The sequence below is a fragment of the Algicola sagamiensis DSM 14643 genome (genome assembly GCF_000374485.1).
Lineage (GTDB): Bacteria > Pseudomonadota > Gammaproteobacteria > Enterobacterales > Alteromonadaceae > Algicola > Algicola sagamiensis.
In genome coordinates, this window is record NZ_KB894494.1 from 1 (window position 1) to 115343 (window position 115343).

Annotated in this window: 107 protein-coding genes and 3 pseudogenes (1 of these 110 running past the window's edge); 53 read left to right on the forward strand and 57 right to left on the reverse strand. The window is 43.1% G+C overall.

Going from position 1 to position 115343, the window contains the following annotated elements; all coding sequences use genetic code 11:
- Positions 1–243: 243 nt before the first annotated feature.
- From nqrM to C505_RS0107610, 9 genes are all read right to left on the reverse strand, one after another.
- Entirely contained in the window at positions 244–456 is a 213-nt protein-coding gene (gene nqrM, locus C505_RS0107570; protein WP_018691996.1) for a (Na+)-NQR maturation NqrM, read from the reverse strand.
- A gap of 8 nt (positions 457–464) precedes the next feature.
- The gene (locus C505_RS0107575) at positions 465–1478 is read right to left on the reverse strand and encodes an FAD:protein FMN transferase (protein ID WP_018691997.1); all 1014 of its coding nucleotides are present in this window, start codon (positions 1476–1478) and stop codon (positions 465–467) included.
- Between the two features lie 8 nt (positions 1479–1486).
- A complete protein-coding gene (nqrF, locus tag C505_RS0107580) occupies positions 1487–2713 on the reverse strand; it encodes an NADH:ubiquinone reductase (Na(+)-transporting) subunit F (protein ID WP_018691998.1) in 1227 nt (408 codons plus the stop codon).
- Between the two features lie 13 nt (positions 2714–2726).
- Positions 2727–3335, reverse strand: coding sequence for an NADH:ubiquinone reductase (Na(+)-transporting) subunit E (nqrE, locus tag C505_RS0107585; RefSeq protein WP_018691999.1), 609 nt, complete (start codon positions 3333–3335; stop codon positions 2727–2729).
- Positions 3336–3346: 11 nt separating this feature from the next.
- Complete coding sequence (locus tag C505_RS0107590) at positions 3347–3979, reverse strand: NADH:ubiquinone reductase (Na(+)-transporting) subunit D (protein ID WP_018692000.1); 633 nt, start codon at positions 3977–3979, stop codon at positions 3347–3349.
- Positions 3972–4760: a Na(+)-translocating NADH-quinone reductase subunit C gene (locus tag C505_RS0107595; protein WP_018692001.1), complete on the reverse strand. Its 789-nt coding sequence runs from the start codon at positions 4758–4760 to the stop codon at positions 3972–3974. Before C505_RS0107595 ends, C505_RS0107590 begins: the two co-directional genes overlap by 8 nt.
- Positions 4753–5955 carry an NADH:ubiquinone reductase (Na(+)-transporting) subunit B gene (locus tag C505_RS0107600; RefSeq protein ID WP_018692002.1) on the reverse strand — a complete coding sequence of 401 codons (1203 nt, stop codon included), beginning with the start codon at positions 5953–5955 and terminating at the stop codon, positions 4753–4755. Before C505_RS0107600 ends, C505_RS0107595 begins: the two co-directional genes overlap by 8 nt.
- A 2-nt stretch (positions 5956–5957) precedes the next feature.
- Positions 5958–7298 carry a Na(+)-translocating NADH-quinone reductase subunit A gene (locus tag C505_RS0107605; protein WP_018692003.1) on the reverse strand — a complete coding sequence of 447 codons (1341 nt, stop codon included), beginning with the start codon at positions 7296–7298 and terminating at the stop codon, positions 5958–5960.
- Positions 7299–7742: 444 nt separating this feature from the next.
- Positions 7743–8201, reverse strand: a complete 459-nt coding sequence (locus tag C505_RS0107610; protein WP_018692004.1) for a DUF6174 domain-containing protein — start codon at positions 8199–8201, stop codon at positions 7743–7745.
- Between the two features lie 343 nt (positions 8202–8544).
- On the opposite strand from C505_RS0107610, the gene zur reads away from it, so the two are divergent.
- From zur to C505_RS0107640, 5 genes are all read left to right on the forward strand, one after another.
- Positions 8545–8985 (forward strand): zinc uptake transcriptional repressor Zur, encoded by a 441-nt coding sequence (gene zur, locus C505_RS0107615; RefSeq protein WP_018692005.1) that lies wholly within the window; start codon positions 8545–8547, stop codon positions 8983–8985.
- Positions 8986–9092: 107 nt separating this feature from the next.
- The gene (locus tag C505_RS0107620) at positions 9093–9563 is read left to right on the forward strand and encodes a chemotaxis protein CheX (protein WP_018692006.1); all 471 of its coding nucleotides are present in this window, start codon (positions 9093–9095) and stop codon (positions 9561–9563) included.
- Positions 9564–9658: 95 nt separating this feature from the next.
- Positions 9659–10567, forward strand: a complete 909-nt coding sequence (gene rdgC, locus C505_RS0107625; RefSeq protein WP_018692007.1) for a recombination-associated protein RdgC — start codon at positions 9659–9661, stop codon at positions 10565–10567.
- A 487-nt stretch (positions 10568–11054) separates the two neighbouring features.
- Entirely contained in the window at positions 11055–11246 is a 192-nt protein-coding gene (locus C505_RS0107630; protein ID WP_018692008.1) for a hypothetical protein, read from the forward strand.
- Between the two features lie 620 nt (positions 11247–11866).
- On the forward strand, positions 11867–12193 hold the full coding sequence (locus C505_RS0107640; RefSeq protein ID WP_018692010.1) for a hypothetical protein: 327 nt from the start codon (positions 11867–11869) through the stop codon (positions 12191–12193).
- A gap of 35 nt (positions 12194–12228) precedes the next feature.
- Here the strand turns inward: C505_RS0107640 and C505_RS0107645 are convergent, their stop codons facing one another.
- Positions 12229–13071, reverse strand: a complete 843-nt coding sequence (locus C505_RS0107645; protein ID WP_018692011.1) for an HDOD domain-containing protein — start codon at positions 13069–13071, stop codon at positions 12229–12231.
- A gap of 342 nt (positions 13072–13413) precedes the next feature.
- Between C505_RS0107645 and C505_RS0107650 the strand changes: the two genes are divergently transcribed.
- The 5 genes from C505_RS0107650 to C505_RS0107670 all read left to right on the forward strand — a co-directional run bounded on the left by C505_RS0107650 (position 13414) and on the right by C505_RS0107670 (position 19014).
- A complete protein-coding gene (locus C505_RS0107650; RefSeq protein WP_157368896.1) occupies positions 13414–15051 on the forward strand; it encodes a dipeptidyl-peptidase 3 family protein in 1638 nt (545 codons plus the stop codon).
- A 448-nt stretch (positions 15052–15499) separates the two neighbouring features.
- The gene (locus C505_RS0107655; protein WP_157368898.1) at positions 15500–16339 is read left to right on the forward strand and encodes a hypothetical protein; all 840 of its coding nucleotides are present in this window, start codon (positions 15500–15502) and stop codon (positions 16337–16339) included.
- Between the two features lie 18 nt (positions 16340–16357).
- A complete protein-coding gene (locus C505_RS0107660) occupies positions 16358–17239 on the forward strand; it encodes a Hint domain-containing protein (protein WP_018692014.1) in 882 nt (293 codons plus the stop codon).
- A gap of 63 nt (positions 17240–17302) precedes the next feature.
- Positions 17303–18079, forward strand: coding sequence for a hypothetical protein (locus C505_RS0107665; RefSeq protein ID WP_018692015.1), 777 nt, complete (start codon positions 17303–17305; stop codon positions 18077–18079).
- 11 nt (positions 18080–18090) lie between these two features.
- Positions 18091–19014: a hypothetical protein gene (locus C505_RS0107670; RefSeq protein WP_018692016.1), complete on the forward strand. Its 924-nt coding sequence runs from the start codon at positions 18091–18093 to the stop codon at positions 19012–19014.
- A gap of 87 nt (positions 19015–19101) precedes the next feature.
- Here the strand turns inward: C505_RS0107670 and C505_RS0107675 are convergent, their stop codons facing one another.
- From C505_RS0107675 to C505_RS0107730, 12 genes are all read right to left on the reverse strand, one after another.
- Positions 19102–19992 (reverse strand): Hint domain-containing protein, encoded by an 891-nt coding sequence (locus C505_RS0107675; RefSeq protein ID WP_018692017.1) that lies wholly within the window; start codon positions 19990–19992, stop codon positions 19102–19104.
- A gap of 14 nt (positions 19993–20006) precedes the next feature.
- On the reverse strand, positions 20007–20855 hold the full coding sequence (locus tag C505_RS21760; RefSeq protein ID WP_018692018.1) for a hypothetical protein: 849 nt from the start codon (positions 20853–20855) through the stop codon (positions 20007–20009).
- Between the two features lie 285 nt (positions 20856–21140).
- Complete coding sequence (locus C505_RS0107685; protein WP_018692019.1) at positions 21141–21548, reverse strand: HIT domain-containing protein; 408 nt, start codon at positions 21546–21548, stop codon at positions 21141–21143.
- A 57-nt stretch (positions 21549–21605) separates the two neighbouring features.
- Positions 21606–24293, reverse strand: coding sequence for an ATP-binding protein (locus C505_RS0107690; RefSeq protein ID WP_018692020.1), 2688 nt, complete (start codon positions 24291–24293; stop codon positions 21606–21608).
- A gap of 5 nt (positions 24294–24298) precedes the next feature.
- The gene (locus tag C505_RS0107695) at positions 24299–25363 is read right to left on the reverse strand and encodes an ABC transporter substrate-binding protein (RefSeq protein WP_018692021.1); all 1065 of its coding nucleotides are present in this window, start codon (positions 25361–25363) and stop codon (positions 24299–24301) included.
- Positions 25364–25524: 161 nt separating this feature from the next.
- Positions 25525–26820: an NCS2 family permease gene (locus tag C505_RS0107700; RefSeq protein WP_018692022.1), complete on the reverse strand. Its 1296-nt coding sequence runs from the start codon at positions 26818–26820 to the stop codon at positions 25525–25527.
- Positions 26821–26915: 95 nt separating this feature from the next.
- On the reverse strand, positions 26916–28460 hold the full coding sequence (locus C505_RS0107705; RefSeq protein WP_018692023.1) for a M17 family metallopeptidase: 1545 nt from the start codon (positions 28458–28460) through the stop codon (positions 26916–26918).
- 149 nt (positions 28461–28609) lie between these two features.
- A complete protein-coding gene (locus C505_RS0107710; protein ID WP_018692024.1) occupies positions 28610–29356 on the reverse strand; it encodes a CARDB domain-containing protein in 747 nt (248 codons plus the stop codon).
- 257 nt (positions 29357–29613) lie between these two features.
- Entirely contained in the window at positions 29614–30957 is a 1344-nt protein-coding gene (accC, locus tag C505_RS0107715) for an acetyl-CoA carboxylase biotin carboxylase subunit (protein WP_018692025.1), read from the reverse strand.
- A gap of 14 nt (positions 30958–30971) precedes the next feature.
- Positions 30972–31445 (reverse strand): acetyl-CoA carboxylase biotin carboxyl carrier protein, encoded by a 474-nt coding sequence (gene accB / locus C505_RS0107720; protein ID WP_018692026.1) that lies wholly within the window; start codon positions 31443–31445, stop codon positions 30972–30974.
- A 9-nt stretch (positions 31446–31454) separates the two neighbouring features.
- Positions 31455–31916 (reverse strand): type II 3-dehydroquinate dehydratase, encoded by a 462-nt coding sequence (gene aroQ / locus C505_RS0107725; protein WP_018692027.1) that lies wholly within the window; start codon positions 31914–31916, stop codon positions 31455–31457.
- 216 nt (positions 31917–32132) lie between these two features.
- On the reverse strand, positions 32133–34019 hold the full coding sequence (locus C505_RS0107730; RefSeq protein ID WP_169337021.1) for a protein-disulfide reductase DsbD: 1887 nt from the start codon (positions 34017–34019) through the stop codon (positions 32133–32135).
- A gap of 165 nt (positions 34020–34184) precedes the next feature.
- Here C505_RS0107730 and C505_RS0107735 point away from each other — a divergent pair, with 165 nt between their 5' ends.
- From C505_RS0107735 to groL, 3 genes are all read left to right on the forward strand, one after another.
- Positions 34185–34670 (forward strand): FxsA family protein, encoded by a 486-nt coding sequence (locus C505_RS0107735; RefSeq protein ID WP_018692029.1) that lies wholly within the window; start codon positions 34185–34187, stop codon positions 34668–34670.
- Positions 34671–34804: 134 nt separating this feature from the next.
- Positions 34805–35095, forward strand: a complete 291-nt coding sequence (locus C505_RS0107740; protein WP_018692030.1) for a co-chaperone GroES — start codon at positions 34805–34807, stop codon at positions 35093–35095.
- A 69-nt stretch (positions 35096–35164) separates the two neighbouring features.
- Positions 35165–36811: a chaperonin GroEL gene (gene groL / locus C505_RS0107745; protein WP_018692031.1), complete on the forward strand. Its 1647-nt coding sequence runs from the start codon at positions 35165–35167 to the stop codon at positions 36809–36811.
- 691 nt (positions 36812–37502) lie between these two features.
- On the opposite strand, the gene C505_RS21765 is transcribed toward groL, so the two are convergent.
- Positions 37503–38762, reverse strand: coding sequence for a metallophosphoesterase (locus C505_RS21765; protein ID WP_018692032.1), 1260 nt, complete (start codon positions 38760–38762; stop codon positions 37503–37505).
- Positions 38763–39323: 561 nt separating this feature from the next.
- Positions 39324–40622 (reverse strand): aminopeptidase PepB, encoded by a 1299-nt coding sequence (gene pepB / locus C505_RS0107760; protein ID WP_018692034.1) that lies wholly within the window; start codon positions 40620–40622, stop codon positions 39324–39326.
- A 74-nt stretch (positions 40623–40696) separates the two neighbouring features.
- Between pepB and sfsA the strand changes: the two genes are divergently transcribed.
- The 8 genes and pseudogenes from sfsA to C505_RS0107800 all read left to right on the forward strand — a co-directional run bounded on the left by sfsA (position 40697) and on the right by C505_RS0107800 (position 47277).
- Positions 40697–41410 (forward strand): DNA/RNA nuclease SfsA, encoded by a 714-nt coding sequence (sfsA, locus tag C505_RS0107765; RefSeq protein ID WP_018692035.1) that lies wholly within the window; start codon positions 40697–40699, stop codon positions 41408–41410.
- Between the two features lie 145 nt (positions 41411–41555).
- Complete coding sequence (gene dksA, locus C505_RS0107770) at positions 41556–42005, forward strand: RNA polymerase-binding protein DksA (protein ID WP_018692036.1); 450 nt, start codon at positions 41556–41558, stop codon at positions 42003–42005.
- Between the two features lie 38 nt (positions 42006–42043).
- Positions 42044–42961 (forward strand): tRNA glutamyl-Q(34) synthetase GluQRS, encoded by a 918-nt coding sequence (gene gluQRS, locus C505_RS0107775; RefSeq protein WP_018692037.1) that lies wholly within the window; start codon positions 42044–42046, stop codon positions 42959–42961.
- Positions 42962–43278: 317 nt separating this feature from the next.
- Positions 43279–44579, forward strand: a pseudogene (pcnB, locus tag C505_RS21770) (polynucleotide adenylyltransferase PcnB).
- Positions 44572–45066: a 2-amino-4-hydroxy-6-hydroxymethyldihydropteridine diphosphokinase gene (gene folK / locus C505_RS0107785; protein WP_018692039.1), complete on the forward strand. Its 495-nt coding sequence runs from the start codon at positions 44572–44574 to the stop codon at positions 45064–45066. Before pcnB ends, folK begins: the two are co-directional and overlap by 8 nt.
- Before the next feature lie 63 nt (positions 45067–45129).
- Positions 45130–45924: a 3-methyl-2-oxobutanoate hydroxymethyltransferase gene (gene panB, locus C505_RS0107790; protein WP_018692040.1), complete on the forward strand. Its 795-nt coding sequence runs from the start codon at positions 45130–45132 to the stop codon at positions 45922–45924.
- Positions 45921–46769: a pantoate--beta-alanine ligase gene (panC, locus tag C505_RS0107795; protein ID WP_018692041.1), complete on the forward strand. Its 849-nt coding sequence runs from the start codon at positions 45921–45923 to the stop codon at positions 46767–46769. Before panB ends, panC begins: the two co-directional genes overlap by 4 nt.
- A gap of 247 nt (positions 46770–47016) precedes the next feature.
- Positions 47017–47277: a hypothetical protein gene (locus C505_RS0107800; RefSeq protein ID WP_018692042.1), complete on the forward strand. Its 261-nt coding sequence runs from the start codon at positions 47017–47019 to the stop codon at positions 47275–47277.
- Between the two features lie 67 nt (positions 47278–47344).
- Here the strand turns inward: C505_RS0107800 and C505_RS21775 are convergent, their stop codons facing one another.
- Positions 47345–47953 carry a peptidase inhibitor family I36 protein gene (locus C505_RS21775; protein WP_018692043.1) on the reverse strand — a complete coding sequence of 203 codons (609 nt, stop codon included), beginning with the start codon at positions 47951–47953 and terminating at the stop codon, positions 47345–47347.
- Positions 47954–48268: 315 nt separating this feature from the next.
- Between C505_RS21775 and C505_RS0107815 the strand changes: the two genes are divergently transcribed.
- Together C505_RS0107815 and C505_RS0107820 are read left to right on the forward strand one after the other, a co-directional pair.
- The gene (locus tag C505_RS0107815; RefSeq protein WP_157368903.1) at positions 48269–49435 is read left to right on the forward strand and encodes a hypothetical protein; all 1167 of its coding nucleotides are present in this window, start codon (positions 48269–48271) and stop codon (positions 49433–49435) included.
- Positions 49436–49696: 261 nt separating this feature from the next.
- Positions 49697–51007, forward strand: coding sequence for a PI-PLC domain-containing protein (locus tag C505_RS0107820; RefSeq protein ID WP_018692045.1), 1311 nt, complete (start codon positions 49697–49699; stop codon positions 51005–51007).
- An 83-nt stretch (positions 51008–51090) separates the two neighbouring features.
- Here C505_RS0107820 and C505_RS0107825 read toward each other — a convergent pair whose 3' ends face one another.
- Positions 51091–54300, reverse strand: a complete 3210-nt coding sequence (locus tag C505_RS0107825; RefSeq protein WP_018692046.1) for a S41 family peptidase — start codon at positions 54298–54300, stop codon at positions 51091–51093.
- Between the two features lie 286 nt (positions 54301–54586).
- Here C505_RS0107825 and C505_RS24955 point away from each other — a divergent pair.
- Positions 54587–54706: pseudogene (locus C505_RS24955) on the forward strand (hypothetical protein); the annotation flags it as partial.
- 323 nt (positions 54707–55029) lie between these two features.
- Here C505_RS24955 and C505_RS0107840 read toward each other — a convergent pair.
- Positions 55030–56460 (reverse strand): hypothetical protein, encoded by a 1431-nt coding sequence (locus tag C505_RS0107840; RefSeq protein ID WP_018692048.1) that lies wholly within the window; start codon positions 56458–56460, stop codon positions 55030–55032.
- A gap of 10 nt (positions 56461–56470) precedes the next feature.
- Positions 56471–56917 (reverse strand): type III secretion system chaperone, encoded by a 447-nt coding sequence (locus C505_RS0107845; protein ID WP_018692049.1) that lies wholly within the window; start codon positions 56915–56917, stop codon positions 56471–56473.
- Positions 56918–57130: 213 nt separating this feature from the next.
- Between C505_RS0107845 and C505_RS0107850 the strand changes: the two genes are divergently transcribed.
- On the forward strand, positions 57131–57343 hold the full coding sequence (locus C505_RS0107850; RefSeq protein ID WP_018692050.1) for a hypothetical protein: 213 nt from the start codon (positions 57131–57133) through the stop codon (positions 57341–57343).
- A 72-nt stretch (positions 57344–57415) separates the two neighbouring features.
- Here C505_RS0107850 and C505_RS21780 read toward each other — a convergent pair whose 3' ends face one another.
- The 3 genes from C505_RS21780 to C505_RS24265 all read right to left on the reverse strand — a co-directional run bounded on the left by C505_RS21780 (position 57416) and on the right by C505_RS24265 (position 58715).
- Positions 57416–57895, reverse strand: coding sequence for a DUF2244 domain-containing protein (locus tag C505_RS21780; protein ID WP_018692051.1), 480 nt, complete (start codon positions 57893–57895; stop codon positions 57416–57418).
- A gap of 167 nt (positions 57896–58062) precedes the next feature.
- A complete protein-coding gene (gene rpmE / locus C505_RS0107860; RefSeq protein WP_018692052.1) occupies positions 58063–58281 on the reverse strand; it encodes a 50S ribosomal protein L31 in 219 nt (72 codons plus the stop codon).
- 122 nt (positions 58282–58403) lie between these two features.
- Positions 58404–58715 (reverse strand): hypothetical protein, encoded by a 312-nt coding sequence (locus C505_RS24265; protein ID WP_026317822.1) that lies wholly within the window; start codon positions 58713–58715, stop codon positions 58404–58406.
- Between the two features lie 166 nt (positions 58716–58881).
- Between C505_RS24265 and priA the strand changes: the two genes are divergently transcribed.
- The 6 genes from priA (at position 58882) to C505_RS0107895 (ending at position 64770) form a co-directional block, all read left to right on the forward strand.
- Entirely contained in the window at positions 58882–61068 is a 2187-nt protein-coding gene (priA, locus tag C505_RS0107870) for a primosomal protein N' (RefSeq protein WP_018692054.1), read from the forward strand.
- 140 nt (positions 61069–61208) lie between these two features.
- On the forward strand, positions 61209–61739 hold the full coding sequence (locus C505_RS0107875; protein WP_018692055.1) for an SPOR domain-containing protein: 531 nt from the start codon (positions 61209–61211) through the stop codon (positions 61737–61739).
- 147 nt (positions 61740–61886) lie between these two features.
- A complete protein-coding gene (gene hslV / locus C505_RS0107880; protein WP_018692056.1) occupies positions 61887–62405 on the forward strand; it encodes an ATP-dependent protease subunit HslV in 519 nt (172 codons plus the stop codon).
- A gap of 11 nt (positions 62406–62416) precedes the next feature.
- Positions 62417–63745 carry an HslU--HslV peptidase ATPase subunit gene (hslU, locus tag C505_RS0107885; protein ID WP_018692057.1) on the forward strand — a complete coding sequence of 443 codons (1329 nt, stop codon included), beginning with the start codon at positions 62417–62419 and terminating at the stop codon, positions 63743–63745.
- A 116-nt stretch (positions 63746–63861) separates the two neighbouring features.
- Positions 63862–64230, forward strand: coding sequence for a gamma-butyrobetaine hydroxylase-like domain-containing protein (locus C505_RS0107890; protein WP_040439607.1), 369 nt, complete (start codon positions 63862–63864; stop codon positions 64228–64230).
- A 66-nt stretch (positions 64231–64296) separates the two neighbouring features.
- Entirely contained in the window at positions 64297–64770 is a 474-nt protein-coding gene (locus tag C505_RS0107895; RefSeq protein WP_018692059.1) for a MerC domain-containing protein, read from the forward strand.
- A 28-nt stretch (positions 64771–64798) separates the two neighbouring features.
- Here C505_RS0107895 and C505_RS21785 read toward each other — a convergent pair whose 3' ends face one another.
- The 4 genes from C505_RS21785 to metB form a co-directional block, all read right to left on the reverse strand.
- Positions 64799–65335: a hypothetical protein gene (locus C505_RS21785; protein ID WP_018692060.1), complete on the reverse strand. Its 537-nt coding sequence runs from the start codon at positions 65333–65335 to the stop codon at positions 64799–64801.
- Positions 65336–65391: 56 nt separating this feature from the next.
- On the reverse strand, positions 65392–66291 hold the full coding sequence (gene metF, locus C505_RS0107905; RefSeq protein WP_018692061.1) for a methylenetetrahydrofolate reductase: 900 nt from the start codon (positions 66289–66291) through the stop codon (positions 65392–65394).
- A gap of 116 nt (positions 66292–66407) precedes the next feature.
- Positions 66408–68759, reverse strand: a complete 2352-nt coding sequence (gene metL / locus C505_RS0107910; RefSeq protein ID WP_018692062.1) for a bifunctional aspartate kinase/homoserine dehydrogenase II — start codon at positions 68757–68759, stop codon at positions 66408–66410.
- 3 nt (positions 68760–68762) lie between these two features.
- Complete coding sequence (gene metB, locus C505_RS21790) at positions 68763–70022, reverse strand: cystathionine gamma-synthase (RefSeq protein ID WP_018692063.1); 1260 nt, start codon at positions 70020–70022, stop codon at positions 68763–68765.
- 154 nt (positions 70023–70176) lie between these two features.
- On the opposite strand from metB, the gene metJ reads away from it, so the two are divergent.
- Complete coding sequence (gene metJ, locus C505_RS0107920; RefSeq protein WP_018692064.1) at positions 70177–70512, forward strand: met regulon transcriptional regulator MetJ; 336 nt, start codon at positions 70177–70179, stop codon at positions 70510–70512.
- A gap of 298 nt (positions 70513–70810) precedes the next feature.
- Here metJ and C505_RS0107925 read toward each other — a convergent pair whose 3' ends face one another.
- The 5 genes from C505_RS0107925 to C505_RS0107945 all read right to left on the reverse strand — a co-directional run bounded on the left by C505_RS0107925 (position 70811) and on the right by C505_RS0107945 (position 76940).
- Positions 70811–72055, reverse strand: a complete 1245-nt coding sequence (locus tag C505_RS0107925) for a malic enzyme-like NAD(P)-binding protein (RefSeq protein ID WP_018692065.1) — start codon at positions 72053–72055, stop codon at positions 70811–70813.
- A gap of 633 nt (positions 72056–72688) precedes the next feature.
- Complete coding sequence (locus C505_RS0107930) at positions 72689–73558, reverse strand: NAD(P)-dependent oxidoreductase (RefSeq protein ID WP_018692066.1); 870 nt, start codon at positions 73556–73558, stop codon at positions 72689–72691.
- Between the two features lie 142 nt (positions 73559–73700).
- Positions 73701–74513, reverse strand: coding sequence for a crotonase/enoyl-CoA hydratase family protein (locus C505_RS0107935; protein WP_018692067.1), 813 nt, complete (start codon positions 74511–74513; stop codon positions 73701–73703).
- Positions 74514–74624: 111 nt separating this feature from the next.
- Positions 74625–76190 (reverse strand): methyl-accepting chemotaxis protein, encoded by a 1566-nt coding sequence (locus C505_RS21795; RefSeq protein ID WP_018692068.1) that lies wholly within the window; start codon positions 76188–76190, stop codon positions 74625–74627.
- A 162-nt stretch (positions 76191–76352) separates the two neighbouring features.
- Positions 76353–76940 (reverse strand): hypothetical protein, encoded by a 588-nt coding sequence (locus C505_RS0107945; protein ID WP_157368905.1) that lies wholly within the window; start codon positions 76938–76940, stop codon positions 76353–76355.
- 210 nt (positions 76941–77150) lie between these two features.
- Here C505_RS0107945 and C505_RS21800 point away from each other — a divergent pair, with 210 nt between their 5' ends.
- Positions 77151–78074 (forward strand): DMT family transporter, encoded by a 924-nt coding sequence (locus C505_RS21800; protein ID WP_018692070.1) that lies wholly within the window; start codon positions 77151–77153, stop codon positions 78072–78074.
- Between the two features lie 298 nt (positions 78075–78372).
- Here C505_RS21800 and C505_RS0107955 read toward each other — a convergent pair whose 3' ends face one another.
- Positions 78373–79260 carry a cation diffusion facilitator family transporter gene (locus C505_RS0107955; protein ID WP_018692071.1) on the reverse strand — a complete coding sequence of 296 codons (888 nt, stop codon included), beginning with the start codon at positions 79258–79260 and terminating at the stop codon, positions 78373–78375.
- Positions 79261–79269: 9 nt separating this feature from the next.
- Complete coding sequence (locus C505_RS0107960; protein ID WP_018692072.1) at positions 79270–79734, reverse strand: tRNA (cytidine(34)-2'-O)-methyltransferase; 465 nt, start codon at positions 79732–79734, stop codon at positions 79270–79272.
- 273 nt (positions 79735–80007) lie between these two features.
- Here C505_RS0107960 and C505_RS0107965 point away from each other — a divergent pair, with 273 nt between their 5' ends.
- From C505_RS0107965 to C505_RS0108025, 12 genes and pseudogenes are all read left to right on the forward strand, one after another.
- The gene (locus tag C505_RS0107965; protein ID WP_018692073.1) at positions 80008–81975 is read left to right on the forward strand and encodes a methyl-accepting chemotaxis protein; all 1968 of its coding nucleotides are present in this window, start codon (positions 80008–80010) and stop codon (positions 81973–81975) included.
- Between the two features lie 206 nt (positions 81976–82181).
- On the forward strand, positions 82182–82688 hold the full coding sequence (locus C505_RS0107970; RefSeq protein WP_018692074.1) for a hypothetical protein: 507 nt from the start codon (positions 82182–82184) through the stop codon (positions 82686–82688).
- A gap of 241 nt (positions 82689–82929) precedes the next feature.
- The gene (locus tag C505_RS0107975) at positions 82930–83202 is read left to right on the forward strand and encodes a GrxA family glutaredoxin (RefSeq protein WP_018692075.1); all 273 of its coding nucleotides are present in this window, start codon (positions 82930–82932) and stop codon (positions 83200–83202) included.
- A 249-nt stretch (positions 83203–83451) separates the two neighbouring features.
- Positions 83452–84318 (forward strand): carboxylating nicotinate-nucleotide diphosphorylase, encoded by an 867-nt coding sequence (gene nadC / locus C505_RS0107980; RefSeq protein WP_018692076.1) that lies wholly within the window; start codon positions 83452–83454, stop codon positions 84316–84318.
- Positions 84319–84467: 149 nt separating this feature from the next.
- Positions 84468–84570, forward strand: a pseudogene (locus C505_RS24270) (pilin); the annotation flags it as partial.
- Between the two features lie 558 nt (positions 84571–85128).
- Entirely contained in the window at positions 85129–86805 is a 1677-nt protein-coding gene (gene pilB, locus C505_RS0107995) for a type IV-A pilus assembly ATPase PilB (RefSeq protein ID WP_018692079.1), read from the forward strand.
- A gap of 15 nt (positions 86806–86820) precedes the next feature.
- Positions 86821–88062, forward strand: a complete 1242-nt coding sequence (locus C505_RS0108000; RefSeq protein ID WP_018692080.1) for a type II secretion system F family protein — start codon at positions 86821–86823, stop codon at positions 88060–88062.
- 9 nt (positions 88063–88071) lie between these two features.
- Positions 88072–88959 (forward strand): prepilin peptidase, encoded by an 888-nt coding sequence (locus C505_RS0108005; RefSeq protein WP_018692081.1) that lies wholly within the window; start codon positions 88072–88074, stop codon positions 88957–88959.
- A gap of 14 nt (positions 88960–88973) precedes the next feature.
- Complete coding sequence (gene coaE / locus C505_RS0108010; protein WP_018692082.1) at positions 88974–89591, forward strand: dephospho-CoA kinase; 618 nt, start codon at positions 88974–88976, stop codon at positions 89589–89591.
- Between the two features lie 50 nt (positions 89592–89641).
- Entirely contained in the window at positions 89642–90388 is a 747-nt protein-coding gene (zapD, locus tag C505_RS0108015; RefSeq protein ID WP_018692083.1) for a cell division protein ZapD, read from the forward strand.
- A 33-nt stretch (positions 90389–90421) separates the two neighbouring features.
- Entirely contained in the window at positions 90422–90628 is a 207-nt protein-coding gene (gene yacG, locus C505_RS0108020; RefSeq protein WP_018692084.1) for a DNA gyrase inhibitor YacG, read from the forward strand.
- A gap of 220 nt (positions 90629–90848) precedes the next feature.
- Positions 90849–92051 (forward strand): hypothetical protein, encoded by a 1203-nt coding sequence (locus tag C505_RS0108025; protein WP_018692085.1) that lies wholly within the window; start codon positions 90849–90851, stop codon positions 92049–92051.
- Here the strand turns inward: C505_RS0108025 and C505_RS24275 are convergent.
- The 6 genes from C505_RS24275 to C505_RS24530 form a co-directional block, all read right to left on the reverse strand.
- Positions 92020–92253, reverse strand: a complete 234-nt coding sequence (locus tag C505_RS24275; protein ID WP_157368907.1) for a hypothetical protein — start codon at positions 92251–92253, stop codon at positions 92020–92022. The two genes, C505_RS0108025 and C505_RS24275, sit on opposite strands and share 32 nt — an antisense overlap.
- Positions 92254–92368: 115 nt before the next feature.
- Positions 92369–93886, reverse strand: a complete 1518-nt coding sequence (gene lysS / locus C505_RS0108030; RefSeq protein WP_018692086.1) for a lysine--tRNA ligase — start codon at positions 93884–93886, stop codon at positions 92369–92371.
- 111 nt (positions 93887–93997) lie between these two features.
- A protein-coding gene (prfB, locus tag C505_RS0108035) for a peptide chain release factor 2 (RefSeq protein ID WP_157368909.1) occupies positions 93998–95096 on the reverse strand; the annotation gives its coding sequence in 2 pieces (ribosomal slippage) (positions 93998–95020 and positions 95022–95096; 1098 coding nt in all).
- A 166-nt stretch (positions 95097–95262) separates the two neighbouring features.
- Complete coding sequence (recJ, locus tag C505_RS0108040; protein ID WP_018692088.1) at positions 95263–96978, reverse strand: single-stranded-DNA-specific exonuclease RecJ; 1716 nt, start codon at positions 96976–96978, stop codon at positions 95263–95265.
- Between the two features lie 68 nt (positions 96979–97046).
- Positions 97047–97775, reverse strand: coding sequence for a bifunctional protein-disulfide isomerase/oxidoreductase DsbC (gene dsbC / locus C505_RS0108045; RefSeq protein ID WP_169337022.1), 729 nt, complete (start codon positions 97773–97775; stop codon positions 97047–97049).
- Positions 97747–97899 carry a hypothetical protein gene (locus tag C505_RS24530; protein ID WP_169337023.1) on the reverse strand — a complete coding sequence of 51 codons (153 nt, stop codon included), beginning with the start codon at positions 97897–97899 and terminating at the stop codon, positions 97747–97749. Before C505_RS24530 ends, dsbC begins: the two co-directional genes overlap by 29 nt.
- Positions 97900–98165: 266 nt before the next feature.
- Here C505_RS24530 and fldB point away from each other — a divergent pair, with 266 nt between their 5' ends.
- Positions 98166–98690, forward strand: coding sequence for a flavodoxin FldB (fldB, locus tag C505_RS0108050; RefSeq protein WP_026317825.1), 525 nt, complete (start codon positions 98166–98168; stop codon positions 98688–98690).
- On the opposite strand, the gene C505_RS0108055 is transcribed toward fldB, so the two are convergent.
- A complete protein-coding gene (locus C505_RS0108055; protein WP_026317826.1) occupies positions 98687–99418 on the reverse strand; it encodes a tRNA1(Val) (adenine(37)-N6)-methyltransferase in 732 nt (243 codons plus the stop codon). The two genes, fldB and C505_RS0108055, sit on opposite strands and share 4 nt — an antisense overlap.
- A 70-nt stretch (positions 99419–99488) precedes the next feature.
- Here C505_RS0108055 and srmB point away from each other — a divergent pair, with 70 nt between their 5' ends.
- Positions 99489–100727 carry an ATP-dependent RNA helicase SrmB gene (gene srmB / locus C505_RS0108060; RefSeq protein ID WP_018692092.1) on the forward strand — a complete coding sequence of 413 codons (1239 nt, stop codon included), beginning with the start codon at positions 99489–99491 and terminating at the stop codon, positions 100725–100727.
- Between the two features lie 50 nt (positions 100728–100777).
- On the opposite strand, the gene yaaA is transcribed toward srmB, so the two are convergent.
- The gene (gene yaaA, locus C505_RS0108065) at positions 100778–101554 is read right to left on the reverse strand and encodes a peroxide stress protein YaaA (RefSeq protein WP_018692093.1); all 777 of its coding nucleotides are present in this window, start codon (positions 101552–101554) and stop codon (positions 100778–100780) included.
- A 164-nt stretch (positions 101555–101718) separates the two neighbouring features.
- Between yaaA and C505_RS0108070 the strand changes: the two genes are divergently transcribed.
- From C505_RS0108070 to C505_RS0108085, 4 genes are all read left to right on the forward strand, one after another.
- Positions 101719–102483, forward strand: coding sequence for a substrate-binding periplasmic protein (locus C505_RS0108070; RefSeq protein WP_018692094.1), 765 nt, complete (start codon positions 101719–101721; stop codon positions 102481–102483).
- Between the two features lie 180 nt (positions 102484–102663).
- A complete protein-coding gene (gene tal / locus C505_RS0108075; protein ID WP_018692095.1) occupies positions 102664–103617 on the forward strand; it encodes a transaldolase in 954 nt (317 codons plus the stop codon).
- A gap of 28 nt (positions 103618–103645) precedes the next feature.
- The gene (gene pgi, locus C505_RS0108080; RefSeq protein WP_018692096.1) at positions 103646–105289 is read left to right on the forward strand and encodes a glucose-6-phosphate isomerase; all 1644 of its coding nucleotides are present in this window, start codon (positions 103646–103648) and stop codon (positions 105287–105289) included.
- 200 nt (positions 105290–105489) lie between these two features.
- Positions 105490–105669 (forward strand): DUF3545 family protein, encoded by a 180-nt coding sequence (locus tag C505_RS0108085; RefSeq protein ID WP_018692097.1) that lies wholly within the window; start codon positions 105490–105492, stop codon positions 105667–105669.
- A gap of 49 nt (positions 105670–105718) precedes the next feature.
- On the opposite strand, the gene ung is transcribed toward C505_RS0108085, so the two are convergent.
- Positions 105719–106378, reverse strand: a complete 660-nt coding sequence (gene ung / locus C505_RS0108090) for a uracil-DNA glycosylase (protein ID WP_018692098.1) — start codon at positions 106376–106378, stop codon at positions 105719–105721.
- A 220-nt stretch (positions 106379–106598) separates the two neighbouring features.
- On the opposite strand from ung, the gene C505_RS0108095 reads away from it, so the two are divergent.
- Entirely contained in the window at positions 106599–107168 is a 570-nt protein-coding gene (locus C505_RS0108095; RefSeq protein WP_018692099.1) for a hypothetical protein, read from the forward strand.
- A 67-nt stretch (positions 107169–107235) separates the two neighbouring features.
- On the opposite strand, the gene thrC is transcribed toward C505_RS0108095, so the two are convergent.
- From thrC to C505_RS0108115, 4 genes are all read right to left on the reverse strand, one after another.
- Positions 107236–108504: a threonine synthase gene (gene thrC, locus C505_RS0108100; RefSeq protein WP_018692100.1), complete on the reverse strand. Its 1269-nt coding sequence runs from the start codon at positions 108502–108504 to the stop codon at positions 107236–107238.
- A complete protein-coding gene (gene thrB / locus C505_RS0108105; RefSeq protein ID WP_018692101.1) occupies positions 108505–109479 on the reverse strand; it encodes a homoserine kinase in 975 nt (324 codons plus the stop codon). It abuts the gene before it with no gap.
- A 3-nt stretch (positions 109480–109482) separates the two neighbouring features.
- The gene (thrA, locus tag C505_RS0108110) at positions 109483–111942 is read right to left on the reverse strand and encodes a bifunctional aspartate kinase/homoserine dehydrogenase I (RefSeq protein ID WP_018692102.1); all 2460 of its coding nucleotides are present in this window, start codon (positions 111940–111942) and stop codon (positions 109483–109485) included.
- Positions 111943–112189: 247 nt separating this feature from the next.
- The gene (locus C505_RS0108115; protein WP_018692103.1) at positions 112190–112876 is read right to left on the reverse strand and encodes a tRNA/rRNA methyltransferase; all 687 of its coding nucleotides are present in this window, start codon (positions 112874–112876) and stop codon (positions 112190–112192) included.
- A 145-nt stretch (positions 112877–113021) separates the two neighbouring features.
- Here C505_RS0108115 and C505_RS0108120 point away from each other — a divergent pair, with 145 nt between their 5' ends.
- On the forward strand, positions 113022–114803 hold the full coding sequence (locus C505_RS0108120) for an ATP-binding protein (RefSeq protein WP_018692104.1): 1782 nt from the start codon (positions 113022–113024) through the stop codon (positions 114801–114803).
- Here the strand turns inward: C505_RS0108120 and C505_RS0108125 are convergent.
- Together C505_RS0108125 and C505_RS0108130 are read right to left on the reverse strand one after the other, a co-directional pair.
- Positions 114800–115045, reverse strand: coding sequence for a hypothetical protein (locus tag C505_RS0108125; protein ID WP_157368912.1), 246 nt, complete (start codon positions 115043–115045; stop codon positions 114800–114802). The genes C505_RS0108120 and C505_RS0108125 overlap by 4 nt on opposite strands.
- A 60-nt stretch (positions 115046–115105) precedes the next feature.
- Positions 115106–115343, reverse strand: partial view of a hypothetical protein gene (locus C505_RS0108130; protein ID WP_211215064.1) — the 3' end only. 419 nt of this gene lie beyond the right edge of the window; only the last 238 of its 657 coding nucleotides appear in the window; the start codon falls outside the window, past its right edge; it ends in the stop codon at positions 115106–115108.

Sequence of the window (115343 nt, forward strand, 5' to 3'; positions counted from 1 at the left end):
GATGTCATTGCAGGGATCGAATTCAAGGATGGAGAAAAAGTAACGTCGGATGATCAACAGGATGCTGCATGATCATGTCATACACCAGATTTGACTATAGCTCTATCAAACAAGCATTCATGCTCAAAGCCTGAAAGAGTTGAAGTAAAAGATGGTGATACACAATCTGTATTATTCTGATTGTAAATTCGAAAATAGAAAGAGATCAAAAAAACGCCCCAGACCGGAGCGTTTAAGAAAAGATTAAATAATCCGATTGTCCTGCCAGGCTTTTTCTTTTGCCATTTTCGCTTTTCGCTTGTCGCAGGGTTCATCGCAGTCGCAGGCTTTGTCGATACCGATTGCACCTAGGCCACCGCAGCTGCCGGAAATTGCTTTTTTCTGAACGATGATACCCACTGCCATCGCGACTGCGACGACGAGAAAGATCACAAACGTCAGTATAAAAATCGTCATGCCCACTCCTACTTCACATATGGCAAAAACGCTTTGCTGTAGTGCTCTTCAAACCCATCTTTGGTTTTTGTCACCAGCATGACTGCGTATTCATGTTTATTCGCAAATGCGAGTCCTTCTTGGGGACCCAAGACCGTAATTGCCGTTGCCAATCCATCCGCTAGCATAGCAGATGGGTGAAACACAGTCACGGAAACCAGGTTGTGCGTGATTGGCTTTCCAGTTCTTGGATCAATCGTATGCGAATAACGAACGCCGTTTTCTTCAAAATAGTTTCGATAACTTCCTGAAGTTGCTACACCGTTATTGCCCGGTTCCAAGATTTTCTGGACTGCTCGATCCATCGCCACTGGCTTCTCTACCGCGATTTTCCATGATTCACCCGACGGCTTTTTGCCGGATAAACGCATTTCGCCACCAATTTCTACTAAATAGTTTTGAATGCCTTTTTCCGCAAGAAGTTCCGCAACACGATCCACACCATAACCTTTTGCAATGGCAGACAATGATACCCTTGTTTTCGGGTGTGACTTCGCCAGACCATCTTTGTAGAGGGTGATTTTCTCAAAGCCAACATAGGTGCGAAGTTGTTTAATCTCTGCATCGGTTGGTGCCTTGGTGACAACCCCTTTTGGCCCGAAGCCCCACACATTAATCAGTGGCCCAAGCGTGACATCAAAGCCGCCTTCGAATTCTTTGGAGAGCTTTTGCGATGCCTGCATCACCGTCAACATATCTGGATGAACAGAAAACTTATCTGTTGAATCGGACGTGTTGAATCGAGAGATATCCGCTTTAGGGCGGTACGTCGACATCACATCATTGATATGCTCAAGTAAGATATCAATATCTGCTTGTAGCGCTTTCTTGTCCACTTCTGTTGGGCTAAAGAAAGTAATGTGATACGTCGTCCCCATCGTCTTGCCTTGCAGGAAGATGGATTGGTTTGGATCATAAACAGGTGCACAAGATACGAAAAAGGCTAGTCCGAAGACTAGCCATAATAGTTTGATTTGCTTCATGTTACTGATTAGCCACCAAAGTCATCCAAGAGGATGTTTTCATCTTCAACACCCATATCTTTGAGCATGTTGATGACCGCAGCATTCATCACCGGTGGACCACACATGTAGTACTCACAATCTTCCGGCGCCTCATGTTCTTTCAAGTAGTTGTCTAAAAGAACGTTATGAATGAAGCCAGTGTAACCTTCCCAGTTATCTTCCGGCTGTGGATCAGAAAGTGCCACGTGCCACTGGAAGTTATCAAACTCGGATTGAAGGCCATCGAAATCTTCTACATAGAACATTTCACGCTTCGAACGCGCACCATACCAGAATGAGATCTTACGCTTCGAGTTGAGGCGCTTCAGCTGATCGAAGATATGTGAGCGCATTGGTGCCATACCTGCACCACCACCGATAAAGACCATCTCAGCTTCGGTCTCTTTCGCGTAGAATTCACCGAATGGGCCAGAAATCGTCACTTTATCACCTTCTTTGAGGTTCCAGATAAAGGATGACATCTTGCCTGGTGGCAATGTCAGATTATTTGGTGGCGGCGTTGCGATCCGAACGTTCAGCATGATGATGCCTTCTTCTTCCGGATAGTTCGCCATTGAGTATGCACGGATTGTTTCTTCATCAACCTTTGATTCAAGTTTGAAGAAGCCAAAACGCTCCCAGTCACCACGATATTCTTCAGGAACATCGAAGTCTGCATATTTCACATGATGCGCTGGCGCTTCAATCTGAATATAACCACCAGCACGGAATGGAACTGCTTCCCCATTTGGAATACCAAGCTTCAACTCTTTGATGAAGGTTGCTTTGTTATCGTTGGAAATAACCGTACATTCCCACTTCTTGATACCAAAGACTTCTTCTGGAAGCTCAATCTTCATGTCACGTTTCACGTTAACCTGACATGCTAGACGGCAGCCTTCACGTGCTTCGCCTTTTGAAATGTGATCAAGCTCAGTTGGTAGAATATCGCCACCACCGTCTTTGATATTTACACGGCACTGACCACAAGAGCCACCACCACCACAGGCTGATGAAACAAAAATCCCGCTGTCAGCCAAAGCGCCAAGTAGCTTACCACCAGCGCCAGACTTGATCGCTTTGTTTGGGTCATCGTTAATTAAAATGGTGACATCACCACTTGGAACGAGTTTTGATTTTGCGAAGAGAATGACGGCCACAAGCAATAATACGATCGCTGTGAACATCCCAACGCCAAGATAAATTTCGACCATGGCTGTTTACCCCTTACAGTGATACACCAGAGAATGACATGAAACCGAGTCCCATCAAACCAACAGTGATAAAGGTGATCCCTAAACCACGAAGACCTTCTGGAATATCAGCATACTTCAGCTTTTCGCGGATCCCCGCAAGCGCTGTGATCGCAAGAGCCCAACCAACACCGCTGCCCAGGCCAAACACGACACTCTCAGTGAAGTTATAGTCACGTTCAACCATAAAGGATACTGCACCAAAAATCGCACAGTTGACGGTAATCAGTGGCAAGAAGATCCCTAGCGCGTTGTATAGTGCAGGGAAAAACTTATCCAATGTCATTTCAAGGATTTGTACCAACGCTGCAATAACACCGATATAGGTCAAGAATCCAAGGAAGCTCAAATCCGCTTCCGCAAACCCAGCCCACTCTAGTGCACCCGGTGCAAGAATGGCTTTGTAGATAATGTTGTTGACCGGTACAGCGATCCCAAGGACCACAATCACGGCAACACCAAGACCCATTGCAGTTTTTACTTTTTTGGAAACAGCAAGGAATGTACACATTCCTAAGAAAAATGAGAGCGCGAGGTTTTCAATAAAAACAGCGCGAACAAATAAGCTAAGATAATGTTCCATTGACTTGCCTCTTAGTCTTTCGCTTCAACTTGTTCTGGTCTGTAAGCTCGAAGAACCCAGATAAACAGACCAATGATAAAGAACGCACTTGGAGGCATGAGCAATAGACCCATTGGTTGATACCAGCCACCTTCTGACGCAAGTTTGAGAACTTCGATGCCGAAAACAGTACCAGAACCGAACAATTCGCGAATAAACGCAACTGTCATCAGAACAACACTGTAACCAAGACCGTTGCCGATCCCATCTAAGAAACTCATCATCGGTGGGCTTTTCATCGCGTATGCTTCCGCACGTCCCATGACGATACAGTTTGTGATGATCAAACCAACGAAGACTGAAAGTTCTTTGGCAAGAGTGTAGGCATATGCCTTCAGGATCGAGTCAACAACGATGACGAGTGATGCAATAATCGTCATCTGGACAATAATCCGTACACTGGAAGGAATATGGTTTCGAATAATTGAGATGAATAGATTGGAGAAAGCACAAACTGCTGTCAGTGCGATACACATGACCAACGCTTTGTCCATTTTACTGGTCACTGCCAAAGCAGAACACACACCAAGTACTTGCAAAGCAATTGGGTTGTTCGCAAAGACAGGTCCAAAGAGAACCTTTTTAACTTCTTTTGTATCAGCCATGTGTTAACTCTCCATTGCGAACGCTCTGCAAGAAAGGACCAAAGCCTTGCTCACCTAACCAGAAAGTAAAGATGAACTGAACGCCATTGCTCGTTAATGTCGCACCTGATAAGCCATCAACCTTGTACATCTTTTGCGGATCATTAGCGGTTACACCACCCTTTTGGACAGTGATCGCAATTTCACCTTTGTCGTTAAATAACTTCTTACCAACCCATGAAGCGACCCATTTCGGGTTTTCAATTTCAGCACCCAATCCTGGCGTTTCTTTGTGCTCATAGAACTTGATGCCTTTAACAGTCGTCGCATCTGGATCAATCGCGATAAAGCCATACATTGGCCCCCAAAGGCCCGCACCATAAACAGGCAGGATCACACTGCTCAACTTGCCGTTGTCTTTTGCAAGATAAACAGGTGCGATATTGGAGCGACGTTTAATTTTGACGATATCGTCTTTTGCATCCAACGCAATACTAATTTCCTTATCACGTGGCGCAGCACGATAGTCAAAATCGGCAGCTTTGCGATCAGTCGCAAATTTACCTGTGTTCAGGTCAAGTAATTTAACATCAACGACTTCCTTGAACTTCGCTGCTGCATTTTCACCTTCACTTAATAGGCCCGCTGCCAACAAAATATTACGTTGCATATCCGCTGCTTTATTGATTTTCTGAGCAGGCTTTAACATCACCGCAGCAGAAGAAACAATCACAGCACAAACAAGGCATAGTGAGATAACAACCGTCAGCGTTTTTGTTATTGTTTCATTAGAACTAGACATTACGTGCCAGCCTCCGCTTAATATTCGCCTGAACTACAAAATAATCAAAGATAGGAGCAAATACGTTTGCAAATAGAATTGCAAGCATCATCCCTTCTGGATAAGCAGGGTTTACGACACGGATAAGGACGACCATAAAGCCAATCAACGCACCATATGCAAATTTTCCTTTATCTGTGAATGATGCCGAAACCGGGTCTGTCGCCATGAAGAACATACCGATTGCAAATCCACCAAGAACAAGATGCCAATGCCAAGGCATTGCAAAGAGTGGGTTGGAATCAGAACCGATGAAGTTAAATAGTGAACTCGTCGCAACCATACCTAACATGACACCAAGCACAATTCGCCATGATGCAATTCGAAGATACATGATCAAAAAGCCGCCAATCATCAAGGCAAGCGTGGATGTTTCACCCATTGAACCTTGAATATTTCCGTAAAAAGCATCCCACCATACAGTCATATTACTGAAATCAAGCGTACCCGCTGCTGCTTGGCTCAACATTGTTGCACCCGAGAATGCATCAACGGCTGTCCATACTGTATCGCCTGAAATTTCTGCTGGATATGCGAAGAATAAGAATGCACGCCCAGCAAGTGCCGGATTGAGGAAGTTACGTCCAGTACCGCCAAATATTTCTTTTGCAATCACAACACCAAAGCTGATACCGATTGCGGCTTGCCATAATGGAATAGTCGGTGGAAGAATAAGCGAGAAAAGAATCGAAGTGACAAAGAAACCTTCGTTCACCTCATGCTTACGGATTGAGGCGAATAAGACTTCCCAGAAACCGCCAACAATAAATACTGTTAGGTATACTGGTAAGAAGAAACATGCACCATACCACATCTTACTTCCCCAGCCTGATGCAGCAGAAAGCTCACCACCAAAGGCTTGGAAAAGAGAGACCTGCCAAACATCTGCAAGCTGGAAACCATTCGCAAGCTGCATCGCTGCTTGGTTACCAATATTGTACATGCCGAAAAACATCGCAGGAAAAAGCGCGAGCCAAACCATGATCATGATACGCTTCAAATCGATGTTGTCACGAACATGAGAACCATTTTTGGTGACTAGGCCTGGTGTATAAAAAATAGTCGCCACCGCTTCATAAAGCGCGTACCATTTTTCGTATTTGCCACCAGCTTCAAACTGTGGCTCAATGCGTTCAAGAAAGTTCTTCAAGCTCATTGCTAACCTTCCTTCTCAATGTTGGTCAAGCATTCGCGTAATACTGGACCATATTCATATTTGCCTGGACAGACAAACGTACACAACGCGAGATCTTCTTCATCTAATTCTAGACAACCTAGCTGCTGAGCACTATCAACATCACCAGAAAGAAGGTCACGCAAAAGGAGTGTAGGGAGAATATCTAGCGGCATAATACGTTCATAGTTACCAATTGGCACCATCGCACGCTCAGACCCACCCGTTGATGTCGTCATCTTGAAAAGTTTACTTGGACTTAAATGACCGAGAAATGCTCTTGTAATCGAGAACATGTTACTACCAGGCATAGCCCAACCAAAGAGCTCTTTTTCACGACCTTCATTCAATACAGAAATCATTAGATGATAACGGCCAAGATAACCATGAACACCTTGTGCAGTTGTTCCAGAAAGAACAGAACCTGAGATGATACGATTTTCGCCATCCTCAACTTCATTCTGAACAATCTCTTCTGTGGAAGCACCCATTTGCGTTCTGATCAAGCGTGGGTTTTTCACCACTGGACCAGACAGAGCAATCACACGGTCAGTATAAATTTCACCAGTTGTAAACAACTTACCAAAAGCAATCACATCTTGGTAATTCAAATGCCATACGACTTTTGATGCACTCACTGGTTCGACAAAATGTATATGCGTCCCAACTAATCCTGCTGGATGTGGTCCATCAAATTCATGGACATCAACCCCTTGCGCAGAGACATCAATGCTCGCACCTGCACGTTTACAAAGATGAACCTTACCTTCTGTCAATCGGGAAACAACCGTTAGCCCGTGATTGAATGCTTCTGATTCTTCTTTGATAATTAAAGCAGGATCCGCAGCTAATGGATTTGAATCCATTGCATTGACGAAAATAGCCTTTGGTGAGCTACCTAACGCGGGAACTTTGCTGAATGGACGTGTTCTAAGTGCTGTCCATTGTCCAGATTTAACCAAATTATCCTGGACTTGTTCGCTTGAAAGAGATGAAAGTTCAGACGCTTGATATTTCGCAAACGTTTCCTGATCATTGCCATCAATTTCAATCACAATGGATTGCAATACGCGCTTAGCGCCACGGTTGATGCTTTTTACTAGTCCTGAAGCACATGCCGTATACAAAACGCCTGGATTCTTTTTATCCTCAAAAAGAACCTGACCTTTCTTGACGCGGTCCCCTTCACGCACATGCATGGTAGGGCGCATCCCGACATATTCTTCACCTAGCGTAGCAACAGTTTTAATCGCAGGACCATCATGGATGACCTGCTGTGGAGCCCCTTCAATAGGGAGGTCCAACCCTTTCTTTATTTTAATCATACGCACTTGCACTACTTTAACGAGAAGAAACCTGAGTTGTTACTTTCGGCTAAAGCCAGGCAGTCGTCTAAGGCATAGCCCACCCACAACTGCTCAAAAATCGATCAATTTCAATATAGAAATCACATAGTTACAAAACCCCGGGATTCTAACTTATTTACCACCACCATGCTATGAAAATTGATATTTTATGTGCAAAAGCCGGATTTTGTGTGTGAATAGATGTAAAAGAGTATAGATAGAGAATCCAGCAATAGGTTGTTTTATGATAGATTTTTATTGAAAAATATCGCTCTTCATGAGCTTCATTCCAATGGGAGTCAAATTTAGCACTCTTCTGGAGGCCGAATAAGTTTTATACAATATGGCTGAATTGATAATAACCAGACAGCACCAACTGAGGTGATGCTGTCTCTGCAATGAAAAAACCAGATGAAGATCAAATTAAGGCATCATCGCGAAGAACTGATCGATGCGATAAGAAATCTCTTCGTCAGCCATCATTGGGTGGATATCAACATAAACAGACTCAGGATATCCCCAACGTGAGTTGAAGCTGCCTTCTACTTTATAAGCCGTGCCGTTATGCTTTACAAGCTCAACAAAAAGGCCGTCAATGGTCTTGAAATACTGGTTATCTGTGTACGCACCCGTTTCTGTATTTTTCACACGAGCAACTTTGCGATCACGAACGTCAACAATATAAGGAACACCTGAATCCTGACAGAAGCAATAACGTGTAAATTGGAAAGAATAGTCCGTGAGCCCCTTTGAGAACCACTTCACAAGTGACTGAGGAACTTCAGGGTTGAAGTCTGGCGTAAAGTCATCAGGGTTTTGTGCTTGTACTGCTGTTGAAGCAATTGTCAAAGCAACTGCTGCGGCAAGAGTTTGAACTTTCATGATACCTCCGAAAGGCTTTCAAACCGAAAGGATTAAAAGCAAGCTTCGTTTTTATTGGAATAAGAGTTCCGTTCATGCTGCTGAAATCGTGATTATTTCTCACGTTCCTTTTTCTGAACCGGGATGTTACCCATTTAGGAACCAACGTCAACTTTTGAGGTAAATAAGTACCAATCGAGCGTCAAGAAAAATTGACTCTATTGTTATGAAATGATGACAAAAGTTATTCAACATCATCAATGAATCAGCAATAAAACAAGGAAGTATCAGAGGATTCCTGGGAGATATGCACACGTGAATGAGTATGTTAAACTGACTGAACGACTCAAACTGAAAATAACTTATGTCTGTGAATCAACTTGTTAGTAAAGCAAAAGCACTTTGCGACGAAAATGGCGTTCGCTTTACTCCAATCAGAGAAAAAGTATTTCGACTGCTTGCCACTTCAAAAGGCAGCGTTGGGGCTTATGATTTGTTGGAACAACTCAAATTGTCGGAACCAGCAGCGAAACCAGCCACAGTTTATCGCGCATTGGATTTTCTATCAGAACAAGGGTTTATTCATAAGATAGAGTCAACAAATACCTTTTGGCTGTGTCACCATTTTGGCTCTGAGCATCACGCCCAACTTTTGATTTGCGATCAATGTGGCCAAATCACTGAACTTCACTCCGACTTACTCCATGATGAAATCAGCGAACGAGCAAGGTCACAAGGTTTTCAAGTCAAAAAACAAACGGTTGAAGTCCATGGCCTTTGCCAAGAATGCCTAGCATCTGCCTGATTTTTTCAGATAAAGCCGATTTTAGTCTACATTAATATTAATCGGACATTTATCTGGTACGCACAAAACAATAGATGATTGCTCAAGCGAGATTTCGGAAATAGGCGATGAATGTAGAATTTGTAAATCCATTTTTAGTCTCCCTTCAAAATGTTTTAAAGACAATGGCGCATGTCGACTTAGCGCCTGGGAAGCCTCGGCTGAAAAAAGATGAAATCGCACGGGGTGATGTGTCTGGTCTCATTGGTATGGTCGGACCACAGACGAAAGGGTCTTTTTCCATTTCATTTGATGAAGCAATTGCACTTGAGATTATGGAGCGCATGCTCGGAGAGCGTGTCACCTATATTAATGCCGATGTCACAGATATGGTGGGCGAAATCACAAATATGGTCACTGGTGGCGCAAAAAATATGCTCGGCGAAAAAGGCTACGAGTTTGATATGGCAACCCCACTGGTCGTTTCAGGAAAAGGCCATACCATTACCCATAAAGGTGATGGACAAAAAGTCATCATCCCATTTAATTCACAGATTGGTAATGTACACATTGAAGTCTCTTTTGATAATGTCGAATAGTCATCTCAAATAAACTTTACCGAAAATAGCCTATTGGTCTTCAATTCATTTCCATGTAAGATCCCACACCTGTATCAATATCCAGGTCATTTATTATGTGGTTTTCCAATTTGCGTGTGTATCGCTTTACACAGCCATTTTCTCTCGATCTCGACAATATAGAAGAACAGTTGCAAGAAAATGCTTTTCAACCTTGTGGCTCCACAGAGCTTGCAAAGATGGGCTGGTCTGCACCACTTGGTAAAGGCAGTGAAGCACTGCATCATGCTGGTCATGGCCACTCTCTGTTTTGTCTTAAAAAAGAAGAAAAGTTGTTGCCATCTGCGGTGATCAACGATTATCTCGCAGAGAAAATTGAACTTGTAGAACACGAGCAACAACGACCAGTTAGAGGCAAAGAAAAGCAAGCACTCAAAGAAGAAATCGTACATAGTTTACTCCCCCGCGCATTTAGCAAATACAGTTATTTACATGGATTTGTCAGTCCAGATAAAGGTTGGGTTGTGGTCAATGCATCCGCAGCAGGTAAAGCAGAAGAGTTTCTTGCCCTACTCCGTAAAAGTCTTGGGTCTTTCCCAGTAAAACCCGCTTTTACCGAAGTGGATTTGCGCACTCAAATGACCCATTGGTTGGAAAACGATGCGCCCGATCCATTTGAGCTGGGATCAGAGGTTGAGCTACAAGCTCCAGAGGAGGATGGCGCACAAGCCAAACTCAAACAGCAGGAACTTTCTTCAGAAGAAATCCGCACTTTGCTGGAACACCACAAACAAGTCATCAAAATTGCCCTCGAAAGAGACGAACGTTTATCTTTCCTCCTCTGTGATGACGGTGCTATTAAGCGTTTAAAATTTGCAGACCAAATCAAAGAAGCCAACGAAGATATTACGGATGAAGACCGACTCGCGCGTCTAGATGCTGACTTCGTCCTGCAAGCTGCAGAGATCTGCGAGCTATTAGACTTACTCGCTGATGCACTGGGTGAAGAAGATATCCGAGATTAGAACTTCCTTCACGCCCTAAAGTTCGCGCTTCAATCTATGCAGTGCGAACCATTTCACTTCGCTTATCACTTCACCAATAACCAGCTAAATCGAAACCCCATGAATATAACCTTTGAGCTATTTATTCTCATCAACACCCGATTAACCTCATAATAATTCACTAAATTAAAATCATGAGTACGTTCCAATATTAAAGAAAGATACCAAACAAAAAAATGAGAAAAAACAAGATATAAATCCAAAATCTCATTTTCTTCATCCACGCTATATTTTTCATTAAAGCTCGATATAATCAATCGTCGCACTTCGGATGTTGCCGAAAGAAACAAGACCAAATGACAAAGTAAGCTTTAGATTAAGCGCTATAAATTACATGATTTTTTCTGGTTTTGATGCTGTTTTTAGTACTAAGGAGCGATAATCAAAGGAATGATGACATGTTATATTTTCCCATCATCAATCCATGAATAAATAGAAAGAGAAAATAATGTTTCGTAAGAAAATCACCCAAGAAACATCGATAGATCAACTTTCTGAGCTAGAAGAGTTAAAAGATGAATTTTCAATTAAAGTTTCAGGTGGGCACCAGACTTTAACACCTTCAAAAATGACTTACTTTCGAAGCCTCACTCAAAGTAAGAGCATTGAAAGAGATGGAATTTCTGTTCCACATGATTAGAAGTTGGTTCAAGGGTAATAAATTACCTAGGTAATATTAATCAATATGGTTGCTGTAATTTATGGAAATCAATTTAGATGTTTTATTCTTAGCGATTGATAGTATTTTGAACTATACACTGTTTACATGCTCTATCGCTTTTATTATATTTTTCAAACTCGACTTTAAGGCTCTATGGAAAAGTAAAGACTTTGCCTCAAATGAGACCTTGTCTTCAATGACGATTTCGATTGTTATTAACGTAGTCAGCTTTTTTCTCATTTCTTTTACAATAAATAGTATTGTCAGCTTAGATATAGAGAAAAACTCAAGTGCCTGCCTAAGATATACATTACAGTCGTTCATGCTTTTGGGGTATGTTTATGCTCATATAAAGGCGCATAGGCTTTTAAATATAAACATGCACGCTCTTCCAAAGTTATGTTGCTTCTTCGGAAACATATTAATTTATATCCACCTTATTCGTTTTGCCGATAGATTAGTCTTTGAAACAAATTTACTTTCATTAGCTTATCGACTTAGTATCGTTAGCATTAACTCCTTAATTGTACTAACGATGATTGGCTCCCTAATTTACCTCATGATTGCCACCCAAAAACTCAACAGGAAAGAAGCTTAAAATGGAAGCAACAGCACCTTTATATCTGAATTTCTTTATCATGATCCTCATTGTTGCAGTGACCAGTACCTTTATCGCGTATAAAGGTGCAAAGCAACGTCCCAAAAAACCAGTGAGGGATCCACTGGAGCAGGCTGAAGAATTTGTAGCAAGTAATGTTGTACACCTTTCCCATCTCACGCGTGACTTAACAAAGCTCGCAATTCGACGTGCGATTTTGCAAGAGAAAGGAGAAGATACGGTTGAACAAACACTTGAGCTACTGCGTCTTGATAGAGAGTTACTCCAGCAAGGCAGAGATATTTTGGCAAATCGTGAGTTGGATTAAACAAAGGCCCTATTTGAGCCTTTGTTTGAGTTCAATTAAGCAAAGATTGAACGTGCATCGCCGAGGTCGCTCAGGAACTCATCATCATTGAGTAGGCTTTTGGATTCGATGATCTCTTTTTCAACCATTGAGGAGAGGTAGTTTTCCGGCTCTGTCATTTCTGTGAGTAAGCCATTCTTCACCGCTGCAATTCTAACAAAGTCTGTATAGCAGGGTTTATCTGCCTCGTAACTTAGATCACGCCATTTTTCTGCAACTTCCACAAACTCATCCGTAAAGTCCCAAGCCCGCATGATCTCTGCGCCAATTTTCCCGCCCATTTTCTCAATTGCACCTGCTAAAAAGCTTGGATTCGCAAATACATCTTCGTGCCGCTCAGCTTCAGTAAAAATCGGTAATGCTCCAATATTAAAGATTAAAGCCGCTAATGCGATAGTATCAATATCCAAGTTTGCGTGTTTATTCCGTTTGAGGTAGTACTGCATGAGTGTGATCGCATACGCTGCAACATCGACAGTGCGCTTCCAGGTTTCATTCATATAGCGCTTCACGATTGGATTTTTTGACACAAATAACTGCTCCATTGCGAGCGCAGTCACAATATTCTTGATTTGACGTAACCCAATTCGAGTCACTGCCTGATTGAGCGTATCGACTTTAATGGTCCTTCCCATAAATGCACTATTTGAGATTTTGATCATCCTTGCTGACAATGCCGGATCTTGTGAGATCACCTCCGCTAGTTTTGCCAAATTAATGTCAGGATCATCCGCAGCTTTGCGAACTTTAATTGCGATTTCAGGTAAGGTGGGAAGTACAAGGCTATCATTGTTGATTTTTTCTGTGAGTATCGTGAGTAGTGCATTTTCAGTAGACATATCCGCTCCTGTCTCTCAACCAAATTTGATACGCCGGCCTCTATTGGGCGCGTTTTATTTCCTTTCGACGAAAACGGGTTATGGTTTTCCTGAAAAGAAATGACGCTCGCTTGACACAGCGATGTCACGACCAAGCGGTTGATGATAAATCATTAAAATATTGAAAATCAGGAATTTGTATTCTTATCCTTTTCCTTAATTATGATCCATGATCGGAAAAATTAAAGCCAACGAATGATGAATTTCTTATTTAAAGCTTGTAAACCTGCATTCACGCGACTTTTCAATTGTTCAACATTCCGGTAGGGTGTTGAGCCATTCTAACTTTTCATGGATGTCCTCATGATCAATCATAATTATAAACTCGCAGCAGCGATGATTGGCACCTTGGCTCTGACTGGTTGCCAACTCACAAACTATAAACCGTTACCGCATGTACAATCCAGGTTAGATATCTATCAACCTGTGACGTTGAGCGCCGATCTTTCTCATCTCTCCCAGAACCAGAAAAAAATGGTAAGCTTACTTATTGATGCGGCTGACGTGATGGATGATCTCTTCTGGAAACAGTCTTATGGTGAAGATAAAACGACCTTTCTTTCCCGTATTCCAGATCCGAAAGTTCGACAATTTGCACAAATCAACTACGGACCATGGGATAGGCTCGATAATGAAAGGCCTTTTTTAAAAGGTATTCCTACCAAACGCCCTGGTGCTGAGTTTTATCCCAAAGAGATGACCAAAGATGAGTTTTCCATTGCTGGACTTTCGGATAAGAAGGGGCTCTATTCCTTGGTTCGATACGATGAAAATGGCAAGTTAAAGACGATCCCCTATGCAATGGCTTACGGACCAGAACTGAAAAAAGCAGCCAACTTACTGCGTCAGGCCGCAGATTTAGCAGAAGATCGCGATTTTAAAAAATATTTGAACATGCGCGCAAATGCACTGTTGTTGAATCAGTACCAACCTTCAGACTTTGCCTGGATGTCAATGAAAACCAACCCTGTTGACGTAGTCATTGGTCCGATCGAGACCTATGAAGACCAACTTTTCGGTTATCGGGCGGGTTTTGAAGCGTATGTTCTCATTAAGGATCAACGCTGGAGTAAAAAGCTGGCGAAATATGCGAAGCAGTTACCCTCACTCCAACGCGGTCTTCCGGTTCCATCTCAATACAAACAGGAAAAGCCAGGAACAAATGCAGACCTCGGTGCATACGATGTTGTTTACTATGCTGGCCACTCCAATGCTGGCGGGAAAACAATTGCGATTAACCTTCCAAATGATGAAGAAGTCCAGTTAAAAGAAGGGACCCGCCGCCTACAGCTCAAAAATGCAATGCGAGCGAAGTTTGATCATATTTTAAAGCCCATTGCTGATGAACTCATTGTCCCTGAGCAAAGAAATCACATCACATTCAATGCTTTCTTCGCAAATACGATGTTCCATGAAGTCGCGCATGGCTTAGGCATTAAAAATACCATCAATGGAAACGGAACTGTGCGACAAGCACTCAGAGAGCACGCATCCGCTTTGGAAGAAGGCAAAGCAGACATCCTTGGCTTATATATGGTGTCACAACTATTAAAGAAAGGTGTGATCCGCGAAGGGCAACTGGAAGATTACTACACGACCTTTCTTGCTGGGATATTCCGCTCGGTTCGGTTTGGTGCATCCAGTGCCCATGGTAAAGCAAATATGGTTCGGTTTAATTATTTCAAAGAAGCAGAAGCTTTTACACGTGCCCCAAATGGCCAATACCGTGTCAACATGAAGAAAATGAAACAAGCAATCAATGATTTGTCTCGTTTGATTTTGACACTGCAAGGCGACGGAAGTTATGCGAAAGTCGATCAACTTTTTGCTGAAGATGGCAACATCGGCCCATTACTCAAAGAAGATCTCGCTCGCTTATCCAAAGCCAACATTCCTGTTGATATCACTTTTATCCAAGGGAAAGAGCAACTGGGCCTATAAATAGACCTCACCTCTGCGCTTTACTTTTTATCAATATGATGTATCTAACAAGTGAGTATCAACTCACTCGTTAGATACGCTTTTTATATCCATCACGGAAAAAGAAATCTCAATATCATCATCGCTATTCCGTCAAAGCCAAAAAATCATCAACCATTTGAAACAAAATTGTTTTTCCAATGTTTCATTTATCTTTTGTATTAGGAATTAAGTGCAAAATTACTGATTTAAAAGTTCATCTCAACATTATTTAGAATGAAATAAGCACAAAATTCAAACATTGCAAACCATATTTTATACCTATTCTTATTCGAACGCTTTGCTCATAAAATAATCCTAGTCAAGGAAGCAGTCTGACCAATTAAAACAAATACAAAAGCATTAACCTCATGTATTACATGACTTTTCATAAGTAGTTAGCATGGATGAGGAACATGGAGAAAAACCTATGAAAAAAGCACTGATGCTTCTTGCAACAACAAGCTGCCTCTCTGCCCCAGCTATTGCCGCAGACACAGATCCATATGAATATTGTAACGATATTCTTGCACAAGGTGTCTTCGATAATTACAACCGCACGATGAACTTCAACTCAAAAGTTGCACTCAAAAAGTGGCTTTGTAGCAGTGATGAAAGCTCAAGCAATGCGGGTGGAAATTTAAAGTTTAGTGTCATGAAAATTTTTTCCTTAGGTGGCGGCGGTGGCAACGTCAAATCTTGGAAAAGACAACACTGTGAAGGCTCGGACTATGAGTATGAGGGCAGTGGATCGTCTCATGTATTGATTCAGCAGGCCAATGACACGATCGTCAATGCATGGTCAAGTTGTATGAAGGAAGTCAAACGAGACAACCTTGTATGCTATGCAAAAGAAACTGATGATTCACTACTCATGACCGTCGATCTTGAATATGGCATCGGTAATATTGAGAATGTGGAGATCAACAGTACAAACCTCACTGCACTGACAAGTGAACCAACGCGTATTCGCCCTGGTGAAAAACGTATTCGTTATCAAAAAGACAACGAGCGTCGCGAAGGGTATTTCGACTTGAATGGTGAAGCAGATTACATTGATGTTTCTTGCAGCTATACCATCCCGAAGAAGCCTGTAGCTGAAAACAATGAAGGTGCATGTGAAGTATTCCGCCTACAAGCACTCAGCGACGGTATGATTTCTCCAAGAGACTACCAGCACTATCGTGACAACGCGATGGTTCCTCTGTTTGATAACAGAACAGGTCACTTGGCGGGTTACTACAGATGTTCTCGTTTTAATGAATATTAATCATAAGGTATGGACACAATGAAAAACATTCTCTTTTTAAGTTCTGTTTGTGCTGCCTTATTGGCGGCAACCGCTCCCGCTGAAGCAGGTGGTGCGCGCTTGCTAAAACGCTGTGAAGAAGATAGTTTGAGCAACGCACAAGGCCACCAGCGAAATGACTGGGCTTATAAGTGTAAGCATTATTCAAAACGTACTTGGGAGTATAACCGCCTGGATGACAATGATAATGTCAGAACGCGCCCTTACTACCCAACCTACGTCAACCCAAAGAACTTCGATGATTGGTGGCGTGCGCCTAAAGATAAAAATGCGGCTTGTAGCTACGGACCAGGCAATAAGTATACAGAGTTTAACTTCTGTTTGGCCTCTTGCTATACGCCTGATCAGAAGATCTTATTTGCCGATGGTGAAATGGCGATTTTCGATGCAGTCACAAAACGCGTCTCTAAAATCGTTACTCTCGATGATCAATCAACGCTGCATAGCCTTGGCTATCAGGTCCGTGATGTTGATGCCTACAGTGAGTCCATTCGTGATGTTCTTCATACCATTTTGGTTTTGAAGACACAAAGCGGTGGCGAATTAAAAGTCACTGAGAATCACCCTCTTCTCGTTTCAACAGGTCATATGCGTAATGCAGAAGACATCCATGTTGGCGATAAGCTGATTGCTGAGAATGGCTCATTTGATACGATTGTTTCTATTGAGCCTATCAAGTACTACGGCAAGGTCTATAACGTGAAGCCAAACTCAAATAATGAAAATGGCGTCACGAGCTTAAATGGACAAATCGTCATTGCACAAGGTTACCTGTCTGGTTCTTTCTACTACCAAAATACAGGTGCACATCATGTGAATCGTCTCGTCCTTCGCGACCGTATTCCAGATAACCTGATTTAACCCATGTTTTTAGGGTGCTATGTGCACCCTTTTTCACATCGAATCTGTCAAAAGGAGCTGATGATGCAAAAAAAGATACTGATAGTCACAGGGATCATTGGTGTTGGTTTGATAAGCCTGCTTTCCCTTACGCAACAACAATCCCCAGAACAAGCGAACACAACACCACCCACCCCAATTGAAGCACCCGAGCAGACACAACTGACAACACTTGCCCAAACAGACATCACTGATTCACAAGCACAGCTTGATATTCCCCCCAAAGAAATTGAAAAGAAAGAGAAAAAAGCATGGCGAAAACCAACGCCAGAATTTGCTGATTTCCTTGATTTAAGTGATAAGGCACTCGTCAGTCATGCGGATCAGGATCAGTTCAAAGCGATTATTGAAGATCCAGAACGTGTGGCTACAGCACGAAAGATCTTGCTTAAAAAACCCGAAAAAGACAAATTAGACTGGGCGGAAGAAAAGCGCCGTTTGGATAGTATTCTCTATGTTTCCACATTATTAACCGGAAAATATAGTTCGATTCAAACCGATCTAGCGGTTGAACTTGTTCAGGATATTCTACTTGCCAAAAATTTCGAAGGATTGACGAATAAAGAATTGAAACGTTCCCTCGTTGGTGACAAAGTAGAGCTTGGTGTTGAGTTTGCTGTCTATCATCCAGAAGCATGGGATACCTTTAAAGACCAACATGGAAGCGACCCCTACCACCAAAAGCTAATTACTTATATTGATAATTTCGCTGGAACGCGTAAAGAACAGCTCCTCAATCATGTCGAGCGGATCACTGCCCGACTGAAAGCAAGAGCAAAAGAAAAACAATCTGGAACCTAAGAGGTGAAATAATGGGCCTGAAATATACCTTCCCACTCGTCACAATTTGTCTCGGTCTGATCGCTGCTTGCTCTGATGATGATCCAAAGGAAAACCCCAAGCCAGTGCTGCCACCAGCAACGGATACAATGGCTGCTTATGCCAAATGTAATACGATCCTTGCAGAAGTACTGTATCACGATTACCAAAGAGTCCTTAGTTATGACGCCAGGTATAAACTCAAGCGCTGGATGTGCAGTGGTGATGGGAAAGCTGACAATAGCATTGATTCATTCACTGATAAAAAGCAGACCTACCTCCCAATCTTTCATACAGAAGAAGAAACATTGACACTGGAATCCTGGAAGGAAAAATATTGTCATCAGGACGACCGTTTACGCCAACCAAATCAGCTCGCTTTTCCGCTCATCAACTATTTTACGGATGAGACACCAAAAGGTTGGGCTCAATGCATGCAACAAGCAACTCAATCCCCAGTTGCATGCTATGCTCAATCACCCGATCCATTCAAACCAGAAATGCTGAAAGCCTACTTGCAGACACAAGAAAGCCAGCAACCGCTGAGTGAACTCAAAATCACACTTGAGAACCTCACCGCACTCAGCCACCTTCCTGATTCACTCAAAGGCAACCAGTCATTCGATATGCAAAAAGACGATATGTTACAAAGTGCTCTTTTCTCATTGAATGTCCGACAGGGAAAGGAACCCATCAGTTGCTCATTCACAATCCCAACGGCCTTGGCAAAAGACAAGATGTCGAACGAAGGCATCAATGATTGTGCAATGTACCGCGATCAGCTTTATCAAGACAAAAAAATTACTCAACGAGCTTATGAGACCTATGTTGAAAATAACAACATCCCTGTGTTTCATCCAGTGACGGGTAAACTCTTCGGTAGCATTAGCTGCGCAGAATACATTGAGATGCCTTAGGGTTTAGGATCTTTATTTTCTCACACTTGGTATCCATGATATTGCCAAGTGTGAGAAAAGCGACATCGCGCTTTTCTCACGATGAAATTAAATGAGGTTATCAGGGATTTGATCTCTTAAGATCAGTCGATTTACATGCGCAAGTCCTCGATTCTGATAGTAATAAGATCCAGATAAGAAACCTTGTGCAACAATGATCTGTCCATTCAACTCTGTCATTCCATTTTCGTCGGTTGAATATGGCTTCACATTGTAAACCTTACCGAAATATTTGATTGGCTCGATTGAAACAACCGTATCAAAAGACCCATTCTCAGCAATCAGCTTTTCCCCAATATCAATGTCCTCTGCATTACGCATATGACCTGTCGAGACAAGTAATGGATGATTCTCAGTCACCTTTAACTGTCCGCCGTTTTGTGTCTTCAGCACCAGTATCGTATGCTCTACATCCTTGAGTGACTCAGAATAACCATCAACATCTCTGACCATATACCCTAAGCTGTGCAACGTGGATTGCGTATCCAATGTGACAATTTTCGAAAGCCGTTTGCTATATGCATCAAAAATTGGCAGCTCGCCTTGGGCAAATAGAATTTTCTGATCGGGTGTGTAGCATGATGAAACACAAGCTGCTTGCGGCATAAACTTCCCATTTGGTCCTTTGCTGCAAGCACTTGACTCAGCGACGGGTGCTTTCCAGAGATCTGTCAGCGATGTATTCGTCGAATAAATCGGATACATTGGCCTAGCAAGAATTTCTCCAAAGTCATCATGTTTATAAAAGTCCCACGTCCGACGTGAAATATGCTGGCATTTAAACGACCAGTCCGTTCTTCCTATTGCCTGAGCTGGCGATAAACTATCCTGCTCACAACGTTTTTGAAGAATTGGTGTTCTTTGCGCTTCGGCATAAAACGAAAAGAGCATGGGCAAAAGACAAGATGCAGCGAAAACCTTTCCATTGAGTTTTTTCATGAGTATTTTTTCCTTTATCCTTCGTAGATATCACATGAATATTGACCTTTAAAGCTTCCATCATAAACATCAAACAACGGAACCATATTGCTGTCTTTCATATAACGATACTGTCTGAAAGTGATTTTATCGGCATTGAGTGCCTGAATACGAAACTGCTCGCAATCCATATAATTAGAAGGCTTTGGCTCTCTTGGAAGCTGGTATGAGCAAGAAGCGCTATAATCTTTGCCCCACCAAGAACTTGCAAGCCTTAACCCTTGAAGATGGAAACTTGCATCACGTGCAGGGTTCCGTTTCTCATAGCTAATATAGAATTTTCCAGGGCTGATTTCTCTTGGTTTTTCCGTTAATGCCATAAGATTTGGCGTCTGAATTTTCGAGACTTCAAAATCGCGATACCCTGAAAGTCGAAGCGTCATCAAGACTGAATCATCCGTTTCTACACCATAACAAAACAGATGATCGTCAACTTTTCTTTCGACACATTGTGCCCACTCTTCAGTGATATAAGACTTTGCATGCTGGATGAGTAAATGGGATGACTTACTTCCATCAAATGTTTTATCACTTTCTTCGCAATGGCCGTCTTTCCATCGCTGTAAATCATCATACTGACCATCCGTTGAAAAGGCACTGGTCATTCGCAATGCCGAATCATAGCCCTGGCTTCCTGCAGCAAAATCCGTACTGCAAAGCCACTTTTTTAATGCAACTCTAGATTTAAAGTTCAATGTTCTTTCGTAAGTTTGAAAAACATCATCAGCCAGGATTGAATTGCACTGCTGAAAGGCTGTTTGGTCAGGGGAGGCGAACGCTGAGAAGCAAATAGTACTTCCAATCAGCATCATTGCTTTTTTCATTATAAATCTCCTATTTTAATGATATTCACATCAAATTAACCTTAATAATCAATGTGATATATGCCATCTAGGCCATACCATCTTATGGAGAAAAGAATAGGAAAAATATCCATCAAAATTGTGTTTTTGGTGAAAACAACACCAAAAATCTGATGCTTTATAATCAGTTCTTGTAGGATTTTGATGGAAGGAGCATCTCAACCTTGTGACTATAGGATGAGTTTTAATACTCAGTATGAGGAGAGCCAATGACGAAATAGATGCATTCCGTCATTTTAATTCGCGTTAGCTTGTTAAATAAGGGAGCAGTTTCTCTTTGATTTCTTGAAGTTGCTCGTTTGAATACGGTTGCATTGGGAATAGGCCCCAAACAGGCTTTGGCCAAGCCGGATCCGATTGATAACGTGCAATGTGATGGAGATGAAGTTGTGGAACAACGTTTCCTAAAGCTGCTACATTCATTTTTTCCGATTGAAATAAAGTTTGCATCGTTTCACTCAGTCGACGACTTTCTTTCATCAGTTGCAGGTAATCTTCTTGTGTGAGTTCATGCAAATCTCGAACCCCCTCTCGACGCGGGATAAGTAAAATCCATGGATATTGTTGATCATTGATCAAACGGACATCGCAAAGTGTCCAACGGTCCAAAAAGATTGAGTCTTGTTCTAATTGTGGATTGATTGAAAATGCCATAGCGGTTTCCTCATCATACAGGATGATTTTTTATGATTGCTATTTTATCGAAGAATATCAGGAAGACTTTTGTTTTTTACAATAATCATCCATTGAATGAAAAATCGCTTCGCAATCGCCAGCCTGCTTTTCTTTCGCTAACTTCTCCAATGAGGCTGCCATTTGGGTCATTTCAGGAAAGCCCATACTGCCAGCACTGCCTTTCAGGCTATGTGCTTTGCGTTTGAGATCATGCCACTCTCTTTCCGCAAACAAGTGCTTGAGCTCATCAATTAATCCTGGTAATCGCGTCCCAAAGTCCTGCTTTAATGCCTGGATCTCAGGGTCGTTTTGTAACAAGACTTCAATGTTATCCCACTGGGTTTCCACTTTCGGCTCTTTCTCATTTTTTTCAAGATAGCCCTGTAACATTTTCCCAAATTTTTCTTCGTTGATTGGCTTTGCAAACACAGATGTAAATCCACTCGCAGCATAACGCTCCATATCATCTGTCATCACATTTGCAGTGAGGGCAACTATCGGAGCTTCAACACCCGATGCGCGCATCAGTTGAATCGCTTCCAACCCATCCATAACAGGCATCTGAATATCCAATAAGATCAAATCATATTCTTGACTCAGAGCTGCCTCAACAGCAAGCTGGCCATTTTCAACCATCTCAAATTCCAGATGATATCGTTCTAACAACATACGCAGAAGCAATTGGTTATCCATATTGTCTTCCGCGATGAGAAGACGGCCAGAGATGTGTGGCGTGATCATTGTTTGCGCTGCTTTTTTAATCGCCTTCACACAAGGGATTTGTTCTACCAAGAATGAATCTGGTGTTTTAACATGGATATAAAAAGTGAAAGTACTGCCTTGATTTGGCTCACTACTGACCGAAATATCTCCACCCAGTATATTCACCAGTTTCTTAGAAATCACCAGCCCCAAGCCAGTTCCACCATAATGCTTGGCAACACGAGGACCAACTTGTTCAAACGGTTGAAATAACCTCGAAATCTGCGCCTGGTTCATCCCAATCCCCGTGTCATGGATCACGAAATTCAAGTTATTTTGCCCTGGCTGATAATTAACGCGCAGTGTTACTTTTCCTTTTTCGGTGAACTTTACCGCGTTCAAGCACAAGTTCAACAGCACTTGTTTCAGGCGAACCTCATCTGAAATCACCCGTTCTGGCAGCGGGAAATCATAAAAGAGTTCAAAAACGATCTGTTTGTTCTTTGCCTCAGCCTGGGCAATAGATTCAACCTCACCCAACAAATTCATCAAGCTGAAAACTTCCATTTCCATACTGAGTTTGCCAGATTCAATCTTCGATAAATCCAATATTTCATTAATTAATGTCAGGAGGTGATGACTATTATTCACCGAACGACGTAACAGATCTTGATCAGCTTCTAACAGCTTTTCTCGATGTAGCACTTGCTCCGTAAATCCAATAATAGCGGTCAAAGGTGTGCGAATTTCGTGGCTCATACTCGCCAAAAACTGGCTCTTATGATTACTGGCAACTTCTGCTTGTTGACGCGCTTTTTGTAATTCCTGATTCGCGAAGGCTAGCTCTTTATTTGACTCTGCCAACATGGTTGTTCTGGACTTCACCTTCTCTTCAAGTTCACTTTGATGTTTCAGTTTTTCTGCCGCACTTTTCCTCAGGTTGTCCATCATCTGATTAAACGCATCAAATAAGCTGCCAATCTCATCTTTACGAACGACTGGAAGTTGTACATACAAGTCACCAGAAGTCACTCGGGACTTCGCGGCGATCATCATATTCATGGGCCGGATCACGAAACCATAGAGGAACCAATATATAGTGGCTGGTATTAACACGAGGAGTGCAATACAAAATGCGAGTGTGGTTGAAAACAACCAATGCCGATCCTGACTGTAGTCCCGTTCAGAGATCCCTTTGAGTAAGAAATATTGTTTGTTTAAAAATGTCCGCCCTATCAGCAGGTATTTATGTTGATGAATATTCACTTCCGTATGCTGAAGTGGTGAAACAACATGCCGAAAAGATGCGAAGTGGTTTGTGATCCAGTCAGTGGATATATTCTTAGAATGGTATATCGGCTTACCTTCCCTATCCGTGATCATCGTCACGCCACGTTGATCAACTGGAGAAATGACCATTTTTTCAAGCATCGTAGACCAAAGGGAAATGACGAGATAACCCCAGTGCTCCTTCAATTGTTGATTGCCTTCCCAGCGCGCCAAGCGTACAACAGAATAGAGCGTCAAACGTTGCTGCCCTTCTTCTTTCTCATAAAAAAGATCGTGATCTCCGCGCATCGTCTGAATTCGTTTTAATACATCCGCTGTTAATACAGGTGTCATCAGTTTTTTATTTTTTTCAATTGATGTTGAGAAACGCGCATCTTCTACACCAAATTGATCGACAAGACGAATGTCATAAATTTCAGGAAACGCATATGCAAAACGAGAAAAGGTATCGAGTAATGGCGATAGCATCACATTATTTCGGTAAGGTTTAGAGGCCACTTTGACGTACTGTTCAACGATATTACTATTTGCCAGTAATGCTGACATCGACCGAATATTCCGATGATGATCTCGCAGATGTATCAACTCCCGTTCAACATCTTGATGAATTTGTGATAAATGATGTCCCTGCTGCGCTGTAAGAAAAATATAGTAAGCCATCCCTGCAAAAGCCGACAAGGGAACAACAACCAGTGCAATAATGAGAAGGATCAACTTATGGCTTATTTTCATAGCAGTCACATTTTCGATTGTTGATTGCGTTGAACACGGTACATCAAGTTACTATAGAGACGCTGTAGCTGTAATCGTGCGTTCGTTGGGAGGCTTTTATAAACTGTTGAACGATTCATGATAGCTTGGGAAGGATAAATAACCGGATTCCGTTTAAACGATGCTGAGAGAAACTGCTCCGCTGATTTGTTGGTCGTTGCAAACTTCAGCGAGTCAGCTATTTTTGCTGCAACTTTCGGCTGATGGATGTAATTAAGGAACTCCCAGACAATTGGCTTTTTTGCTGCCTCATGATTCACCGCAAAGCAATCCATCCAAATCGCAGTGCCTTCTTTTGGCAGCACAAACTTGAGCTGATCATTCAGGGATTGTAATACTTGGGCATCACCGTTATAAGCCATCGACATCGCCCAGTTTCCTTGAATAATTTGTGACTTTTCACTTAACTCAAGGATCTGAAAATCGGCCACATACTCATCAAACTCAGCTAAGCGCCTTTCCACTTGACGAAAAGCATACATTCGAGTTTCATTGAGGGTAAACCCAAGTGAGAGCAACGCCATACCAATCACATCACGGCTATCTTTAATCATACCAATGCTGGATTTTAATGTTTCATCGGGTTGAAAAAAATCGTTCCATGAAGTTGGTGGCGTCTTCACGCGATCCTTCCTGTATAAAATGCCGAGCGTTCCCCACAAGTAAGGCACACAATAGTTGGCATTCTCAGTGTCTAACCATTTCGGATCAACATGCTTGAGATTTGGTAATTTATCTTTAGGAACTTGGGCTAGCCAGTCAGAGGCAATATAGTTAGGAAGACGAAATTGACTCGTCACAAAAATATCATGGGATTTTGCTTGCGTCGCATAGAGTACAGCATCTTTCTCTTCATCACTCGCATAGTCAAAAATATCAACTTTAATACTGGTTTGCTGCTCAAATATATCGATGACAGACTGAGGAAAATAATCCGGCCAGTTATAGAGGGAAACCCTTTGCGCCTGAGCAAATGCGAGATCGCCCCATAGCAAAATGGCAAAGACACCGCCTATCACGCGAGTCAGCATTCAATATCACCTTTTCCCCTTGATTAGTTTCCAAATTTTAGCATTCCGTTTCTGTTATTGGTAAGTAAATAAGCGGTATCACATCAAGGAATTCTATTTAAGATAGGTAAGGATTGAATCAGAGAAGTGTTGCCCATCCCTGCGCCACACTTCTTCAAAGCTTATGCAAATGCATATCGAGAGATAAATAATGCGGCAAGTACCCACACACTCACACTGACTTGCTTCCATTGATTCGTCATCAGATTGATCACTGCATAAGAAATAAAGCCCAGCGCAATCCCCTCTGAAATAGAAAAACTCAACGGCGTCATAATCAAAATGATCCCAACCGGCACGGCATCGGTCAGTTTATCCCACTCGATATGCTGTAAACTGCCCAACATCAAGACGGAAACATAAAGCAACGCACCCGCAGTTGCATATACTGGCACCATGCCAGCAAGTGGTGAGAAGAATAAAGCAAGTAAGAAACAACAACCTGTGACAACAGCCGTAAGGCCTGTTCTGCCGCCAACAGCAACACCAGATGCACTTTCAATATAACTTGTGGTTGTTGACGTCCCAAGCGTAGCACCGACGACACTGGCACCACTATCTGCGAGTAGCGCTTTGGAAAGGTTAGGAATTGTGCCATCTTCTTTCATCAATTTTGCTTTATGTGTCACCGCAACCAAGGTACCGGACGTATCAAACAAATCGATAAACAAAAAGGTGAAAATGACGCTGAGCATACTGATATCAAAGGCCGCTTTGATATCCATTTTCAGCCAAGTTGGCTCTAATGAAGGCGGGAGAGAAACAATCCCTTGATACTCAACCATGCCGAATGCAAGACTAAGTAATGTTACAGAAATCACGCCCAGGATCACCGACGCTTTTACATCAAAATGCGCAAATGCAATGATGATAAAAAAGCCAAGGATTGCGAGTAAAACGGATGGTTGCGTTAAGTCTCCTAATGTGACTAACGTACTTTGACTTGCTACGACCAACCCAACGCTTTTTAATGCAATCAGTGCGAGGAACAAGCCAATACCGGCACCAATCCCGAGTTTAAGAGGAACTGGAATACTATTCATGATCCACTCCCGAACTTTAAATAAGCTCAGTAGGATGAACAATATACCGGATAGGAAAACAGCACCTAACGCAGCCTCCCAGCTATATCCCATCTCCATCACCACAACATAGGTAAAGAACGCATTCAGTCCCATTCCTGGTGCTAATGCAACAGGGTAATTGGCAAGTACACCCATGAGAAAACAGCCGAGTGCTGCGGCCAAGCAAGTTGCAACAAACACAGCGCCCGGATCCATCCCTGCATCCGCCAGCATTTGGGGATTGACAAAAATGATATAGGCCATGGTCAAAAAGGTGGTCACCCCTGCCACACATTCTCGTTTTACTGAACTGCCAAGGGCTTCTATTTTGAACAATTTCTCTAAAAGGGACATCGTCTTCCTCAGTACTACTTTACGTTTACGTTATTCACAGATTGTGCTATTCACGGATTCAAGGTATAAAAAAACCGCCCGGAGGCGGTTTTTGGTTAAGCTTTATTTTTTAAGTAAGCGGCCGCGAGGGCCGTGAGCGGCGCAGCAGTTGGTTTATCGTGCTGCCAGTCGCCTTTTTCAACACCACTACCAGCGATGTCAATATGAATATAAGGTATGGGCTGTTGGCTGCTCAGACCATGCTTATCTAACCCAGCAGCAACATCCATAAAGGCCATTGGGAACTGATGTCCACGTGGTGTTCTAGAGGATGGCGCATTATTACAAGATAAAACATCGTCTGCTTTCGTTTTTGGTGCAATCATCTCATAGTCTTCACGGCGCACACGGGACAATTCACACGGATCACCCCAAACTTCACCAGCATCCGCAATTTTTGCAGCAATGCGTTGCGCTCTGGATGGACCATTTTCAACTAATGCAGTATAAGGCCCCAATGCAATTGCAGCATGCCCCGTCAACGTTGCAACGGTAAAGAGCTGAGGATTGACTTCTTCCAGCGCATTTTCTCGAAGATGCGAAAGTAGATCTGCCATGACCAAACGCCCTTCTGCATCGGTATTACCAATACGAACACGAACACCAGCATGACTCGTACAGATTTCGTCAGTGACAAATGCATCCGAACCGATGGAGTTACGCACTGCACCAATCTCGGCAATGATTTTGACGCCTTTCACACCAAGCTCTGCTGCTGTCTTCACAAAACCTGCAACCGCAGCAGCACCACCTTTATCTCGGCTCATGCCTGCCATATGACCATCGACTTTAAGATCAGCACCACCTGTATCATAGGTCAGGCCTTTCCCAGCAAACATCAACGTTTTTTCAATGGGACCTTCTGGCGTGTATTCCAAACGGATCACACGCGGATGATGACGCTCGACATGCTTTGATGCACGCGCAACAGACATGAGCAATGGGTAATTCATCGTCAGCGAATCAAGATCGCGATTGACGGTTACTTTGACTGACGTTCCTTCAAATGCTTGCTCGCAATATTCAGCAAAATGTGGGGGTGACATACGCTCTGGCTCTGTCCCACATAAGTCACGGGCAACACGGCGACCAGACTCGATCGCTTTGAGCCATTGTGCGTGAATCGGCTGCTCGCTGTATATCCCGACGGTCTCAATCGGTTCTATTTCTGATTCGTTCAGTCTTTCTCTTGCTTCTAATGGCTGCCAAAGTGCTTGTGTTAAACCAAGATAAGTCGCTTCTGATGCATTCTGAAATACTTCTGTTGAAGGAATGTCCTTCACCCAGATCAATGGAGAACGCGAACCCAATGCCTGCGCTTCCAGAATGGCACTGCCTGCTGCATCTTCGAAACGACGTACATCATCAATATCACGATCCAACATCCCCGTAGGCGCTAAAATCAGGCGATTACCAGGCACACCTTCGCACACCATGCCAACAGTATTTTGACCAATACGCTGGTCTGTTTTGAGAAAAGAAGTAATTTGAGGGATATCTCGGTCACTAAATGATGCACCAATAACAATGAGTGCATCCCAGTTTGATGAATTCATTTCTGCTGTAAGATCCGTTACAGCAACGGGAATTGGAAATGCCATGATTCACCCTTCTTATTTGAGAAGCAAGGAAAGATGGGGAATTATGCGCTAAGAAGCCCTTGATCACAAGATCGTGTGTATGATTTTCAAATAGAGCAACACGAAAAATACTGGATGTGCTGCTCTATGGCTATTCACGATTATCGGCCTCAACCCTTGTCAAAAAAGCGTTTCCAGTTATTGCGTTCATTACACTCTTTTACCAGATTTGGCGAATCTGCAACAACAAGGATGTTTGCATCCGGGTTATAGACCCAAAACGGTAACCGAAAGACAACAACAGCAACAGCACCAGCTCCCATTGCAGGAATTGCTTGAACATCCGATGTACCAGAGTCCGTTAGCTTACCTTGGGTCGCTACAGAAGCTGCCGTACCAACATTTGAGAATGCGACCTTGATCACAGACTCTCCAGTTGAAGCGTCATATATCGGCTTTCCAATCTTACTCACGATTAAATCTGGCAGTTGATGGCATGGCCGTACACACAGACACATATAATGATCAGAGTCGATCACTTGATGCCAAGGTGTTCCAACAAAACAAGCAGTTTTATTGTCGAATTGATTCCCATACATCCAGTGGGATTTTGGATCATTGATCGGTTCTTCGATGATCGCTTCATCTTCTGTCCATTTGCAGACATAGGTCATCTTAAATTCATCCGTATATTGATGCGTCTGCTCTCCCTCAGCTCGGGTTTGTCCTTGTGTCCAATAACGACAGGTTTGGGGACATGTCAGTGGCCCTTTTTCCCGAAAAAAATTGGGAAACCACCCTGTTTGATAATGCTTGAGGGATAAATCTTCAATGACATCAGCAACGACGAACGGGCTGAATAGAAGGGAAAAAAGAAGTGAGAAATAAATACAACAGCGTTTGGATTGTGTCTTCATGACAAATCTCCCTATACATACGTTTCCTAACTGTGCTTATCTCAAGCACACCTATTCCTAAGAATGTGTTTCTGAATAGACATCTACTTCACACACCAGGCTGCCATTCATACTTTTGGGCTACCCCATTTAAAGCATAATGAGAGACCGGAAAGTTGCAAACAAGTTGCTATGTATCCTTTCGAAAAAATTGATTCACAATATGAAAAAGCCGCGTACTAAACGCGGCTTTGAAGGAGAATTGTCAAGTTGATGGTTTATGCCAAATCGAGTTTCTTCTCTAAATAGTGGATATTCGTGCCGCCATTTTGGAAGTTTTCATCTGCCATAATATCTTCTTGCAGAGGAATATTCGTTTGGATCCCTTCAACCACAACTTCAGTCAATGCATTACGCATGCGACCAATCGCAACACCACGGTTTTCACCATAAGTGATCAACTTCGCAATCATAGAATCATAGTTTGGTGGAACCGTGTAATCCGTGTAAATATGAGATTCCCAACGGATACCCAAACCGCCTGGTGCATGGAAGCGATTGATCTTGCCTGGTGATGGTGTAAAACGCTCCGGATCTTCGGCATTAATCCGACATTCGATTGCATGGCCTCGGATTTGAATATCATCCTGAGTTAATGACAATGGTTGACCCGCTGCAATACGTAGCTGCTCTTTGATCAAATCCACTCCAGTGACCATTTCTGTCACAGGGTGTTCAACCTGGATACGCGTGTTCATTTCGATAAAGTAGAATTCACCATTTTCGAATAGGAATTCGAAAGTACCCGCGCCACGATAGCCAATTTCGATACATGCACGTACACAACGTTCACCGATGTAACGACGCATATCTTCAGTGATCCCCGGTGCTGGTGCTTCTTCAACAACCTTTTGGTGGCGACGTTGCATGGAGCAATCACGCTCTCCCAAATGAATCGCACTACCCTGACCATCTGCAAGAACCTGAACTTCAATATGACGTGGGTTTTCCAAGAATTTCTCCATGTAAACCGCATCATTATTAAATGCAGATTTTGCTTCCGCTTTCGTTAACTGGATCGACTGAACGAGATCAGACTCCTGACGAACGACACGCATGCCACGGCCGCCACCACCGCCTGATGCTTTAATGATCACCGGGTAACCTATGCGCTTCGCGATAGCAACATTCTTGCTTTCATCGTTAGACAAAAAGCCATCAGATCCTGGAACACAAGGCACACCAGCCTTTTTCATTGCATCAATTGCACTGACCTTATCGCCCATCAGGCGGATCGTATCAGGTTTTGGACCAATGAAAATAAAACCGCTGTTTTCTACTTGTTCCGCAAAATCAGCGTTTTCTGCCAAGAAGCCATACCCCGGATGGATTGCAATCGCATCCGTCACTTCGGCAGCAGCAATAATAGAAGGAATATTTAAATAACTCTCGGTCGCTGGGGCTTTACCGATACATATAGATTCATCTGCAAGCAACACGTGCTTGAGGTTTTTATCGACCGTTGAATGGACCGCAACTGTTTTAATGCCCAGCTCTTTACATGCACGCAAAACGCGTAACGCGATCTCACCTCGGTTCGCAATGACGACCTTATCCAGCATTGATTTGCCTTTCCTTATTCAATCACAAATAGCGGTTGATCAAATTCAACAGTATCTTCGTTATCAACAAGAATCTGTTTGACCACACCTGTTTTATCCGCTTCGATTTGGTTCATCATCTTCATCGCTTCAACAATACACAGCGTATCGCCAGCACTAACATTTTGTCCAACCTCAACAAATGGCTTTGCTTCTGGTGCTGGTGCACGGTAGAAAGTACCTACCATTGGAGATTTGATGATATGACCTGTGATTGCTGGTTCTGCTGCCGCTTCAGGCGCAGCTGGTACAGCCGAAGATGCAGCCGCATCGAAATGATTTGGCATTGGTGCTGCTGCATGAGGCATATGCATGAATGCCGCAGGTGCCATCTGAGCGGTTCCGCCACGATTAATTCTGACGGATTCTTCACCTTCAGTAATTTCAAGCTCAGAAATGCCAGATTCTTCTACCAGTTCAATGAGTTTTTTAATTTTACGTATATCCATGATTACCGCCTATTGTTCTAAATCTTGAGTATTAAGTTGCTCCAGGGCCGATAGTAGTGCAAATCGGTATCCCGCTGCCCCCAGTCCACAAATCACCCCTTGCGCAATATCCGATAAATAGGAGTGCTTTCGGAACGCCTCCCGCGCATGAATGTTGGACAAATGAACCTCAATAAACGGAATGGCTACCGCTGATAAGGCATCCCGAATCGCCACACTGGTGTGGGTATAAGCTGCTGGATTAATCAGAATGTAATCGAACTTGCCACGAGCATTTTGAATGGTTTCTACCAAGATGTGCTCAGCATTGGATTGAACATGCGTGACTTCACACTGATAAGACTGTGCTAATGCGTCTACATCATCCACGATATCCTGAAGTGTTTTTCTGCCGTAAACATCCGGTTCACGTTGTCCGAGCAGGTTCAGATTCGGGCCATTTAAAAGCAATATTCTGTATTTAGCTGCCATCGTTCACGAAATTCTGAAAAAAGGAATAGATAAAACTATTTTATCGGAAATGACTCACGGTTCTATGCTTATTTCCGATTTGTTTGATCCATTTTATGCGTTTCAGCGGATATTATAGAGAATTCACATCAAATAGCAGCAAAATACTGGTCTAATCAGAGATTTTTTATCGGATAGTTCTGTGCAGCAGTCCGCTGCACTGAATATGAAGAAGTGTTAAATTTGTTTTAAAACACGATCCAAATGGGCTGAAAAAGGCTCAGGCTTCATAAAGCCACTCACTCTTCTTTGTTTCATTACCTCACCATCGTGAATGAAAATTAATGCAGGGAGACCAAAAATTTCAAACCGTTTCATCAGAGCCATATCTTCCATAGAGTTTTTTGTCACATCAATCTGGATCAATTTGAATTGACGAAGTCGCTCCTTCACCGATTGATCCGTAAAAGTGATATGTTCAAACTCTTTACAGGCAACGCACCAATCTGCGTAAAAGTCGATCATGATCGGCCTTCCTTCTGCTTTGGCTGCTGCAATTTGCGCATCCAGTTCTGCACCTGTTTTGACGGTCATAAATGTCGTCGATGCTTGAGCACTTTGTGTCACCACGACGGGTTCTGGTGTGAAAAACCAATGATTTAACGTCAAGAAGCTGGCAATAAGTAACGAGTTTGCCCCTAAGCCAAGTACCGTTTTTGCACGTGACGAACCAATCTTATGATGGGTATGATAAAGAAATGCACAGGCGGCAAAAGCAAGCGCAACGCTCATCAAGACCACCGTTTCTTCGCTAACTAAACGGGAAAGCAACAGTATTGGCACTACCAGCATAACTAAACCAAAGAAGTGCTTCACTGAATTCATCCAATCACCAGCTCGTGGGAGAATTTTTCCGCCAGAAGAACCTAGAATCAATAAAGGCAATCCCATCCCTAAACTCAACGCATAAAGGGAGAAGAAGCCAATCAACAAATCACCTGTTTGCGCAACATAAGCAAGCGCACCAGCAAGCGGGGCCGTCGTGCAAGGTGATGCAACCAGTCCTGAAATCACGCCCATCGCGAATACACCAAGGGCTGTGCCACCGGACTGTTTTTGACTTAAGGAGTTCAGCTTCGTCTGCCAAGAAGCAGGCATGGAAAGTTCATACATGCCAAACATAGAGAGAGCTAACAGGACGAACAGTAAACTGAGTCCAATCAATACGAATGGGTGTTGGAAATAGGCAACCAAGTGCGCCCCAAAAAAGGCAACCGCAAGCCCAAGTAACGCATAAGTTAATGCCATACCTTGCACGTATATAAAGGAAAGTGTAAAAGCACGACCTGTTGTGAGCTTTTCCCCTTGTCCAGCAATAATACTGGTCAAAATCGGATACATCGGAAAAACACAAGGTGTAAAAGCAAGGAGTAATCCGGCACCGAACGAAATCACCAAGATCATAAAGAAGTTATTATCATAAAACTGCTGTGTAAAATCAGCCTCTGAAGCCGGACCCGGTGTTTGAATTGGTATACTTTCCCCGGCAGCCGGCTTCTCAATATTCATGGGTGCCGATGCAGCCTCTGCCAAAACTTTTTGGAGTGGAATTTCTTGAGTTTTTGGTGGATAGCACAGACCAGCTTCTGCGCAGCCTTGATAACGGATCTTTAGGGTTGCATCCTCTTTTGCCCATTCGATTGGAATATTTAGTTCCAGCTTATCGTAGTAAACAATCGTTTTCCCAAAGTATTCATCAATCACCTCTTTTCCTTCTGGAAACGTTGCTTTCCCAACTTCTGCATTCTTGCCTTTGAACTTGGTTTTATCTCTATATAAATAGTACTCTGGCGCGATCGTCCAAGTGATTTTGATTTCATCTCCAGATTGCATAAAGTCCATCTGGAATGCCTGATCAACATCTAAAAACTCAGGTTGATTCCCAAATAAGGCATTCAATTGATCTTGAGACGATCCCGATGCAAACACTGCTCCGCTTAAAAAAATCAATGTGAATAAAATCACCTGAAAACAATTCTTTTTAATCAACGCTGTCACCTCTTCCGCCTCACTCAGATTTCGTACGGCTAACCGTTTTTTTGCTAGTCTACTGTGATTTTTCATGGACCACCAGTCAGTTAACGCACCATCAATGCACCTTATCAACAAAGCTCTTGAAATAAGACCCTCCAAACCCAAGATCCATTCCATAGAAAATGAAATCGCGATACAGTCTTTCAACACACTCTGAAATTGAATCGCCGTATTGAAAGCCTGATGAGGTCCTCTATGTTTCGAATACTTTTTGTCTTTTTTATCATCGTGCCGATGATTGAGATTGCAATTCTACTCCAAGTCGGTTCGATTATTGGTGGATGGATGACGCTGGGACTTGTGATCCTCACCGCTTATTTTGGAGCGAAGCTGGTCAAGCAACAAGGGCTGACCACCTATGCGAACCTCCAGCAAAAGCTCGCACAAGGACAAATGCCCAGCGATGAGCTTCGTGATGGATTGTGTGTTCTTGTGAGCGGTATTTTATTGCTCACACCCGGTATCATGACTGATGCACTTGGGTTTTTACTATTGGTCCCCGCATTCCGTGAGGGAATGTCCAAGCAGTTGAGTAAACATTTTAACGTCCAATATATGTCGAATACACAGCAACCATATTCCGCACCTGAGGTCGATCCGTTCGATACAGGTTTCGGACAAAAGAGCCAGAACTCCCATAGAAGTTCGGTAATTGAAGGGGAATATGAACGAAAAGAATAAATTTTTTTCGTTCCACCCTTGTTTTCAAAAATAAACACCCCCAGTTAGAGTGACAACACAAAATTTGATTTCAACATTTTCGATTCTTGGTGCAGATTGACACTGCACCTGTTTTACCTAGGAGATACGGAAAAATGAATATTCGTCCATTACATGACCGCGTTATCGTGAAACGTACAGAAAACGAAAGCAAATCTGCTGGTGGTATCGTTTTAACTGGTAGTGCCGCTGAGAAGTCTTCCCACGGAGAAGTCGTTGCTGTCGGTCACGGCCGTATTCTAGACAATGGCGAGCACAAAGCGCTAGACGTCAAAGTTGGCGACAAAGTTCTTTTCGGTTCTTACATTGAAAAAGCAGAAAAAATCGAAGGTCAGGAGTACCTGATCATGAAAGAAGACAACATTCTAGGCGTATTCGAAGGCTAAGTCTTCCATTCGATTTTTCAATTTTAAATTTCCAGGTATTTCAAAAAGATTATTAAAGGGGATTATCTCATGGCTGCAAAAGACGTTCGTTTCGGAGAAGACGCTCGCGTAAGAATGCTGAAAGGTGTCAATATCTTAGCTGACGCTGTTAAAGTCACTTTAGGTCCAAAAGGCCGTAATGTTGTTCTTGATAAGTCTTTCGGTGCACCAGTGATCACCAAAGACGGTGTGTCCGTGGCAAAAGAAATCGAACTTGAAGAGAAGTTCGAGAACATGGGCGCACAAATGGTGAAAGAAGTTGCGTCAAAAGCGAATGATGAAGCAGGTGACGGAACAACCACTGCAACTGTTCTTGCACAAAGTATCGTTAATGAAGGTGTTAAAGCAGTCGCAGCTGGCATGAACCCAATGGACGTCAAGCGTGGTATCGATAAGGTTGTTGCAGCAGCAGTTGCTGAACTCAAAGACCTCTCTTCTCCTTGTGCAGACAGCACTGCAATTGCACAAGTTGGTACTATCTCTGCAAACGCTGATGAAGAAATCGGTAAGATCATTGCAGACGCAATGGAAAAAGTCGGTAAAGAAGGCGTCATCACTGTTGAGGAAGGCCAAGGCCTTGAAAACGAACTTGACGTTGTTGAAGGGATGCAGTTTGACCGTGGTTACCTTTCTCCATACTTCATCAATAACGCAGAAAACGGCATGGTTGAGCTAGACAACCCGTTCATCCTACTGGTTGATAAGAAAGTTTCGAACATCCGTGAACTACTTCCTGTTCTTGAAAATGTAGCTAAAGCAAGCAAACCACTTCTGATCATCTCTGAAGATCTGGAAGGTGAAGCACTTGCAACATTGGTTGTAAACAACATGCGCGGTATCGTTAAAGTTGCAGCAGTCAAAGCACCTGGTTTCGGTGACCGCCGCAAAGCAATGCTTCAAGACATCGCAATCCTTACAGGTGGTACTGTGATTTCTGAAGAAGTCGGCCTAGACCTAGAAAAAGCTTCTGTAGAAGATCTTGGTACTGCGAAACGCGTTGTGATCAGCAAAGACAACACAACTGTGATTGACGGCGCTGGTGACCAAGCGAGCATCGACGGCCGTGTCACACAAATTCGTCAGCAAATCGAAGAAGCATCTTCTGATTACGACAAAGAAAAACTTCAAGAGCGTCTTGCAAAACTAGCAGGCGGTGTTGCAGTCATCAAAGTTGGCGCAGCAACTGAAGTTGAAATGAAAGAAAAGAAAGCACGTGTTGAAGATGCACTTCACGCAACACGCGCAGCTGTAGAAGAAGGTGTTGTTGCAGGTGGTGGTGTTGCCCTCGTTCGCGCAGCAGCGAAGCTTCAAGCAATCACAGGTGACAACGAAGACCAAAATCACGGTATTAAAGTTGCACTTCGCGCAATGGAAGCACCAATGCGCCAAATCGTTTCCAACGCAGGTGAAGAAGCATCTATCGTTGTGAACAAGGTCAAAGAAGGCGAAGCAAACTACGGTTACAACGCAAGCAATGATACATACGGCGATATGTTGGAAATGGGTATCCTTGACCCAACAAAAGTCACACGTAGCGCACTTCAGTTCGCAGCATCTGTTGCTTCACTCATGATCACAACAGAAGCAATGGTCACTGAACTACCAAAAGATGACGCTCCTGCAGCACCAGATATGGGCGGCATGGGTGGAATGGGCGGCATGGGTGGAATGATGTAAGACCAAACGGTCATTATTCTTCCCATAACCCCAAACGGTTATCAGAAAGCCAGCGCAGTAATGTGCTGGCTTTTTTGTATCAATATCTTTTCTCATTAGGCTGTGACAGCAGTCGAGCAGGACGTTCTCCGCAAATTAAAACGCCCCTCCAACTCATCATATTCCTTCCTATCATCAGCTTTGTAGCTCGTTGATGAGTGGAAAGGTGATAACTTAAAGCACTCTGATTATTGAGCTTCTAATTGATCAAGGATCAAGAATACATCTTTCTCAAACGTTGCCTGCTGTTGAGGCGTCAACTGAAGGACATATTGGAAAAAGGGAGCGGATACTTCTCTACCAAATAACTTCTTGCGCCTGGAAAAATACGGGTTAAGTATGTTTAATCCTCAACATACTGGATCTTGGATAATGGATCCGAAGCTTCTTGTTTATCCGTTGATTGAACTGGCTAGGAATGGGTTGTATTGACTATTGTACTTGAACGAGCAACGAATGCGCTCAGTGTTAAAGGGAAAAAACGTTTCTCATCGGTATATCCAATAAAACTTCATCACAGCATCGCTTGATTAAGCAACATACTGTGACGTTTAGATCAACATCAGAATATAACGTAATTCAAGAAGAAACGTCGCAATAGATGATGGGAAGATAGAGAGTGATGAAGGAAAGCTTCTTCACTCTCAAAAGATCAAATCTGAGCCTCGACGGTGGCAATGACTGGCATCACAAACGCTTCCCAATCTTTTAGATCATCCAAATGGAAGTCACGCTTTTCCTGATCTTTATCTGAAAAATCATGCTTACGTACTTTCATATCGAGGATCTTTGCTCTCCCTCGATTGAATACTAAAGTCTGAGAATTGCTGCCCAGATTATTGATACCATAGACAGAGCGATCAAATTTAGGGTAAATCTCATCCACCTTCATATGACCGACAACAATTTGCTTCACTTTATAAAAAGCTTTTGTTTCCTTCACCAGCGATTCAGGTGCCGATGAATAATCTGCAGTACCGATAAAGTAGCCTCGGTATTGTGTTGGTGAAGCTGGCCCTGCAACTAACTGATAATCATGACTTTGCTTATCTTGATGATCCATCACTTTTTGATGTATTTGATTCAGCGCTTCAATCGAAAGTTTTTGATCAAGAACCCTTTGACTGATCCCACCATGGACAAAGAGCGTTTTCCCTAGCTTCAATGTGATTGGCTTTGAACGTAGCCAAGCGCCGAGAACTGTTTGCTCGCTAAACGCATCTTTGTAAGGCATCATCTGCTCAGTTGCCCACAGATGCTCAGCCTCAACATGATTCACATTTCCTTGGAAAGCATATTGTTCATGATTTCCTAAGACAACATGAACATGTCCACCTGCACGCTTTGCTTCTTGCTCTAACTGATAGATTTTCCATAAGAGATCGTAAACATAACGGCCACGATCAACGGTATCTCCAAGGATCACCAAGTGCCCTTTATCATACGCCCAGTCTCCATTTTTTGTCAGGACACCGTTCGCTCTCCCCCACTTCAGGAAGAAATCGAGATCGCCTTCAAGATCACTGACGACAGCAATCTTATTTGGTGTACGTTTGAACACAGATGCTTCCTTTTCTAACGGATAGATTGGAAACGCCATCGTTTCATTATCACACGATATCTGCATAGGATCGTTTTTCAGGATAAACTGTTCCTCGACAGCATTATTACAATACCAATGAACAAGATATCCATCTGACTGAGGCTGGATAATTGGACCTTGAAAATGCTTCAGCTCGATATCATCATCCGCAACAAGCCCAATATGTGTATTCCAACGGATTGTCTTCTCTCCATCGGGGATAAGTATTTTCTCATAGACGCCGCCAGATGTTTTCACAACTGTACTTTGAGATAATTTAAAAGTAACAAAAACAGATGCTGCAATCAGTAACAGCAAGAAAATGCTCAAAAAGAACTTCAAAACTATGCGCATTTAATTGAACCCTAACAAGGCTAGTGAATTTATTTGATGAGAACAGTGTGTCGCTAAAACTAAAAAAGTGTCCTTTTTAGCCACAACTGACTTTAAACATTTTGATGTTGGATAAGTACCTTTGGATGAGTAAAAGTTGCAAAAATACCGCAAAAAAACATCTTGGTAACCTAAGCATCAGAAAAGAAATAAATAATTTACTGGGATACTACATAAACAGGGATGGGATCTCAAATAGAGATCGGTCGATCACGACGAAATTAAGAAAAAAGAGTTAGAAGTATATTCTCCACTTATAACACCAAGCATCTTTTGTGATTTGCTGTAAAAACACTTGCATCAAAATCATTAGGCTCTGATGTTTTTTCAGCGATAAGCGTATAGATTTTAGAAAACTCAACAGACCCAAAAATAACGATAAAGATAAAGATAAAGATAAAGATAAATACAGTGCAGAAGTCTGAAACAATGGAAAGCCCATCAGTGAGCTTTCCAGAGTAAAATAGCTTTGAAAACGATTGTTCTGAAATTGAAAAACTACGCAGTCTCTTCCAACAGAGTTCTCGCAATTGTTCGGATACCTACTGCTGTCGCACCAGCAGCCCATTGCCCATTACCTGATGTTTGGAAGCACGCAGCCAAATCAATATGCACCCATCCCTTTCCCTCATTGGGTACAAAACGGGATAAAAAGCCTGCCGCGTTACTCGCGCCGCCAAAACCACCGCCTTTTTGTGGTCGGCTATTCGCAGTATCCGCATAGGCACTTGGACAATTCTCTTGGTGCCAAGCTTCTAAAGGCAATGGCCAGCTTGGCTCATGCTCAGCAGTTGCATATTGTTGAACACGTTGAACAAGTGCCTGATCCAATCCGAACAAAGCATTATATTCAGTGCCGACAGCAACCATTGCAGCACCTGTCAGTGTCGCAGCATCAAGGATGAGTGGTGCACCTGTTTCAGCAGCAGCCATGAGTCCATCTGCCAGGACTAAACGGCCTTCTGCATCTGTATTCACAATTTCAACAGTGGTGCCGTTTTTGTATCGGATCACATCGCCAAGTTTATATGCATGGCCACTGATCAAGTTCTCTGCACAGCACAGGATCAATTTCACACGTTTTGATAAGCCGCTTTCGATTGCCAAAGCTAGACCACCTGCAACCGTCGCAGCACCGCCCATATCGCACTTCATAGCAAGCATGCCTTCGCTGCCTTTGATCGAATATCCGCCACTATCAAATGTGATCCCCTTACCAACCAATGCCGCGGACACTGGCGCATCGTCATGGCCTGTTGGGTTATAATCCAAGATCAACATGACTGGTGCACGCTCACTACCACGCCCAACAGCATGTAAACCAGCCCATTCCTGCTCAAGAAGCTGGTCTCCCTGAATCAACTCATAACTGATCGACTCTGGCGCAAGTTCTCCAAAGTACGCAGCAACCTGCTGTGCAAGTGACTCAGGATAAATCTCATCCGCAGAAGCATTTATGAGTGAACGGGTCCACGCTGCACTTTGCGCTTTCGCTTCAAGACGCTCAATATCAGTTTGATCATTGACTGCCCATAGCAGCGGCAGTGTATTTCCTGGTGTCACATACCCTTGATGAAAGGCCCATTGAAGCTCTGTATTCCAATTTTCACCAGATAAATGAATTTGATTCACACACTGAGAGGCAAGTTGTCGCCCCGCTTTTTGCATGCGGCGTACATCTTCAAGTTGAGGTAGGTGAATGGTCGCGCCATGTGCGGCATAAGAGATAAGTGTGTCTTTATTCCAAGGCTCAGCTGCAGGTTCAAAACTGAGTTCGACCAAAAAATTCGAGTCCATAGATGCTCCATTGCGGATTTCTGATATGATATGCCCGCAGTTTACACGTTACACAAGAAGTTGAATAGGCTCCCATGGCAGTCATCTTTGATCCCCCTTTAAAAAAAGCAATCTTGCTCAAACGGTATAAACGTTTTTTAGCAGATATCGAATTAGCGGATGGCTCCATCCAAACGATTCATTGCCCAAATACCGGCGCAATGACTGGCTGTGCTCAGCCGGGTTGGTCTATTTGGTACTCCACATCTGATAATCCTGAACGTAAGTACCCACATACCTGGGAGATCTCAGAAAATAGTAATGGACAACGGATGTGCATTAATACATCACGGGCAAACCAAGTTGTCATAGATGGTTTAGTTTCAAAGAAAATTCCTGAATTGGCTGACTACCAAGTTACACGCCAGGAGGTTCGGTATGGGGAAGAAAATTCTCGTATCGACTTATTGCTGACACACCCAGAACGTCCATCATGCTACGTAGAAATCAAAACGGTGACATTGCTTGAAGAAAATGGCTGCGGTTTTTTTCCTGATGCAGTAACCACCCGCGGACAAAAACACTTACGAGAGTTAATTACTCAAAAGCAAGTTGGTGATCGCGCTGTGTTATTTTTTCTTGTTCAGCATGAAGGTATTCAAAATGTGCAAGCAGCTGAACATATTGATCCAACCTATGCAAATCTCCTTCGAGAAGCCGACGATGCTGGCGTTGAGATCTTATGCTATCGTACCAAACTTCATGAAAATGAAATAATAATGGATGAAAAAATTCCCTTTATTCAATAAATGGGCTTGAATTGTGATAATTCGTCGCAATATTTAGCGAATCTGAGGGTCTAACAAACGTATGTGAGTCTGTTGCCCTGGCGGCCGGTTTCTGCTATAGATACCCGCCATTGCAACGATGAAGTGCCACGTAAAGGAGGCTACTATGCCAGATGGCAAAGCAAATAAAGCGCTGGGAATCCTAGCATTAGCTGGTGTACAACCTTACCAGGAAAAGCCTGGCGAGGAGTATATGAGCGATGAGCAAATGCAGCATTTCAAGAAAATTTTAGAAGCATGGCGAAATCAATTACGCGAAGAAGTAGATCGTACGAAGTCGCATATGCAAGATGAAGCTGCAAACTTTCCCGATCCCGTTGACCGTGCAGCTCAGGAAGAAGAGTTTAGTTTGGAATTAAGAGCACGTGATCGCGAAAGAAAACTCATCAAAAAAATCGAAAAAACACTTCAAAAAATCGAAGATGATGATTTTGGATTCTGTGATACCTGTGGTATCGAAATTGGGATCCGCCGCTTAGAGGCACGTCCAACAGCAGATCAATGTATCGACTGTAAGACACTTGCGGAAATCAAAGAAAAGCAGATGGGAGGGTAACCCCTTCCCCGCTTCTGCTAGTCATCAACTTATCGTCCATGACAAAATCAGTTCAACCGAACGAGATGCCCCCTTATCGTGGGCGGTTCGCCCCTTCTCCCTCGGGTCCACTGCACTTTGGCTCTCTGATTGCTGCTGTTGGCAGCTATTTGCAAGCCAAATCTAACCAAGGAAAATGGCTGGTTAGAATAGAAGATATCGACCCACCAAGAGAAGTTCCGGGAGCATCTGATTTAATTTTAAAAACACTGACATCCTACGGACTACATTGGGATGAACCAATCATCTATCAGAGCCAACGCTCAGATGCATACGAAGCCGCACTCAACCAACTGGATTTAGATCAACGCCTGTATCATTGCATTTGCACCCGTAAAATGATCCAAAGTGCTGGTGGTATTTATCAAGGTTCTTGTCGAGAAAAAGAACGCCGAGATAATCGTAACTCTGAAGATGAATCTGCATTGCGTTTTATCAATTCAACGCCGACGCTGTCGTTTATTGATCAACTTCACGGTCATTGCCAAATGGACAAGGCATTTGCTTCAGAGGATTTTATTTTAAAGAGAAGAGATGGTCTTTATGCATATCAACTTGCGGTCGTTGTTGATGATATTGAGCAAGGGATCACTGAGATTGTCAGAGGAAGTGATTTGCTGGAACCAACCGTAAGACAACTTGCGCTATATGCTGCGATGAAAGCTTCCACGCCGAAATATGTCCACCTCCCAGTGGCTGCCACAAAACCCAACTTCAAACTCAGCAAACAAAACGGGGCACCAGGCCTGGATTTATCAAACCCGATTCCAACCTTGTATCGTGCTTTTCAGTTTTTAAACCTTCCTGTCAACCCAGCATTGCTAGATGCTTCTACTGAAGAACTCCTCAACTGGGGAGTTGCCCATTGGCATATTCAGTACCTTCCCAAGCAAAGGGAAATATTATTCACGACCTAAATACCACTTCGCTTCTAGCCCTCGATTGGTTAAAGTATGGACGTGCCTGTATTTTTGTACTGTTCAGTGAGAGCACTAAAATACATCCATGATGCGTCTAGGCCATCAATCACAAAGCGATTTCATCGTAACGATTCTTTTTTTATCATGGTTGTTATATCATGAGCAGCTTTTCGTAGTGAATCAGAGGAGATTGGATTATTTTTTCGCGTGTTATTGGGCTTTGTCGCCGTATTTTGTCTGGGCCAGATTCAGATAGTCAAGATAAGAGCCAGTCACCAACTGCCCCTATTCAGGCTTTAGATGAGCCGATTGTGATCCCGCGTTCAAAGCATGAGATCTCCCGTAAAAATATCAGTCCGAATGCATTAAAAGTCCTCTATCGGTTAAAAGATGGCGGCTATGATGCTTATCTCGTTGGTGGATGTATTCGCGATCTTCTTCTTGGTTTAAAACCAAAAGACTTTGATGTTGTCACCAATGCAACACCCGACGAAATCAAATCTCTTTTTAGGAACTGCCGATTAATTGGTCGGCGATTCAGGCTCGCACACATCGTCTTTGGCCGTGAAATCATTGAAGTGGCAACTTTACGTGGTCACCATCAAGAAAGTGCACAACAGCAAACCGAGCATGGCCAATTACTTCGAGATAATGTTTACGGCACCATTGAGGAAGATGCCGAGCGACGAGATTTCTCAATTAATGCGCTCTACTATTCGATTGCAGATTACGCTATTTTAGATTTCGCTCATGGTGTCCAAGCAATCAACGAACGAAATATTCAATTGATTGGCGACCCAGAAACACGTTACCGGGAAGATCCCGTTCGTATGCTTCGTGCTGTCCGCTTTGCAACAAAGTTGGATATGAATATTTCCCCAGATACCGGAAATCCGATCTATGAATTAGCACCAATGATCGCAAATATCCCGGCGGCACGATTATTTGAAGAAGCGCTCAAGCTATTCATGCATGGTGAAGCGCTGAAGAATTACGAATTATTGAGGGACTTTGGCTTATTTCAGCATATGTTCCCCGTCATTTCAGAAGTTTTTGGCGACCCTGAAAGTAAAGAAGAACGTCTGCTTCGACAAGTCTTTATCAATACGGATAAACGGATCCGCAGCGGAAAAAAGTCACACCTGCCTATATTTTTGCAGCACTTCTTTGGTATCCACTGGAGTCAAAAGCCAATCAACTCATGTTTGAAGGTGGTCTTGCAACGCATGACGCCTATAACCTGTCGATGGCTGAGATCCTCACAGAACACTGTAAGACTGTTTCTCTACCAAAACGTTTTTCAATGACAACCAGAGATATCTGGCAATTGCAGCTTCGACTTCCAAAACGAGCTGGTAAACGTGCAGAACGACTTGCTGATCATCCGAAGTTCCGAGCTGGATATGACTTCCTTTTGCTTCGTAGCGACATCGAAGGTGGTGACCTCGTTGAGATTGCCCAGTGGTGGACTCGCTATCAGGAAGTAGAACCATACATGCAACGCAAAATGGCAAACAGTCTGTTCAATCAAAAGAAAAAAGGACGCCCTCACAATCGCCGTCGCCAACCGCGAAAAGGCAAAACACCGAAACAACAGCAGTCAAATCATGAATAAGCCAGCTGTCACCTGTTACATCGGTATTGGCGCGAACCTGAATGACCCGAAAAACCAGGTTCTACGCGCCATCGAGGCCATTCGTGCAATCCCGAAAGTCAATCATGTTTCTGCGTCCAGCTTATATGGCAGCCAACCGATGGGTCCTCAGGATCAACCCGACTATATCAATGCGGTCGTCGCCGTAGAAACAACCCTATCGCCCCACGACCTATTGCATGCATGCCAGCATATTGAGCAGGAACACGGTCGTGTTCGTAAAGCGGAGCGTTGGGGACCCAGGGCTTTAGACTTAGATATGATCCTGTATGGCAACCAGGTTATAGAAACCGAAGAACTCACTGTCCCTCACTATGGAATGAAGGTCCGTTCATTTGTGTTGTATCCACTTGCGGAGATTGCCCCCGATCTTACTTTACCTGATAAAACAGCATTATCTGATCTTTTGGAACAAGTTCCCACAAGTGATCTGACCACATTAGGTTAAGTTGAAGTAATTACTCTAATATGCGAAAGTCTGCCCGAAATATGCCACTCATGGAGAAATCTTATGGCTAAAACAACGACCGCTACATTGCAGAAAATGAAAAACAACGGTGAGAAGATCGCTATGATCACCGCCTATGATGCAAGCTTCGCCCAGCTCTTTGAGCAGCAGGGTGCTGATATCATCCTAGTTGGAGATTCATTGGGGATGGTCGTTCAAGGACAAACGGATACGGTCCCAGTCACCAATGCAGAAGTTGCCTACCACACCCGATGTGTGAGAGCTGGTGCAAGCAAACCACTTCTGATTGCGGATATGCCATTTATGACTTATGCCACTGCCGATGATGCGATGAAAAATGCAGCACAATTGATGCAGGCAGGCGCAGAAATGGTAAAGGTGGAAGGGGGAGATTGGCTAGTTGACACAGTCCGCACTCTCACCAAACGCGGTATCGCAGTTTGTGCTCACTTAGGGTTAACACCACAATCTGTACGCAAATTAGGTGGCTTCAAGATGCAAGGTAAGCAGGCTGAAGAAGCAAAACAAATGATTGCCGACGCAAAAGCGCTAGAGGATGCTGGTGCACAACTATTAGTGCTTGAATGTGTTCCTGCTGAGCTTGCTAAAGAGATCACACAAAGTATTCGCATTCCAACGATTGGTATCGGTGCAGGTCGAGACACTGATGGTCAGGTTTTAGTCATGCATGATATTTTTGGCATTTCAACGGGCTATATTCCACGGTTCTCTAAAAACTTCCTCAATGAAACAGGCAGAATGGATACTGCGATTGCGAAATACGTCCAAGACGTTAAAATGAACAAATTTCCAACAGATGAGCACATTCTTGCATGATCCAAATTGCTGATCTCAAAACATTACGCGAACAGATTTCCGCCTGGAAAAAAGCAGGAGAAACGATTGCATTTGTCCCAACGATGGGCAATCTGCATGCTGGCCATATATCATTGGTCGAAGAAGCCCACCAGCATGGTACAAAAGTGATCGTCAGTATTTTTGTCAACCCGCTCCAGTTTGGTGCTTCAGAAGACTTAAATAAATACCCAAGAACACTTGAGGCAGATGCACAGGCATTGGAAGCAAAGTCAGTCGATCTACTTTTTACACCAACCCCGGATATCATTTATCCAAAAGGGCTTGAAGCCCAAACGAGTGTGCATGTTCCTGCGCTTTCAAATATTCACTGTGGAAAAAGTCGACCAGGTCATTTTGAAGGTGTTGCCACAGTCGTGACGAAGTTGTTCAATCTTGTTCAACCGGATGTTGCCTGCTTTGGTGAAAAAGATTTTCAGCAACTGCAAGTGATCCGCACATTAACCGAAGACTTATGCCTACCGATTCGTATCGTTGGTGTCCCGACAATGCGCGAGGATTCCGGCTTGGCAATGAGCTCTAGAAATGGCTATTTGAGCCAACAGGAAAAAAAACAGGCAACAAGCTTATATCGCGCTCTGATATCGATGAAAGCGGCGATTATGGAAGGTGAAAAAAATTTTGAAGTGCTTTGTGAGCAAGCATGGAAAACGCTGATAGATGCCGGATTTGAACGAGATTACCTAACGATTTGTGATGCCACATCACTTGCTGATGCAAATCATGAGACAACAGAGTTTGTGATCTTGGCCGCAGCAAAACTTGGCACAACACGTCTTATCGATAATATTGCTTTCTCTCGTTAAAACACTTTCATAGGAGCAGCGACACCGTTGCTCCACTCTGATCCTACGCATTAATTTTTATAAAAAGTGTTATTGTAAGAACCTTTTCCGATTTCCGGTTACTAATACTATAGTCTCATTTTTAAATGAGCCAGTTCCCATGAGCTTGGCACGCAACCAATATGCCGAAGTCATTCATTACTTTCGCGTTCCACGTAATGAATATGAAAGAGAAGCAATAAATCGACAGTATTGAGAAGGAAATAGCATGATTGTATCGAATGTAAATTATCAACCGAACTATTCCCCGCTTTCTGGGTCAGATCCACGGACAACAAATGATGCGAATCGAGCAACATCGGTATCAGCACCATCAACAGCCCCCTCAAAAACGCAACAAGCTTTTGACCCAATTCATCATGAAAACACCAGTCCAGTGATTGACATGCTGTTCAAACATGTTGCAGCAACTCAACCAGGTGAAATTGTTGAGGTTGGCAATACACTCTGGGATTCAAACCCTCGATAATACGACAAAACAAAAGTGCAGTCTTTATCACTGCACCTTGATGATCATCGAGGCTTGTTGTTTTGAACTAGTCACAATAACAAGCCGCGGAAGAGACACGATCATTCCAGTTTCTCCCGACAAACTCATGTTTTCCAGCATAGAATGTCGTTGATGCACCACGATAATCTTTATGCTCATAGACAGTCAATCGACAGCCTCTTGGCACTTTGACTGAAGATACTTCATCATTCCAGTCTGAGCGTGAATTTAAAACACTCATTTGGGAGTTCGCAAATAATGGGTACTTCTTGCCTTGAAAGTCAGCGTGCTGGAATAATTTACACACTTTATTGGATTTTCTCACATCATAACGTGGCGGTGGTGATACAGGATCGCATTCACAGCGTGTGGAAGAAATCTGATCATTCCAAAAATTCCCTACATAGCTGTTATTTCCTGTAAAAACCTGCTCAGCACCCCGAAAAGATTCATGCTGATAGGCAATTAAACGGCAACGCGGTGCCACTTCAATCGAAGAGATCCGATCATTCCAATGACCACCGACATATTCAGTCTGACTATTGGGACTCATTCTGTACACCTGACCACTATATCCAGTGTGCTCATACATGTTACAGGTTGCACTCGCTTGAAAACCAGCAAGCAATAAAACAGGAGCGAATAAATAACGCATACATTCCCCTTACAACTTTACATTTCCATTTGCTCAACATGAGCTTTTTTTGATTTCTGCTTCCGAGAATACAATCTGTATGCTGAATAGAAACTGAATTAATCTAATCATTTTTTATGATTTTAAAGTTTTCATCCACCTGGCATTAACCTAATGAATTTTAACTATTTTATAACATCCTATCTCTATTTATTGATTTTTCATCGCAAAAATAGCCGAGACTGTTTGACATAATTCACCTTTTAGGAAGAATGAATTTTGATCGCATTGATTGTGATTCAACCAATAACATTCACAAATATCAAAGGAGTGAATATGAAAGCTTTACCGAAGTACATAAAAACTCGTCTTTCTCCATTAGCCCTGTTATTTGCTGTAACGTGCCAAACTCAAGCAGCACCTGTTCCTCTCAGCGAAGGGCAATCAATCCCTTTCCCAAATGAAATTGCATCCAAGGTCTCTCTTTTTGCAGATGACCAAGATGCAAATTTGTTTTGGTATGCGCCGAAAAATGGCCAGGTGAAAACGACGAGCGATAGAATTGACTTTCGCCTACGTCTGACAGCACCAGCGTTTGGACTATACGCTGGACAGGCAGCTGTCAGTTACTCAGGAGCATTCACAACAAAAATCTCTCATTCATTGCAAACTGAGATGGACACTTTTGCTCAGCAACACAACCTGCAAATCAAACCATTGACTGCAACCCTCGCTTATACAACTGCAGCACCCACTGGATTAAGAGTGGATAGTAATGGCCGGGTTAACGTCACTTGTAGTTTGGATCGTGTGACTCCGCCGCGGGGTGAAATGTTTAAAGTACCAAACTGTCAGGTTGAAGCTTCTGCTGGTGATTGGGTCAATGTCGAAGCGAGCACACAGGCAGTCCGAGGCTCAGTTTACGGTTATTCTACCAACGCTGATCGTATTTATATTTCCGGTGTAACTACAGCAGGTTGGGTTGATCAGATTGAACACAGATTAAATGAAGGAAACGACTGGCATGATTTGATGACCTTTGTCACAGAGTGGGATGTACAGGCAGGCAATATCGAGAAAATCGGTTCTATTGAAGTGGACTGGCGTACATTAGTTCAGTATCAGTTTGACTATAAAGGGCCTGCTGACTTCTTGTTTAGCAAAAAAGACATCGATCGGTTTTTACAATCTTTGATCACAATAGATTCAGCACAATCAGGGGTTGTGATCCACAATACGACTAATGCCTCATCAGAAAAACTCAAAGAAGCATTAGGTGAGCAACTTAGAAGAACGCTATTCACACCACTACAGCCAAGCCACCAGCACGGCACGCTGTATACTTTACGGGCGAACTTCAACAAGCTTCGTTCTAGCCAGAAAGAGTTTCTTTATTTGTTCTGGCAACCTGGTGAGAAAATTTCCCCAACAACGTTTACGACCATTGACTGTATGATCGGTGATCTGAGCTGGCCTGCAACGCAAGGAAAATGTACGCATTAATCCATTGATGAAGCTATAAAAACAAAGCTTACCCTAAAGGTAAGCTTTGCCACTAAAGCATTCTTTATCCAATTATTTTTCACAAAAAACAACCCAACAAAAATAATTTAAAACTTTTTTCGTATTTTTGTGACTACCTTTATAGTTACTTTTCCATATGAGTAGTCTCCCAACAATCTCGGAAAGGTAACTTTTTGCTTGGGCAGCGCAGTTTTGCGCTGCCTTTCGCAGAGGAAAGTAAGTAATTAGAGGTAACTCGAAGTGGCAATTTCACCAGTACAATCCCAATCCAACCTTTCCCAATTACAGGGAACAGGTTCAGTATCCCAAAATGAAAAACCTGCGCAGCTGGATAATGGTAAATCAGTATCAACACTGAATAAGAATTCTTCAGAAACAAAAGTTGCTGAAAGTATCTTGAGCCGAATCAAAACTTCATTAAGCAATGCGAATTCATCTACTTTTGATGGCACAACAAACATTCTTAGAAAGGTCATCACGTTATTAAACCCGATGACAACTGCGAAAAATCATGGTGTTGAAAAAGCAAATATTGGGCAAACATCAAAGCAATCTGATATTCCTATGACCAACTGGATGGAACATCTCGCGAAAGATAAGTCCATTGACTTTGGCTCAAGAAAGATAACAGAAATTTCTATGCCAGGAAGCCATGATGCAGCAACTTACACAATGAAGAATAGCCTTTTGCAAAAGCATTCTGTAACGCATACTTTGGATTTAAAGCAACAGTTTGATTTAGGTACTCGCTATTTCGATATTCGTGTCAAAACAAACCCTGCAAGTGAAAATTTACGATTCTTCCATGGCCCTGCACAAAGTGACAAAGGCGTTGTAAACCAGGAAATGGATAAATTCTTCAGTGCGGTTCTTGAGCGAGATGAAATCACCGTCATCAAGTTCCAATTTAATGGTAAAAATGCTCACGATGCATTTAGAGCTCAAATCCTAAATGACAGCATCCGTGATGCAATTGCATCACCTGAAGACATTGAAACAAAATCTGTCAGCGAACTCATGGCAGAAGGTAAGAAAATTGTTATTTATACCAAAGATGGTGATAAGCCAAACGAGTTAGAGCAAGACTATAAAAGTAATAGCTTCGGTAAGTGGGCTAAAACAAGAAGTGAAGAAAAACTGAAAGCAGAGATGGATCGTGTCCGTTCTAATATCGATGAAACAAATTCTAGCAAATTAAAGATTATACAAACGAACCAACCAGCTATCGTTGGTAGTGGTAGCTCTCGCTTCGATAGTGTTTTATCTGTCGATAATAAGCTATCCAGTAGAGCTGTCGTCAATAACTTTGTTGATCGCTCCCATAATGCGATTGATGCAGCAACAACAGCAGACCCAGTGGAACAAATTCTGAAGAGCGCGCAGAGCCTGTCGAATCTAGACAAGCTCGATCAAGAAATTGACTTTTCTGACAAGACAATTCTTGAAACAACACGCGAAATGACGCGTGGTGTCATTAGCTTGGATAACATTGGTGCTGATGAAGAAAAAAATGACTTAATGTTGGATATCGTAGCTTTAAACCGCTATTAAACCAATTTAGTTACCTCGATATAAAAAGCCTGCTTACAAGAGCAGGCTTTTTTCATGTTCACGTGAAGAAATGCATAACCGTTTTACTGAAACTCTGTTGGAGGTAGCGGTGCTTTTATCGTTTTCTTCGGGTTTTTCTCCAATGCTTTGAGCAGTTCTTTCACCGCTCTTTCCAGAACCGGATCATGTCCTTTCGCGATTAAATCAGCCCTTTCCTGAACTTCAATATCTGGATTGACCCCTTCATTTTCAATGAGCCAACGCCCTTTCTTATCGATAAATCGAAATACTGGCGGGATCATTTGTCCACCATCGACAAAAAATGGTGAACTGGAAATACCAATCAATCCACCCCAAGTCGTTGTACCAATGAGCTTGCCCAGGCCATTTTCTCTGAAGTAATAAGGAAGCGCATCTCCGCCAGAGCCTGCTTCACCATTGATCAACATCGCCTTTGGTCCATCATGCGCAAACCCAGGGTTTCTTCTCGCATTCAACCCTTTTGACTTCCAATAGTTCATTGTTTTACGGCTGAGAATTTCCATCATTCTGTCAGGAATAAATCCACCACCATTATATCGATCATCAATGATCAACGCGGGCTTATGTAATTGTGGCAAGTAAGTCTTAGCAAGTTCCTTATTTCCTGCAAAAAGGGTATTGGGGAGGTGAACATAACCAATCTTTCCTCCAGAGAGCTTGTCTACCATCGCTTTTCGTGAGGCAACCCAATCAAGATAACGTAATGATTGTTCGCTTTTAATGGGACGAACCATCACCGTACGACTGCCTTTTATCTCCGGTTTGTCATTCACCTTGAGTTCTATTGTTTTTCCTGCTGTATTTTCCATCAATTGATAGAAATTCTTTACACTTGTCGCAGGCTGTCGATTAACCGCAAGAATAAACTCACCTTCACGGATATTGATGCCTGGCTCTGTCAATGGGGAACGACGTTTTGGATCCCAGTTCTCACCTGGGTAGATTTTGCCTATCTGAAAATATCCCGATGCGTGTGTATTGATTTCGGCCCCAAGTAACCCGGTTTCTCGTCGTTTCACCTTCGGATATTCACCTGCGTTCACATAGGTATGACCTGCGTGTATTTCGCCGGCGACTTCACTTAAGACATAATCTAGATCGGCTCTGGAGTTTGCCGCACGAGCCATTGGCTCATATCGTTTGTAAATTCCATCCCAGTCCACACCATGCATATTTGGATCATAAAACCAGTCACGTAATACACGCCATCCATCTTGAAAGATCTGATGCCATTCCGCTTTTGGATCGACTTTAGTCACCATATCTTTCAGATTGAGCTTATGTTTGGAAAACTTTTGCTTTGGTTTTGCATCAATCACAGCATATTTCTTGTCTTTACGAACAAGCAGCTTTTTTCCATTTGCAGACAACTGAAAGTCATCCACCTGCTTTTGGATCACTTCCGCTTTTTTCTGTGCACGAATATCAATAAAGCTTAACGTTTCTTCGTTCAGCACAAACAGGCCCTGATCATTCGCTGCCAGTTTCTGATAATCTGCAGGTGGCAAGTCGACTTTAAAGATACGCTGCTCCATATTTGCGATATCGATTTTGAGTGGCTTTTTCTCTTCCTTTTCTTTTTCCTTTTTCCCTTTATTGGAAATAATTTCAACTTCGTCACTTTTTGGGGCGCCAGGATGAGGGATGTCTTTGCGCAAAGTGATCCCATAAACCCCCAGACCCTCCCGATAAAGGTAATTAAATTCGAACTGGCTGAAACTCAGATTAAAATCGCGTAGAGAAATAAAGTACAAGTAGTCTCCTTTCGGGTCAAAGACTGGATTTGAATCCTGAGTCATGCCGGAAGTCACCTGTGAAAACGTTTGGTCTTTCAGATGATAAAGCCAAAGTGCATGATATCCATTCTCCCCTTCCTTCGGGTAGACCAAGTGTTGGCTATCAGGTGACCATTGCACCTCATGGATTTTCTCGTATGGAGACTGGTCGATCAATTTTGGTTTCTTTGAATCAATATCAACCACCCAGAGCTTATTCTCAGCATCCGTGAAGGCAAGCTTTTGACTATTCGGTGACCAAAAGGGTTGAAAACGCCATGTTCGGCCATCAAACGTGATCCGCTGCGCAGGCTTTTCGCCTGCCTGATCTTGTATATACAGTTCGTATTCACCTGACTTATCACTCAAATAAGCAATATACTTCCCGTCTGGAGACCAGGTGACGTTCATTTCACGCACACCAGAGGAATTGGATAAATTGCGGACTTCACCTTCATTTGCTGGGACTGTAAAAACATCACCGCGAGCCGAAAATGTGACTCGCTTCCCATCATGGGATATAGAAGCACTATCAATATAAGAAAAGGCTTTTTTAAACCCAGGTAAAGTCTGTTCCGGTAAACCTGAAATTTGAATACTCAGCTTCTGCGATTGCTGCTTTTTGGGGTCAAACCGATATAGGTAACCACCATTTTCATAGACAATCGCATCCGGACCTGCTGATGGCCAAAGCACGTCATAAGTCTCATGGTGCGTCACCTGCTTCGGCTCACCTGATGCATTATATTGAAAAAGATTGAAATGGAAATTTCGGTCCGAAACGAAAAAAATGGAATCATGAACCCAAAGCGGTTGCTGGTCTGTCGCTTTATGCTTTGTAATTTGCTGACTGGTATGATTCTCTAAATCATAAATCCATACATCTTGTGCATGTCCACCTCGATAACGTTTCCAGGTTCTAAAGTCCCTGTCCTCAGGTGTATAAATATATTTATTCCCATCAGGAGATAACATGCCACCCCCAGTTTTAAAAACGGGCAGTGGCTTTTCCATCCCGCCATCGACTGGCACAAGATATGGCTGTCCCATTCGCTTACTATATGGCACACGATTCGCCTTCACGAGAATGTTTTTTCCATCTGGAGCCCAATCTAGAACACGATAATCAAAACCACCTCTTGGCGGCATAACACCAACATCATTGTAATAAGTGAGTTGCTTTAAATCACTCCCATCGCGGTTCATGACATAGACTTGGCGATTGCCGCTGTATTCAGCTGAAAATGCGATTTTCTTCCCATCAGGTGAAAATTTTGGGAATAATTCTTGCCCTTTGTGAGCGGTTAGTCGCGTTGCCATTCCTGAGGCAACATCTGCGAGATAAATATCCCCTGCATGGACGAATGTCACCCGATTTTGATGAATATCAGGGAATCTCAAGATTCTCGCTTCTTCTGCTATTACACCCTGACTTGTCAGGAAAAAGGCGGGAATTGCGAACAATGCATGTTTCATAAGCTTCCTTATTGGTTTTGGTTGTCGTTGAAAATTGGATATCGATAAATCATCACATGTTCCCAGAAAAAGTGTTAATATGCCGCGCTTTTTTGTTGCAAGTTATTTCAGTGACGAACATTTTCCAATGAGATAAACCTTCCAAAGCGAGTCACGATGAATCAAGTCATAAGAACCACAGCAGCAGCCACTGCGCTTTTACTTTTTTCCTTTCATGTTGTTGCTTCAGATACACTTGCGCCTTTCATTGACTCCATGACCTCGACAAAGTGGGGGGCAAGGAGCAACTTATAATCAAAGCCTCCCAACTTTAAATGAACAACACACTTACCCAGGCTTTGCAGTTGCACAAATCCTAAAGTTTCATGAATACCCAACACAAGGGCGTGGCGAAGCCACCTATTGATGGAAATTAGGCGGAAAAATCTCAGTGTTGACTTCTCAAGCTACACCATTGATTTCAATGAAATGCCAGCTCCGCTTCGAGGAGCGAGTCGCGCAGGAAAATATAACGACTATTACAATTTCTTGCCAACTGCGAGGCAAAGGGAAATATTACCTTGGTGAGAATGGTTACGCTGAGTCGTCAAATTTTGAGCTGACGGCTCAATACCAATAATTGGGCTTGAGTCGATACCGCCATGAACGCGGCCTTCCGCTCATGGCCTATTCGGGCCAATTGATCTATCATCAATGTCGTTATTTTTCCGAAAGATCAACAGTCCCTCATTAGACAGCTTCTAATTCCTCAACATAGCGCGCTATTTTCTTATCAAGAATCGGGGATTCCTGCATCATTTCTTTATATGCTGCGCTGAGTTCATCCAGAACGATAGGTGCCTCACCACTTTCTTCTAGATTTTCTAAATATCCCATTGCATCCATGGTTGGTAAAGATGCGTATAAAGTACTGATACGGTCAAAAAAGTTTAGTCGATTTTGATTCGAATCTGAAAACTTGAAGTTATCCTCAACGGTGACTTCACCTTGACGACTTTCTAGCATCTGGCTAAATACTTCCAAAGCTTCTGGGTGACGTGCCAATTCCGTTCTTGTTGATGGATCCAAAATAGGCTCCATGAGCAAGAAATCATTCGTAATTTGAATTTGATGCAATTGTGTTTTGACCGCTTCTGTTTGCACCTGACTATCTTTAATAAATTTAGAAAGCTGGGTAAATTTCACCTTTGCGTAATCAGGCCAGTTCTTTGAATCTAATCCATATTGATTCTTCAGATCTTTCTTTTGTTGCAGCAAATCTGACTCACGTTCTAATCGACGATCGAGTAAATCTTGAAGCTTTTGTTCTTCTTGCACCAAAGTTGCTGATTTATCGAACATATCTCTTAACGACTTCAACATATTGCGCTCAGATTTATACGCTTTTGACTCTCCCAGACGATCTTTCCAGCCGAGTGACTGATGGTCTTCTTTTTGCGTTTTCAGTAGTTCCTCAACGGCTGATTTTGCATCCTTTGCAGAATGAATCGGCGGTAATTCTTTGACATCAACAGACGCTGATCGTTGTATTTGCTGAGAAGATGACTCATCAGAGCGATTTGTTTGAGGCATTTTCTCTTGTTGCTCCAGCACTTTATCTATTTCTTTCCATACGGCATATCGCTCATTCATTAATTGCCCTAACTCTTGGATGTCACTGGCTTCCGGTTGATGCAATGATTTCAGCAACTTTATCTTTTCATTAATTTGATCATTGATCTTAAATAGATCTGCTGTATCTTGAATACCCTTATTCTCTAGGGCTTGTCCAGAAAGTTTCGGTGTTGCAGCCACGGTCTCAAGTGACTCAAATCGGTTTAAATATCCTTGATTAAACTGAAATGTTTTCATGGTATCCAAGTGTCGATGAGCTTGGTTCGCTAACTTGTTGCCTGATGAATCTTGTAAACGAGAAACGTGTCCGCCTTGAATGCTCACGCTCCGTTCATCCAACGGCTTGCCATCGCCTTTAAACAAGGTAACGTCGTATTTGCCATCTGGCCGATTACTTAATTTTGCGAATGTATTATTACCGAGATCCACCCCGACAATGTCTTGCCCATTCACATTCATCAGACCAAATGATTTTGTCTCCTGACCGACTTTTATATCTGGTCGACTATCAAATGAGATGGTGACCTGACTGATACCATTTGCCATATACAATTTCCTAAACTTTCATCATCGGTGATGCAATTTGTTGCGGTACTGCTTCAGGATCTTGCGGGAGATCCTTTAACCGCTGCTGCCAAATATCTAACACATTTAAAAAGTTTTCGATCTGAATTGTCATCTCTTCTGTCGAAGGGAAAGGTGCATAAAACTGCTTTTCAAGTAGAAGCTCGTTTGTATGTTCATCAACAGTGAAATACGCACCTTGGGTTCCATTCCCATATGCATTCGCCTTCAAAAGTACTTCTGCGTACTGTTCTAGCCCCTGCCACGTACTCAATGTCGCATAAAGCACAACACCATTTGACTTTGGATTAAACTCAAAACACAACGTAAACTTTTCATCAAACGAAATAGCAATCACACCATTCTCATGGGCAGGTTTAGAACCCATTTGCAATATACGTTGAATTAAACCACCAAATTCTGCTAACACATCTGTCATGGGATTTCCCGCTTTTCATTTCTAGAATTTAAGTAACGTATTTTATAGATTGGTTTCGATATCGGGGCAAATGTTCATTAAAAAACAGAGAGATAGACTACTAATTCATCAACATTGAAAATCAAGATGCCTCTTAGTGCTTTAGAATTAGCATAAATTCAGGTTTAGATTCATACTTTTTTGGTACCCTCAAGCGGAACTACGGAGAAAGTTATGAGCATTTTAACTGAAAACATGTACCAAGAAGCGAAAGAAAAGATGGATGCGCTCGTTGATATTGCACGGAATAAAACGATTAGTAAAGCCGATGCGCTTCATAGTGCAGCAAATATTTGTCATATTTACGGCGAAAGCCTCAATGAGCAGCGTCGATGCGATCTTGAGCATGACTTTGATGAAATTGCAGCGCAAATAGAAAACCTGTAACCATAGGGCCTGTTTATCTTTTCTCAATGGATCAACAGCCCCGAATCAAAGCTTAAAGCTGAAATTACTATCTTACTGTTGGAAGCTCACTGTTATTTCTTTGAGCGTGCTGACGAGCTTTGCCTTATCAACTTTATTAAGAAAAACACCAAGCGCTACTTTTTCTTGATGGCAACATAGAAATACATCAGACGCTTGCCTTGGTGCTTTTTCAACTTGGAAATACGACCATGCCCGTGAAAAACTCAGCTGAGTCTGTCGGTGATGCCGCCCAGATGAAAGCAAGACCTCTGATGGTGTAAACTCTAATATTTCCACATATTGTTGCCGCCTTGAGACAACATAAAAAGCAACCGCTAATGCACCAATCTCAAATCCCGCAAAAGGTAGAATCGGCCAAAAACCAAACCATGAAAATGAGATAGCGATTGTAAAGCACAATAACCCAAGGAAGAGAAGCAGTCGTTGTATGGAGAGCCAGGAAGCTGAACAATTTGCCGAGAGAACGACATGCCCTTCATCCCGTCCAAAATCATAATTTACTTCAACCAATATTCACCCACATGCCCATGGATTTCTTCCCAAAGCATAGTTGAATTTTGTGTTTCTGATGTGCCAAACGCTTAACGAAACGAAAGATTGAAAAGAAATTTAAAAAAGGAGAATGGAGAGAGGGGGAAATCAAAAGGAGCATCGAGAAACGATGCCCCCAGAAGCGATTAACCGCGCTTTGCTGTAAGCGAGCCAAAACGCTTGTTGAAGCGATCAACACGACCACCCGTGTCTAGGATCTTCTGCTTACCTGTGTAGAACGGGTGACATGCAGAACAAACGTCAAGGTGGATGTCTTTACAAAGTGTAGAACGCGTCTCAAACTTGTTTCCGCAAGAACACGTTGCGTTGATTGTTTCGTATTTAGGATGGATATCTTTTTTCATGGAAAACCTCTTTTTCAGGCCGTATCGCTATTCGATCCTAAGCCGAACACCATACGATTAATAACTTAAAATAAAGGCGCGAATTCTAAATGAAGCCGACCAAATAATCAATATTTAATCGATCATTTTGCGCGTGCTTGATTGATCATTTCGATCTGCTCCTTTGAAAGCACGATCGCGCTACCGGGATAAGGTCGGCCAAATTTGTAATCCCAGCCTTTTGGCTGAAAGTCGTTCAGTAACCGGATAAACCGTTTACACACGCTGACTTTTGGGGTAAACCCAAGTCGTGTTGCGTATGTTTTCATGAAATCTTCGTCCACCCCCTCTTTTTTTAAGATACAATAGCCTTCAAGCGAATAGGGGTAAGCTTCCGACGCTGCCGATGAAAAAGACAGTACCAGTATCCCAAGGGCTATTAGACTGTATTTCACTGTTACTCCTCCGGTTTTTTACAAAGTGTAGTCAGTCACTTGCTCGAGAACAAATCTGAGCGATCCATCCTGTTTGGGTCGGTGATACAAAGCTCCTCTATTCTGCCCTGAGAAACAACAACTTTCGAGTATAATTTGAATTTTTTATAGGGATCTCGTAACACCAATGTCGACAGCCTTCTTGCAAGTGGCACTACCTGTTCCTATGCGGACAGTCTTTGACTATAAGACCGATGCATCCGGTAAAATCTTACCTGGTTGCCGCGTACGAGTCCCATTTGGAAAGCGTCAGATGATTGGTGTCGTCGTGGGCACTTCAGACCAACCAAACTTCGATCCGGATAAGATCAAATCGATCGATACTTGTTTAGATAGTTCACCAATATACGAACCCACCTTGTTCGAAGCACTACGCTGGGCAGCAAGTTATTTTCAGGCCCCCATTGGTGAAGTGCTCTTTCATGCCCTCCCCCCACAACTTCGAGAAGGAAAAAACATCTCCGCATGCCGCCCAGAACAAATACAATTGACGACATTAGGAAAAAAACATCTCCTTCATGCTACAGTTCGTGGTGAAAAGCAAAAACTAGCGCTGCAAGCACTTGAAAAATGGCCTCAATCCCGCGCAAAGTTAAAAACACTCGGTGTTTCTCCTGCAACAATAAAAAGCCTGCTGGACAAACAATGGGTCGAAAAGAAAATTGAAACCCCACTATCTTGTGATTTCACACAACTCACAATCCAAGATGAAAAACACCTGAACCCTGAGCAGGCCCTTGCAGTCACAACGATCACCAAACAGCTGGATCGGTTTCAAACCTACCTGCTTGATGGTGTCACGGGTAGCGGCAAAACCGAAGTCTATCTTCAAACCATCCGTCAAGTGCTCGCAACAGGGAAGCAGGTCCTGATCCTCGTCCCAGAAATTGGTCTGACACCCCAAACCTTGCAACGATTTGAACAACGATTTAATCTTCCTCTTTATCCTTGGCATTCCGCCCTCAATGATACAGAGAAATTCACCGCTTGGGATGCAGCCAGAACGGGCAGCGCAGCGATGATCATTGGCACACGTTCAGCCAGTTTGCTTCCTTTTCAAAATCTCGGCTTAATTGTCGTTGATGAAGAACATGATCTCTCATTCAAACAGCAGGAAGGGTTTCGTTATCATGCAAGGGACTTTGTCATTTATCGTGCATGGAAAACTCAGGTGCCAGTGATCTTAGGAAGTGCAACACCAAGCTTAGAATCCCTGTACAATGTCCACCAGCAAAAGTATCAGCATCTCTTGCTCACAAAAAGTGCCATGCAATCTCACCAAACACAATTCGAACTTGTGGATATGAAGCAGCAAAAATTGCATCTGGGTTTATCGTCTCAAGTCCTTGTCGAAATCAAAGCAACACTGTCTCGTGGTGAACAGGTCCTGCTTTTTCTCAATCGACGCGGTTATGCCAACGCGCTCCTCTGTCATGAATGTGGTTGGTTGACCGAATGCAGTCGCTGTAGTGCCTTTACGACCTATCACAAGATCTGGCAACAAATGGTCTGTCATCACTGTAGCAGTACCGCACCAGTACCCCACCAATGTTTAGAGTGCGGAAGTACACAGTTAGTATCTGTCGGTCACGGTACAGAGCAAATTGAAGAAGGCTTGTCAGAACAATTCCCGGACACGACCATCTACCGGATTGATCGTGATAGCACACGTCGTAAGGGAAGCTTAGAAAAACAGTTCTCAGACATTCTCAAAGGAAAGCCCTGCCTCATCATTGGCACGCAAATGCTTGCAAAGGGACACCACTTTCCCCGTGTTTCACTGGCAGTCATCATTGATGTAGATGGTGGTCTCTATAGTGCCGATTTTCGTGCACAAGAGCGTTTGGCTCAGCTCATTGTTCAAGTCGCGGGACGTGCTGGGCGCGCAGCAATTGCAGGAAAAGTCCTCATGCAAACCCATCATCCCGAACATCCGTTGCTTCAAGACCTGATCAACAACGGGTATGCACATTTTTCCAGACTTGCCTTGGAAGAAAGACAAGCTGCGCAATTTCCCCCCATTCGACAGATGGCGCTGGTTCGTGTTTCATCTTTGGATGCCCAAGCATGCCAATCCTTTATCGAAGGATTAAAAGTAGCACTTTCCCCCATCGAAGAGTTGCAAGCATTTGGTCCCATGCCAGCGCTTCTTGAAAAAAAAGCTGGCAAATTCCGCTTTCAACTCCAGATGATCGCGAAAAAGCGTTCAACCATTCAAAAAGCCGCAGCGACATTACTCACTGCCATCCCAAAGCTACCCACACATCGACAAGTCAAATGGTCACTGGATATTGATCCACAGGATCTATATTGAGCGAAAAACAAACTAAAGCAGTTGATTTTCAACTGTTCTTCACATCAGGGCACTTTCATATTCGAAAAAGTAGGTTAGAATGCTCGGATTGGATAGCGCCGTATTTTTCCAAAAATACCTGAAAAAAATCAGTAATTATCATGGCACAACAAGACTATATCAAACGAGCAAAACCAAAGAATAATAAAGCAAAAGCAAAGTCAAACGATCCGCTTTTTCTCATGAAGATTGGCCTGACATCCCTGGCCGTTCTTGGCTTTGCCTATTTCCTTTGGTCAATTAAAGGTGCCGCAAAACAAGCGCCGCAACCACAAACCCCACAACCGACTGTGGTTCAACCCAAAAACGAATTACCTGTTCCACCAAAAACAGAAAAGTGGCAATATGTCGACGAGCTAAAGAACAAAGAAGTCGAAGTTGAGGTAAAGAAAATTGAGTCAAAGGGACCTTACCTTTTGCAATGTGCCTCCCTTAGAAGCGAAGATGCAGCAAATAGGCTCAAAGCAAGAATTGCCTTTGCTGGATTAGAGTCCGAAGTGAGAAAAACCAACGGTGGTCGCTGGCATAAGGTTGTACTCGGCCCATTCGATACCAAACGACACGCACTCAAAGCCAAGAATAAGCTCAAACGAAGCAAAATCTATGGCTGTCTCATCATGCCTTGGACTTGAAAAACGAAACCAAGACACCCACATCAGATTTAACACGAATTTTGAAGAGCATGCACTTGGCGTGCTCTGCCATTTCTTAACAAATAGAAGTGCGCTTATCTATTGAAGTGGCGTGTACATTGACACGTCCAATATCGAGGAATTCACGTGACAACGATTGTATCAGTTAGAAGAGACGGCAAGGTCGTCATTGGTGGTGATGGGCAAGTGAGCCTTGGTAACACCATAATGAAAGGAAACGCAAAGAAAGTTCGCCGTCTTTACCATGGCAAAGTGATTGCTGGATTTGCAGGTGGTACCGCAGATGCCTTCACACTTTTTGAACGCTTCGAAAGTAAACTAGAGATGCATCAGGGTCATTTAACAAAAGCCGCTGTTGAGTTAGCCAAAGACTGGCGGACTGATCGCATGCTACGTCGATTAGAAGCACTCCTTGCAGTCGCTGACGAAACTGCATCTCTCATTATTTCTGGTAACGGAGATGTCATCCAGCCAGAGCATGACCTCATTGCGATTGGCAGTGGTGGTTCATTTGCACAAGCTGCTGCAACGGCCATGCTGGAAAACACAGAATTGCCAGCGAAAGATATTGTAGAGAAAAGCTTAAAAATCGCAGGCGATATCTGCGTTTATACCAACAGCAATCAGACGATCGAAGAGTTATAAAGGAAAGCATTATGTCATCCATGACCCCACGCGAAATTGTTCATGAACTTGACCGTCATATTATCGGTCAAAACAATGCAAAAAAAGCGGTGGCAATTGCCCTGCGTAACCGTTGGCGTCGCATGCAGCTAAATGACACGCTGCGCGCTGAAGTCACACCGAAAAACATCCTCATGATTGGTCCAACGGGAGTTGGTAAAACCGAAATCGCACGTCGTTTAGCAAAGCTGGCACAAGCGCCTTTCATTAAAGTTGAAGCAACGAAGTTCACTGAAGTTGGTTATGTTGGTAAAGAAGTTGAGACGATCATCCGTGATCTTGTCGATATCTCTGTCAAAATGACTAAAGAAACTGAAATGGAAAAAGTTCGTTTCCGCGCAGAGGAGCAAGCAGAAGACAGAATCCTTGATTCGCTCCTTCCCCGCCCAAAAAACACTTGGGGTGATGAAGAAGAAACAGATGATTCCAATACGCGTCAGATCTTCCGTAAGAAACTACGCGAAGGCAAACTCGACGATAAAGAAATCGAGATTGATGTCGCTGCATCACAAGTTGGCGTTGAGATCATGGCACCTCCAGGGATGGAAGAGATGACTTCACAGCTACAAAACATGTTCCAAAACCTATCCAACGATAAAACGAAGCGTCGTAAATTGACTGTCAAAGAAGCCATGAAAGCACTGACAGAAGAGGAAGCTGCGAAGCTGGTTAATCAGGAAGACTTAAAAGAAAAAGCTATCCATAACGTTGAACAGAACGGAATTGTGTTCGTCGATGAGATTGACAAAATCTGTAAACGTGGCGAATCCAGTGGCCCAGATGTTTCTCGCGAAGGGGTTCAGCGTGACTTACTTCCACTTGTTGAAGGCAGTACCGTGAGCACCAAGCATGGCATGGTAAAAACGGATCATATTTTGTTTATCGCATCTGGTGCATTCCAAATGGCGAAGCCTTCTGACTTGATCCCAGAGCTCCAAGGCCGTCTTCCGATCCGTGTTGAACTCGAAGCTTTAAGCGCAGAGGACTTCGAACGTATCCTTACTGAGCCAAATGCCTCATTAACAGAGCAATATAAGGCTCTGATGGCAACTGAAAGTGTAACCGTAGATTTCTCTGAAGATGGCATCAAGCGTATTGCTGCGGCAGCTTGGCAAGTCAACGAAAAAACTGAAAACATCGGCGCTCGTCGTCTGCACACTGTATTAGAAAAGCTGATGGAAGAGATTTCTTTCGATGCTTCTGATAAAGCGGGTAGCGCAATCACCATTGATGAAGCATACGTCAGCAAGTGTCTAGGTGAGCTGATAGAAGATGAAGATCTCAGTCGCTTCATCCTATAATCGCAATCCACTTTAAAGATATATTTTTTAAAAACATAGACTTGAAAGACATATTCTTGAAAACGGTGTACTGAATATCGGCTCCGAAAGGGGCCGATTTTTTTTAGGAGAAACTTTTGAAAGCACAAGTGATAAAGCTGCATTATCATCAAAAAAGTAAAATAATGGATGTCTATTTTGAAGACGATTCCATGTATGGACTTTCCGCAGAATTTCTTCGTGTATTCAGCCCATCTGCTCAAGCGAAGTCACAATCGACGCCTGTCGCCCATAAAAAAGATATCGCTATTGATGGCGTTGTCCCAATCGGTAATTACGCTGTACGACTTATTTTTAGCGATAACCACCAGTCCGGCCTTTACAGTTGGGATTACCTCCAAGAGATTGCGCAAAACCAGCAAACACTCTGGCAGCAATATTTAGAAAAGCTAGAGCATGCAAATGCGAATCGTGACACACAAATTCCAATCCAGTTCAAGCCATAATACTGACCCGATGTTCAAGTAGTCGAGGTTACTCAAAGCTGTCCCATGATTTAGGAAAAAAAGAATATGTTATACTATAACAACTGTGGTAGTATTACGTCTTTTGAAAATGATGAAGTAGGCAAGGCAGAAATGGTACGTCAGGGAAAAAACTTTCTTGATAAAATTGGGATCGCAATTACATCCTTGTGTGCGGTGCATTGTATTTTATTACCCGCCCTCCTGCCGATACTCCCTTTGATTGGTGTCAACTTTCTTGCAACACACGAATTTGAGCATTCTATTCTACTCATCACGATCGTTTTAGGTTCAATCGCGCTCTTTTCTGGCTTCCATCGCTACCACCGCAAGCTGTATCCATTCTACGCGTTTACCATTGGTATCTTTATCTATTGGAATAAAGACGCACTCGGTGAAACTTACGAACCGTTCGTCCTGATTTTTGGGGCTGTATTTATTGTATTATCTCATATTTTAAATATTCGGCTCTGCAACGCATGCCGTGGATGTGACACTCAAGAAAAACATGAAGGGTCATAACGACCCATCTTAGACGGGAGATGGTGTACTAGAAAAGCTCGACATCATCCTCTTTAGCATTTTCCATACGCTCCAATTCTTCCTTATAGATATTCAAAGCTTCATCCATCGTCGCACCCTGCATAATTGCTCTGAACATCAAGCGCTCAGCTTCCATCGTATAGGAGTCTTGAATGCGTTCACGAAGAGAAGCCCACCCTCTTGGGTCATTTAAACTTTCCTCATCTTTCACCAGGTCACTGAGACATAGTAAGCTACCAGAGACATGGTCAAGTCGCTGGCAAAGACGATCATAAAACTGGAAAGCCATAATGGCAGCATTAATTTGATCGTGCATACTTGTCGCAAGTTTACCGATTTCCAATCTCTGCTCTGGGTCATCCATAGGCTTTTGAGTCAATTCTTGAACTCTGAGGCAAAAATCGACAAGCTCACGAAATGAAGTGGTTAATGTCTCAACCGATTTATCTCCGTCGGTCAGTCCAGTATGAATTTGAGCAACAGACAACCCTAATAATCTTGCACTCTCGCTACGAAAACACCACTCTTCAGGAGGATTGCTCATCGAAACGGAACCTTATAATTGACTTCCTTTAGGTTTAGCTCAGCCAGCTTCTTTTCTCAACCTTTACTTGACTTTACCGGGCGGATCCCAAGTAAGTGACAAATCGCATAACTAAGTTCACAACGATTCAGTGTATAGAAATGAAATTGCTCAACCCCTTCCCGCCGTAATACTTTCACCATCTCCATCGCAATATTTGCAGCGACTAATTTCCGGGTTTCCATATCATCTTCTAACCCGTCATACAGGCTGTGCATCCATTGTGGTACATGAACATTCGTAAAACTGGCAAACCGAAGGAGTTGCTTAAAGTTGGTTACCGGTAAAATTCCAGGAACAATCTCTGCATCAATTCCAACAGCTACACAACGATCTCGAAACCTTAAAAATGCTTCAACATCAAAGAAAAACTGTGTGATCGCACGGTTTGCCCCTGCATCAATTTTTCGTTTTAGACTGAGCAGATCTGCTTGTGCGTTTTCTGCTTCAGGGTGAACTTCTGGATAAGCTGCCACTGAAATATCAAAATCTGCGACAGAACGTAGTAAAGAAACCAAGTCAGAGGCATACATTTCTGGCTTTTGGGTACTTCCTTCTGGCAGATCGCCTCTTAAAGCAACAATATGTTTGATCCCAGAATTCCAATAAGCCTTTGCAAGTGTGATCAGTTCTTCTCTTGATGCATCAATACATGTTAAATGAGGTGCCGCAACCAAGTTAGTTTCTGCTTGGATACGGTGGATCACATCATGGGTTTTATGACGTACACCAGAGCAAGCACCATAAGTCACTGACACAAACTCAGGCTGAAGCGGTGCCAGCCGTTCAACTGACTTCCAAAGCATCTCTGACATCTTTTCATCATTGGGAGGAAAGAATTCAAAGGAAACACGAACGTCCCCTTGTACATCCTGAATTCGTCGATTCAATGACTCTAATGCAATTGCTTTTAACATACTGGCTTCACCTTTCCGTTGTCTGCTAAGACAAATTCCCCATCAAAATATAGGGTGTAATTACTTTTCATGATGACTAGGTTCTATTTATCTTTCATTCATGTCGCTGCTGTCAGCTATATCTGATGGCACAGACGTTTCAGATCTGCGATCACACCTGCTGCTGTCACATCGTTTCCTGCTCCTGGTCCCCGGATCACAATTGGGTTTTCAGCATACCTTTCTGACTGGATTTGAAATACATTGTCACATGGCCGGATTGCTGCAAGATCGCTGTCACGAGAAACCATTTCCAAACGAACATTCGCTTGATAACCATCCTTTAAAACTCGTAGACTTCCAACGTAGCGAAGACAACACTTTTGTCTATTCGCTCGTTGATAAAGAGACAAGATCCAGGCATCAATATCATCCCATTGTGAAGCAAGTGTCACCTCAGGGTTTAAGAACTGGGAAGGGAGTAAAGGATCTATCTCGATGTCAGATATGTTCAATGGCACACCCGCTTCTCTAGCTAGGATCAGTAATTTTCGTTGTACATCTCCACCAGAAATATCTTCCCTTGGATCTGGCTCCGTATATCCTAACGATTGGGCCTCTTGAACTAATTCACTAAATCGACGTTGCCCGTCAAACTGACACAACAGCCATGAAAGTGTGCCCGAGAATATCCCCTGAATTTGTGTGATCCTGTCACCTGTCTCAGTTAACTCCTGAATTGTATGCTGAACAGGTAATCCAGCGCCTACCGTCGTATTGGATAAGTAAACTCGTCCTTCATTGCTTAAGCACTCTTGAAGCGTTTGTTCTAAATCGATGGGTTGTGTTTTCCCGTGTTTGTTCGCACCAATCAAGTGACAGCCGGCCTCAACAAGCTGTGGGTATAATGTCGGTAGATCCTGACTGGCTGTCAGATCAAAAAACACGAGATGTTTGCTCTGCACGGCATGGCAAAATTCAACAAGATCACTTGGCTGATAAGACTGAGCATATTGTTGAAAATCAGACAGTGCAGAAGGTATCAATAATCCACTCTTATCGAATATCGCTTGTTTTGAATTACAAATTCCAACCAATTGCAGCGAATGATTTGGCCAATTTGCCTGTAACGCTGACAGTTGTTGTAAGAAAGTTTGACCGACCTGCCCTATTCCAGCGACAACCAGTGCGATCGACTCTTTCTGACTTGGGAGACATCCAAATAACGCGATGAGTGTTTCTGGCTCACACGGCGCATCGAGCAACCATATATATTGATCGTCTGTCGCAATTTCTTTGAGAACCTTCGTTTCACTCTGTATCGCTTGAGCATGCAAAACTGTACTGAGTGCATCAAACACCTGGTTCTCACTATCCTTTCCTCTAACGACTCCGATTAGCGCAGCTTGACCTTCGTCTTTGACTCTTTGAGTAAACACTGTATCAAGGAATGGTTTGAGGCGAGCATAGTCATCTTCTTCAACAAGAAGTTCAATCCGTTCGTGGTCATCAACAAGAACCGCTGGACTTGATGTAAACGCATTGAGGATCGTTTCTTTCTCACGTTGGTTCACATCCTGCAAAACAAGATGACGCCGAAGGTTGGTATTCGTCAGTAACCATTGCTGTTGCGCGTGTCGATTCACGCGAGTGCCCTGGCTTTGAAAACCGAGATCAGTTTGGCGAACATGGAGAGTCAAATCCGACTGGAGCATTGGCTGCAAGGTTTTTAAGTGAATAATTGGGTTGCCTAATCTCGCCAATAAACTCAATTGATGAGTTGACACTTCCGTCAGCCTATCATTGTGCACTTTTCTTGGATCAGCAGCATAAATACCGTCAACATCCGTCCAAAGAACGACATCTTTTGCATCAATAATATCAGCCAGAAGTGTTGCAGTATAATCACTGCCATTTCTGCCAAATGTGACTGTCTGTCCCGCATGATCTCTTGCAATATAACCCGTTACAACAGAGTAGCCGGCAAAGCCCAGGTAAGGCTTTATCAGCGTACGAGATGTGCCAGCGTCAAATTGTCCATTCTCTTGTCTGAAAAAGTCTCTTGCATCCAGCGCACGCGCCGTATTCCCTCGCGCTTGTAAATAGGCAGAAAGGATACGTGATGACCAGTGTTCGCCAAGCGCAACTACCTCATCTAACGTTACACCTTCTTTTAAGATCACATCGCAAACATCCAATTGGATCTGTTCAATTAGATTGTATTGAACGTGTTCTGGTAAAAATAACAATAAGCCGCGTTGATAACTGATTAACTGCGAAATTAAAAAGTCCTGAGATTGCGTTTGCTGGGGTGAATTTGCTTGTATAGATAATTCAGCCAATGCAAGCAGCAGGTCCGTCGTATCACCCGCAGCAGACACGACCACCCATTTGACTTCAGACTGGCACACAAGTGCTGCTACGTCTCGATAATTCGCTGCTGAGGCAAGACTGCTGCCTCCGAATTTAAACACGCGATCGTGACTCATACCTTACCACCAGTTTGCTTGTGCTGCGGAGACAGTCAGCTGTTGTTTGGGGTCACCGCCGATTGCCGGGTTAGCCTGCTCTTGGGTCTGCCGAGTTTGCAGATTCAACGCCTGTGCCAAATCCTGGATAAGATCGTCAGCATTCTCAATCCCAACAGAGACTCGTAAAAGCTGCTCTGAAATGCCAGCGGTCTTCTGTGCTTCTTTATCCATCGCAGCATGAGTCATTGTTGCAGGATGGCAAATTAAGCTTTCAACCCCACCGAGAGACTCCGCAAGTGAAAAGTACTCAAGCGCTGCCACAAAATCGGCTACCGATTGGCCTTCAACCAACTCAAAGCTCACCATCGCACCAAACCCATGTTGCTGAGCCTTGGCAACTGCATGACCTGGATGATCCGCAAGTCCGGGATAGTAAACTTTTTCCACCGCTGGATGCTCAGCAAGAAATTCAACAATCGCTTGTGTGTTCTCTAAATGCTGCTTTAAACGTGGATACAAGGTTCTTAAGCCACGCAACGTCAGATAGCTATCAAATGGTGCACCAGTGATACCAATACAATTTGCCCACCACGCCAGCTCTTCTCCAAGTTCTTTTTCTTTGGCTATCACTGCACCACCGACGACATCGCTGTGACCATTGATATATTTGGTCGTGGAATGAATCACGATGTCCGCACCTAAAGTAAGTGGTTGTTGTAGAACTGGCGATAAGAATGTGTTGTCCACACATACAAGTGCATTGAGCGTCTTCGCATGTCCGCAAATCTGTTCAATATCCGTAATGCGAAGCAGTGGATTTGATGGTGTTTCTAACCAGATCAATTTCGGCTGGAAAATAGATAGCTTTGCAAATATCTCCGGATCATTGAAGTCAACGATCTTCAACTGAAACAACCCGCGTTGACTTGCTGAGGTAAATAAACGATAACTGCCCCCATAGCAATCATGAGGGATCACAAGCACATCTTCTGGAGATAAAAGCTGCGTGACAAGATGAACGGCTGACATGCCTGTTGAAGTGATAATCCCTTTTTCGCCCTGTTCCAACTCAGCTAGCGCTTCGCCAAGTAAATCGCGGGTCGGATTACCTGAGCGAGAATAATCGTATTTTCTTGGTTGATTAAAACCAGCAAAGCTGAAGTTTGAAGAAAGATGAATGGGAGGTACCACCGAACCATGCTGAGTATCGGATTCTATACCTGCACGAACAGCAATGGTTGCTGCTCTTGCGAATGTGGATGCATGTTTCACTTCTGACATATCAATTACCCATGAAGACGTTTAGACGTCTAAAACTTTAGTCAACCTCATGAGAGATGTCAATACGTTTAGACGTCTAAATTTCTAATTATTTGACTGAGCATCTGAAATAGTTACAATTCACATAATCAATCAAGCAAATGAAACAGGTGTTATGGCTAAGTGGAATGGTGAATATATTCACCCTTATGCAGAACATGGTAAAAAATCTCAGCAGGTCAAGAAGATCACGGTTTCGATTCCCCTACGTGTTTTAAAAGTCCTGACAGATGAAAGAACACGGCGTCAGGTCAATAACCTTCGTCATGCAACAAACAGCGAACTTTTATGTGAAGCATTTCTGCATGCATTTACAGGTCAGCCGCTTCCCGATGATGAGGACCTGCAAAAAAATAATCCTGAACTCGTACCAACGAAGGTTCGAAAAATTTTAGAAGAGCGCGGGCTACCGATCCCTGATCTGGATGATTTAGACGCAGTCGAAGATTAACCCTTTCTCATCAATTCTACTCACAAACCATGTCATGCCACCGCCACAAGGATGGCATGTACTGTTCAAGGATGTAGCGAGCAATGTGATTTAAAAGGGAAAGAATGGTGTAGTCGAGTCAGGTCGTTTCAAAGTTTCTCACTTGCTCATCCACCAAGGTGGTCATGCCCATCATAAAAACGGTTTAACCATACACAAAGAGATAATGAAAGTAGATGGATCGAAGAGGTAGATGCATGGAAGAGAATAAGCAAAAGCCGTATCAAGCGACCTTGATACGGCTTTAAAAATCAGAAAATTAAGACTGCATGTAGTTTTTAGGCAACTCAATCTGAGCAACACCTGATTCAATCGCAGCATTGGCAACTGCCAAAGCAACGCGTGAACAAAGTCTTGGATCCATTGGTTTAGGAATAATGTACTCCGGGCCAAACTCAAGTTTATCAACCTTCGAGGCTTTTAAGACTTCAGCCGGAACTGATTCTTTCGTGATTTCACGGATCGCATGTACTGCAGCGACTTTCATTTCGTCATTAATGGCTGTTGCACGTACATCCAATGCACCACGGAAAATGAATGGGAAGCAAAGTACATTGTTGACCTGGTTCGGATAATCAGAACGACCTGTCGCCATAATTAAGTCATCGCGTGTTGCTTTTGCCAATTCAGGTTTGATTTCTGGATCTGGGTTTGAACATGCGAAGACAACAGGGTTTTTATTCATCAGCTTCAATGCTTCTGGAGGTAACACATCTGGACCTGAAACACCAACAAAGACATCAGCGCCTTCAATTGCATCTTCAAGCGTTCTTCTATCTGTATTATTTGCAAAGAGCTGCTTGTATTCATTTAAGTCATCACGGCGCGTATGGATCACCCCTTTACGGTCAAGCATGTAGATTTTTTCACGCTGCGCGCCACATTTTATCAAAAGCTCCATACATGCAATCGCGGCTGCACCTGCACCCATACAGACGATTGTTGCCTCGTGGATCTCTTTACCTTGGATCTCTAGTGCATTCAACAAGCCTGCTGCGGTGACGATTGCCGTACCATGCTGGTCATCATGGAAAATTGGCACACTACAACGTTGAATCAACTCTTTCTCAATTTCAAAACACTCAGGCGCCTTAATATCTTCTAAGTTAATGCCACCAAAGGTGTCTGCAATGTTTGCAACCGTATTAATAAATTCTTCTGTAGTACGGTGACGGACTTCGATATCAATCGCATCCAAGTTCGCAAAACGTTTGAAAAGAAGCGCTTTCCCTTCCATCACAGGTTTCGATGCCAACGGGCCTAAATTACCAAGACCTAGAATGGCTGTTCCATTGGAGATCACCGCAACAAGGTTACCTTTTGCAGTATATTGATATGCATTGTTTGGATCTGCTGCAATCTCGCGAACTGGCTCAGCAACACCCGGACTATATGCGAGTGCAAGATGCTCGACTGTCTCAGCGGGTTTTGTCAGCTCGACACTAATCTTGCCTGGAACTGGATGAGAATGATATTTGAGGGCTTTTTCTTTGAAGTCTGCCATGATGCGCTTATTTTCCTGCGAATTGCTGTTATACGACTTAATTGCTGTTTATAAGACAATAGAGTGAAATTGAGCGATACATTACTCTTATTTCTAGTATTTTCAAGCGAAATTGACAAATTTTCACTCAAAATTGAACTGTTCATACCAGTTAGGTACTCTTTTATCTCTTTTTTATTACTTTCTATCGATTTTAACCGATATTCACATCAGTTCTTTGCACATTAGCAGCAAAAACCGAATTACCTTATCCATACAGATAAGCTGAATTTTCTACAAAAATCAATTTTATTAACGAGATAGTAAAGTAAATTCACAAGAATTTCGGAGTCTCAGAAAAAATAACGAAAAAAAGCAAATTCATGCAGGTTTATGCAATTTTATCGACTACTTTTCAGATTTTTACAGCAAAATACTATTCATTTTATTAAATATGAAGATCTGCTGATCTTTCACGAACCCAGCTGTTACTGGAGAAAAGCATCAATCACGGCTCAAGGAGAGAAGTTTGCTCATTCCAAATAAACAACGAGCAACCAAAGCGTGGCTTTTCAGCCTGTTTTTGGATCACTCAGGAAAGCAATGTGATGAACCAAGAAATCCGTCATAGCATAGTAACCTGAGTGATTTTATTTAATCTTTTATCTTGATTAAAACAGAAGTATCCATTCTCCCCAAACCTCTTTCTTGAAGAGCCTGATACTCACGATCAACTTCTTTGGTAAGCGGCATGTCGAGGTTGTGTTTTTTGGCTTCATCCAGACAAATGCCTAAGTCTTTTCTCATCCAGTCGATAGCAAAGCCAAAGTCAAACTTGTCTTGAGACATGGTTACAGCTCGATTCTCCATTTGCCATGAGCCTGCCGCACCATGTTTCAGTACACCCACAACTTGCTCAATATCCAGTTTGGACTTCTGTGCCAAAACAATCGCTTCACTCAGTCCCTTTAACACACCAGCAATACAGATTTGATTGACCATTTTGCAACGCTGGCCTTGACCATGACCACCTAGTAACGTTGCTTGCTTTGCATAGCTATCCAGCAGTGGAGAAACAGCCTCAAAAATATCATGTTCACCACCACACATCACCGTGAGTGCACCATTCTGAGCACCGGCTTGCCCACCGGATACTGGCGCATCAATAAAATGAATTCCTTTTTCAGCACATGCAGCTGCCAGCTCTTCGGCCAATTCAGCAGAGGTCGTTGTATGGTCGATCATCACGCTACCTGCTTGCATACCTGCCAGTACACCATTTTCACCATATACAACACTTCTCACGTCATCATCATTGCCGACACAAATGGCGACAACATCAGCTTCTTCCGATGCCAGCTTTGGTGTATGGCAATATTCACCTTTATATTGGGATTCCCATTCCCTACCTTTCGACTCAGTTCTGTTATAAACCTTGGTGCTGTAGCCAGCATTCGAGACATGCCCAGCCATTGGGTAACCCATGACACCTAAGCCAATAAATGCTACTTTTTCTAAATTCATCTTCTTACTTCCTATCTTTCCCAGAATTCATTTTTATCTAAATTCTTTCATTCTTGTTGTATTTTCTTTTTTGTATCAATAATTAAGACAGAGTGAGCACGAACACCCTATCCATACATTTAAAAAAATGAATGCTTAATGCTCAGTCAATCGTGAGATCTGGACGACGCCGATAAGAGACCTGTTTTTTGAAAAGCCGGTTAAATACCGTAATTAAGTGATTTGGCCTTCCCAATACTTTTTTCTGGAGTTTGGTTTCTAAATGCAGTGCTGACTTTTCACTTTCATGCCAGGATTCCTGAAACAGCTTTTTTGCGTAACTCATCGCATCAGGAGAACGCTCTTTGATGGTTCGACAAAAGTCCAGCGCATCTTCCATCGGATCATGGCTGACATGTGTCACTAAATGAATGGATTTTGCTTCCGCGGCATCGATCACTTTTCCTGTCATCGTCAGCTCTTTGGCAATATCAATCGGCATGAGTTCTCGTAAGCAAATACTGCCCCCCATATCCGGAATCAACCCCCACTGACTTTCCATCACTGAAAAACGACACTCCGTATGGCTGTAGCGAAAGTCAGCACCCAAAGCAATCTGTAAACCACCGCCATAACAAACACCATGAGTGACAGCAATCACAGGAACGGGCAGCGTTCGCCATAAATAACAGACTTCCTGCGCAAGATTCGCAACCTGCTCTGTTTCATCCCGTTTAAGCAATGCATAGACATTTGCCGGATTTTTGATGACGGAAGGGACATCCAGCCCTGAACAAAAGCCTTTTCCTTCACCACATAAAATCACAGCTCTGATATCACGATCTTCTCGAAGAGATAAAGCCGCATCACGGATCGCTTCAAACATTGGGATAGTCAGGGAATTGTATTGTTCTGGTCGGTTTAAAGTCACCGTTGCAATTTGGTCTTCGGAGATGACTCGCACTAATTCTGACATAAGCATTTTCGTTCAAAAGGAAATTGATGCCTTTGTTTATAAAGGTGAACATGTTTCTAATCAAGGAAATAATCCAAGCGAATTCGTTTTTTCCTTAAATCAAAATTCGCTTTATTGGATCTTGAAGCGGCCAACCTGCTCATCGAGGCCTCTAGAAATACAGCTTAAATTCTCGGACTCATCCGACATTTCCGTCACGAGCTGACTCGTTGCATCTGCCGCATCAACAATCGCGCTAATATTTCGATTCAACTCCTCAGAGACAGCCGTTTGTTCCTCAACGGCAGCAGCAATCTGAGCTGTCATATCCGTAATGTTATTTGTGGCAGAAACGATACTGTCCAATGATTCGCCCGACTTCATTGCACTTGTCACCGAAATCTCACTTTTTTGCTGGCTTTCGCGCATTGCATTCACCGCAGATGCCGTGCCTTGTTGAAGCCGCTGGATCATGTTCTGAATTTCAGCTGTACTCTCAGCCGTTCGGCTTGCCAGTGCCCTGACTTCATCTGCGACCACTGCAAATCCACGTCCCTGCTCACCTGCACGTGCAGCCTCGATTGCAGCATTCAAAGCAAGCAAGTTTGTTTGCTCTGCAATACCTCGGATGACATCAAGTACTGTCACAATACCCGCCACATCATTCTCAAGAGCGTCCATAACACCCGCTGCATCATTCAGTTGTGTCGATAATTCACGAATGTTTTCGATTGAATCCATGAATATTGTTTGTACAGAGTTTGTTTCTACTTTGGCATTCTCTGCGGCTTCTGCGGTCATATGTGCATTCGAGGCAATTTCCTTCGCTGTGGCTGCCATTTCTGTCACAGCTGTTGCCACTTGATCAGTCTCGTGTCTTTGTGCATCAATCTGTCCCTGCGTGCTGCCTGCGACACCGTTCACCATTTCCGCTACACCCGTCAAACGCACAATATTATTTTGAATCGAACAGACCAAGGTCTGAATCTTTTCTACAAATACATTAAATGCACAGGCCAATGCTCCGATTTCATCATTTTTTAAAACTTCAATTCGGGCAGTGAGGTCGCCTTCTCCTTCAGAGATGTCTTCAAGTGCTTTCACAACGCTGAGCATCGGATTCATGACCAGTGAACGAGTCAAAATAAACAAGAATGTCAGTACGATAATGTCCAAGATAACAACCTGAATAAACTTTGAGACCGCTGCTTGCTTTAAGGCATTCGAAATCACAGCATGATCGATATAAATTTCTGCTTTACCAACAATTTCTACTTTATCTGAGCCTTCTTCACTGTATGTCAGCTCAACGATTTTCATCTTTGTTGGATCGTACTCAACAGCCTCTTCAGGTGCAGCTTCCTGCTCTTGAGCGCCTTCTTCTCCCTCTTCACCTTCAGCTTTCGAGTAGACAGTCTCCATCACCTTGCCGTCTTTATCCAGCAACCTGATTTTACTGACAAATTTCGATTTAACCTCGGAACCCATGACAACTTTCAATAGTGCATTCTCATAGTTCCAAATGGCTGGTGGCAGATTTAACTGGAGTCGATAGGCTATCAGATCAAGCGTGTTGTCTTGTATTTCTTCAAGCTCATTACTTTTTGAAAAGTAATCATAAACACCAAATCCGGAAATTAAGGCTGTGATAATGACAAAAGCAACTGCGATAAGCTTGACGAGAATACTCTTCTTCATTCTTACCCCCACATCCTGACGTTAAAAACGTCCACGCAGGACTGTGATCGTTACAACGTATTCATGACATAACAAAAACAATAGTTCATGATTGCCTATATTGAAAATCTTCAAAAAATCTGAGAACAGTACACATTAAAAAATTTGCTGGTTGAGTAAGGTCTATTCGACATGCTTAAACTTAAGCATCAGATACAAAACAAAGATCAGCCCTAAGTCTAAAAACACCAAGTAAAGCAAACGATCAATAAACATGTCGTTCAGTATATGATTCACTGACAAGGGATTTGTGACCACTTTTAATGTGCCGACATGCCGCCCCATTGAGGCATTCTCCGAAGGAGTATAAATTAAGTCCATATGATATATCTGCTGACGTACAGGTGCTATCCAATAATGCAAAGGATGATGTGGGTCGGAGCCATGGGAGCAGCCATGAAGCGGACTACCTTCTCTTTCCTCGGGCTGAAACGAGGTCACTGGCTGCCCATCCCGATCATTAACCTCCAGTGACAAGATCCCAACATTGATCCCTTCAAGAGAAAGAAAAGCCTGAATCTGTTCAATCTCCTGGGTCCATATCTTTGGAGGGATCACGTAACCCAGCCGCTTTTGTAGATGCAGCACGCTGCCTTGTTGTTGTTTCAGTAGATACTTTTTAAGACTGCTGATATCCAGCCAGATGAATAGTCCATTGATCATCGTGATCGCAATCACGGCCATCAAAATGATGAAATTTTTAGCGCCCAAGCCCTCAACCTTCGCACAAAATCCTGATCCATGAACTCAGTGTATACCAAGATTGAAACCCGCTCGTGGTTTCGAGTTGTTCAAAAAGTCACTCGCTGGTAGAATGCGCGCCGACCATTCATCTCGTCTTACAACTACATACTGATGTACACCTGAATGCGTAACCTCACTCAATCACGACGTACATCAACAACAAAGGCAGTAAAAAGTATGAATAATGCACTTCTGTTTATTATCGCCGCGTTTATTTGGGGCTCGACCTGGATCGTGATCACATTTCAATTGGGAGAAGTTGACCCTGTTGTTTCGATAATTTATCGCTACGTACTTGCTGCATTCATCTTATTTGCTTTTTGTTTCCTCAAAAAAATCCCGATGAGATTTTCTCCCTTACAACACTTTCTGATGGCAATTCAGGGGATCTTTATGTTCGGGATCAACTATTGGGCTGTGTATAAAAGTGAGGAGTATATAGTCAGTGCTTTGGCCGCTGTCGTCAGTACAGTGATGGTTTATACAAATGTATTCTTTTCATTTATGTTTTTAAGGCATCCAATCACATCCAATGTTATGGTTGGTGGCAGCATTGGTATTTTGGGGATCCTGTGTATCTTTTTACCTGAAATACAGGTAGACACAAACTCTGATGAATTCTGGTATGGCGTCTTCTTCTCCGTCCTTGGTTGCTCTATTGCGTCACTCGGGAATGTGATTTCCAGCTATAACCAGAAACATGAATTGCCTGTCATCCAGTCCAACGCATATGGCATGCTGTATTCTTCCATTTTCCTCACTTGTATTGCGCTTGCACTTGGCATTGATTTCAACTGGGATAACCGCCCGGAATACCTCTATTCGATGCTGTATCTTGCTGTTTTCGGTTCAATTTTTGCTTTTGGCGCTTACATCACCCTGCTTCGAAATATCGGTCCAGGCAAAGCAGGCTATGTCGTTCTAGTTTATCCAATTGTCGCGATGATCTTCTCAAGCATTTTTGAGAATTACCAGTGGCGAGCTGAGACTTTCATGGGTATTGGGCTGATTGTATTTGGTAATTTGATTGCTATGGGCAAACTCAATGTTGTTAAGCAGTCCATATTGAAAGTGGCAAAGGTGAAAGTAAACAGAGCTTAAACAAGCAGCCGCCAGATATACTGGCGGCTGTTTTTGGGTGAATTGTTTTATGAAAACAACAGTGTCATCGCTTTCACCATAAACACCATAAAATGTTTTTCCATAAAACATATAATTGATTGAATACCATCTCCAGATCCTCCTTATTCGTTGTGGCTCGGAGAATACACACGTTTCATCTTCACCTCCTTATCCGTGATGCATTTTCATACTTAAGAATTAAGTACCTCATTCAATACTTAACACAATTTGGGAACAAATGCCAAATTAAATAGTACTTTTGGTTGATATGCATCAACTATGTTCTATCAAGCCCCTGTTTCACGATAGAAACCGGATCCTGATGGAGAAGCACATCACTGTGTGGAAAAGCTGTCTCAAGGCGCACTTCAATTTCTTCTGTGATCCGATGAGCTTCCACAAGCGGCAGATGATCATCTAATTCAATATGCAACTGAATAAATAGCGTTTTTCCAGACTGTCTTGTTCGAAGTGCATGTACACCATGTACATCCGGATGAGAGGAAGCCAGCGACTCGATTTGCACTTGTGTTACTTCATCCACTTCTCTATCCATCAGTGTGTCTGCACTTTCCTTCGCAACCTGAAACGCAGAAACAAGGAGGTAAACACCAATAAATATCGCAATCAAGCTATCTGCACTTAGAAATCCATAGCCAGGTAAGAGAAGACCAATGATGACGGCGAGATTCATCAACAGATCACCTTTATAATGAACATGATCTGCTTTGATGGCGACAGAGTTTGTATGCTTGATCACCCAGTGCTGTATCAACAATAAGCCAAATGTTACGAGAATAGCGAATACACTCACTGCGATGCCAAAAGGCACATGCTGTATTGTCTCTGGCGTATTCAGGCGTTGCAAACTGTGTACGATAAGTAATACAGACGAACCAGCGATAAACGCGGCTTGTGCTAAACCAGCGATCCCTTCGGCCTTTCCATGACCAAAGCGATGCTCATTATCTGCAGGGCGAACTGCATACGTGATCACCAGAAAATTTAATGTCGACGTCATGACATCCAGCATCGAATCTGTTAAAGACGCTAAAATACTCGAGCTTCCTGTCAACATCCAAGCAATCATCTTACTTGCGATGAGTATGATTGCCGCAGTTATGGATGCGACTCCAGCAACTTTTACCGCTTTTTCGTAGGTCATGACCTGTTGTTAACTCCCGCCAGCAAACCCATGCTGACGCCAGGCTTCATAGCTAATGATTGCAACGGCATTTGATAGATTCAAACTACGACTATTTGGTTGCATCGGAATACGAAGCCGACAATCTTGTGGCACACTTTCGATAATTTCCATAGGCAAACCTTTTGTCTCTGCTCCGAATAATAAGACATCGCCTTGCTCATAAGTGAGCTGATCATGAGGGCGACTCCCTTTTGTCGTGCAAGCCAAAATCCGCTTGCCTGCCATTGCAGTTAAGAATGCTTCGTAATTTGCATGAATGGTCATATTCGCCAGATCTTGATAATCCAATCCTGCACGTCTCAATTTCTTTTCTTCCAAATCAAAACCCAAAGGCTCGATTAAGTGAAGTCGACAACCGTTATTCGCCGCTAATCGAATAATATTCCCTGTATTCGGGGCGATTTGGGGTTCATGCAGTGCAATATGAAACATCAGAAGATCCTAAACAACCAAAAGCAAGGAGTATATCGAGCAGCCTATCTATCGGCAACACTTCAAACCTCAGCCTTCAATTCTCACCGATAACAGGAACAAAGCGCTTAAAAATCAAGCGCCCGTTTTATTTTCCATTTCATATGCTTAGATAGCATACAGCTATCCCCTTTCCTATCACATTGATAAAACATAAAATTGCACCTAACTTTTAGTAAGAAAAACCAATTGTAACGATCCGTATCGTATACAGCGTTTGGAGAGCTTGTCTCAATGAATCTGTCACAGAAGCTTTTAAGTGCTTTTTTCGCAACAATTGTTATCCCAATTGTCATCATACTTGTGATTGTGATTGTCCAGAATCGCAACCAGGCATTGGATAATTTCATGTCTGCAAATGTCCGCGAGGCAAGACAGATTGATTTTGCGCTCAATACTTTCTTCGATGAAATTGGTAAAGACGCCTGTTATTTAGCGAGCCACCCATTTATTCAACAAATGGATGAGACAGTTCAAGACTACAAAAACATTACTGGCTCTGTTCCCTTGAAATCAGCAACCGCTGGCGGTATCGAACAAAAAATCTATGAAGTTTACCGAGACTTTGGGATCACACATAAAAATATTAAATACGTTTATTCTGGAATTAAAACGAATCAATATATTCAATACCCAGCCGATGCCATTGCGCCGCCTAACCCAGGTGAAACTGGCTACTTCCCAACAAAACGTGCGTGGTTCCCGCTTGGAATGAAGGTTGGGCATAACCCAGGACGAACTGAAGCTTATTATTATGCCCCTGAAAAAGCTTTTTTGATTAGCTTTGTCTGTGGTTTTAAAAATGGAAATGGTGTTCAAGCACTCGACATTTCCTTAAGCAATCTGGAAAAAACAGTTGCAGAAGTCAAAATTGGTGAAGGCGGTTATCTCATGCTGGTTGAAAAATCCGGCAAAGTACTCGTTGACCCCAGATTTTCTGAACATGCGAATAACATGATTGAAGAGATCTCTGGTGGTAAATATAAAGAAATCGCCAACATGTCAGAAGGCATCATTCACATCGATATCGATGGAGAAGACTTTCTTGCAAACATCTATACATCAGAAAAACTCGGTTGGAAAATTATTGGCTTGGTCAGTATGGATGAGGTCATGGCTCCTGCGAATAACTTGACCTACACCATCATTGTCATTGGTTTGATCTTACTCGGTGTCTTCATGGCTATTGCTGTGTTCTTATCCAGACGTTTAACCAAACCGATTGCGATGGTTTCAACGGGTCTCGAAGATATTTCGAAAGGCGGTGGTGACTTGAGCAGACGCTTGACTGTCTCTGGTAATGACGAAACAGCCCTGCTGGCAGATTCTTTCAATCACTTCCTAGGTTCTATCTCAAATCTAGTGACTGATATTAAGCAAACAGCCAATCAGGTTAGTCGTTCAGCAGAAAACGCACATGATTTGACTTCTTCTGCAAACGAGTCCATTCAGCAGCAACAAATGGCGATGGATATGGTTGCAACAGCAATAACCGAAATGTCTGCGACAGCCAATGAAGTGGCACAAACCTGTGCTGGTGCAGCGAACTCTGCACAACACACGCAACAATCCACGGAAAAAGGACAGCATCAGGTCGACCAAATGCTCTCTGGGATGCAAACACTTGGTGAAATGATCCAAAGCGCAGCCGATAATATCGTGACTCTCGATAGTGAGAGTGAAAACATCACTTCGATCCTCGACGTCATTCGAGGTATTGCAGAACAAACGAATTTACTAGCACTCAATGCAGCGATTGAAGCAGCACGAGCGGGTGAGCAAGGTCGAGGGTTTGCGGTAGTCGCAGATGAAGTTCGCGCGCTGGCACAACGTGCTCAGGAGGCCACGCAAGAGATCACACAACAACTTGAGCAGCTCCGTTCCATGACTCGCTCTATCTCGGGTGAAATGGAGAAGAGCCTCGACCAATCAGAACGCGCTCTCAATCTATCGAATGAGGCAAAAGCAACCTTTGACTCCATTAATTCATCCATCATTGATATCAGTGATATGAATACCCAGATTGCCGCAGCTGCCGAAGAACAGCACCAGGTTTCTGAAGATATCAATAAAAATATGGAGCAAATCAGGGATGCATCGAATGATGTTGCAGGGATTGCAGGCCAAGTCGATGAAACAGCCTCTGAGCTTCATGACTTTTCAGATACCCTCAATGATTTAGTCGGTAAGTTTAAAACATAAACAAACCGAATAACGTTTCAAAAAAGCGGCTGTTGAACAGGCCGCTTTTTTATTTCACGACTCGCTCACTCCCTTTTATCGACCATTTCACTAAGCGCCCAACCCATTGATTTACTTTTTATTAATGAAATTAATATAGTTAGTTTGCAATTCCTGGTCTGAGCTGTTAGTATTTCGAACGTTTTTCGGACGAGTGAATTCAAGGTATGAAAAAATTAACACAACTACTCGTCGTTACAGCGCTAACATTCATTTCCCATACTGCAGTAGCGGCACCTGATTATTTCGAATGTAAATTCATTCAGCAAAGCTTAGAAGATCTCTATAACGTTCAAAGGAGAGCGTACTTTGAAGAGATCAGTCATTACTTAAAAGGGCGCGAGCAATCCCTCCGAGAGCGCTTCTACCGCCTTTGCTCAGAATACAGCACAGAAAGCTTATCTTTGGCAGAAGCGAACTACACAACGCGTCAGGAGCTAAAAGAAGTCCCTTCTACGACAGAAGCAGGTAAACTTCGACTCGAAGCCATTTCACCAGCGATGGGAAGAAAGGTCGAAGCTTGGTACCAATACTACAAGCAACCACGTGTATGTTCACATGCTGGCAATATGTCAATGTTTGTCGATTGTGTTGAGTTTCGTAAGCAAGCCAAGGAGATTTTCGAGCTTGCCTGGACCATTTACCATCGTGACACAATGCATGCCAGCAACTAATTCAAAAGGCTGATGCGCTAAAGCACCAGCCTAACCAATTGATTTTAAATTATTTTATTCCATTTCGCTTTCTTCAAAAATCTTTCATCAAATTTAACGAACAACCAAATCAATTTTCTTCATTTTCTTCTTTTCTCGATCTTCAGCAGAATAGCTTCCACAGAAAAAAGATGAATCGGGTTGTTATCAATTCTCACCCTATAGACTTGTGAGAAAACCCAAAGCAAAGTGAGAATAAATCATGTATACAGTCATTTTTGGAAGACCAGGATGCCCTTATTGCGTCCGAGCAAAAGACGTTGCAGAAAACCTGAAGAATCAACGTGATGACTTTAACTTCCGATATGTTGATATGCATGCAGAAGGGATCACAAAAGCGGATTTAGAAAAAACAGTCGGTCAGCCTGTTTTGACTGTCCCACAAATTTTTGTCGATAAAGACCATGTCGGCGGCTTCACTGAATTTGAAGCATATGCAAAAGCGAATTTAGGACTGTACGCGGCTGAAGCGTAACTTGTCTAGACAACGGAATCCCTTAAGTGCATTTCCCGGATCGGCAGGCTGAACTCCCCTTTTTCAGCCTGCCTTGAAAGGAAATCAGAGAACAACCGTTCTCATACTTCAACATCAGAATCCACATTCCTTGATGTTACCCAGTCAACCGCACGGGGGTTGGCTGGGGATTTTTCTTTATCTGATATTTGCATTTCATATTTAAATCATGAAAAATTCAGCCCATTCCAAAATGTTCAATGCAACGTTATGTCATATACAGCACAACTTCCTCAAGATATAAAGCAGATGGTTTCCATCGCGCTCGCAGAAGATCTCGGCAATTTACCAGCAAAAGAAGGGGATATCACAGCAGCTTTGCTACCCGATGCAACCATAGCAACCGCAACACTCATCACACGGGAGCACGGTATCTTCTGTGGCCGAGCCTGGATGAACGAAGTTTTTCATCAATTGGGTAACCAAGTCCAAATCAACTGGTCTGTCCAGGATGGCGACCCAATTCAACCCAACCAGGTTCTTTGCGCACTCAAAGGTCCAGCACGACTCCTGCTGACAGGAGAAAGAACCGCGATGAACTTCGTACAGACACTCTCAGGGACTGCAACGATGACGCACACCTATTGTGAACAAATCAAAGAGACAGATGTACGACTGCTGGATACACGCAAAACGATTCCAGGGATGCGAACTGCACAAAAGTACGCAGTCAAATGTGGTGGTGGTTATAACCATAGGATCGGTTTATATGACGCGTTTTTGATTAAAGAAAACCATATTGCTGCATATGGCTCTATCGAGAAAGCCGTCCAAGCTGCTCATCAGCTCTCACACAATAAACTCGTCGAAGTCGAAGTCGAAACACTAGATGAACTTCAAGAAGCAATCACTGCAAAAGCAGATATTGTCATGCTGGATAACTTTTCTGTCCAAATGATGCAGAATGCGGTCCAAATCAATCAAAATCATGTGAAATTAGAAGTATCTGGCAACGTAACACTGGACACTATCGCTACATATGCTAAAACTGGTATAGATTACATTTCCGTCGGAGCATTGACCAAACATGTAACTGCGATTGATTTATCTATGAGGTTAACATTTTTGAAAGAATGATGATTTCTCATGGTTTTTTCGTTTAAAAATTAACCTTTTTGATAGAAAGTTAAACTTTTTGCATATTTTTGGTTGCTTTTTTATTAAAAATGGCGAAAATATGCAAGCCCCCATTAATCAACTTGAATTAGGTTACGGAGAAGTTGAAGATGAAACGAACTAACCAAGGTTTTACCCTTATCGAATTGATGATCGTACTAGCAATCATCGGTATTTTGGCAGCAGTGGCAATCCCACAGTACAGACAATATCTAATTACAACAGACATCCAAACTGATGTGAATAGCGCAATTCGTACATTCCAAACAGATGTTACGACATGGGCGTCTACAAACGGTAGCATGCCTGACGCAACTCAAGTTGCACAACAACTTGGCTATGACACAACTAAGTTTGGCGTTTTAGCTACTTCAGGGGAAAAAATCTCTAGTATGGCACTTGTTGATGCACCTGATACGACTGATGGTTGGGACGGTATTGCAGTAAGAATTACTTTTGAGAATACTGGTAATGATACTGTTGATACAAAAACTGTTGATTATATTGGAGTACTGAATACGCAAACCGGTGCTATTGCTTGGGGTATAACTCCTACAACTGCAGACCAAGTTCCTGTAAACTTCTTAAATAAGTTTAAGAATGTTGCTAATCTGCCTGCAAACCTTGCTACAGCACTAGAAGGCAAAACTCCTAATCCATAATACGGCTTAGTTATTTAAAATTTATTTAAGGCGGTTGAACCGCCTTTTTTTTTATCTAACAAACTGACTATACTAAGTAAACTCATAAAGAAGTCGGAAGAATCCATCCATGATTGGTTTAATAGGATTTCTCGATGCGCAATCGCTCGTTGATCAAAAAAAGTTAGAGCCGCTCAAAGAGCTCTATCGACAAAGTCCAGCCAAAGCGTTGGAAAACATGATAGACAATAAACTGGTCGATTTTGCGAAGCTTGCCTCTCTCCTTGGTGACTATTATGGTTACCCGCAAATTCAGCTCAAGCACTGCTGTTTTGAAGAACTCTCGGAGGAAGTGAGAAACGAAAAGCTCTGCAAAAAGCATATGGTTTTTCCAATTCATCAACGCGGAAAAACACTCTTTTTAGCCACCGCTGATCCAACAAATTTTTCTCCACTTGAAGATTTCCAGTTTAACACTGGCTTAACGGCTGAGTTTGTCGTGACTTCCGCCGATGAGCTGGCTAATCACCTGGAACAAACCTTCGATAATTTAGATGACACCTTAGCTGGAAGTGATTTGGAAGGCATGGGCGATATTGAAACTGTCGATGAAGGAGAGAAGGAGGGGGAAGGGGATGGCTCTGACGATGCGCCTATTGTTGTCTATATTAATAAAGTACTCATCGACGCGATCCGTAAAGGCGCATCCGATTTACACTTTGAGCCTTATGAGAAGTCATACCGGATCCGTTTTCGAATTGATGGTGTCTTGCACGAAATTGCAAGCCCTCCAGTACAATTGTCACAGCGGATATCTGCCCGCTTAAAGGTCATGTCTCGCCTGGATATCGCAGAACGGCGAATACCACAGGATGGCCGTATAAAGCTTAAGCTTTCGGCAAAAAAAGCCATTGACTTCCGGGTGAGTACCTGTCCGACCCTCTGGGGCGAAAAAATCGTCATGCGGATCTTGGACTCTTCCAGTGCGATGTTGGGGATTGACATTCTTGGATACGAAGCTGTACAAAAAGATTTATATATGGATGCCCTACACCAACCACAAGGGATGATTTTGGTGACAGGACCAACAGGGAGTGGTAAAACAGTTTCCCTTTATACAGGGCTGAATATTCTCAATACCCCTGAGAGAAATATTTCTACCGCAGAGGATCCGGTAGAGATCCAGCTCCCTGGGATTAACCAAGTCCAGATGAACCCAAGAGCTGGCCTTGACTTTTCAGCAGCACTTAAATCTTTCCTTCGTCAGGATCCTGATATCATCATGGTTGGTGAGATCCGGGATTTAGAGACTGCCGAAATCGCGATTAAGGCAGCACAGACAGGCCACTTGGTCCTATCCACATTGCATACCAACTCGGCTCCAGAGACTTTAACACGGCTTATGAATATGGGAGTACCTTCCTATAATATCTCTAGTTCAGTGAGTCTCATTATTGCGCAGAGATTGGCAAGGCGATTATGTGGCAAGTGCAAAGCACCTGAAGAAATTTCAAGAGAAACACTGATTGATACCGGATACAAGGAAGAAGAAGTTGATTCACTGACCTTGTATAAGCCTGTCGGTTGTGAGCATTGTACGGATGGATACAAGGGGCGCCTTGGTATTTATGAAGTAATGAAAATATCACCAACGATAGCTAAAATTATTATGGATAATGGAACTTCTCTGGATATTGCTGAACAAGCCCAAAAAGAAGGGGTGAATAATATTCGACAGTCCGGCCTGAAGAAAGCCGCAGATGGACTAACCAGTCTTGCAGAAGTTAACCGTGTCACCGCGGGTTAAAGAGGATAAGCACTTATGGCAGTGGCAGCAAAAGCAAAAAAAGCGAAAGTAAAAATCCCTGATACTTATACCTGGGTTGGCGTCAACCGTAAGGGAAAGAAAATTGAGGGGGAAATGCAGGGTGGCTCTATTCTAGAAATCAAAGGCCTCCTTAGAAAACAAGGGATCACCCCCTCCAAGGTCAAGAAGAAACCAAAGCCACTTTTTGGGGAAAGTAAAGGAAAAATCACCGGTAAGGATATGGCGACCCTTTCCCGTCAAATTGCGACCATGCTGCTTGCGGGTGTATCTTTAATCCAAGCGATCGAAATGCTTGCGAAAAGCGCACCCACCCCTGCGATGAAATCACTGCTTCAGGATATTTATGCACAAGTCGCTTCTGGCCGGAATATGAGCGAGGCGATTCGGGAGCATCCAGACCACTTCGACGAACTATATTGTGACCTTGTAGCCAGTGGGGAGCAATCTGGTGCATTAGATATCGTATTTGATCGAATTGCAACCTATAAGGAAAAATCCGAAGCTCTCAAGTCAAAAATTAAGAAAGCGCTCTTTTATCCGATTGCAGTCTTATTTATTGCAATGGCTGTCACCGTGATCATGCTTGTCTTTGTTATTCCACAGTTTGAAGAAATTTATCAAAGCTTTGATGCTGAGTTACCTGGATTTACCCAAATGGTCATTAATATCTCGCATGGACTACGTGACAATGCTGCAATTTGGGTTGTGAGTATTGCAGCAATCGTGATTGGATTTAAAATGGCGCATAAAAATAGTGAAAAATTCCGCTATAAAGTCGATGAAATGTCACTTAAAATCCCTGCGATTGGTGCAATATTAGATAAAGCCGCTGTCGCTCGCTTTTCTCGAACACTATCCACCACCTTTGCTGCAGGTGTCCCACTCGTTGAAGCATTAGAATCTGCTGCTGGGGCATCAGGTAATCTCACCTATAAAGAGGCAATCTTGTCCGTATCTGCTGACGTACAAACCGGTAGTCCACTTGCAATATCCATGGCCAGTACCGCCAAATTTCCCGATATGGTTCTACAGATGGTCGGGGTAGGTGAAGAGTCCGGTGCGCTGGATGATATGCTTGCCAAAGTTGCGAGTATCTATGAACAGGAAGTCGATGATGCCGTTGATGGTTTGGCAAGTATTATCGAGCCGATGATGATGACCTTCATCGCTGTTTTGATGGGTGGTTTGATCATTGCGATGTATCTTCCTGTCTTCAAACTGGGCGAAATTGTATAAAGAAAAAATATGCTAGATAACGTTGTATTATTACTTCAAGAGCCACAGTTTCTCTGTGGCTTTATTTTTGTTGTGGGTGCTGTTGTTGGCAGCTTTTTAAATGTTGTGATTTATCGTCTTCCGGTGATGCTCAATCGAGAATGGAAGCAGGAGTGCCATGCCTATTTACAAGAAGATTATCAATTACCTGAACTAGAAAAGCCTTCCCAGCCTTTTAATTTGATTGTCCCAGTCTCTACCTGTCCAAAATGCCAAAGTGAAATCAAGCCTTGGCATAACTTACCCATCGTCGGCTGGTTAATGCTGAAGGGAAAGTGTGCAAACTGTAAAAGTTCAATAAGTCCACGTTACCCAATTATTGAAGCGATAACGGCTATCATGTCGCTGTTTGTCGCCGCTCGTCTTGGATTTGGATTAGAGCTTGTTGTGATGTTGCTGCTCACTTGGGGACTCATTGCCCTGACCTGGATTGATATTGATACCATGTTGCTGCCAGATCAGCTCACTCTACCACTGCTTTGGCTTGGTTTACTCGCTTCAACTGCTGGACTAACGATCTCACCCACAGAAGCAATCATTGGCGCCGCAATTGGCTATTTAAGCCTCTGGAGTGTCTATTGGTTATTCAAATTGCTCACAGGCAAGGAAGGCATGGGCTATGGTGATTTTAAGTTGTTGGCGGTTTTTGGCGCCTTCCTCGGCTGGAAATATATCCTGCTCATTATCTTGCTCTCTTCTTTTGTCGGTGCGATCATTGGCTCAATTTTGATTTACGCGAAACACGACGGTGAAAGTAAGCCTTTCCCATTTGGCCCTTATATTGCCATCGCTGGCTGGATTGCCATTTTTTGGGGAGAACAGATACTCACTTGGTATATGGGCTTTTTCGCTAACTGAATGAAAAGGAAGTAATGTCTCATTTCATTGTTGGATTAACCGGCGGCATTGGTAGTGGTAAAACGACCGTCGGTTTACAATTTGAAGCACTCGGTATCGATAGTGTCGATGCAGATATTGTCGCCAGAGAAATCATGGCGCCTGGTGACATTGCACTGACTGAAATCACCAAGCGATTTGGCAAGCAAATTCTCGACGCCCAAGGGCAACTGGATCGGCGCAAACTACGGGAGATCGTATTTGCAGATCCGAACGAAAAAGTCTGGCTAAACCAACTCACCCACCCACTTATCCGAGCACGCATGTTTGAAGCGCTTCAACAAGCGCAAAGTCCCTATGTATTATTAATTGCCCCACTGCTGCTTGAAAATGGCTTAGAGCAACATTGCAATCGCGTCCTGATTGTTGATGTTCCAGAGTCTGTACAAATCGAACGTACAAGCCAAAGAGATAAAGTTGCAGCGACGCAGGTTGAACAAATCTTAGCAAGCCAGATCAATCGCTCTGAACGATTAAAACGCGCAGATGATATTATTCACAATACAGGGTCAATTGAGCAGCTTCAGGCTCAAGTGGATACCCTGCATCATTCGTATTTATTAAGTGCAAGTGAGAAATCACTTACAAAATAGTGCTTTCAACGTTATGATTAATAAAGCGCGCGAACAATGACCATAACACAATGAACAATTGGGCAATTTACGAACATCCATTGAATGAAAAGTTAAAGCTGTACTTACGATTCGAGCAACTGCTCCTATGGTTGTATGAGTATCAGCCGAATTCTCATGGCGAATGTATTGGCTACTTCAATCGCCTGTTTGATGTCATGACCCTGTTAGAAAAGGGCGACATCCGCACCGATCTGGTCAAAGAGTTTGAAAAAGCAGAGCGTCAGCTTGTTCAATGGTCAGAACATCCCCAAATTGATTCTGAAGCTTTAGAAGAAACACTTCAACAGGTCATCCGCATTCAACGAGACGCGAATGTATATGTTTCGATTATGACTGATCTCAAACAGGATCAGTTTCTTTCCTCTATCCGTGCACGATTTAATATGCCTGCTGGATATTGTTACTTTGACTTACCGCAACTGCATTATTGGGTCAATCAACCTGAATCCGTGCGTCAAAAGCAAATTGAGCACTGGAACCAAGTCCTCTCCCCACTTCATGAGGCCATTTCGCTAGCATTGCAGTTTATCCGCGAACGCGCTAACTTCGAAGAAACTAAGGCCCCAAATGGCTTTTACCAAGCAAGTACCGAATCTGTCGAGTTACTTCGTATTAAATATGATATGGATACTGAGCTTTACCCGACAGTCAGCGGCAACCGTTATCGTTTCGCAGTCAGGTTTATGACTTTATGCAAAGACGAAGGCCGCTCTCACGCGGAAGAGTCGGTTCTATTTCAAATGGCTTGCTGCTAAGATCAGGGCATATTGCTGTAAGAGAACGAAATAATGAAAGTAAAGTGCCCAACTTGCCAAAAAGATGTGGAATGGTCAGCGTCATCAACATACCGACCTTTTTGTTCAAAGCGCTGCCAGCTCATTGACTTGGGGGAATGGACAGAAGAAGAACATGTTATTTCAGAGCCTGTCATTCCCGGCTATAACATAGACGTTGATGAATTCGCGATTGATGATGACAACCCACTGAAGCATTAAGCCCCTAAGTCACATTTCAGCTTTTTTTTGCGGGTGTTGTACCAAGATCACCCGCATTCAACCCTACGTTACCTCACTTATTTTTACCTAATTTCAATACAAACGTTTGATATCATCAACTTTTCTATTCCATTTGACCGATTAAATTACAAGTTATTTTCTTATACAATCCCCGCCGAAAGCAGTACCCAATAAAACAACACATGCAAGGAACTGTTTTATGTTATTTCAAAAAACGCGCGTAATGTTCACTACTTTTTTCCTCTCTCTGTTTTTCTTATTTGGTTGTAATGGAGATGGAAATTCTTCGAGTGAAAAATCAACAGCCACTGGGCAACACGGACAGCTGGTTGTTCAAATCAAGAGTGATAAAGTCCAACCTGCACCATCCGCTGAGGCACTTGTAACCACAGTTGCGGGTGACGAAAAGCCAAAGACGCTTTTGAGCCGTACTGTCGAGCCTGATTTCGATATGAATATTCATTACTTCCGACTGATTGGCAGCGGGCCGGGAGATGCCAATTTTAGCCTTGATACATTGGATAATACGCATGAAGTTAAAGTGAACAATGTGATTATTGGTGATTGGCGCATTGAGGTTGAAGCGTATAATGCGGCAGGTGACTTATTAGCAAATGGCGTTACGTCGACCACAGTTGAGCTAGCGGGCAATGTCAATTCAGAAGTGACTTTGAATTTACTCTCTGGTGATGGGATGTTCAACTTAGCCTTCGACTTAGAAAAAAAGCTCGTCTCTAACCCAGCCTACAAAGCACATTTAACTGACGAAAAAAATAACCTTATCCCATTAGAACTTGTCGATGAAAGCAACGATGATGACACGCATATCAAAATGCGCCTCATCGCCCATCATGCATTAAAAACGGGTTACTATAAACTCATTATCGAGGTCCGTGACAAAGGGAAGAATGGTGATAAAAATCACTTGGTCGCCGGCCGAGCAGATACGGTTCGTATCATCAAAGATCAGCTGACCGATGCAACATATGACTTAAAAGGCGTACCAGGAATTGGCAATTTCAATTTTGAGACAAAAGTGAATTGGAATGCACCGATTGATGTTCAATTTGTAGAAACAGATAAGTATCATGATTCTTTTCACTTTTTAAGTGAAACACCGTTTACAATGTCAGTGGAGATACCAAGCAACGATCTAGATGCAGGTAATATCACCTACATTTGGTATTTATTAGGGCAACCTGTCGAAGTGGGTAAGTCAGAAATGATGATTGATCCCCTTGATTATCCCCTTCCCTCCGATGGAAGTAACTCGATTGGAAACCGCTTTCTACCTGGGCATTATGATGTGGACGTTTACGCCCTCAATGTCGATGGGACTCGGCTAGGCTCCACACGATATACATTTGTCGTCACAGGCGATCCAACGGTGATTGGACACTAATGCGAAAACGTTCACCACCTTCAACGGAGGTAGTGAACGTTCCCTGAATAATCTTTACACGAATCATTTGAACCACACCTTCTTCATTCCCCCCAGCCCTTGCACATTTTCTAACAAGATTTGAGCCCGTCTGGAATTTGCCATTTTGTCGCTTTACAGCCAGATAAAGCGAGCATGGCTGCTCAGATAACGATTTTTTCATGAATGATTACCACTGAGAGGGGCGCACAAAAAATACAGAATGCACCTATAGAGTTTGAATGAGCACTGGAAAATCCCCGCTATTTCGTTAGATCTCGATAGCGGGGAGAATTAGGTTAATCTTTTTGAGGACGCATATGTGGGAACAATAATACATCACGAATTGACGGTGCATTCGTAAACAACATCACCAAACGATCGATACCAATCCCTTGTCCAGCTGTTGGTGGCATACCATGCTCCAATGCGGTGACGTAATCTTCGTCATAGAACATCGCTTCATCGTCGCCAGCTTCTTTTTGATTCACCTGATCACGGAAGCGCTCTGCCTGATCTTCAGCATCATTCAACTCAGAGAAGCCGTTTGCGATTTCACGACCACCAACGAACATTTCGAAACGATCGGTAATGAACGGGTTGTCGTCGTTACGACGTGCCAATGGAGAAACTTCAGCCGGATATTCTGTGATGAACGTCGGGTTCATCAAACGGTGTTCTGCCACTTTTTCAAAGATTTCGATCTGAACTTTACCCAAACCGTAGCTGCTCTTGATTTCAAGACCTAAGTCTTTCGCAACTGCTGTTGCAGATTCAAGCTCATCCAACTGTGCTTCTGTCACGTCTGGCATGTATTTTAGAATCGCTTCTTTCACTGTTAAACGATCAAACTTCTTGCCAAAATCATACACTTCGCCTTGGTATTCTATCTGAGTTTTACCGACAATCTCAGTTGCGATCCCTTGAAGCATTGCTTCTGTCAGGTCCATCAAATCATTGTAATCCGCATACGCCATATAGAACTCAAGCATGGTGAATTCTGGGTTATGACGTGTAGAAAGTCCCTCATTACGGAAGTTTCTGTTGATTTCGAAGACGCGATCAAATCCGCCGACAACAAGACGCTTCAAGTAAAGCTCTGGTGCAATACGTAAATAAAGCTGCATATCAAGAGCGTTATGATGCGTAATGAATGGACGTGCAGAAGCACCACCAGGGATTGTTTGCATCATCGGCGTCTCAACTTCCAGGAAGTCTTTTTCGATGAGGAAGCTACGGATGTACTGAACAATCTTCGTCCTCAGTACAAATGTATTGCGGCTTTCTTCGTTTGCAATCAGGTCTAGATAACGCTGGCGATAGCGCTGCTCTTGGTCTGTTAATCCGTGGAACTTGTCTGGCAATGGACGAAGTGACTTTGTGAGAAGACGAATATCATCCACCCAAACGGTTAATTCACCTGTTTTGGTTTTGAACAGCTTTCCTTCTGCACCAATGATGTCACCCAAATCCCATTTTTTGAATTCTTCGTTGTAGAAGCCCTCCGGTAGGCTGTCACGTGCAACATAAACCTGAATTTTGCCGCTGACATCCTGAAGGGTTGCGAAACTTGCTTTACCCATGATCCGGCGCGTCATCAGACGACCTGCTACTTTCACACGGATTTCTGTCTCTTCCAACGCTTCCTTGTCCATCGCATCGTATTGAGCAAGAATGTCTTTAGAAATATCTTCGCGACGAAAATCATTTGGGAACGCAACACCCTTCTCACGCAGGGTTGCAAGTTTCGACTTACGCTCAGCAATCAGTTTATTGACGTCGGTTACTTCTGGCGTTGTATTTTGCTGGTCTGCCATGAATATTTTCCTATTTTCACTCTCTTACGTTATACGATGCATTGTTTGCATCTTTTCAAAATTAATTCTTTAAAATAAATGCGATCAGGCATACCGCCTAGTCTTGGCGCTTTATAAACCTGACTTTAAGCTGGCCTCAATAAATCGGTCGAGATCTCCATCAAGTACAGCTTGGGTATTTCGATTTTCTACGCCTGTACGCAGATCTTTGATCCGCGAGTCATCAAGCACGTAGGAGCGGATTTGACTCCCCCATCCGATATCGGACTTGCTGTCTTCAAGCGATTGTTTTTCTTCATTTTGCTTTTGCAGCTCTAACTCATAGAGTTTTGCTTTAAGCTGCTTCATCGCTTGATCTTTGTTTTTATGCTGCGAACGGTCATTCTGACATTGCACAACAACACCCGTTGGTAAGTGGGTGATCCGGACTGCGGAATCAGTTCGGTTGACATGCTGACCACCAGCACCTGATGCGCGGTAAGTATCAATACGTAAATCTGCCGGATTGATATCAATTTCAATTGAATCGTCAATTTCCGGATAGACAAATACAGACGCAAATGATGTATGACGACGGTTACCAGAATCAAAAGGTGACTTACGCACTAATCGGTGAACACCCGTTTCTGTTCTTAACCAGCCAAAGGCAAAGTCGCCCTTAAAACGAATTGTGGCACTTTTGATGCCTGCAACATCACCATCAGAGACTTCGATGAGCTCGGTTTTAAAGCCTTTCGCTTCGCCCCAGCGAAGATACATACGAAGGAGCATACTTGCCCAATCTTGTGCTTCTGTACCACCTGAGCCGGATTGCAAATCAATGTAGCAGTCCGAAGCATCATGCTTTCCAGAAAACATACGACGAAATTCAAGCACTTCGAGTTTGCCTTCAAGCTCTTGTAATTCTGATTCTGCTTCTGCAAAAGTATCTTCATCTTCTGCTTCAACCGCAAGCTCAAGTAAGCCTTCCACATCATCTAACCCCGTGTCCAAAGACTCGATGGTTTCAACAACAGCTTCTAATTCAGATTTTTCTTTTCCAAGTGCCTGCGCCTTTTCTGGCTGATTCCAAACATTTGGGTCTTCTAATTCACGGGAAACTTCTTCTAAACGCTCTTTCTTAAAAGCGTAGTCAAAGGTACCCCCTCAGGAGTTCTGTGCGCTCGCCCAGCTCCTTAATTTTGTTCTGTACAGGATTTAACTCAAACATACTCTACAAATGAATTCATATTGAGATTTAATAAACGGGCTATCTTAACGCAATTTTGCACATAAAACTGCCCTTCAAAGAGAAAAAACACGCAAAAAATTTCGTCTATCACAATTGCGCATCGATGGATGAAGCATTGCAAACAGGATCACTTCAATAGAAGGCGCTACTGTGGGTAGAGTGCGTGCACCATCAACTGCAATGATTCCTTATCACGAAAGTAATTGATATCCAATTGATAAGCGGCATGCACCCATTGAACCGTTGCATCTGGCCAAATGGATAAATCTGCATTAAAGTGAATCGCGTCAATCAATTTTCCAGTTTCATGTTCCAAAACAAGCTTCAGATGCTTTTGACCAACCAAACGTTGTTGCACAATCCGGAAATACCCATCAAAAACTGGTTCTGGAAAATGTTGTCCCCATGGACCAGCATAGCGCAACACCTGAGCAAAATCCTTGGACATATCCTCTGGTGCAAGCTCCCCATCAGACAATAGAATGCTCTTTTTATGCTCATCTGAAAGGGCCTCACTGACCTCTTGTTCAAAACAAGATTGAAATTCAGTAAAACGATCGGGTTGTATAGACAACCCAGCAGCCATCGCATGGCCACCAAACTTCTGAATGACGCCAGGGTGACGGCTGTCAATACGCTCTAAAAGATCACGAATATGCACTCCTTCAACCGAGCGTGCCGATCCCTTAATTTCTGAGTCTGATACTTTCGCGAATGCGATCGTCGGGCGGTGGTATTGCTCTTTTAATCGTCCAGCCAAGATCCCTATAATTCCCTGATGCCAGCTTGGATCATATAAACAAATACCATTGGACGCTTCGTGATTAAAATTCAGTTGTTTCAGTGTACTGAGTGCTTCTTGTTGCATGGACTGTTCTATTTCGCGGCGTTCTTTATTGAAGCTATCTAACAAACCCGCTGCATCACGAGCATCATGGATGTTATCCGCGAGAAGACAACGGATGCCAATGGACATATCATCCAAACGTCCGGCGGCATTCAATCGTGGCCCTAATGCAAAACCAAAATCACTGGCAACCAATCGAGATTGAGAACGTCCTGATACTTCGATGAGCGCTTGAATCCCTGGGCGACAGCGTCCTTTACGGATCCGGTTTAAGCCTTGTTGGACCAAAATACGATTATTCGCATCCAGTGGCACAACATCTGCGACAGTTCCCAAGGCAACTAAATCCAGAAGATCAGCTAAGTTTGGTTCTGAACGCTGAGAAAAATATTGTGAATGACGTAATTTAGCTCTTAATGCCACCAATACATAAAATGCCACACCAACACCCGCCAGGTGTTTACTGGGGAATCCACACTGTTCGAGATTCGGGTTTACAATGGCATCCGCATTCGGCAATCGGTCTGTCGGCAAGTGATGATCGGTAATGATCACTTCGATCCCTGCATTTTTCACAATATCAACACCATCGAAGCAAGCAATGCCATTATCTACCGTGATCAAGACATCGGTTCCTTCCTGGATCACCAATCTTGCCATATCTGGGCTCAATCCATAGCCAAAATCAAACCGATTTGGCACCAGATAATCAACGTGATTGAACCCAAATTGTTCTAGGCCAATCTTCAAGACTGCTGTACTTGTTGCACCATCACAGTCAAAATCGCCAACAATCGTCACGCGAAGATTTTGTTCAAGCGCTCGCACCAAGATTTCGACAGCTTTGGGCATCCCATGAAACTGTTGAAAATCAGCAAGTCCCGCAGCTGATAATGCCAGTTCATCACTCGAACTCACACCTCTTGCGGCATAGATTTGTCTTAAAACTGGGTGAATGGACAAAGATAAGTGCGAGTCGTCAACGTGATGACGTCTTTTTATTTCTTTTTGCATGGTGGGAATGGCTGGCTCTCATCGGCTGCGAATACAGCCGATGAGTTTACGCAATTTTGAGATAAAACTTAAAGCGTTTTTTGAATTTTCAGTGTTTGAAGTAAACGCTCTGGTGGCTGGTAACCCGGCAGAAGTGAACCATCACCAAAAACAAGTGCTGGTGTCGCATTAACACCTAAACGCTGGCCTAGCTCAAAGTGCTCTGCAATCGGCGACTTACAACTGGTATTTGCGACTTCTTTTCCGCCTTTTGCATGATCCATCGCAGCTTTTTGGTCTTTGGCACACCATACATTCTTAATCGCATTAAATGCACCGCCGCTTAAACCAGAACGTGGAAATGCCAGATAGCGCACTGTAATTCCTAGCTTATTATAATCGGCCATTTCTGAGTGAAGCTTACGACAATAACCACAAGAGATATCTGTGAACACCGTGACTTGGAATTTCTCATCCTTTGCTTTGTATACAATCATGCTGTCTTCATGATCTTTCATCGCCTTTGAGCGAACAGATTTCATCGCTTCTTCTGTTTCATCTACCGGTCTGCCCCCGGAAACATCCAAAATACGCCCTTGGATCAAATACTTTCCACTCTCAGAAAAGTAGAAAAGTCCTTTGTCGGTCATCACCTGATAGAGGTTACTCACTGGCGATTCACCAATGCTCGTCACGGTTAAGCCTAAATTCTTTGCATGGGTTTTGATCGCATCATCCCTTGATTTAAACTTTTGAGACTGAGTCTTGCCGTTTTGAGTTTTTGATTCATTATTCTCGGCTGCTACAGCAGTATTCATATTTATAGCCAAGGCCATTGACCCTGCTACCATCCATTGCATTAATCGATTCAATTTCATAGTCGGTACCAATTGTTTCTATCTCACGCTCAGATAGACCGTTACAATTCGAGTAAAGTTTCATCAGAGCTTTTACAAACGAAGGATCTCACTGGACCTTCTAGCGTAAATTGCTATTTTGGGCACTTTTGGAAGCCTTACTATATCAATCTACAGCCTGCTTCTGATGAAGTTTTCAAAATCATACTTCTCATTCCCTTTTGGAAACTTCATCAATGGACCCCGAATGTACTACAGATTGAGGCAACAATTAACTTTTAAATGCCGAATTTCATCATTTTCCTCAAAAAGTGATACACTCGCGCAAAATCATTTGTGGTTGATGTGAATATGAAAATCGGTCTGTTTTACGGCTCCTCAACCTGCTACACAGAAATGGCGGCAGAAAAAATACAGAATATTCTTGGAAAAGATCTCCTCGATATCCATAACATTAAAGATGTTTCTCTCTCTCGAAGCGCTGAATACGATATTCTTATTTATGGAATTTCCACCTGGGATTTTGGTGAACTCCAAGAAGATTGGGAGTCGCACTGGGATGATGTTCATGGCCTCGATCTCAGTGGGAAAATCGTTGCACTTTATGGTCTAGGCGATCAACAAGGGTATGGTGAATGGTTTCAAGATGCGCTGGGTATGCTGCATGATGCAATCTCCCCACAACCCTGCGCCCGAGTCGGATTTTGGCCAAATCAAGGTTATGAGTTCATTGCATCCAAAGCACTCACTGACGAACAATCACAATTTGTGGGCCTTTCACTCGATGAAGAAAGCCAATACGATCAAACTGATGAACGGATCGCCACTTGGATTGAACAGATCCTCGGAGAAATCGAAACCATTTACGCCGATTAAAATTTTAAGTAGAAATCCTTGGCCAACGCGCGAAACTCACTTGTATAGGCATTTTCTGCATCACGAATGGTCAGCGCTTCTTCGTTGATAACAATGTCTGAGGGCGTTTTTCGAGAAATCACTTTTTGAAATGCCAGCAGCACACGCTTTGGCTGTTGGCCTGCTCGTGTAAAGACGATACAACGGCTGTGTAATTGAAGATCATTCAAACGTCCAACGTCTTTGAGCGTTTTTTCTGCCTCAATGGGAACAACCAGACACATCATTCCTTCGTCTTTCAACAATAGGGAAGACTGCTGCATTAGCGTGGAAAATGAGAGTTTTTCGGTATGACGTGCTTGTGTTCGTTTGGCACAAGGTGAATGAAGACTTCCTGTAAAATAAGGCGGATTAGACACAATCAACTCATATTGATTTTGTCCATAAAAGTTTTGCAACGATGAATGATGAACTGCAATTCTGCCGCCCCAAGGACTTTCCTGTACGTTTCGTGTTGCTTCCTTGACTGCGTCGTCGTCAATATCAATCGCATCAATGTGAATGGCCTCGAAACGTTGCGCCATCATCAATGCAATCAAACCAGAACCCGTGCCAATATCCAGCACGTTTTGCAATGGGTTAAATTGAGGAGGTTTTACCCATGATCCGAGAAGAATACCGTCCGTATTAACCTTCATCGCACAATGCGCATGGGAGACATAAAACTGTTTAAATTGAAAACCAGACAAACAACACTCACCCTCTTGGACACAACAAGGTATAATAGCCGCTTTTATCAGTCGAATAAATCGTAAAACCATGCACTTTGAAGATCTTGATTTAGATGCAGCCATCCTGGAAGGGATCAAGGCTCTAGGTTATCAAAAGCCGACAACGATTCAACAGCAAGCCATACCAGTCGCTTTGGATGGTAGAGACTTACTTGCTTCAGCGCCAACTGGCACAGGCAAAACCGCTGCGTATTTGCTTCCTGCATTACAGCATTTGATCGATTTTCCCCGCAAAAAACCTGGTTTTGCGAGAGTGTTGATCATGACGCCAACTCGCGAGTTGGCTTATCAAACCTATGAGCAGGCGAAAAGCTTGGCTCAATTCACTGAGTTATCTCTCGGTGTGATCACGGGCGGAATTAACTATGGTAGTCATCATGAAGTCTTGAACAAGAATAATGACCTGTTGATTGCAACACCAGGCCGATTGATGGAATATCTGGAAAACGAAACATTCAACCCGCTTGATGTTGAATTGCTGATTTTAGATGAAGCCGATCGCATGCTTGATATGGGCTTTCTGAAAGAAATGGATCGTATCGCTGCCGAGACAAAGCGACGGAAGCACACTTGGTTGTATTCTGCGACCCTCGAAGGGGCTTCGTTGATTAAATTTGCCCGTCAGATCATGCCAGATCCGGCTGAAGTCTATGCTAGCCCTCCTCGTCGTGAAAAACAAAAAATCCAACAGTGGATCCACTTAGCTGATGATTATGATCATAAGTTCAAACTGTTGGTTCATTGGCTCAAACAGGAAGAAACACAGAAGTCGATTGTGTTTGTGAAAACACGAGAACGCCTTCAAACCCTGATTGGTCAACTGCAAAGTGAAGGCCTCAAAACATGCTGGCTTCAAGGAGAAATGCCACAGCATAAACGAAATCAAGCGATTGATGCCTTTCATCAAAACAAAGTTTCTATCCTCGTCGCGACCGACGTTGCAGCGCGAGGAATCGACGTAGATGACGTCACCCACGTTATTAACTTCGACATGCCACGTAAAGCGGATGTTTATTTGCACCGCATTGGCAGAACTGGACGCGCAGGGAAAAAGGGAAATGCACTTTCTCTCGTTGAAGCCCATGACATGGAGATCCTTTCAAAAGTTGAGCGCTACACCGATCAAAAGCTGGCAAGACGTGTCATTGAATCATTAAAGCCGAAGCACAAGGCGGCCAAGGTTCCGGTAAAGAAGAAAAAGAAAAAGGTAAATACGGCTACACCTGCGAAAAAGCCGAAAAAGCCGAAAAAGCCAAAGAAGAAGTAAATGATTGAGCGCCCTTTTTTTGAGGAGGGCGCTCAACATCACAATAAAATCTATTCAGCTTCTTTTCTTGTGAATACGTATTCAGTCTCTGTCGATAGCGCCGCATCATAACGATATCCACCAAGCTCAAACGCTGTCAGCCCTGATAACTCATTGACTTGGTTTTGAATAATATAACGAGCCATCATGCCACGTGCTTTTTTTGCGAAAAAGCTGATCACCTTATATTGACCGTTTTTCCAATCTTTAAAGACAGGGGTAATGATCGTACCTTGCAATTGCTTTTTCTTCACGGATTTAAAGTATTCGTTCGAGGCAAGGTTAATCAAAATATTATCACCCTGTGCCGCCATGGCTTGATTAACATGACCCGTGATTATTTCTCCCCAGAACGCATACAAATCCTTCCCATGTGGATTCTCCAACTTCGTCCCCATTTCTAATCGATATGGCTGCATCAGATCAAGCGGCTTTAATAAACCATAGAGGCCACTTAATATACGCAAATGTTTTTGTGCATATTGAAAATCTTGCTCACTGAAAGTTTCAGCATCTAACCCTGTATAGACATCCCCATTAAATGCAAGCACTGCCTGCTTTGCATTATCGAGGGAGAACTCAGGATGCCACTGGTGAAAGCGAACCGCATTCAAGCTCGCCAATTTATCACTGATTTTCATCAGGCTACCTATCTCCTGAGGTGACAGTTCTCGACAAATTTCAATCAGTTTTTGTGCTTGTTCCAAGAGCTCTGGCTGTGTGAATGTTGTGGTTTTAGGGGAAGTTTCATAGTCAAGATTTTTTGCGGGAGATACGACGATTAGCATGTGCGCCTCATTATTAGCGAAAGATTGAAGAATGCATGTGCAAATCATATCTATTTACAACGAATGCATCAATGACATTGGCGAAACAAGGCGTGGACAGGCAGGAAAAATACAAGGTTATCTGCTAAAACTAACCTTATTCATTGATGGTTGAAGAACACTCCATGCGCTTGATTTTTTGCTCTCTCATTCTCATGACCTCATTGTTACAAGCCTCGGAGCTAAAGAAAGTCTCACTTGCTGTCGGTGAATGGCCGCCATTTATTGCATCCAAACCTTCCTTGCAAGGCATATGCGTCAATATCCTTTCGGAAGCATTTAAAACGCAGGGTATTGAAGTTATGTTCGAGTTTACATCTTGGAAAGAAGCGTTCGAGAATGCAAAAAATGCAAAAATCGATGGCACTCCACTTTGGTTTTACACCAAAGAAAGAGCAAAGCAATTCTACTACAGCGAGCCAATCATCACGCATAAGATTGTCTTTTTTCATTTAAAAGATCACGAAGAAGCACAGTGGACAACTTGGAAAGATCTTGCAAAGTATCGATTTGTAGGAACAGTTGGCTACCTGTTCAGTCCAAAAATCAGCCCTGCATTTGAAGATAAAACACTCACCTTACACCGGACCGTGAATGATGAAGTTGGTCTCCGTATGATCTTAAAGCGTAAGGCAGATTATACAATTAACGATATTGATGTTGGTTATTACCTCATTCGGACCTTACTCAAAGAAAAAGATGCAAGCGCATTCAGTCACACGAAAAAGCCAATTGACGATGAAGTGACATCACACTTTCTGGTCTCTAGAAAGCATGTTGAATCTCACTCACAACGTGTACTAAAAGCAATCAATGCCGGGTTAAAAGAAATTAAAAGTACTGGACGATATGATGAGCTCCTAAAGAAAAGCCGTTCACCAAAAATGTAACGAACGGCGCGACTTTATCCACAGACATCTGATCTTACAGGGAAAAAGCATTCTATCTTACGTATGATGTTCCTCTAAATACAATACGAACAGATTATGGTTGTAATTTTCCTACACAAAAAGCCATAATATGGTGTTATTTTCAGGTTCAATTCGTTACAAAATTACACAGGTGAATGCATGTCCAATCTTCTTGAGCAACTCAAACAAGTCACAACCGTGGTTGCAGATACTGGTGAATTCAGTGCTATCGAAAAATTCAAACCCGTCGATGCAACAACAAACCCTTCATTGCTCCTCAAAGCTGTATCTGGCAATGCATATGATGACTTAATTGAAGACGCGATCACCTGGGCAAAACAGCAGTCCAGCGATAAAAACACACAGATTGAAGATACATGTGACAAGCTAGCGGTCAGTATTGGTACTAAAATCGCAGGGATCATTCCTGGGCGGATCTCAACAGAAGTTGACGCAAGACTCTCTTTTGATACCGAAAAAACGCTCGCAAAAGCACGTAAATTAATCGCTTTGTATGAAGCAAATGGTTTATCAAAGGATCGCGTCTTAATCAAGATCGCATCCACATGGGAAGGGATCAAAGCAGCTGAACAGCTAGAGAAAGAAGGTATCAATTGTAACCTGACCCTACTGTTTAATTTTGCACAAGCAAGAGCCTGTGCAGAAGCAGGTATCTTTTTGATTTCACCATTTGTTGGTCGCATTCTTGATTGGTACAAAGCGAATACCGAGAAAACTGAATATACGGCCGAAGAAGATCCTGGTGTGTTATCAGTTCGTGAGATTTATAAGTACTATAAAACACACAACTACAAGACAGTAGTCATGGGAGCCAGCTTCCGTAATACAGGCGAAGTATTGGCATTGGCTGGCTGTGATCGCCTAACAATCAGTCCGAACCTTCTGGAAGAACTTGAAGGGATGGCAGGCGAGTTAGATGTCAAGCTAAAACCTGCCACTGAGACACAAGCACCAGGCGAGCGCCTCTCAGAATCTGAGTTTCGTTGGGCGCTCAACGAAGATCCAATGGCAACGGAAAAACTTGCACATGGGATCCGCAACTTTGCTATTGACCAAGTTAAACTGGAAAAACTCATCGAAGCAAAATTATAAGCCGAGTATCGTAGCAGAAGGATGAGACATGACCATCGCTAACACACCTGTCTGGCAGGCATTAACAACCCATCGAGCATCGCTCGATGGGTTTCACCTGAAAAACGCTTTCCAAGATGACCCGAACCGCGCAGCAACCTATACTGCAACTGCCTGTGGCTTGACCGTCGACTATTCTAAAAACCTGATCACTGATGAAACTTGGTCTTTACTGAAGCAATTGGCAAATCAGTGCAATCTGGTTGAAAAATGTCAAGCGATGTTTTCTGGTCAAAAGATAAATACCAGCGAAGATCGTGCAGTTTTGCACACTGCCTTAAGGGACTTTAGTCGACAACCAATTATTGTTGACGGCAAAAACATTGCAGAAGATGTTCAAGCTGTACAAGAAAAAATGAAACAGTTTGTCTCTCAAGTTCATGACGGTACTTGGCTTGGCTACCAAGGCCAGCCCATCAAAGATGTGCTCAGCATCGGAATTGGTGGCTCATTCCTTGGTCCTAAAATCATGAGTGAAGCGCTTTTGCCATACCGCGAAAATAAAGTGAAAGTTCACTATGTCGCAAATGTCGATGCCCACCATATTCGTGATGTGCTAGCAAAGCTTGACCCTGCGACGACTTTAGTAATTATGTCATCCAAGTCGTTCACGACACAGGAAACACTCAATAATACCTTGATTGCTAAACAGTGGCTGCTTGATGATGGCGCCACTCAATCTGACGTTGCAAAACACTTTGTCTGTGTTTCGTCCAATGTCGCAGCTGCATCTGAATTTGGAATTGCTCCTGAGAATATTTTCCCAATGTGGGATTGGGTCGGTGGCCGATATTCATTGTGGTCTGCGATCGGGCTTCCGATTGCATTGGACTTGGGTTATGAAGGCTATGAAGCATTATTGCGTGGCGCTTATGATATGGACCGCCATTTTCAAGAAGCACCAATCTCCCAAAACTTACCGATGATCTTGGCATTGCTTGGTGTCTGGTATATCAATTTCTTTGATGCCGAATCCCATGTATTACTCCCTTATTATCATTACCTACGTGGACTTCCAGCCTATGTTCAACAATTGGACATGGAAAGTAATGGTAAACAGGCAACACTGGACAATGCTTACGTCGATTATGCGACAGGCCCAGTCATTTGGGGTGGTGAAGGAACCAATGGTCAACATGCTTTTCACCAGCTCATGCATCAAAGTCAGCGGATTATTCCTGCTGATTTCATTCTACCATTGGTTGCAGACCATCAATATTCAGAGCAACATGCAATGCTTGCAGCAAATTGCTTTGCACAAACACAAGCGTTAATGGTCGGAAAAACTGAGGAAGAAGCAAAAGCCGAATTGCAAGATAAGGGCTTCACCAAAGCCACTTTAGCTGCACTTTCTGTACAGAAGTTTATGCCAGGAAATAAACCGAGCAATACTATTCTGTTTGACAAATTAACCCCATACCAGTTGGGCACGATCATCGCTTTATACGAACACAAAGTCTTTTGTCAGGGGGTGATCTGGGGCATTAATTCCTTTGATCAATGGGGTGTGGAGCTTGGAAAAGTGCTTGGTAATCAGATCCTGCCTCATTTGGGTAAGGAGGCATCACAAGCTAACTTTGATGCCTCAACAAACCAACTCATCCAAAGGTTCTTAACCGCTAATCGCACATAAATTAAGATGAGCCCTACAATTGGTGGGGCTAATTTTTTCTAAAGCAATCCGTTTTTATCTCAACCCGTCTTTATCTCAAAACGCTTTTGTTATAGCTCCTTCATATTTGTTCAATGTCATACAAATTCAACAAAACCATTTTATTTTGTCATTTACTATGGTATAGCTAACTGGGCAGAAAAAAACCAAAGGAGGCAAAAATGGAAATGCTAGACGAAGTTCTAAGCGTCATTGAGCGCTCTTCATCCAAAAAATCCCCCCCTGCAAAAAAGCGAAGATGGCGCGAAATCGAAGCGCTGAAAGAAAAACACCGTCTTAAAAAAGAACTCCAAAGTATTGACTGCACGCTCGATCCGCAACTGGACGACCTCGACTTTTAAAGAAAAAGCCCGCATTGATAGCGGGCTTTTTCTTTTATCTTATACACATTTATACTTGCCAATTGACGGGTGATTTCCCTAATTGCTCAAGATATTGATTTGCTTTTGAGAAATGGCCACAACCTAAAAATCCACGATGGGCAGAAAGCGGAGATGGATGCGGTGCACGAAGAATCAAATGTTTTTGCTGGTCGATATTTTTACACTTCTTCTGGGCATGCGCGCCCCAAAGGAGGAAAACAACCCCGCTTGTATACTGGTTCACTGCATCAATGACTCTATCAGTGAATTGCTCCCAACCAAGTTGACGGTGTGAATTGGCCTGCCCCGCTTCAACGGTCAGTACGGAGTTCAGCAACAATACTCCTTGCTCTGCCCACGAAGCCAAATAACCATGATTTGGAATTTGAAAACCAGGGATGTCTTGTGCCAGTTCTTTATAGATGTTCACTAAAGAAGGCGGTGTACGTACACCATGTTGTACAGAGAAACACAAACCATGCGCTTGATCTGGACCATGGTAAGGATCTTGCCCAAGAATAACGACCTTCACCGACTCAAGTGGTGTCATACTAAATGCATTAAAAACGTCTTCCTTCGGCGGATAGACCGTGATGCCCTGTTGGCGCCTCTGCTCGACGTAATTCAGCGTCTCCATAAAGTAGGGTTGTTGTTTTTCGATGCCAATCACATCGCGCCAGGTCAGCATAAGTGTTTCTCACTATTTTAAATTCACTGCGCGTATTATATCGATCATAAGACGATCCTTGAACCAGGATTGAATAATTGCGATCAAGATCAAACAAAACCAATATCTTGGTATGAATAACTCGGGATAAATACGCTTTTTGACTGGTTGTTTCCAAATCAGAAAAATCATCTAATACAGCCGCCGTATCCTATCCGATAATTCCTTGGAGTATATAAACATGTTAAGAACCACGATCCTTTCTCTTGCTGCCCTTGCCACTAGCTTTGTCGTCAACGCCAACGAAAATCCATATTTACAGCATTGCCTGATGGATGCACCAAGCACAATGACCTCTTGGAAAGTCAATCCACTCAACGTCATGAACTCACTTGCTCATGCAGATTTGGCTGTTGTTGGTACGGTCACATCAGTTGAAAAGATCAAAGAAGAATTCTATGTCACTGGTGAATACATCAAGGAAGAAAAAGTGAGTGTCTTAGTAACCAATGCAATCTATGACAGTAATCAATGGTTCCAAACATACGGCGGAAAAACAACTGACACAATAGAGCTGACGCTAAGAACACAATTTGGTGGTGACGTTTCCATCGGGCAATATCCGATGGAAAAAGGAAAAAGCTACATCCTGCATACGAAAATCCATGAGCAAACAGGAACGAATCAGTTTAAAGCAACGGTTTATCCATGTGGGCCAACAACTTCTCTAGCAGAAGACCGTGCGCATGAGCATGTCGATATTCTAGATAGTCTCATCAGCGGTGTACTTGTTGTTGAACCACCAATGTAATTTGGCTTATTCAAGCTTATCAGGAAGCGCGATTGCGCTTCCTCTAGTGAGAGACTGAGGCCTTCAATTACAGTAAAAAATCACGCAACGCAGCAAAGTCAGCTGGCATCTTGCTGGAAAGCAGTTCCTTTTCCCCGTAGTATTTCAATGTTTCAGGTAAAGGAAAGTCTTCACCCAAAATCCCTTTAACGGCTTCATAAAACTTCCCTGGATGTGCAGTCCCTAAGAAAACACCGACTTCATCATCACTCAATGACTCTTCCAGTGCCTGATAAGCCACTGCGGCATGTGGCTCAGACAGATAGCCTCTTTCCTTTAATGCTTTAACACTTGCTTCCGTTTGCGCTTCGGAAATCGACATGGATGAAAGTAATGCTTCCATATTCTGTGTTTTCAACAAATTCTCAACGCGCGGCCAGTTATTCGGGGCAGCAACATCCATCGCATTCGATAATGTCGCTTTCGTCGGTACTGGAGACCATTCACCACTCGACAAATAGCGTGGTACGGTATCATTGGCATTCGTTGCAGCGATAAAGCGTTTTACCGGGAGACCCAAACGCTTCGCAATCAGACCCGCCGTTAAGTTTCCAAAGTTACCACTTGGTACTGAAACAACTGATTTTTCTCGCTGCTCTTTCGGTAGCTGAGCAATCGCCTCAAAGTAATAACATACTTGGGCAAGCAGTCGGCTGATATTGATAGAGTTCGCGGAGTTTAAACCTATCGCATCAACAAGTTCTTGATCATCAAATGATTGTTTCACCAATGATTGGCAAGCATCAAAATCTCCGTCAATTGCAATTGTGCGAATATTCTTGCCTAGCGTGCAGAACAGCTTTTCCTGCAGTGGACTGATCTTGCCTTCTGGGTAAAGGATCACCACTTCAACCCCTGGCAGATCATAAAAAGCATGCGCAACTGCTGCACCTGTATCACCGGATGTAGCGGTTAAGATCGTGACTTTCTTGTCCGATTTCGCAGCAAGTAGGCTCTGGGCCATAAAGCGACCACCGAAGTCCTTAAAGGCAAGTGTCGGCCCGTGGAATAACTCGAGGCAATAATGTTTTTCATCCACTTGATGGAGTGGTGCTGGAAAAGTAAAAGCCGTTTCTACAGCCTGATGGAGTTGTGCTTTTGGCCATTCATCGCCAATCAAGCGCTCAAGAATAAGCTGGCTTCGAGCAACAAAGGGCATATCAAGCAGCGCATCCATATCTTCAAATGTTTCCCAGCTCTCAGGAAAATAAAGCCCTTGATTGTTACCAAGACCTTTGAGTACAGCTTGTTGGAAGCTCACCACATCTGCCGCATCTTTTAAATTCACTAATTTCATTTATTCTTCCTCGTACCAGTTCTTGGCGCCTTTTTCAGCAGCGCGACAAATGTGCACAAATCCTTCGTCGGATTGTAGATAATTTTCTTTGAGCCAAGTAACACACTGTTCAGCTCTTTCTTTTTCTCGGCAGACAGCAAATAATGTTGGTCCAGCACCAGAGATGCCGACCACGGTTTCCCCTTCTTGAGTTAACGCTTTTTTCGCCTCAGCAAAGCCTTGAATGAGTGCCGCTCGGTGTGGTTCTGCAACGACATCTTTAAGCATGTCCAGAGCACTCTGTGCATTTTGTTGATAACTGCTTGATACAAAACCTGAAAGATACTGAGCAAACAGAATACTTTCTTGAAGTGACAATTCTTTTGGAAGCACTGCTCGAGAAGCAGCAGTGTTGAGTTTAAATCCAGGGAATGCCATCACCCAGTACCAATCCGTGAACGCAGGCACTTGCTGGAAAGGTTGCTGCTGGCTTGGGACCATCAACTGCATGCCACCAAAATAACATGGTGCAATATTGTCAAAATGCATGGCACCACTGATCCCACCTTCAAGCTGCGCCATGACTTTCATCAGTGCCAAATCATCCAAGTGATCATCCATAAACTGATTCATTGCTGTCAAAGCGGCAACGACCGAGCAAGCACTGGAACCAAGACCACTACCGACAGGTAAGTATTTCTCTAGTTCAATACGTAAAGTTGGCTTCTCCAGCGCTTGACAATCTGGATGGGCAAAATAAGCTTCAACAGCTTTCATGACCAAATTGTCTTCATCTTCAGGTAAATGGTGTACAAAGGGGCCTGAGCAAATCAGTGAATCCTTTTTACCTGCGTGGCAACTAATCGTGATCCGATCTCCCAAATACACATCTTCAAGCGGGGCCAAAGCCAGCCCCAGAGAATCAAACCCAACGCCAACATTCCCAATGGAAGCCGGCGCAAAAACACGAACAGGTTGTTGATTAGAATACGACACGCTTTACACTCCTTGCTGCCAGGACAAGGTTCGTAATAGGTCACCAAACACACCCGCAGCCGTTACCGCAGAACCAGCACCATACCCACGTAGAACCATTGGAATTGGCTGATAGTACTCACTGGTGATCGACAATGCATTCTCGCCATCCTTTATCGCATAAAGCGGATGTTGTGGACCAACTGCCTGGATACATACAACACATCGTCCGTTTTCGATTTTACCCACATAGCGCAGAACTTTATCTTCACGTTTTGCCTGCTCAATCAATTGGTCAAAGTGTGCATCGATTTCCGGTAATTTCTGCATGAAGGTATCCACATCGCCACCGCAATCAGCATCTTTTGGAAGCACAGATTCAATTTGAATATCATGCAACTCTTGCTCCAAGCCAGACTCACGCGCCATGATCAGAAGCTTACGCGCGACATCCATGCCACTCAAATCATCTCTTGGATCAGGTTCTGTAAACCCTTTTTCTTTTGCAACACGGGTTGCTTCAGAAAAGCTCATCCCTTCTTCCATCTTCCCGAAAATATAAGAGAGTGAACCTGAGAGGATCCCTTCAAACTTCGACATTTTGTCACCCGCATTGATCAAACCTTGAAGGGTATCAATGACAGGCAGACCTGCACCAACGTTTGTCTCGTAAAGGAATCTGCGATGATGCTTCAAAGCTGTATTGCGTAGCTCATGGTAATATCCCATTGAGCCAGTGTTCGCTTTCTTATTCGCTGTAACCACATGAAAGCCTGCGGCCATAAACTCAGCGTATTGTGCTGCAATATGCTCGCTACTTGTACAATCGACTAATACTGGATTGACTAAGTGTTGCTCTTCTACAAAACGGGACACGTTCACCAAAGAAAAACTCTGATCAGAATCGTTCAGTGCATTTTGCCAGTTGTTTAAGTCAACCCCACCAGCAGACATCAACATCCGTTTACTATTTGAGATCCCAAATAATCTGAGATTGATACCACGATTGGAAAGCATTGATTTCTGCTGAGCGATTTGCTCAACAAGCTCTGAACCGACGCCACCGCAACCAATCAAAAATACATCAATACTCGGTTTATGGGTGAAGAAGTTTTCGTGGCAAACCCGCACTGCATCCATACACTGGGAGCCTTCAATCACCGTTGAAATGGAGCGCTCACTCGATCCTTGCGCAATCGCAGAGATATTAATGCGTGCTTGCGCTAATGATGCAAAAAACTTTGCGGCGAGGCCTTTCGTGCTGCGCATGCCATCGCCAATCAAAGAGACTATCCCAACATTTTTCTTTGTTTCGAATGGTTTGAGATGGCCTGCTTTTAACTCCAATGAAAAGTTCTCATGCAAGGCAACCATCGCCTTTTCCAGCTGTTCCTGATGAATGCAAAATGAAATACTGTACTCGGAAGATGACTGAGTAATGAGTACGACAGAAATTTTCTGGGAAGCCATCACATCAAAAACGCGGGCAGCCATGCCAACCATACCTTTCATCCCAGGGCCTGTCACACTAATCAGTGCAAGTGATGGTAAACTGGAAATTGCTTTAATTTCACCTTTCTGGCTGGTCTTCGATGAGATTAAAGTCCCTTCTGCGTCTGGATTGAGGGTATTTTTGATTTGGCATGGGATCTGATAACGCGCAAGGGGTGCAATCGTTTTCGGATGGAGCACTTTCGCACCAAAATAGGAAAGTTCCATTGCTTCATCGTAAGTCAGGTACTTGACGAGTTTCGCCTGATCAACAAAACGCGGATCAGCTGAATAAACCCCATCCACATCCGTCCAAATCTCACAAAGATTGGCTTCTAATGCAGCCGCAGTGATCGCTGCGGTGTAATCCGAGCCATTTCGACCAAGAACCATTACCTGCCCTTCTTCAGACTCAGCAACAAATCCAGGCAGGATAAATGCTTCCACTTGATCGTGACGTTCCATCCATTGACGAAGACGCTCACGCGTGAGTTTCAAACACGCAGTTCCGCTCAATATTTCGCCTTCTGCAACGATATTTTTGCGATCAACCAAGCCCACAATTATGCTTTTTTGTTCAACGAAGCATCGCATTGCAGCCACACTAAACATTTCCCCCATGCTCATTAGCTCTGCCTGGCTGGTTTCTGGTGCATGGCCGAGTAACGACATCCCCTGACACAACTCATTAATTTTATTTTTTATTGCTTCCACTTCATCTCGGAGTTGCTGAACCCGTTCAGCATCGAGAAAAGATTCAAACTCTAACGTCAACTCATTCATTCGACGAAGGAGTTCAGCATGCGCTGCTTCCGTACTATCGCCATAGGCCAGTGCATCAATCAAGGCAACAAGCTGATTCGTGACACCAGAAGGGGCAGAAAGCACAGTTGTTGTCCGGCCGTCCATCGTTTTACCAGCAATGATGCCAGAAACTTTCTCAAACATTCGTCCATTGGACAATGATGAACCGCCAAACTTTAAAACGCGCATAGATTTCTCCTTCAACTTAAAAATCAGGTATAAAAAAACCCGTGGTTTTTGAGGCCACGGGTTTTGAAAATTGTATTGTGCTTCACATACACCCAGTCGCCTCTACCCAGTTGGGGTAGTGGTGGTGGTACCTCGTGTAATGTGTGCAAAATTAATCTGTTTCATCCTTCTATAATCGCCATACTTGACAATGAAAGTCAAGACGAAAATTATTTCCCACCAGTCACGCTGGGTAACAATCTACAATTCATAGTTTTTTATATACATCTTTGAGTAGAAGGTGAAGCATACGAACATCTCGATCATCGCAGTAATTCAGCCGATCCTGCATCCATTCGTAGAGTTTTTCTGTCGTTTGAATATCCAAGTCACCCGCAAGATCTGCAATTTTATTTTTTAATGCTTGAAATGGTGCTTGGGCTTGAATTGCTTGTTTTTCCTGCTGAAGGAAGAGCTGCCCCAACTCATAACAGTAAACCATCACTGCTTGAGCAAGATTTAACGAAGGGTAACTCTGCACCAATGGCATATAACTCCAACAATCACAGCGTGCTAATTCGTCATTACTTAGCCCGGAAGATTCTCTTCCAAAGACAATCGCCACATTCGGTTTACTGAACTGACTCAGCTGCAAATGTTCAGCAACTTCACGAGGTGTCCAATAGCTTCTGGCAGCACCACGCTTTCTCGCGGTAGTTGCAATAGAAAAGTCGACGCCCTCAAGCGCAGCATCAAGCGTTGGATAAACAACCGCTTGTTCTAGTAGCTCAGTTGCGCCATGCGCAACCCAATTTGCCTCTTCTTCCAAATGTGATTGACTGTTCACAATTCGCAGTTGCGTAAACCCTGTAGTCTTCATGGCTCTCGCGACTGCGCCAACATTTGCCGCCCTAGCCGGCTCTACTAAAACAATACAAAACTGACTCTGTTCCACGTGCTACATCAACTCTTTCATGAAAATTAAGCCCATTTTTCAAACGAAACCATGTGCTTTTGCTAGACTTATTGAAAATTAGAATATTCTCGGGCCTCTGGGCCTTGGAACATTGTATCGAAGAATATGCGGCTGAGTAAGTTGGATGCAATTTAAAAGTATATCGCGGAGATTACTCACAAATGTTTTATCAGTCTATTTCCTACTGACATTTATCGTCACCTGTGGGCAAATTGTTGCGGAATATCTCAACACAAAAAACCTGATCAATGATGAACTTGCCATGCTGCAAAAAACCTTCAGTGGTTCTTTAACGCGTGCAATTTGGGAGCTCAATACCCAGCAAGCACTCACCATTGCGGAAGGACTATTGGCAATTCCTATGATTGAGGGTGTTGTCGTTCGTGGCGATAATGCCGATGTCCTCACACAAATCGGTAAAATCATCGATGTCAAAGAAAAGTACAGTAATCAGCTTGTTCAAGATGGTGTGATCCTCGAAGATCGCGGCAGTGGCCTTTTCGGTTATACATTCCCATTGATTTTTGAATTCTCTGGCCGCGCAACCCAAGTTGGTGATGTCACACTATTCTCTAGCCGTGAAGTCGTATTTAATCGAATCATGGTGAGTATTCTCTTTCTGATAGGGAACGCAATCGTCAAAACAACTTTCTTAATTGTGCTCTTCCTGATTGCCTTCCGACGATTATTAACGGATCCACTCAATGATATTACCCAGCAGATATCCGAATTAGAATTGGATAATCTTGAAGGCGCTCAAATAAACATCCACACAAAAGATAATAACGAACTCAAAATCATGGAGCAGGCATTTAATAATGTACTGAAAAAGGTAGAAGGCTATAAAGACGACCTACAAGATACACAAAAGCAGCTTGTGGTCACCAATGAAAAACTCGACCAGCAAAACCTGACGCTTGAACAAGATGTTGCCCGTAAAACATCCAATTTAAGTCGTGTCATGATTGACTTACAACAACAGAAAAATGAATTGGAAAAGCAGCAATCCACTTTACAAGATGAGATTGAAAGGCGAAGTAATACAGAAAAAGAATTGCTCGCAAAACAATCCGAACTACAAAAAATTGTGGATGATCTCAATGTTGCACAAGATAGGCTTGTTCAATCAGAAAAACTTGCAGCAATTGGTGGCCTAGTCGCGGGTATCACCCATGAAGTGAACACACCCGTCGGGATTGGCGTCACTGCAACATCTTTCCTTCAGGAACGACTAAAACAACTGCAGATTGCTTTTGATGAGAAAAAATTAAGTGCGAAGGCATTCGAAGCCTTTATCACCGAAGCAAATCAAAGTGTGGATCTCCTCACCACAAACCTGAATCGTGCTTCTGAGCTTATCGCAAGTTTCAAACAAATTGCGGTTGATCAGGCAAGTGAAGCCGTCAGAACAATCAATATAAACGGCTATATTGACGAAATTATTCGCTCATTACATCCAAAATTGAAAAAGACAAACCATCAAATTCATGTGAATTGCCCCGAATCTTTATTGATCAAATGCCCTGCTGGTGCAATTTCTCAAATCTTTACCAATTTGATTATCAACTCAGTGATCCATGGCTTTGAGGGCGTTCAATCCGGTACGATTAATATTGATGTCACAGATGAAGGTGATGATGTTCATATTGTGTATAGCGATAATGGACATGGATTAGATGAAGAACAACTTGAGCAATTATTTGATCCATTCTTTACCACGAAACGCGAACAAGGCGGCAGTGGCCTTGGTACACATATCACCTACAACTTAGTGAAACAAACCCTCGGCGGCGATATAGAAATTTCCAGCAAGAAGGGTGAAGGGTTAACCTACGATATGCGCTTCCCCAAAGAAACCAGAACAGATGACGATGTTTTTGGAGAAGCTGCGAACCCCGATCTTTAAAACTGCCCGAGCAAGTGGACATCCACAGTGATATCTGTTGCCACAACTGGGCTTGATACAGACGATGCAAACACAAGTTGATCACATGCTGGTATCACTTGAATAAAGTTCCCATGCTCATCTTTCTCAAACTTAGCAGTCCCCATGGTTTTTTGTCCGCTGACAAATATCGTATCTATGGTTTGTGCTTGCACATAAGACACACTCAAAAGAGAGCATAAAATCATTGTGTTGGGTTTCATATTGAAATCCTTGTTTAATACATCATGTTACAATTCAAGAGCAATTTCGTGTTTCGTCCGCTAATGATTGCCATCCAGTACATGAATATCTAAACGAACAGACTCAATCACAGTTTTCTCTGGCTGCCCTGGGTGCCCTTGTGTTGGTAGAATCTCAACTTTCAGCTGCTGACACTCACCATGAAACGTTAATGTATTATCCATGAGAAACTTAAGCTGTCGTTTTTTGTGTCTCTCAGACTCTCCTTTACTAAGAAGAACGTTGGCATTCAGCTTTTGATAATCCACTGCAAGGTTA

Coding starts and splice junctions, on each gene's coding strand:
- nqrM (WP_018691996.1), bottom strand. CDS start 456: ATGACGATTTTTATACTGACGTTTGTGATCTTTCTCGTCGTCGCAGTC.
- C505_RS0107575 (WP_018691997.1), bottom strand. CDS start 1,478: ATGAAGCAAATCAAACTATTATGGCTAGTCTTCGGACTAGCCTTTTTC.
- nqrF (WP_018691998.1), bottom strand. CDS start 2,713: ATGGTCGAAATTTATCTTGGCGTTGGGATGTTCACAGCGATCGTATTA.
- nqrE (WP_018691999.1), bottom strand. CDS start 3,335: ATGGAACATTATCTTAGCTTATTTGTTCGCGCTGTTTTTATTGAAAAC.
- C505_RS0107590 (WP_018692000.1), bottom strand. CDS start 3,979: ATGGCTGATACAAAAGAAGTTAAAAAGGTTCTCTTTGGACCTGTCTTT.
- C505_RS0107595 (WP_018692001.1), bottom strand. CDS start 4,760: ATGTCTAGTTCTAATGAAACAATAACAAAAACGCTGACGGTTGTTATC.
- C505_RS0107600 (WP_018692002.1), bottom strand. CDS start 5,955: ATGAGCTTGAAGAACTTTCTTGAACGCATTGAGCCACAGTTTGAAGCT.
- C505_RS0107605 (WP_018692003.1), bottom strand. CDS start 7,298: ATGATTAAAATAAAGAAAGGGTTGGACCTCCCTATTGAAGGGGCTCCA.
- C505_RS0107610 (WP_018692004.1), bottom strand. CDS start 8,201: ATGAAAGTTCAAACTCTTGCCGCAGCAGTTGCTTTGACAATTGCTTCA.
- zur (WP_018692005.1), top strand. CDS start 8,545: ATGTCTGTGAATCAACTTGTTAGTAAAGCAAAAGCACTTTGCGACGAA.
- C505_RS0107620 (WP_018692006.1), top strand. CDS start 9,093: ATGAATGTAGAATTTGTAAATCCATTTTTAGTCTCCCTTCAAAATGTT.
- rdgC (WP_018692007.1), top strand. CDS start 9,659: ATGTGGTTTTCCAATTTGCGTGTGTATCGCTTTACACAGCCATTTTCT.
- C505_RS0107630 (WP_018692008.1), top strand. CDS start 11,055: ATGTTTCGTAAGAAAATCACCCAAGAAACATCGATAGATCAACTTTCT.
- C505_RS0107640 (WP_018692010.1), top strand. CDS start 11,867: ATGGAAGCAACAGCACCTTTATATCTGAATTTCTTTATCATGATCCTC.
- C505_RS0107645 (WP_018692011.1), bottom strand. CDS start 13,071: ATGTCTACTGAAAATGCACTACTCACGATACTCACAGAAAAAATCAAC.
- C505_RS0107650 (WP_157368896.1), top strand. CDS start 13,414: ATGATCAATCATAATTATAAACTCGCAGCAGCGATGATTGGCACCTTG.
- C505_RS0107655 (WP_157368898.1), top strand. CDS start 15,500: ATGAAAAAAGCACTGATGCTTCTTGCAACAACAAGCTGCCTCTCTGCC.
- C505_RS0107660 (WP_018692014.1), top strand. CDS start 16,358: ATGAAAAACATTCTCTTTTTAAGTTCTGTTTGTGCTGCCTTATTGGCG.
- C505_RS0107665 (WP_018692015.1), top strand. CDS start 17,303: ATGCAAAAAAAGATACTGATAGTCACAGGGATCATTGGTGTTGGTTTG.
- C505_RS0107670 (WP_018692016.1), top strand. CDS start 18,091: ATGGGCCTGAAATATACCTTCCCACTCGTCACAATTTGTCTCGGTCTG.
- C505_RS0107675 (WP_018692017.1), bottom strand. CDS start 19,992: ATGAAAAAACTCAATGGAAAGGTTTTCGCTGCATCTTGTCTTTTGCCC.
- C505_RS21760 (WP_018692018.1), bottom strand. CDS start 20,855: ATGAAAAAAGCAATGATGCTGATTGGAAGTACTATTTGCTTCTCAGCG.
- C505_RS0107685 (WP_018692019.1), bottom strand. CDS start 21,548: ATGGCATTTTCAATCAATCCACAATTAGAACAAGACTCAATCTTTTTG.
- C505_RS0107690 (WP_018692020.1), bottom strand. CDS start 24,293: ATGAAAATAAGCCATAAGTTGATCCTTCTCATTATTGCACTGGTTGTT.
- C505_RS0107695 (WP_018692021.1), bottom strand. CDS start 25,363: ATGCTGACTCGCGTGATAGGCGGTGTCTTTGCCATTTTGCTATGGGGC.
- C505_RS0107700 (WP_018692022.1), bottom strand. CDS start 26,820: ATGTCCCTTTTAGAGAAATTGTTCAAAATAGAAGCCCTTGGCAGTTCA.
- C505_RS0107705 (WP_018692023.1), bottom strand. CDS start 28,460: ATGGCATTTCCAATTCCCGTTGCTGTAACGGATCTTACAGCAGAAATG.
- C505_RS0107710 (WP_018692024.1), bottom strand. CDS start 29,356: ATGAAGACACAATCCAAACGCTGTTGTATTTATTTCTCACTTCTTTTT.
- accC (WP_018692025.1), bottom strand. CDS start 30,957: ATGCTGGATAAGGTCGTCATTGCGAACCGAGGTGAGATCGCGTTACGC.
- accB (WP_018692026.1), bottom strand. CDS start 31,445: ATGGATATACGTAAAATTAAAAAACTCATTGAACTGGTAGAAGAATCT.
- aroQ (WP_018692027.1), bottom strand. CDS start 31,916: ATGGCAGCTAAATACAGAATATTGCTTTTAAATGGCCCGAATCTGAAC.
- C505_RS0107730 (WP_169337021.1), bottom strand. CDS start 34,019: ATGAAAAATCACAGTAGACTAGCAAAAAAACGGTTAGCCGTACGAAAT.
- C505_RS0107735 (WP_018692029.1), top strand. CDS start 34,185: ATGTTTCGAATACTTTTTGTCTTTTTTATCATCGTGCCGATGATTGAG.
- C505_RS0107740 (WP_018692030.1), top strand. CDS start 34,805: ATGAATATTCGTCCATTACATGACCGCGTTATCGTGAAACGTACAGAA.
- groL (WP_018692031.1), top strand. CDS start 35,165: ATGGCTGCAAAAGACGTTCGTTTCGGAGAAGACGCTCGCGTAAGAATG.
- pepB (WP_018692034.1), bottom strand. CDS start 40,622: ATGGACTCGAATTTTTTGGTCGAACTCAGTTTTGAACCTGCAGCTGAG.
- sfsA (WP_018692035.1), top strand. CDS start 40,697: ATGGCAGTCATCTTTGATCCCCCTTTAAAAAAAGCAATCTTGCTCAAA.
- dksA (WP_018692036.1), top strand. CDS start 41,556: ATGCCAGATGGCAAAGCAAATAAAGCGCTGGGAATCCTAGCATTAGCT.
- gluQRS (WP_018692037.1), top strand. CDS start 42,044: ATGACAAAATCAGTTCAACCGAACGAGATGCCCCCTTATCGTGGGCGG.
- folK (WP_018692039.1), top strand. CDS start 44,572: ATGAATAAGCCAGCTGTCACCTGTTACATCGGTATTGGCGCGAACCTG.
- panB (WP_018692040.1), top strand. CDS start 45,130: ATGGCTAAAACAACGACCGCTACATTGCAGAAAATGAAAAACAACGGT.
- panC (WP_018692041.1), top strand. CDS start 45,921: ATGATCCAAATTGCTGATCTCAAAACATTACGCGAACAGATTTCCGCC.
- C505_RS0107800 (WP_018692042.1), top strand. CDS start 47,017: ATGATTGTATCGAATGTAAATTATCAACCGAACTATTCCCCGCTTTCT.
- C505_RS21775 (WP_018692043.1), bottom strand. CDS start 47,953: ATGCGTTATTTATTCGCTCCTGTTTTATTGCTTGCTGGTTTTCAAGCG.
- C505_RS0107815 (WP_157368903.1), top strand. CDS start 48,269: ATGAAAGCTTTACCGAAGTACATAAAAACTCGTCTTTCTCCATTAGCC.
- C505_RS0107825 (WP_018692046.1), bottom strand. CDS start 54,300: ATGAAACATGCATTGTTCGCAATTCCCGCCTTTTTCCTGACAAGTCAG.
- C505_RS0107840 (WP_018692048.1), bottom strand. CDS start 56,460: ATGGCAAATGGTATCAGTCAGGTCACCATCTCATTTGATAGTCGACCA.
- C505_RS0107845 (WP_018692049.1), bottom strand. CDS start 56,917: ATGACAGATGTGTTAGCAGAATTTGGTGGTTTAATTCAACGTATATTG.
- C505_RS0107850 (WP_018692050.1), top strand. CDS start 57,131: ATGAGCATTTTAACTGAAAACATGTACCAAGAAGCGAAAGAAAAGATG.
- rpmE (WP_018692052.1), bottom strand. CDS start 58,281: ATGAAAAAAGATATCCATCCTAAATACGAAACAATCAACGCAACGTGT.
- priA (WP_018692054.1), top strand. CDS start 58,882: ATGTCGACAGCCTTCTTGCAAGTGGCACTACCTGTTCCTATGCGGACA.
- C505_RS0107875 (WP_018692055.1), top strand. CDS start 61,209: ATGGCACAACAAGACTATATCAAACGAGCAAAACCAAAGAATAATAAA.
- hslU (WP_018692057.1), top strand. CDS start 62,417: ATGTCATCCATGACCCCACGCGAAATTGTTCATGAACTTGACCGTCAT.
- C505_RS0107895 (WP_018692059.1), top strand. CDS start 64,297: ATGTTATACTATAACAACTGTGGTAGTATTACGTCTTTTGAAAATGAT.
- C505_RS21785 (WP_018692060.1), bottom strand. CDS start 65,335: ATGAGCAATCCTCCTGAAGAGTGGTGTTTTCGTAGCGAGAGTGCAAGA.
- metF (WP_018692061.1), bottom strand. CDS start 66,291: ATGTTAAAAGCAATTGCATTAGAGTCATTGAATCGACGAATTCAGGAT.
- metL (WP_018692062.1), bottom strand. CDS start 68,759: ATGAGTCACGATCGCGTGTTTAAATTCGGAGGCAGCAGTCTTGCCTCA.
- metB (WP_018692063.1), bottom strand. CDS start 70,022: ATGTCAGAAGTGAAACATGCATCCACATTCGCAAGAGCAGCAACCATT.
- metJ (WP_018692064.1), top strand. CDS start 70,177: ATGGCTAAGTGGAATGGTGAATATATTCACCCTTATGCAGAACATGGT.
- C505_RS0107925 (WP_018692065.1), bottom strand. CDS start 72,055: ATGGCAGACTTCAAAGAAAAAGCCCTCAAATATCATTCTCATCCAGTT.
- C505_RS0107930 (WP_018692066.1), bottom strand. CDS start 73,558: ATGAATTTAGAAAAAGTAGCATTTATTGGCTTAGGTGTCATGGGTTAC.
- C505_RS0107935 (WP_018692067.1), bottom strand. CDS start 74,513: ATGTCAGAATTAGTGCGAGTCATCTCCGAAGACCAAATTGCAACGGTG.
- C505_RS21795 (WP_018692068.1), bottom strand. CDS start 76,190: ATGAAGAAGAGTATTCTCGTCAAGCTTATCGCAGTTGCTTTTGTCATT.
- C505_RS21800 (WP_018692070.1), top strand. CDS start 77,151: ATGAATAATGCACTTCTGTTTATTATCGCCGCGTTTATTTGGGGCTCG.
- C505_RS0107955 (WP_018692071.1), bottom strand. CDS start 79,260: ATGACCTACGAAAAAGCGGTAAAAGTTGCTGGAGTCGCATCCATAACT.
- C505_RS0107960 (WP_018692072.1), bottom strand. CDS start 79,734: ATGTTTCATATTGCACTGCATGAACCCCAAATCGCCCCGAATACAGGG.
- C505_RS0107965 (WP_018692073.1), top strand. CDS start 80,008: ATGAATCTGTCACAGAAGCTTTTAAGTGCTTTTTTCGCAACAATTGTT.
- C505_RS0107970 (WP_018692074.1), top strand. CDS start 82,182: ATGAAAAAATTAACACAACTACTCGTCGTTACAGCGCTAACATTCATT.
- C505_RS0107975 (WP_018692075.1), top strand. CDS start 82,930: ATGTATACAGTCATTTTTGGAAGACCAGGATGCCCTTATTGCGTCCGA.
- nadC (WP_018692076.1), top strand. CDS start 83,452: ATGTCATATACAGCACAACTTCCTCAAGATATAAAGCAGATGGTTTCC.
- pilB (WP_018692079.1), top strand. CDS start 85,129: ATGATTGGTTTAATAGGATTTCTCGATGCGCAATCGCTCGTTGATCAA.
- C505_RS0108000 (WP_018692080.1), top strand. CDS start 86,821: ATGGCAGTGGCAGCAAAAGCAAAAAAAGCGAAAGTAAAAATCCCTGAT.
- C505_RS0108005 (WP_018692081.1), top strand. CDS start 88,072: ATGCTAGATAACGTTGTATTATTACTTCAAGAGCCACAGTTTCTCTGT.
- coaE (WP_018692082.1), top strand. CDS start 88,974: ATGTCTCATTTCATTGTTGGATTAACCGGCGGCATTGGTAGTGGTAAA.
- zapD (WP_018692083.1), top strand. CDS start 89,642: ATGAACAATTGGGCAATTTACGAACATCCATTGAATGAAAAGTTAAAG.
- yacG (WP_018692084.1), top strand. CDS start 90,422: ATGAAAGTAAAGTGCCCAACTTGCCAAAAAGATGTGGAATGGTCAGCG.
- C505_RS0108025 (WP_018692085.1), top strand. CDS start 90,849: ATGTTATTTCAAAAAACGCGCGTAATGTTCACTACTTTTTTCCTCTCT.
- C505_RS24275 (WP_157368907.1), bottom strand. CDS start 92,253: ATGAAAAAATCGTTATCTGAGCAGCCATGCTCGCTTTATCTGGCTGTA.
- lysS (WP_018692086.1), bottom strand. CDS start 93,886: ATGGCAGACCAGCAAAATACAACGCCAGAAGTAACCGACGTCAATAAA.
- recJ (WP_018692088.1), bottom strand. CDS start 96,978: ATGCAAAAAGAAATAAAAAGACGTCATCACGTTGACGACTCGCACTTA.
- dsbC (WP_169337022.1), bottom strand. CDS start 97,775: ATGAATACTGCTGTAGCAGCCGAGAATAATGAATCAAAAACTCAAAAC.
- C505_RS24530 (WP_169337023.1), bottom strand. CDS start 97,899: ATGAAACTTTACTCGAATTGTAACGGTCTATCTGAGCGTGAGATAGAA.
- fldB (WP_026317825.1), top strand. CDS start 98,166: ATGAAAATCGGTCTGTTTTACGGCTCCTCAACCTGCTACACAGAAATG.
- srmB (WP_018692092.1), top strand. CDS start 99,489: ATGCACTTTGAAGATCTTGATTTAGATGCAGCCATCCTGGAAGGGATC.
- yaaA (WP_018692093.1), bottom strand. CDS start 101,554: ATGCTAATCGTCGTATCTCCCGCAAAAAATCTTGACTATGAAACTTCC.
- C505_RS0108070 (WP_018692094.1), top strand. CDS start 101,719: ATGCGCTTGATTTTTTGCTCTCTCATTCTCATGACCTCATTGTTACAA.
- tal (WP_018692095.1), top strand. CDS start 102,664: ATGTCCAATCTTCTTGAGCAACTCAAACAAGTCACAACCGTGGTTGCA.
- pgi (WP_018692096.1), top strand. CDS start 103,646: ATGACCATCGCTAACACACCTGTCTGGCAGGCATTAACAACCCATCGA.
- C505_RS0108085 (WP_018692097.1), top strand. CDS start 105,490: ATGGAAATGCTAGACGAAGTTCTAAGCGTCATTGAGCGCTCTTCATCC.
- ung (WP_018692098.1), bottom strand. CDS start 106,378: ATGCTGACCTGGCGCGATGTGATTGGCATCGAAAAACAACAACCCTAC.
- C505_RS0108095 (WP_018692099.1), top strand. CDS start 106,599: ATGTTAAGAACCACGATCCTTTCTCTTGCTGCCCTTGCCACTAGCTTT.
- thrC (WP_018692100.1), bottom strand. CDS start 108,504: ATGAAATTAGTGAATTTAAAAGATGCGGCAGATGTGGTGAGCTTCCAA.
- thrA (WP_018692102.1), bottom strand. CDS start 111,942: ATGCGCGTTTTAAAGTTTGGCGGTTCATCATTGTCCAATGGACGAATG.
- C505_RS0108120 (WP_018692104.1), top strand. CDS start 113,022: ATGCAATTTAAAAGTATATCGCGGAGATTACTCACAAATGTTTTATCA.
- C505_RS0108125 (WP_157368912.1), bottom strand. CDS start 115,045: ATGAAACCCAACACAATGATTTTATGCTCTCTTTTGAGTGTGTCTTAT.